The sequence below is a fragment of the Nostoc sp. DedQUE04 genome, assembly GCF_034530995.1.
Taxonomy (GTDB): Bacteria; Cyanobacteriota; Cyanobacteriia; order Cyanobacteriales; family Nostocaceae; genus Nostoc.
In genome coordinates, this window is the sequence record NZ_JAVRCA010000002.1 from 111,742 (window position 1) to 227,084 (window position 115,343).

Below are 115,343 nucleotides of genomic sequence, written 5' to 3' on the forward strand. Positions count from 1 at the left end.
TGCGGCTGCAATAGTTATTTTAGCAATAGCCAGAAAACCTCAATCTTCGTCTCTGCGCCTCTGCGTGAGCTATCCTTCTAATTCACCAACGTCAACTACCATAACTCACAAAAAGCGTGTCAGAATCAACATTAGCCATCAATAAATGTGGGTATATGTTCTGGCAAAACGGACAGCTAATACATAACGGCAAATACAAAATAGAAAAACAGTTGGGTGGTGGCGGTTTTGCAGTTACCTACCAAGCAATGCATACTAAGCTAAACCGTCGAGTCGTCATCAAAACCCCCAACATCAGCATCCAACGAGATCCAGATTATCCCAAATATGTTGAACGCTTCAAAAAAGAAGCACAGATGCTAGCAATGTGTTGTACAGACTCACATCCCCATATTGTGCAAGTATTCGACTTTTTTGTTGAAGAAGATGGTCGCTACTGCTTAGAGATGCAATATATAGCAGGCGAGAGTTTATGGGAATACGTGCAACGCCAAGGGAAATTACCCGAAACTGAAGCTGTAAGATACATCCGCCAAATAGGTTTAGCTTTGGTAGAGGTACATAAAAAAGGAGTCTTTCATCTCGATGTCACTCCCCCCAATATTATGCTCAACTTTAATTCAGAGATTCCTAACTCAGGCAAAGCAGTATTAATTGACTTTGGTATTGCCAGCGATATGTCCCCACCGAGTACATTGTCTAGGTCTTTTGGTAACAGGGTATTTGCGCCCTATGAGTTAACACGCAAAGGGATTCGTAACTCCACAGTTGATATCTACTGCTTGGCTGGATCATTGTACTATGCCATCACTGGACAACGCCCCACCAATTCCTTTGACCGCAAGTATGAGCAAGAGGAATTAGTATCACCAAAGCAACTTGTCCCCAGTCTTAATGATGCTGTAAATGAAGCGATTCTGCAAGGCATGGCATTAGAGGCAAAAGATCGACCTCAGACAATGGAAGAGTGGTTGAATTTTCTCTCCTCCTCGCAAGCTAATCTAACAGAAGTGATATTAGCTTCAGATGTGGGGGTAAATTACCAAAATCTAGAAAATTTACTCAAAGCGGGTCAATGGAAAGCAGCAAACCAAGAAACCACCAGAGTCATGCTGAAAGTAGCCAAAAGAGAACAGCAAGGCTGGCTTAATTATGAATCCATTGAAAATTTTCCCTGCACAGATTTACGCACAATTGACCAATTGTGGGTAAAATACAGCAATGGTCATTTTGGCTTTAGCGTACAAAAACGCATTTGGCTAGAATACGGTGGCAATGTAAATTATCAAACGGAGTGTCTTTTGGGCGATCGCTTAGGCTGGCGCAATAATGAAGGCTGGTTAGAAGAATATGAATACAACTATTCGCTAGACTCTACCCAGGGGCATCTCCCTGTTGTCTTCGATTTCGCCGTTCGATTCTGGATCTCAGAAGGTCAGGGATTGGCACTTCATACTTCTTCTCTACTTCTTCTCTCGCGTCCAGACTTGTAAATTGTAATGTATAAAGGTTTACGAGATTTGTAAAACTTTGTGAACAAGATATATTCCACGAAGCCTTGCGGGTTCTAGCTTTTCGTTACCTGGCACTGTTTAAATAAGCGAGGTACTCAGGCGCACGCTTTGCAAACACAAAAAGCCGCAATCAATATTAGATTAGGATATAAATTCAATACCCAGTTTTTCAACCATGTAAATACAGGGGTAATAATGACTATTAAAGAACAAATTAACCAAGAACTAGAAAAATTACCTGAACCCTTATTGCAGGAAATTTTAGACTTTGTGCAATCTTTGCAAGCCAAACATGAAAAAAATAGTATATCTTCAGATACCCAACCCGATCAAATGCTTATAACAGAGCATACCTTAACAGGTTCTACTGCTGAAGATTTATTAGAATTTATCGGCATTTGGGAAGGTTCAGATATTAAAGAATGCCTGCAACTAGTTCATGACAGTCGCATACCTCTAGAATTGTAATTATGTATCTATTGGATACTAATCACTGTTCCTTTTTGATGGAAGGGATGCCTAGTGTTGTGAATCACTTGCGATCGCTTGGTCAGGTACAATTAGCAACTAGCGACTTTTGCAAGAAGTCTATCCCCTATCCCCTCTATGGGAACCACCAACTTCCTCTATCGCTGTAAAACTGAAATCGTGCAAAGCCAAGAAATTGACCGTGAGATTTTTCACCCACAGGGAATGCAGTAACACCCAATAAGTAAACACCAGAAAAACTGGGATTACTTATAGGGCGGAGGGCGATGGTAATTGTCTGTCCTGGAGTTACAGGTGGATCGAAGATTACAGAAACCGTGCGTGTCTTGCGCTCGTTTATGACTGAAGCTAGTTGCAGTTGCGTTTCTTTACGATCGCGTGTGCCGACAAATGCACGGGTATCATCAAGATTGTAGCGGATGTATTCTGACCCCTCTTTTTGAGCGATCGTTACCTTCTGGAGAGCTTCTCCAGCATTTTCCGGCACATTGATGGTGAAATAGTAAGTTGCGCTCAAAACATTAACATCTTTGTAAGTAGTTGTCGCGTTAACAAGTGTTGGCGGTTGGACAAAATAGACTAGGCCATCTCTAAGCTGCACAGCTTGAGCCACCGGCAGCGTAACTTCTCCAATGCCTATTGCTAACGAGAGTGTTATTCCAAACAAATTTGTAAGGCGCATAATTCAGATATAAAAAAACGCACTTATTCTCATTCTAGTTCCTTGGGAATCAATGACTGAGGAACGATCGAAGCTTGTTTTTCCCCAACAGAAGATTTTGTATACCACCAAGCCCAAGCAATTAAAACGGCTTGCAACGGAAGTCTAACTACGTGTACCCAAGGTGAGTTTGGTATATGTTCAATCTTAATCAGATTAGCCGCCATGTAAATATTCGCTGGGTAAACAGCAATAAAAAGAGCAAGAAGTCCCCAAGCAGCAGCTTGACTTACAGGCGGAACTAATAACCCGATGCCACCCAAAATTTCATAAAAGCCACTGAGATAAACTAATCCTAAAGGGTAAGGTAGTTGTGGCGGCACAATTTTGACATATTCTTGTGGAACAAGAAAGTGTGTTACTCCAACCACAATGATGGATATAGCAAGGATGACACGTAATGTTTCCTTGTGCTTATTCATGGTTTTTGCCTCTTTATATACTTGCCCTATTACTTCAGTTTGACTGATGGATGTTAATCTGCATTGAGTCAATAGGAGTAAAAATCGACAAAATTTTCCCAAGTACTTACCAAAACAATGCTGAGTAAAAAAGCAATAATTGCACTCAGCACGGGCTAAACCTAGCTATCCGCTAACGGAACTCACAACTGGGCTACTCCTGAAAAAAGTGATTGCAACTATAAATAAAACTGATGCACCGGACTGTACTAAAGGATTTATTAACTATGCTACGGCTCGGTTAGTAAAGCAAAACAACATTTTTATCCAAAATTTTCTTAACTACGCTTGCATTTTTTACTACTCTTATATTAGTATAACTACGACAGCACAAAACAATCATATTTGCTGTTCAAAAATACTTTTGCCAAAATAGCCTAAGACAAGCGCTTGCTTGAATATGAGGCAGAAACTAGAATCTGCACTCAGACTTACACGACAGTTAAAACTACTTCTGTAAAACCATACAGAACAGAATTTTCTTGACGGAATTTTTTGTTACATGGTAAAAAGAAGCATTTATTATCTTAGGTTTGTTCGATGTCAAGCCTTGTAATTTGGCAAAGGTATTGTTAATTGTGCGTAATTTTTTCCAAATCAAATTGGATTGCTATAGATTCACTTTGACTAAACAATCAAAACTTTGGAGGAAAACAATGACAGCTACAACAACCACTAATGCTAATAATCTATACAATGTACAAAATCAGTGGGGTGGTGCATCTGCTCCGTGGAATCCTGGTGGAGTATGGGTAATTGGAGCTAGAGCAGATCAGCGCATTGTCGAACTCAAAGTTTCATCAAGTGACAACGGCAAAACACTTAATGGAACTACGACCTATGCTGGTGAAGGCCCCATCGGTTTTAAGGCTACCTTAACTGGAAGCGACAATTACAACGTAGAAAACCAGTGGGGAGGCTCATCTGCTCCGTGGAATCCTGGCGGGACTTGGGTACTTGGCGCTCGCGGAAATCAAAATGTTGTTGCGATCGATATTACATCCAGCGACGGCGGTAAAACCCTGACTGGAACTATCACTTATGCTGGTGAAGGCCCCATCGGTTTTAAGAGTGCTGCTGTTGATGGCCGTGTCTATAATGTGGAAAACCAATGGGGAGGCTCATCTGCTCCGTGGAATCCTGGTGGGACTTGGGTACTTGGCTCTCGATCGAATCAAAATGTTGTTGCGATCGATATTACATCGAACGATGGCGGTAAAACCCTGACTGGAACTATCACATATTCTGGTGAAGGCCCCATCGGCTTTAAAGGTAACATTGTTGGCAGCAACAACTACACAGTAGAAAACCAGTGGGGTGGTAATACAGCACCCTGGAATCCTGGTGGGACTTGGATAATCGGTAGTCGTGTGGGACAGAATGTAGTAGCGCTCAATGTCACATCTAATGATGGTGGGAAGACCCTAACTGGAACCACGACATATTCTGGTGAAGGCCCTATCGGCTTCCGATCGCACCAAATCTAAAAAGGCGATCGCCCTATATAGGTTTTGGTTAAGTAGGTACTGAACCGCACCCCTAACCCCCTGCTCGCTGTTTCGTGGCAGGGGGTTATGATGTAACTATAGGGTAACTCAGCACTCAGCACAGGCTAAACCTTAGCTATCCGCTAACAACACTCCTGAAGCTAAATCTAATTTTTCTCGAACTATTCTCTCATCTCTAAAGCCGACCAACACAGCTGTTCCATCTTTGATGAAAAGTGGACGTTTGAGCAGCATCGCATCGTGAGTGAATGCATCAACCCACTGTTCATCAGCCCAAGTCTTCTTTTCATCTCCTAAAGCGCGGTAGGATTGACCAGAGGTGTTTCGCATGGGAGCAAAACCCAAAGACTTTACCCAGTTTTGAATCATCTCACGAGTCGGCGGAGTATCTTTGGTGTTGATAAATTCATGGTCAATGTTGTTGTGTTGGAGCCACGTCAAAGCTTTTTTGCAAGTGCTGCAATTGGGAATTCCGTAGACTTGAATAGACATAAAATAATTAAGCAACAATCTCCATATATGACATAGTAGGTAGAACTTCTGCCATCAATGCTCTTGTCGTAGAATCTCTATGGCATAAATTTAAGAGTAGCGATCGCTTTTAGCAATCGGTAATTCCAAGTATGGAACTGGTTGATCCATAATTCGAGGGTTCTAAAATACCAAGGAGTAGTTTTACTAACGCTTTATCCATAAAAAATATGAGCGATGCCTTTAACCGACTTGCACCCTTCATCCAAGAATATATTTATCATCACCAGTGGACTGAATTACGACCAGTTCAAATTGCCGCTTGTCAAGTTATATTTGACACTGATGCTCACTTGCTAGTTACTGCTGCAACTGCTGCTGGGAAAACAGAAGCAGCTTTTCTGCCAGTTTTGACTCTATTACATACCAACCCTGTTGCCACAATTGGTGCATTATATATTAGTCCAATCAAAGCTTTAATTAACGATCAATTTGAGCGTCTTAATGACTTACTAAAAGAAGTAGATATTCCAGTTTGGCACTGGCATGGCGATGTTTCCCAAACTAGAAAAAACAAGCTTTTAAAGAATCCTCAAGGTATTCTGCAAATTACTCCAGAATCTCTGGAAAGTTTGCTAATTAATAAAACTAACGACTTACTCCGCTTATTTGGTGATTTAAAATTTATCATCATTGATGAAATTCACGCCTTTATGGGTTCAGAACGCGGTTGTCAAATTATTTGCCAATTACAACGTTTAGCAAACTTGACGCAAAAACAACCGCGTCGTATTGGTTTATCGGCAACTCTTGGGGATTACTCAATAGCAGAAAATTGGCTGCGATCGGGAACAGATAAGCCAGTAATTACACCAAAAATTGATGGTATAAAACGCCAGATAAAACTAGCTGTAGAACATTTTTATATTACTGATGAAGTAGATGAATCAGAGGCGACAGCAGATGAACAATATATTTTCAACCTCAGCAAGTCTCGCAAATGCCTGATATTTGCTAATAATCGCACACGTACGGAATCTGTAATTGCATCTTTGCGACAAATTGCCACAGAACAAGGACTACCAGATATATATCATGTGCATCATGGAAGTATATCTGCTAGCTTACGGCAAGCTGCTGAAAATGCGATGCGTGAACCCAACAATCCAGCCGTTACCGCCGCCACTCTGACTCTAGAATTAGGCATAGATATCGGTCATTTAGAGCGAGTGATTCAGTTAGAATCACCCTTGTCTGTAGCTAGCTTTTTACAACGCTTGGGACGAAGTGGTAGAAGAGGAGAAGCTGCTGATATGCGTTTTGTCTGCGCTGAAGATAAACCATTAGCAGAAGCTTCTCTACCAGAACAAATACCCTGGCAACTTTTGCAATGTATTGCTATTATTCAACTTTATTTAGAGGAACAATGGATTGAACCAATTAGACCAATTAAATATCCTTTGAGTTTGCTTTATCACCAAACCATGAGTATTTTAACAGCAGCAGGGGAAATTTCAGCTAATGCTCTAGCTAAACAAATTTTTAGTCTACCCCCCTTTAATGCTCTTTTAAAAGAAGATTTTCAATTATTACTACGCTATTTAATTGATATTGGTCATATTCAGCAGACTGAACAAGGTAAATTAATCCTGGATTTGGCAGGAGAAAAGGTGGTGAGAAAATTTCAGTTTTATGCTGTCTTTGCTGAACAGCAAGAATATATTGTTAAGCAAGGTACAACAGAAATTGGCAGTATTGTCACACCGCTTCCTGTTGGCAATCAATTTGCTTTAGCTGGCAGAAGTTGGGAAGTCGTAGAAGTTGACTTCAAGAAGAAGGCTATTTTTGTTAAACAAGCTGAGGGTAAATCTAGTATTTATTGGCGTGGTGGTGGTGGGACTATTCATACCAAAGTTTTGCAACGAATGCAGCAAGTATTATTTGAGAATATCCAGTATAGTTACTTACAAAAAAATGCTTGGAAACGGTTATGTCAAGTTCGCCAAATGGCGCAGCAAGTTGGATTAGATAAGCAGAATATTTTGCAATTAGAAAAAGGTAAATGCTGTATTTTTCCTTGGATGGGTACGGTTGCTTATCGCACCTTAGAAAGATTACTCAACTCATCCTGTCGCGAATCGTTGGAAATTACAAGTATTGGCGGAGTAAATCCCTATTATTTGACAATTAAATTAGGCAAGGATAAATTTAAATATCTTTATCGTGAAATTACTTCATTATGTGAACAAAGAATTATTCCAGAAGATTTAGTCAGTAGCTCAGAAGCACCGGAAATTCAAAAATATGATGGTTTTATTCCTCATTCACTTTTACGAAAAGCTTTTGCTACTGATTATTTGGATATGAATGAACTCAAAAAACAAGTGGCATTGTGGGAAGAATAAAAATATAATTCGGAACTCTTTAAAAGTAGCTATTTTTTAATTAACTTTTGGAGCGATCGCAAATCATAAATTTAATATTTTCCAAGTCTTCAAAAGCTGATATCCAGCGATAAATAACACCAATGATGCCACAACAACTAAAAGATTCACTGACGTAAACGCATTACCAGTAAAGATTTCAATTTTGGGATTCTCTGGCTTACCTTTGAATGAGTATTTTTAAATTGGAATTTGAATCCAGAATTCTGTGCCTTTTCCTGGTTCTGATAGACAATTTAAAATTCCACCATGTTTTTCTACTATAATTTGGTAGCTAATTGACAATCCTAGACCTGTTCCCTTACCTACCTGTTTTGTGGTGAAAAATGGATCGAATAACCGCTTTTTAATATCTTCTACCATTCCTAATCCGTTATCAGCAATTCGGATGACAACAAATTTACTCTCTAAAATTTCAGTACGAATTACAATTTGCGGTTTATGATTTGTTTTTATCTTAACCATTGACTCTTCTAAAGCATCGATCGCATTAGTTAAAATATTCATAAACACTTGATTTAACTGGCCAGCATAACAATCAACTAGAGGCAAATTACCATATTCTTTAATTATAGATATATCCAAGCCAATTCCGTTGTTTTTCCAACGGTGATGCAAAATTAATAAAGTATTTTCAATTCCTTCATGAATGTCAACTAATTTTTTATCTGCTTCATCATGGCGAGAAAAATTTCGCAATCCTAAAACAATTTCACGAATACGATTAGTACCCATGTTCATCGATGATAGAAGTTGAGAAAGGTCACTAGTAAGGAATTCCAAATCAATTTTTTTAGCGAAATTTTCAATTTCTACTTCCGGATGGGGATAATGTTGCTGATAAAGGTGCAAAAGAGTTAACATCTCTTGAAAGTATTCATTCGCAAAGGTTAAGTTACCATGAATAAAATTAACTGGATTGTTGATTTCATGAGCAACTCCAGCGACTAATTGCCCTAAACTAGACATTTTTTCATTTTGGATCAGTTGAGATTGAGTTTGTTGCAATTTATGCAAGGTTTCGGTGAGTTTTTCAGCTTGGGTTTGAGCTTCTAAAGTAGCAGTGCGACTTTGGGTATAAAGTTGTGCATGATCGATAGCGATCGCTAGTTGATCGCAAACAGCTTGTAACAGGTTAATTTCACTGTTAGTCCAAATGCGATCGCCACTACAATGACTGCACACAATTGCTCCAATTTCTCCAGAATTACTTTTAACTGGTAGCATTAGTTGAGATGCGATCCCAAACTCAGTTAAAAGTTCTTGTATATCATAATCAAGTTGTGATTTACTATTAATATTTTCGATGCAGATTAGCTCTTGAGAGAGAAGATTTTGAGTTAAAAAATTGCTTTTTTGCAGTGGAATACTGCCTAACATACTTGTTAAGTTAGGGTTTCGTGCTTCATAGGTAATAGTTAGGCTTGCTTGGGATGGGTGCGGTAAATAAGAAAGAAAGTAGCAACGGTCAATTTGTAATAAGCTGCGAATTTCATTCACAGCAGTTTCTAGGATCATATCTAGGTCAAGAGAACTGCGAATTTGACTAGCTAGACGCAGTAACAAAGCTTCCCGACGGCTGAGGAGTTCTTCTCGTGCCCAGATTCGGTCAATAGCCACAGCAATATTATTAGCAATCCAATTTAATAGATTATGAGTTGGTTCGGTAAATAATTGTTTGCTAAATAAAGCCATTATACCGATTATTTGCTGCTCTACTATTAAGGGATAAGCAGAAAATCGAGAAATTGAGAATGTAGATTCTATAAGCTTTTCTGAATGATTAACAGATAATTCTTGATTAAAAATAGCTTGATGGTTTTGAATCATTAAGCCAATAGTATTATTGACTAAAGCGATATGCTCTGGGAAATCTTGAGTATCGCTCAAAGCACTACAAGTAATCTCTGTGCAATGAACGCCAGCTTGCAATTGTAGCTGGTTTGTCTGGCGTTCAAATGTCCAGATACAAACAAAGCCGATATCAAGGTATTGGGAAATAGTATTTGTACAATTTTGCAGAATTTCTGGAAGTGTGCCACTTTGAGATAAAGCTAAACTGACTTCTGCACTCAAAACTGACAAGCGCGATCGCTCCAATAAAGCTAACTCTGAAAGCTTACGCTGTGTAATATCTGTACGAATTGATACATATTGATAGGGCTTTCCATCTTGTCCCAACATTGGGGCGATCAAAGTATCAACCCAATAAAAAGTTCCATCCTTGGCTTTATTTTGAATTTCTCCTTTCCAGATTTTTCCTTGGGCAATAGTTTTCCATAAACTTGCAAAAAATTCTTTTGTGTGATATCCAGAATTGATAATCCGATGATCTTGCCCTAAAAGTTCTTCTGAAGAATATTTAGAAACTTCACAAAATAGGTCATTGACATAGGTTATTTTTCCAGTTATATCAGTAATAGCTACCAGTGAATGAGCATTTAAGGCAAATCTAAAAGCTTCTAATTCTTTGATAGATTTTTGTAGAGCTATCTCATTCTCTTTATTAATAGTTATGTCACGAGCTACTGCATAAATCAATTGTTCTTCACTGAAAGCAGTCGCATTCCATGACAGCCATTTGTAAGAACCATCCTGACAAAGATAGCGGTTTTCAAAGCTGACTGCATCTACAGATTGTGCAATTTTTTCAGCTGCAACAATAGTGGATTCACGGTCTTCAGGATGAACAAATTCGATAAAGGGTTGAGCAACAAGTTCCTGAATTGACCAACCTAGTATTTTTGTCCATACCGGATTTAAATACTTAAAATAACCATCAAAGTTAGCAATACACAATAAGTCTAGAGAAAGTGAGAAAAAGCGGGAGTATTTTTCTTCAAATTGTTTGAACTCATATTTAACTAGTTTCATCAGCTTTTTAGGTATGAATCTTTTTTTTAAAAGGTTAAATAAGTTAATACATTTTTTATTGAAGTTGAATGACCATTTTAATGTAATATATCAACCTAGAGACTTACCTAATGTCAATTCTAAGCAAGACTGTTGAGCTTACCAATAAAAACGTAATTAACTTGATGTAGAGCCAATAAGTATCTAGTAGTTTCTACTGAGTAAACTAGCTAGCTATCGAGTTAATTCTCTACTGAATAAAGTTTTCCCTAAAAAGCTGTAAAGTAAACATTTAGATTTAAAATTTAAAATAAGAAGTGTTACGTAAACTGAATTAATCAGAATTTTTATTTGTAATTGTCCTTAAACTAGCTAAGGCATTAGTACCACAAAGCGTAATTCGTAGTTAAGAATTCAATTACGAATTATGAATTACGTTAAGCGTTAGTGAAAGCGTTGCGGTAGCGAGTATTCGAGCGTCCGCAGGAGCGTCATTACAAATTATTTTTAAGCAATACTCCCGCGCTTTCTGGCTTCTTTGTAGGAAGTTCCCACGTTTTTCAAACCAGCTTTAATCATTTGTTGTTCGAGAAGAGCAAAGAAACGCGCTTTATCGCCACCTTTTACCACTGCTTGATTGTGCGCTTCGGCGATCGCTACAGGGTAGCCATATCCTTTTTGCACTTGTGCTAACATCAGTCCCAGTGCTTGGTCTAACATGGTTGCATTCTCGGCTACCCATACCGGAACTTCGATTCGGGCGATTTCGGTGCCAACGTGGACGTAGCAAAAGTAAATTGTTTGATCGCCATAAAGTTCGAGAATAGGAGAATTGCTGCGCCACAGAGTACTACGTTGTCCTGGTTTGAGTCGAGTTGACCAAACAGAAGTATCTCGCAACTGTTCAAAAATTTTACAAGCTACTTTTTCTAGCTGATTTGGGCAATAAGTTTTACAGTCTGGCACTGGATGGGGACAAGCTAATAACCGTAAAAAGTTCATTGTTTCGATGCTGCGAGAGGCGCTAAGATAGCCCATTAAAGGAATTTGAGCATCACGCATCTGCTGCCAAGCTTCTAGGATGGGGGGTAAAATGCGATCGCGTGCATCCATCGGCAACTGTTCTAAAAACCAGTAAATTAGCGAACCATCTACCATCGCTAGCGCTGGCGTTTCCGTTCGTGCTGCATCACACGCAAGTTCTGCTAACACCGTTGTTTCTGAAGCAGTGCGGCGAAAACTCATCCATTCCTCGGTTCTAATTCCCCATTGCCGAGACATATATAAATCTTCTGGGCGATAAAATACTTCTGGCAAACTATCGAGTAATGGATGGCGATTTTGTCCGTAGTGCAAGACGACTCTGCCAATATTTAGCAGATAACAGTAAGCAATTTCGTGATGGTTGGGGGCAATTTGGGAACCATCGGTAGCGATGACAGTATGAATTTTTGGGGGAACTGGGATATCGATGCAGGTTTCTAGCGCCTCAATTGGGGTAGCATTAGCAAAGAGAATGCGATCGCGCCATTTTTCCTGGCGATCGATTAAATCTTGTTGACACTCGTAGGCATTTTTTAAATGTTGTTGTGCCAGTTCTAAACGCTGACGACTAGCAGCAGCTTCTAAGGTAAGATGCTGACTTAAACCCTGCATTTGTCGCGCCAGTTTTGTTAGGTCAAGCATAAAAGTAAGTGCGAAGTGAGGAGTGAATACTTGTGAGTTATTATTTCACCTAAATTGACAAAATACATATTTGATTTATATAAATACGTCAGAAATTAAATATGCATTATTCAAAATCTTTATAGAGACGTAGCACTGCTACATCTCTTTTTGACTAGATATTTAATATATTAAAGCCAAGCTGAGAAATCTTTGGCAAACTGAGAAAGTGATAACAACTGAATTCGCGGATCGTTTTGAGCAGCTTCTCGTTCTACTTGGGTATTATAGCCCCAGTCTGCAAGAAAAAGTTTCACATCTTCAAGGTCTGCTTGCTGTTGGACTAATTGTAATGTCTTGAGTCTATCTTCTACAAACCAGAGACTAACAGATTTGTCTTCTGATGACTGAATTAATTCTCGCAAAATTTCATATTTGGGACGCTTAACTTCTTTCCCAAAGATTGATTCTGGTGGTAAATTTACTCCTTCTTGTTGTAACAACTGCTGTACAAAACGCCCTTCTTTAGTTGTCACAATGTATAGCTTAACTCCACTGTCGATAGTTAATTTGATTTTTTCTACTACAGCCGGATAAAATCTATGCAGACTCAGCCAACCACTTAAATCCGTGGTAATCCATTCATCTCGTTGGTTATCTAGTTTTACACCAATTTCTCTTGCTTGAAGCTGATCGTTTAACAAAATTTGTGGGGCAATGCTCACCCATTCATGAAGAATCTTTTCGTCAGAAATTCCATCTATCAAGGCTTTAATTAAAATGGGCATTTCCCAACCTGTTTCAATAACAGGTCTTAGTCGATAGAATCTTAAAGCCAAATCATCTGGCGGTGTGTCGTTAGCAGAAGACCAAATTTCACAGTAGGTACGCCATGCTACCTCAAAATATTCAATTAATCCGTCGCAAATCACTCCATCAAAGTCCAGGGCTAAAATTTGGGGACTACTTGTGGTCATTGGTTTGAGAATAAAACTGCTGTTGTCAGCTTACCCGACAAATTTAAATCATGCAGTAATTTTTGTTAGTCTTTTATAATTCATAAATTTGCTGAAAAACTGTGGTGGCATTGTAAAATTTGATTTGTTAATGGTAGGTTAACGAGGATCTACAGCAGGTTTGCGATCGACTAAACGAATTTGATTTTGCTTGACTACTACGGTGATTAGTGGTAGAGAGCGTTTAGCTGGCCCACGAACAACTCGGCCTTGAGAATCGTATTGAGATCCATGACTTGGACAAATAAAGTGATTCTTCTCAAGATCCCACTTGACTGTACATCCTAAATGGATACAGATTGGACTGATAGCGTACTCAGCAATCTGTGGCCAGTTTTGAATGATCAGATAATTTTACCATTAGTAGAATAATCTTCCATAATGATTGGATTTAGCCACAAAGGTCTACTAATATACTACGGTGCGACCGCATTAATATTAATATACATTTGTGTTTACTGTGGGTTGATTTTCATAAAATTAGTTTTTTAAGAGTTGCGCCTAAACTGTAATTTTTAATTATTATTTATTTCTGGAGTAGGAGGTTATTTATAAACCTCAGAGCTAAACTATAACCTCAGATATGCTCCTTAAAAAAAAATTCTTCAAAATATCTTCTCAAACTCTCTCCAGAGAAAGAACTCTTTATGTCTTTAATTTTTTAAGCTGTTGTTAGTCGAGTTCCATTTTTGAATAACTGAAAGCGCCATGAATGATAAAAATCAAGAAAATCAAATTAATCAACCAGTAGGCGAAGATCGGGATTCTCGTGAAAAGCCAGATGTGAACGAAAGAAACTTAACCGCGAATCCAGGAGATAGAATTTCTGATAAGCCTCAATCAGTTGAAGAGAAGGCTAAACAGGCAGCTGTTGATGATGTACCAGATATTACAGGCGACAAAATCACAGTACCAACTTACTTCGTTGTGGATGAACCTGATGGTGAAAAAAAGGCACTCCACCACGTTAAAGATGCTGAAGAAATTTCCGACATGATTCGGGAAGCACGAGTTGACGAAAATGGAAATCGAGTTTGGTGGTAGTTGTCTATTAAATACGCACAGACGCAGAGAAGTTATTAAATACTCTCTGCTTCTTTGTGTCTCGCGCTGACAGCAGATTGAAGATATTTTCCTCTGCATTGGAATACACTCTAAATTAAATCAGAATCTTTAGTTGTATTAGTATTTATTTCGCTCCAAATCTTTGCAACTTCGTTTCCTATTTCTTTTGGTGAAAACTTAGTTCTTTTTGTCTGTAGTTTAAGCCTTTTATATGCTTCATCTAGTGGATAATGCATTATTTCCTTTTTCCATCTGAACCACTGATTCCATTAATATTATCTATAATTGACACTGTTTCTAATTCAGCTTCTAACTGCTCAATCGTTGGCAAATTACCTTGCAAAGCCTCCGGCAAAATATCTTGTAGCTGATACACAGAAACACCAATGGGCTTATGCATATCTCGCAGAGAATATTCGGCAATTACCTTATTTTTACTCTTGCATAGAATCATTCCAATAGTAGGCTGATCATCTGGTTGCCTCAATAAATCATCCACTGCACTAACATAGAAATTCATCTTGCCGGAATGCTCTGGCTTGAACTCTTCAATTTTTAGGTCAATCACTATATAGCAGTGTAAACGTGCGTGGTAAAAGAACAAATCAAGATAAAAGTCTTCACCACCAACTTCAAGATGGTATTGACTACCTAAATAACCAAAACCAACCCCTAACTCTATTAAAAAATCGCGGATGTGGTTGATTAAAGCACGCTCCAAATCACGTTCCAGAAAATCTTCACCTAAATTGAGAAAATCAAAAGTGTAGGGATCTTTCAACAATTGCTGTGCTAATTCTGATTGTGGTTGAGGCAGAGTATGCTTAAAGTTGGTGGTTGCTTTACCCTGACGGTGATACAACTGACTTTCAATTTGGTGAACTAAAATATTCCGACTCCATCCATGCTGAATAGTTTGTTGTACGTACCACAAGCGTTCTGTTTGGTCTTTAACAGTATCCAAAATCCGAACATTATGACCCCAGGGAATAAGTGCAACAAGTTGTTGCACTAATTAGCTCATCTGGATAAGCTTCGGCAAATGCTCGCATATATTTAAGGTTGCGAAGCGAAAAGCCTTTCATCTCTGGAAAAGCTTTCTGTAAGTCAGCCGCCAGACGATTGATAACTTTTGCGCCCCAACCCTGCTGCTGTTGACGATTCAGAATATCTCGCCCAATTTGCCAGTAGAGTAATAGTAATTCTTTATTGACTGCAACTGCGGCTCGTAACTGAGCGCTAGAAATTTGTGTTTTTAGTTCAGTTAAAAAATCTTCATAACCAACGATCGCAGATGCACTCTTTTGTGAAGTTTCGGATTTATCGTCTCTAGGCATAAAAAAGAATTAGTGCTACTTTTATTCTGCCACCATCACACCAAATTCTGGTATCAGATACAGATACAGCAGAATTTAGAAGTAAAACACTCTTTCTGTCTGGGTAATAGACTTAGTTTGTGTACTTCACCAACTTGAAACCTGCTGTATACAAGTATCCAGCATTATGGCAGTATTTTTGCTGTATCGGTTAAACAGGATGTGAGTGGAATTTGCCAGAATTTACGCAAGAGCGATCGCAAGTGTTGGGATAATGAACACAATCCCATGTTTTGAATGAAGATTGCCTTCAGAAGGTATACAAACAATTAGAAGTATTGCCTAATTTGACAAAAAAGCGTAGGCGTAGCCTGTCGTAGACATCGCTCTCATCGCTGAAACTGAATAAATTCCTATCTAACTCGTTAATTGCAAAATAATCATCATTACTATGCGGTTATTGCATTAATACGGATTTACTATAGGTTCATAGATGCGATTCTAAATGAGGGAATAAAGATGGATACCCCTGGTGTTTACCAGGGGCTTTTTATTTGGCAGCTACGCCTTAAACGTCAACACCGGACTCAACCGCGCCACAACGTCTACCATTTCTGCCTCAACTTGCACATCAATCTGACCTGTGAGTACCCCATTTTTTATAGTATTTTTTTGCTATAAATATAGCGGTCGCACCCTTGGAGCTTTTGTAAAAAGCCACGTATTGTTTTTGTTTCGAGCTTAGTTGGGGAATACTAAACTAAGCACTGAATCTATCTATGACCTTTTTACACAAAATTACTAAAAAATTTTCCCGTAATAAATCTCAAAATGTTTCTGGGATAAATCCATCTGTAATCAGCCAACAACCTATAAAGCTGAAGCAACCAGCAAAACCATCAAAACCAAAAACTCTGGCTGAATTAGAACAGGAAATAGCAGCACAAGGGCAGGTTAGCAGTATACCCCATCAAAAAAGACCTAGCAAACCCAACAGAGGTATAGGTACTAAATTGATATGGATAGCAGTACTTATCGGCATTCCCGCAGGTGTGGTTTGGGTGGCGAATCAGCCTTACCCAATAATTCGTCGGAGTGTGGTGCAAAATGCGCCTTTTTTGTTGCTACCCAGTTACATGGGCATGGAACACCACTATCGACAGGCGTTGGCATCACTTGAGCAAGCTGAATACTTGATTAAAAAACCCACTAGTGCAGCAGATTTAGTGTTGGGTGAACAACAACTGCAACAGACAAAAACACATTTGGATAACTTGCCAGTTGGGTTGGTTAACGATTGGCCGGAATACAAATATTGGTGGTACGACTGGCGGTTCAGCGTTTACAGTCTGAATGCAGCGCGTCGTCAAGTAGGACAACTAGAAGCCAAGGTTTTTCAAGAAAAAAACGCTCAAACCTTGCTTACTGATAATAGTCAAGCATTATTGAACGCAAAACAGCAGTATCAAATTGCTACAACAGTAACCGATAAAAAGTCGGCGATCGCAGCTTGGCGTTCAGCACTGGATAAGTTAGAAGAGATTCCCGGACAAACCTTAGCCGGAAGAACTGCTCAAAATCAACTAGATGCCTACAAACGTGATTTTAAAGAAGTTGTGGGATTAGCAGCGGGAAATGAACGCGTCAGTACTTTAATTACCGCAGCACAGCAATTTTCTTGGCAAGCTGCTAAAGCTGGTCAAAATCCACCGCACACAGTCACCGAATGGGAACAAATAGAAAATTTATGGTCAGAAGCGATTAATCGGTTAAAACAGATTTCTTCTGAAGATTTGGTCGGCTATGCCCAAGCACAAAAGTTATTAGCAACTTATGAGACTAACTTGGGTCAAGTCAAAGTAAGACGACAAGCTGAGGCAGATTCTGTACAGGCTTTATTGATGGCACAACGAGAAATAGAAAGCTTAATGGCTTCAATTCCCACTGACCCCAAAAATTGGGATCGCAATCGTATAATTAGTCAGTTACACAGCATTATTAACCAATTAGAAAAGGTAGAAAAAGGTACAACTGTTTATTTAAAAGCTCAAGAGTTATTGCTATCGGCAAATAATAAATTCAAGCAACTCCAGTGAGATTTTTCAACTGTCAACAACTAACTTCATCCTTTCAGCAACAGGACAAGTACAAAGACCATCAAGAACGATTGAGTCAATTCAAAAATTAGAAATTTTATTCATCCGCATTCTTTAACATTCCCGTCAAGAATTCCGACATCTTCCACAGGTATTTATTCGTGTTTAAGTAACTATTAACAACACAGCGTAAATAAAGCACACATTGCAAATCAATGAAACGCTTAGGCTCGATTCATTTTTAATTCCGCCTTGCGGTACTAGCTGCTGATATCACTCACTGATAGCAACGATTTATCAACTAGGGGCATATAAGTGAAGCAACTAGCGATAAAACTAACGAATTTGCTATCATCCATTGCCATATTGCTACTTTTAGCTCATATAAATAAGAAATTTTGGATGACAAGAGTTTGTAGTACGTTGTATTTTTGATGGGCAACGGTTACTCAGTCAAACCAAAGTTGTAAAAAAATTTGAAGTTTAGCGAAAAACTTTTAAAAATCTCTAGACTCTCCAGCCGGCTAGAGAGTCTAGGATAAATTCAAGGCGACTCTCTTTCCAGTTATTTCTGATGTGTGAGGGATACGTCTCCATCATCCAGCTCGATCTGGCTAAGTTGTTCATTTTATCCCGTAAATCTATGACTCTCCAACTCACAGTTCCCAACATGGCTTGTTCTGTTTGTGCAAACACCATCACCAAAGCCCTTCAGGCAGTCGATGCCAATGCTAGCGTTCAGGCCGATCCAACAACCAAGCTTGTCAATGTAGAAACTCAAGCATCAGAAACAGCAATTAAGGAAGCGTTGGCTGCTGCTGGCTATCCAGTTGCTTAATCTTTAAGATCCTCCCACATCAATCACAGGGGTTCATCTAGTTATGGATACTCTCACGCTTAAACTTCGAGGCATGAGTTGCGCCGCTTGCGCCAGCAACATCGAAAAGGCAATTCGCTCTGTTTCTGGGGTAATTGACTGCAATGTTAACTTTGGAGCAGAACAAGCCGCCATCGAGTACGATCGCTCTCTAGCCAATTTAGAGAAAATCCAAAGTGCGATCGCATCTGCGGGATACTCTTCCTACTCACTCCAGGAAGAATTGCTCACTGAAGAAGATGATGCCGAGATTGCGAGTAGGCAAGCATTACAACGCCAACTCTCCCTCAAAGTAGCGGTGGGAGGTGTAATCAGCATTTTCCTATTTTTGGGGTCGTTGCCCATGATGACTGGGCTAAATTTACCCTTGATTCCAAGTTTCTTACAAAATCCTTGGATACAATTACTGCTGACAACACCCGTCGTGTTCTGGTGTGGTGGATCTTTTTACCGCAATGGCTGGAAATCCCTTAAGCGCCATACAGCGACGATGGACACGCTGATTGCTTTGGGCACAAGCGCAGCATATTTATATTCTTTGTTTGTCACTGTTTTCCCGAAATTTTTTATTGCTCAGGGCTTGATACCTCATATTTATTATGAAGTTGCCGCCATTGTCATTACTTTAATTTTGTTGGGGCGGTTGCTGGAAAATCGCGCTAGGGGACAAACTTCTGAAGCCATCCGCAAACTCATCGGATTGCAAGCTAGAGATGCCAGAGTCATTCGTGATGGTAGAGAAATTGATGTTCCCATCGCCGAAGTCAGAATCAACGATGTAATTTTGGTGCGTCCTGGTGAAAAGATTCCTGTAGATGGCGAAGTGATTACAGGCGCTTCGACAGTAGATGAAGCGATGGTGACGGGTGAAAGTTTGCCAGTCAAAAAGCAGCCAGGAGATGAGGTAATTGGGGCAACGATTAACGGTACGGGTGCATTTCAGTTTCGGGTGACACGAGTCGGAAATGATACGTTTTTGGCTCAAATTGTCAAATTAGTGCAACAAGCACAGGGTTCTAAAGCACCAATTCAGCGCTTGGCAGATCGAGTTACAGGATGGTTTGTACCAGCTGTGATTGCCGTTGCGATCGCCACTTTCATCATTTGGTTTAATTTCACGGGCAACCTTACCCTAGCAACAATGACAACGGTGGGTGTACTAATTATCGCCTGTCCTTGTGCTTTGGGTTTAGCTACTCCCACTTCTGTCATGGTGGGGACGGGCAAAGGTGCGGAAAATGGCATTTTGATTAAAGGTGCTGACAGTTTAGAACTAGCACACAAAATTCAAACCATCGTTTTAGATAAAACCGGCACTTTGACTCAGGGTAAACCGACAGTTACAGACTTTGTAACAGTCAACGGCACAGCTAATGGTAATGAAATCAAGCTTTTACAGTTAGCAGCAACGGTAGAACGCAATTCTGAGCATCCTTTAGCTGAAGCGGTTGTGAAATACGCCCAGTCTCAAGAAGTGAGTTTAATAGATGCAAAGAACTTCACAGCTAATGCAGGTAGTGGTGTACAAGCAGTTGTTGCAAATCAGCTTGTGCAAATTGGTACACAACGCTGGTTAACAGAACTTGGAATTAATACCATCACTCTCCAGCAGTATAAAGATACCTGGGAAGCTGCTGGTAAAACAGTTATTTTGATTGCTGTAGATGGCGAACTACAAGGAATAATGGGTATTGCCGATGCCCTAAAACCTTCGTCAGCAACAGTGGTGAAAGCCTTACAGAAGTTAGGTTTAGAAGTAGTAATGCTTACTGGAGATAATCGTAAAACTGCTGAAGCGATCGCAAGACAAGTTGGCATCCAGCGAATCTTTGCCGAAGTGCGTCCAGATCAAAAGGCAGCGATTATTCAATCTTTGCAAGGGGAGATAGAGAAATTTCCCAAATCCAAAATCCAAAATCCAAAATCTAAAATTGTTGCAATGGTAGGTGATGGCATAAATGATGCGCCAGCGCTAGCACAGGCTGATGTGGGAATTGCTATTGGGACGGGAACAGATGTTGCGATCGCAGCTAGCGATATCACTCTAATTTCTGGCGATTTGCTCTTAATTGTCACGGCTATTCAACTTAGTCGCGCCACCATCAACAACATTAGACAAAATCTATTCTTTGCCTTTATTTACAACGTCATTGGTATTCCCATTGCGGCGGGAATTTTGTTTCCCATCTTTGGTTGGTTACTCAATCCAATAATCGCTGGGGCGGCGATGGCTCTTTCTTCGCTTTCTGTTGTTAGCAACGCCCTCAGATTGCGTAACTTTCAACCAAAAACTATCTGATAATTGTAGGGTAATTTAGGAAATGTTCACTCAAAAAACGCTTTGGGGAAGCCTTACAGCTTTAGTGCTGCTCGCAGGAACATCAGGCGTAACATTAGCAGAAATGCCAGCCCATTCACCAGAGCAAAACAGCGAATTTCATAGTATTGAGCAACCTTTGGGCTTGAAAGTTGGTGTTGCGATCGCTGGTTTAGCCTTGATTGGATTAGAGTTGTGGTGGTTTCTTCTTTATAAAAGTCCTGAGTCCTAAATTCTGAGTGAATAATGAAATAATTGCTTGAACTTAAGACTATATCCAAGAGTTCAATTAAATGGTACTCCTACTGAAGGCATTTCTTGCAATAAAGGTAATTTTAGTGCTTGGCAATTTGATTGACTTTTAAATGTGTCATCATCTTTTGTAGAATTATGAAAAAACCTCAATTCTTATGAGTTTGCACTTCCAAGCATTTCACTGTCCTTGCCTTAGTAACTATAAATTTTATACTTCTGGTTGGGATTATCCAGAGCAAATTTGTGGCTACGATCGGCAAGGACATTCATGGCGAGGAGAAGAGCTACTAGCCATGCGCGAACAAGGTCTAATTATCAAAGAGTGTCCTGAGAAAACAGTTGTAGTAGGAGACAAGGTATCGCTGCTTGGATATATTCGAGAATGCTTAGATGGCACATGGCTAGCACATAGTTGTTATTCTTTTGGACACATGGATATGGTAGAAGTAAGCGGCTTTAAGAAAGAATTCTACGCGGTTCGATACTTGCATCAAGTTATGGATGCTGCTTTTCCAGATACGGCGTATGATCCTATACCCGAACTTCCTTGGCAACATAAGAAACTTGTTCAAGAACAACCTGAAAAAGCTATTTTTCTGGAACAATTGAATGCACTTATTGGATATATTCAAGAGTGCTATAAAGGAATTTGGTCTGCATATAGTTGCTATTACCCTAAAAGCATGAATGCTCTAAAACTGACTGGGTTTATTAGTGAATTTTATGCAGTTCGATACCTATATCAGATTGCAGAAGTTGCTTTCCCTGATATTATTCAAGATATTCCTAATCTCCCTTGGGAATAATGTACTACTTCTTTGACTACCAGCGCCATTTATACAATCTTTAAGTGTTTCTTCATTTCTTACTTTTTCTCAGCACTCAGTACTGAGGAGTATTTTGAATGATTGGACAAATTGTATCCTCATGCTGTCCGTCCATATTCTTCCAACCTGAAAGTAATCCCTTAATTTCAGAGCGCAAAGTAAACAGCTGATCGATTTGGCGATCGATCTGCAAGACTTTATCTTCAAGCTTTTCTTTGATTTCACCACAGGGAGTTTGCCCTTGGTCATAAACTTGAAGAATATTTCCAATCTCTTCTAGGCTAAGACCAAGATTTTGTGCCCTTTTAATGAATGCTAGACGAGTTAGCACATCCAATGAAAACTGGCGAAAGCCTCCCTCGGTTCGTCTTAATGAATTGATTAAACCTAAACTCTCGTAATAACGAATTGTTCTGATGGGTATTCCAGTTAAATCTGTTACCTGACCAATTAAAAGCAGTTTTTTATCTTGAGTTAACATGGTAGATTTTCCCAAGGCTTGTAAATATTATTACATATTTTGCTAAACATCAAGTGGTTTGAGAGGTAAGCTAAATATTATCACCAGTATTAGAACTTTTTATCGTAAATTAAAAGGCTTAAGACCCCTACATCTACATGTAGCACCAATTCTAGTCAGGGTTTAAATCCATATCTGAAATGTCTTGAATTTTGAATTTTGAATTTTGAATTGTTAATGGGTAGTTGTTTCTCATGGTACTGAAAGTAACTGTTTTTTTGGAGTTGCCATGTTACTTCTAGATTAACTGCTTCACTTCAAGTGAAACCATAAAAATGAATCTCAACTCGCAGACTTTTAGCTCAATCCGTAAACCTAAAATTTTCAATAATCCAGAGCGTTTTATTGAGGGATGGTATTGGGTAATACCCTCTCAAAATCTGCGGGTGGGTGAAGTAAAACCTGTCACGATTTTGGGTAGAGAATTAGTAATTTACCGTGGTAAAGATAAAATAGTAGTTACCTTAGATGCCTACTGTCCACACATGGGCGCTCACCTTGCTGAAGGCAAAGTTGAGGGTAATGCACTACGTTGTTTTTTCCACCACTGGAAGTTTGATGCTGAAGGAATGTGTACTGATATTCCGTGTTTAGATGTACCACCTTCCCTAAAGTTACAAACTTGGCCCACTGCTGAAAAGTACGGGATGATTTGGGTTTGGACTGGAGAAATACCACAGCAACCTCTACCTTTTGTTCCAGAGTTAGAGCAAAAAGAGTGTGATGTCGCCATCCATTCTCACTTCGTAATGAACTGTCATCCCAATGTGGTGATGATTAATGCGATTGATGCTCAACACCTCAATACAGTTCACCAATTGCCACTAGAAATTATTTTTGAAAGACACGAACTAAACGAGAATGCGATTATCTTCAGTAATACTACACCCATCAAAGACAATTTCTTTTTGATTAAGCTCATCCGTCTTTTCTATAAAAATGTCATAACTTACAGTATTTGCTATTGGTACGGTAGCATTGGCATTGTGACACTTGGCCCTGATTTCTTTCATGTTCATATGATGGTTGCAGTTCGCCTCCACGAAGGCGGAAAAACTGAAGGTCAAGTTCTGTTGATGACTAAAAAACGTAAAGGAGTTTTTGGTTGGTTATGCAATCGAGTTGTGCTATGGCTGACTAAGATTGCAGCTAAGTACTTTCTCATGGGTGACATCAAGATTCTTCAAACAATTCAGTTTGATTTGAAAACTCCCATCAAAGCAGATTACTCAATTATGCAGTTTATTAACCATGTTGAAAAACAGCAATCCCTAATGTGGGGGACTTGGCAAGAAGCGCGATCGCGCGATGTGGAAAGCAAGCCCAAACGTGAGAGATGGGAAGATACAATGAGTAATGACTAACACCATGTTTATTATGACCAAAAGTTCGTCAGACTGCTTGGCCAATTAAATGCACGCATTATAACTATTGTCAACAATCTTTTCAAGAAATGAATCGTTTGTAGAGGCGTATAGATGTACGCCTCGACCAATGTATGTCTAGCAAATGTTTTCCAAAATGATCTAACGATTAATAAAAATTAAAAGTTTAACAAAGTTACTTTTTTACTGGATTACTAGATAAATAAAAAGAAGTGGCATAAGCCACTTCCTAATTCCCAGGTAGAACCTAAGTTATGAGTATAACGACTACAAAAAAATGAAATAGTATAAACAAACACCAATTAACTGAATATCTCTATTTTCCTTGTTTCTAGGTGAGTAAATCCTGATTTTTATGTACTAAATAACTGTATATTTACATAAATCTCATGATTGTAATGCAGACTCAAGTTTATCAAGTTCATCGTTGAGATATGCTAGTTTCGCTTCTTCATCAAGAAGTTGCTGTTCTAAGAGGATGTCTGAAAACTTTTTAGTGTTGTATTTGAGACTTGTAGATCCCCCTAAATCCCCCTTAAAAAGGGGGACTTTGAGATAAATTCCCCCCTTAAAAAGGGGGGCTAGGGGGGATCGGGCGTAATGTTTAATACTTCTCAGACATCCTCTAATTGAAACTTGACTGCCGTAGCAGCCTCAATAGCCAAAGCTTTCTTCATCTGCCTTAACTTCTCGCTGCGGATGTCAAACTCTGCCTGAAGTGCGTCTAGTTTTTGTTGCGATCGCACTGTAAAATGCCATTATTTACACAGATTTAGGATATTGGTTACAAGGTAATTTTTATGAAAACCAATGAGCAACCAGCAAGACCAAGACAATATTAATTTTTTAATTCAACAACTACACACAAGTCAGGAGAACTTAGTTCTCAAACAGGTTGCTGAACGTTTGGGGTTTTTGGGTGCTGGTAATGCAGATGTAATTAATGCGTTAATTGACCTAGTATGTACCACACAAGATGAACCTACGCGCTGGGTAGGAATTCAAAGCTTAGGTAAAATTGGTACTGATAACAATGATGTTATTCAAACACTAATTAAGCAACTCAGTACTGTTCAGCCGCCTACCCGTAGGGTAATAGCACAGAACCTAGCAAAAATTGCTGTTTGTAACGAACAGGCAATTACGACTCTGGCTAACCTAGCACGTAACACCTCTGATGAAGTAACCCGCGAAGCCATTGCTTATACCTTGGGGTACATCGGTAAAGGTAGCCAGGATGCAATTCAAACTTTGATTTATTTAATACACAATAGTTCTTATGATTATGTTCGCCAAACTTCTGCTAAGAGCTTAAAACGCATTGAGGATACTAGTCAAGATACTATCAATGCCATAGTTGAAACTGCGAGGACTGCACAAGAATATCGTACTCTCTATACAGCATTATCAATTTTAGAACAAATTGCAGTAGGAAATACTGATGCAATTAATAAATTAACAGAAATGTTATTATCTGGTAATTATGAGCCTATTAGAAACTATCAAAAACATCATGGTCAGCGATTAATTGCTCAAACTATCGCAAAAATTGATTATAAAACTATAATTAGGTTGGCAGAGAACAACCGTAGCCAAGAGTTGATTTTCATATTAGCGGAGAGTTTAGGTTATGTTAATGTTGGACATTTAGACGCAATTAATGCATTAATTAAACTATTACCTCTGCCTCCGGATGAAATAGCTATATCAACAATTGTTTACAGCTTAGAAAAGATTGCTATTGGTAATCCAGATATAATTACAGTTTTAATTGAAGTACTTCCAAGAACACATACTTTAATACGTTCTGCGGTTATTAGAGGTTTAAGTACGATTGGCGCCAATAACCAGATTGTTCTTCGTACTTTAATTGATTTAGCTTATAATGTTCAGGATTTAGAAGAACGCCGCGCTATAGCTAAAGCCTTCGGGAAAATGACAGTTACTAGTTCAGAGGCTGTTGATGCTTTAATTTATTTAATGCGTATTTGTGATGACCATTATTTTTGGCGCCTTGCAACTGAAACTCTCCAAAAAATAGGTATTGGTAATAAGAATGCTATTGCCACATTAATTGAACTACTACCAACACTTAAAAGTGTTGATTATTGGGATGCCGTTGTTAAGACGTTAGCAGAAATTGGAGTGGGAAATTCGGCTGCAATTGCTGCTCTTACAGAAACCCTTTCTACCTGCCAAGATGAGAATCATCGGCGTTTATTGACTGGTTTATTAGAAAACATGAGAGAAAATCAATCTTAATAACTAATCGTTCCCAGATGTTTTAAATTCTTGAATATCAGATATCTGTAATTTTAATTATTTACCATTTTACGATTATTGAGATACTCAAATTTATTAAATATCCCAATCTATCCAAGAAATTCTGGGTCGTTTAATATTTCCTCCATCATTTCACCAAATGAGCGATAACGCTGTGCGCCAAATGAAGCAGTTGAAAAGCTACAAAACCAAGCTTCCCATTCACCATCTATTGCAACGATCTGAGGATTTAGTAAAAATATCACACCCATATCTTCACTGCTTATTTCCAATGCTGTTTGTAGATACTCTGGTCGGGATATGTCATCATATTGCTCATCGCCATAAACAAAATACTCTTCGTCTGTTAATGGTGATTCAGGCCAAGTTTCGATTAATTCATCTACAAAATCTTGATGGTCAGGAGCATACCATACAATATCTTCAGTTCCACAAAATTCTAGACCATATTCTGATAGAGAACGCAACCCATTTGAAGCTTTCAGAAACTCCCGGTAAGAAGGTGGAAAAGTTACATTTAAACGAGCTTCGGTGGCAACTATTTCCTCCTCAGTTGCACCAGGATAACCTAAGTAGCCAGATTTGCGAACTTCTGGGGATAAATCTTCTTCATAATTATCTTCAAGAAATATTTCTATTCGCTTTTGGCTCCATTCTCTAATACGGTTTTCCCAGTAAGTTTTTTTCATTCTTTGTAATACTTTCAGAAAGCTAAACTGATGTTTAACATACTATTATTCACTTGAATTCAATACAACGATAATTTCTGCAAGCCTAATTCCCAAAGGTTTCCAGTGGGGATTGCTGGAGGAAAAAGTACCATCCCCTAACACTGCTTGGTAGTCATTGAGAAACTTTTCAGAAGCATTGGGAGCAGCGTCTACTCGGAAAATGATTTTGCCTTGATAACGGGATAATTTACTACTATCTAACAAAATCGTGCCGCCGTAATCCCAACCCAATCCATAAAGTTTAAAATTACCTAATTTTTTACGTAACTCGCTCAACGAGGTTCCCACTCCAATACCTTCGCGGGTTTTCCAAGCTGAACCTAGATTACGCACATCTAGAGGTTTGGTACGAGTATTATCACTCCAAACCACTAGCAGCGATCGCCCCTGATTTAGATTTAACTGAGTAGCTGCAAAACTACCTATTCCTTCAGCACCAGAGATAGTTTTATCAACGAGATGGGATGCACCAAACAATCTGACTAAATCCTGCTTGGTGGTTTTGCGTGTTATCGGGCCAACTCTTTCCCCAGGAACAATTAAGGTATCTTGTAAGGGTTGCGATTTAGCAACAGTAATTGGGTGATTGATTTTCTGGGGTAGTGCAAAGGCTGGGTTTGCTGAATAGTTTAGCAGTAAAGCTAAAGTAGCTGTAGCAATGCCTTTGATTGATGAATTCATAGGTTCTATTATTGGGTAGTAGAATATGAGTGAGAAGTTCTCATATTTTAACTACTACAAATTACCAATTAAAGATTCCCGATTTTCTAATAACTTTATTTCATCGCTCTAGTCGCGTTTAAAATTGCCAGCATTGCTACTCCGACATCAGCAAATACAGCTTCCCACATTGTCGCTATCCCGAAAATACCCAATCCAATAAATACACCTTTAATTGCTAACGCAAACCCAATATTTTGCCAAACAATTTGCCTTGTTTTTCTGGCGATTTGGATTGCTTCTGCCACTTTCGATGGTGCATCTGTCACGATTACAATATCGGCAGTTTCTATCGCTGCATCTGAGCCTAATCCACCCATTGCCATACCAACATCTGCTCTAGCAATCACTGGGGCATCATTAATTCCATCCCCAACAAAAGCAACTTTACCATGCTTGGCAGCGGTGCTGAGTAACTTCTCAATTGCATTAACTTTTTCTTCAGGTAATAACTCTGCTTCGTAGGTATCTATGCCAAGCTGTTGAGCAATGCGGGAAGCGATCGCTTGATTATCTCCTGTTAACATTACTGTTCTTTCTACACCCATTCGCTTGAGTGCTTGAATAGCAAGTTTTGCATCTTCTTTGAGTTCATCAGCAATGACAATATAGCCAGCGTAAATATTATCCACTGCTAGGTGAACAACTGTTCCCTCTAACTGGCAATTATCATGAGAAATCTTCTCTCTATGCAATAGCCGATCGCTTCCCGCTATCACTACCCTATTTTCAATTTTGGCTCTAATTCCATAGCCTGCTATCTCTTCATAATCTCCGATCTCAAATTCATCAATTTTTCCACCATAAGCCTTGCAGATAGATTGAGCAATGGGATGATTTGAGTGCGATTCTACTTTGGCAGCTAATAGCAGCAGTTCTTGTTCATTCCAGCCATTTAATGGTACTATTTCTACTACTTTGAATACTCCTTTCGTTAATGTCCCAGTTTTATCAAAAACAACTGTCTTAACTGCATTTAAAGTATCTAAAAAAGTAGAGCCTTTTACCAAAATCCCACGTCTAGCTGCACCTCCCACACCTCCAAAATAACCTAATGGAATACTGATAACGAGTCCACACGGACAGGAGATAACTAGTAAAATTAGGGCCCGATAAACCCATTCGGCAGAAGTTGCACCCGAAATAAATAAAGGAGGCAATATTGCAACTGCTAGCGATGTAAAAACTACTATTGGTGTATAATATTGGGCAAATTTAGTAATAAACTTTTCTGTTGCTGCTTTTTTACTTTTGGCATTTTGCACCAAGTCTAAAATCTTGGCAATGGAAGATTCATCAAATAGTTTTGTGACTCTAATGACGAGCGCACCTGTTTTGTTAATCGTCCCAGCAAAAACTGTTTCTCCAATTCTTACCGTTCGCGGTACAGATTCTCCAGTTAATGCAGATGTATCAACTTGCGAATTACCATCTATAATTTCGCCATCTAAAGGAATCTTTTCTCCCGGCTTTACAACAATAATATCTCCAATGTTTACTGTTTTTGGCGATACTTTCTTCAGTTCTCCATCTATTTGGATATTCGCATAGTCTGGGCGAATTCCCAATAATGATTTGATCGAATTACGAGAGCGGCTGACGGCAATATCTTGGAACAATTCTCCAATTTTGTAAAATAACATTACCCCGACAGCTTCGGGTAATTTATGAATTGCGATCGCTCCTAATGTTGCTACCGTCATTAAAAAGGTTTCATCAAATATTCTACCTCTGACTATATTGCGTCCAGCAGTTTTTAAAACACTCCATCCACTTAATAAATAAGCAGGAATGAAAAGCAGATATTCTCCTATTGAGTAGAATGTATTGTGTAATTGATTTTCAAAAATCACACCAGGCGCATATAAACTTAAAATTGCTACCAAAGGCAATATCTCATTTTTCAGATTGAATTCTCCTCCGTGTTCGTGATTATGGTCATGGTTATGATTCTCATCATGATTGTGCTTATGAACATGGTTATGATTCTCGTGATGGTCATGTTCACAGCTGCAACAATCTGAAGATTCCGAATGTACTTTCTGCTTCATTTTTTCTATGTAGGCTAGTAAATTAATTGAGATATGAGCCTTTTTTTAAATGTAATGAAAAAAAGAAGTTTTTACAAGTTGGTATTTTAAGAACGAGAATCTATCTCAATCCGATTCGGTTAAGATTTTTTGATGAAAATTATAGATAGCTAAAGATGCGATAAATCAGTGTCTCTTGTCTTAACCTATCTTGATGATTAAAATTCAGATTTTTAATCTTGTAAAAATAGCTATGGCGGCTTTCAATTATATAGAATTATCTAAGATATAAATTTTGTTCCTAGCGAACAATTTATTGCTCTGTATAAAAATTTAAAGGGCTAGAGGGGCTAATTACTAGCTCTAATTTGATTAAGCTTTTATACTTACATCAAGCAAATACAGCAGTTTGCAACTAAGTGAGGTACAAAACCAAAGGCTTACAAATTAAATTATTCTTCTCTCTCCTGCCTTCTGCCTTCTGCCTCAAAACCAATAACTTTGTACTTCATGCAAATGAAAACTGCTGTAATAACCGTCTTGGGAATATACAGCGGATTGAAATTTGCTCAATTGCATAAGGTTGCGTCTAAAAGCTAGATATCAAGCTTGTTTGATTGCTGAATTATAATATAGTAAATAATTTCCGAGCGAACTGGTATAGAGATGGAACTTTCTTGGGTAACAAGTGTCTATCTAGCTATTCTCAGGGAAAATTCACTTGAAGTTTGAAAGTTAATCGAATACCCTAATCTAATAGACAATTTTCTCAAGGAAATCTATGAACAAAAAAATTCTTCTGAATTTGCTTTCCAGTTCTTCAATTTTTGTGTCGATGATGTCTACGCTGGTGGCATTTCATCCTGCCCATGCTAGTGGTAGCATTACACAGCGATTACTGCACACACAAGACGGTCGTACCTGTATCACTAACCCACATGGTGGACAAGATTTTGTGTGCATTCGAGATTCAGAGAGAAAACGTCCGTATACCTCTAAAAGTTCCTCAACTATTGTCACATCAGTATCAGATCGGAATGTTGCGATGTTGAACTTTACTGAAGAGGAAAGCGATGCTGCAATTAGAGTATTTGGTTGCGACTGTCCATTATGTATAAATTCTTTGCGTCAGTTGCAGGGTACTGGAAACTTGGTGTACTAAGATTGAATAGCGCTGATTGCGACTATAACTTTTGTTAGATACACGCGATTAATCACGCATAAAAAATATACGAAACCAAAAAAGCATTTTTAACTAAGTACCACTACTATTATTTGATAACATGTAAGTTCATTGCTGGGGCAACTCATGAATTGCCCCAACAGCAACTATTTTTGCATAAGTACTGAGAGAAAAAGACGCACAGAAATTATTAAATACCTGTGTCTGCCAGAGCGTCCTATTTATTCAACCACCTCATTCACAGGGAATCTATCAATCAACTGCATCGCCCGATAGGCATTGCGCAAGAAAGAGTCTTGCAAATGGGGAATGTGGGGTATCTGTGACAATAAATCCAAAGTCCGGCGTAAAATTCTCACTACATCGCCTTCATCCAAGGTAGTGTTCTCGCAGAGTTCTGTCCACTCCATTCCCAGGGCCCATTGTTCGACTATAGCAATCAACTCAAATTCCAACCATATCGGCAGCGCTACGTTATACCGCCGTTGTCGTTGGAACATTTGGTGGCGAATTCCCCGCAATTTTTTCAAGGCTTCTGTCACTTCATTACTTAGATCGAAGTTAACCTTGCTATCTGGACGGGGCGTTTCCATCACCAAAGCTGCTGCTGCTGCTGCTAAATGATGCGGATCTAAATTGTCCAATTCACCACTAGCGAATACTAAACCCAGCCACAATTCATTTTCCCCTCGAATGGCGGCGGCAATTTGCCCTAGTTGTGTGGGGACTAAGTTATCCAAAGCGTCAAAATGTTGCAGAATGGCGATTAAATTGAGAAATTCTTCCCAATGACGTTGTGACTGTTGTTCTACATGCCCTTGCAACTGTTCGAGTTCGGCTTCTAGTTCGACATAACGGGCCCGACGTTTGAAAAGCGTTGCCGCATTGCCTGATTGATGTAGGGGATGAGCTTCTAATTGCTCTTGAACAGCGGTAACTTTACTGAGTTGTTCTGCTACTTCTGGTGCTACATGCAAAGATTCTATCGGATTGGGAATACGCACGGCGATCGCAAAGCTTTCTTCGTTACCACGGCGCGATTGTCCTGGCTTCAAAGGCATCTCTGGTGGTGGTAGTACATCAGGCGGCACTTCAATTCGCGGTAGTTCGGCATACAAATCGACTACATCCCCTGTAGTTGCCACATACCAGCGGTTATCGTGCCCCAAACATACCAAGTAAGGAGCTTGACCAGAACCAGGTGATTTTCCTACTAAAACTGCCGTTACAGGTGAAGACACCATGATATTTTTGCCCTTGAGACTCAACAGAGTTCCTGACACTGCAAAGCCCAACATCATCACCAATTCCTCTTGGCGGTTTTCCTGTGCTTGTTCTTGCAAGGTTTTCAATATCTGGCGTTCCACCTTCAGGCGTTGCCGTAATTTTTCATAAACAGCCAGTTCATTTTCATTAACTGCGGCGATTTGCTCATGAAGTTGAGCTAATTGGGTTTGCAATTCGGCAATCTCATCGTATTCTGGCCGTAAATGCAAGGTCGCCATGTACTGCCCAAAACTGCGCTCTATTAGTTCCCTGGTTTGCTCTAGGGTATGGGTTTGCAGCAAGTTGAGTACCATACCATAACTGGGCGTAAACTGGCTTACTAGTGGGTCTGGCTTGGATGTTCCCAAATACGCGGCTTCTTTGGCTCCTTCAAAGGGAGTTTGGACTGTCACCACATGACCTTGTTTATCCATCCCCCGGCGGCCTGCTCGTCCCGCCATTTGCAAAAATTCGGAAGCGTTCAACAGTCGGTGTCCGGTGTCAGTCCGCTTGGAAAGGGTAGAAATTACCGTTGTCCGGGCGGGCATATTAATTCCTGCTGCTAGCGTCTCGGTGGCGAATACTACTTTAATCAGCCCTTGCTGAAATAGTTCTTCTACCAATGCTTTCCAAGCAGGTAAAATCCCAGCGTGGTGGGCAGCAATTCCCCGATACAGGGGGGCAATTTGTCCAGAACGTCCAGCTTCAGGATTGCGGGCTAAAAAGTCATCAATTTGTTGCCGCAAAATCTGAGACTCTTCATTATTTACCAGCCATAAATCACCCACTTCCGCCACCGCTTTATCACATCCCCTGCGGCTGAAGATAAAGTAAATGGCTGGGAGCATATCCCGTTGTTCTAACTGGCTCAAGGTATAAATTATACCAGGAGCCTCTGGTCTGCCATTTCTGCCCCTATCCCTTTCTCCCCCTTTCCCCTTTTTCTTCTGAAGTCGAGGGTTAATTTTGGTTTTACTATCATTCAGCAGGGGAAATAACCCTTTGGGATTGCAAAAGTGAAATTCTAAGGGAACTGGGCGAAAATCGGAGTAAATCAGGTCTGTTGGGCCGTGAACGCGATTTAGCCAGTCGGTGAGTTGATCGCTATTGGCAACCGTTGCTGAGAGGGCTGCCAGTTGCACTTCACGGGGACAATAGATGATTGATTCTTCCCAAACTGTACCGCGCTGGCGATCGTTCATGTAGTGGCACTCATCAAGTATCACCGCTTCAACGTCTACTAATGAGATGCCAATTTGCCCGATGGGTGTGCCATAGAGCATATTTCGGAAAATTTCTGTGGTCATCACCAAAATCGGTGCATCTCTGTTAATGGAAGCATCTCCAGTTAACAGTCCGACTCGCTCGAACCCGAATTTTTCCCGAAAGTCACGTAATTTTTGATTTGACAGCGCCTTCAGGGGAGTAGTATAAAATACGCGTTTTCCTCGCGCTAGGGCGCGATAAATGGCGTATTCCCCGACTAATGTTTTGCCCGAACCTGTGGGCGCACATACAACTACGGAGCGCCCAGCGTTCAGGGACGCGATCGCTTCTTTTTGAAACTGATCCAGTTCAAAGGGAAATATAAACCCTAAGTCAAGTTCTGGAGACGGTGCAGGATAATTCACTCAATCACATTTGCAACCAGATTGTTTACTATACTAACGAGTCTTTTGTCAACTTCGTTAGTGGTCATTTGTCATTTGTCCTTTGTCCTTTGTCTTTTTTCTAAAACTAATGACCAATGACTAATGACAAATGACTCTTATTTATTTTCCCAGTTCTTGCGATCGCTCTGTGGCAGCTTTGACTGCTTCAATTAAAGCTGAACGAAATCCTGCCTGTTCTAGCTTGGCAATCCCCGCAATGGTTGTACCGCCGGGACTGGTAACACGATCTTTGAGTTCTGCTGGGTGTATTTTGGTTTCCTGCAACAGTTTTGCTGTTCCCAGTACGGTTTGCAAGGCTAGTTGATTGGCAATTGTTCTAGGTAAACCTGCGGCTACTCCGCCATCTGCAAGTGCTTCTACCATGAGCGCTACGTAAGCGGGGCCGCTACCAGATAGCCCTGTAACTGCATCCATCAGCGCTTCTGAAATTTCCACGACTTCACCGACAGCAGCAAAAACTTGCTGTGCTATTTGGTAATGCTTGGCATTAGTATATGCACCTAAACAAATCGCAGTAACTCCTGCTCCCACAGTGGCCGGGGTGTTGGGCATTGCTCTAATCACTGGCAATTGCACAAATGCAGCTTCTAGCTGACTTAAAGGCACACCCGCCAAAATAGAAATGATTAGAGGTGTATGTTCTCTATTAAGAATATCAATATCTGCTAATTCTTGAGCGATCGCGCTAAACACCTGCGGTTTTACTGCCAAAAATAGAACTTCTTTTGCTTCAGTGAAAACCTGGCTATTATCTGTCGTTACAGCAACACCGTATTGCTGCTTTAAAAAATCTAGGCGTGAAGATAGTGGTTCGCTAACTATGACTTCTGATGATTGATAAATTCCACGCGCGATCAGGCGGGATAAGAGCGCTTCTCCCATTACCCCACCACCAATTAGGCCAAATTTTATAGTCATTAGTCATTAGTCATTAGTGAGCCAGCGCGGTCTTGGGGGTTTCCCCCATGAGTGACTGGCGAACCCGTAAGGGTCATTGGTCATTAGTCATTAGTCGTTTGTCATTTGTCACCATGAGCAAAACCCAGGACAAATGACAAAGGACAAAGGACTAAATACTAATTTAACTTTATTGTGCCATCCGGTTAGTTTCGTTGCCCCAGGTTTGATTTGGAGTACCTGTTGTCGGACGAGAGGGACGTACTGGTGGTTGTGGTACTTCATGAAGAACGCCACCTTGGGTGCTAACTTGGACACAACTTGGTGTAAACAAAAAGATGCTCTCACCGATGCGCTCTTGATGTCCATCTAGTGCGTAAGTACCACCTGCAACAAAATCTACTGCTCGTTGAGCTTGATCTGGGTCCATGATTGTCAGATTTAATACCACTGACTTGCGTTCGCGCAACGCTTGAATTGCCTGGGGCATTTCTTCAAAGGTGCGTGGTTCGAGTACTAAAACTTCCGAAATTCCGTTAATTGCTCCTGGCATACCAATCACATTCCCCATTGGCTTTGAACCTGCTGTCATATCATCTCCCATTGTAGGCACTGGTTCCCGCCAGCGTCGATTTTGAGCGGCTGGACTCTCTTGTGGTGCTGGTTGGGGATTTTCTTGCTGATACAGATTTTGGTAATTATTATTATCTGTTTCTGGTTCTTCTTCGTAATACTCGTATTCTACTTGCTCATTTAGACCCACAAAGTCTCTGAGTTTGGAAAATATGTTGTTCATGGTGCGTGTACTCTCCTGATGCGAATTGCCTGCATTGACTTGGCTGAGGATTGATTGAGTTAAGAGCGATGCCTACGGCGGTATACGCTACATCAATGGATACTTCAGCAACTTTATTGCTAGTTGTAGCCTATATTACGAGTTTTGGCGATGAACTGACACTTATTGGAAAGGTCTGTGCATCGCCCAAACACAATAATGAGTCAAGATTATATCCTAAGGTTTATCCGAAGGAAACTTCTTTATACCCCATTTTCTCTTGGCTATTGCTCTTGTCAATACTATATCCTTTGTTTCCGATTGCACCAGTCTGTTACAAAATTCTTGTCATCAAATCCTTAGCTTCTATTAATACCCAAGAGTAAGGCTGATGATTAATCGGCTAAGAACGATCGCCAAACAATATGGTTCCTAATCGTACCATCGTTGCGCCTGCTTGCACTGCTAGTTCGTAGTCGCCTGACATACCCATAGATAGGTGCTGCATTTTAATATGCGACCAGTTTTGCTCCTGGATTTCTTTGGCTAGCTGACGATTGCGATTAAACACACTGAGAATTTCAGAATCATTTAATCCTGAAGGCGGAATTGTCATCAAACCTTGAATTTGTAAATTTTTGTATTGATTGAGTGTGGGTAAATCAGCCAAAAGTTCTGGCACACTCCAACCAGACTTGTTGGGATCGGGGAGAATTTTCACTTGTAAGCAAACCTGGGGACTCACTCCTAGCTGTTGCGCCAATTGGTCTAAGCGCTGTGCCAGCTTCAAATTATCCACGGAGTGAATCCAAGGGAAATGCTCAATGGCTTTTTTGGCTTTATTGCTTTGCAAATGTCCAATAAAGTGCCAGGTAATATCCGGTAAGTCTTGCAACTCGGCTTGTTTGCTGGCAGCTTCTTGGATACGACTTTCCCCGAAATCACGAATTCCGGCGTTGTATGCAGAGCGAATGGCCTGGACAGAAACTTGCTTGCTAACAGCAATCAATTTGACTGAAGTTGGCAGTGAGGAGCGAATAGTAACAATACGTTCGGAAATCGAACTGTTCATTGGAAGGTGCGCTGGAAAACACTCTGAAGCTGATCGTACTCCTGAGAATGCCCACTGCGCCGCAGGGTACGTAAGCGATTTTCCAACATCATTCTTGCCTCAGTACGTCCTAGAGACTGGAATTTAACACCTTTAACGTCATTTGCCACCAAAAAAAATAAGCGCTGGGCATAAAGTGTGGTGAACAAATCCTGGTTCTCATCAACCATACAGATTTTGTAGAGTAAACCCCAAGTTGGATGGTTTATGTAAGTTTCTGCGTTTTCTGGATTCATTTAAGAGTCAAGGTGTAGTCAAGGTGGAAGTATATATATCTTTTCGCAGTGAATTCCAAACATTCAGACGATAATACCAACATTCGTCAGAATATTTGGTTAAAATGCGAAGCTGCGGTTACGAAGACCTCGATCTAGTTCCTAATGGGCAGATGAAGCTAGTGGTAGTGAAGCGCAATGGTACAACAGAAGCCGCGAAGCGTAGATTCAAAAAGTAGAGGCTGTTTGACAAATATCACCATCTGCTTTGGTGACTTCAATTTAGCAATCTGTGGGGACAAGGCACAAAACATTGCCGCTCCTCTGGTTGAAAGTTCGACGTGAGAAGGAAAAACACCCTTTGAAGTTCCCAACGGCAACGGCGAATTTTTCAACTTCTTTCCATACTGCCACAACTGTTGCCCAATGGCACAAAATTGGGGAAGGTGGGGTTCCCTCTGGGGATAAGGGGTAATGGGGATTGGGTACTGGGTACTGGAAGAAAACTATCATTTATGCAAAAGGTCTATTGATTATCCAGTATTTTCAGTGGTGCAATTTGTGCCTGAGCATTGTGCAGAGATTTATAAGGGTACTCGATCGAAAATCTTAAGATTAGTTTGTAGTGTTCGCGTAAGGCTGGTTAATAGCTAAAATCTACAGGAAATGGTAGGGGATCAATTTTATGGCTGGGTAGCTATTTAAATTACCCTACCATATTGTTACTTATAGCTCAATACTGTTCGGTTAAGGCAAGAGACGCGATGAATCGCAGTCTCTACAATAATTAGTCTTTGGTAGAGACGGCAATTTAATGTTTTACTTCTGACTCCTGAATTCTGAATTCTGCTGTATTACCTCTTACCATTTTTTCGGTGCAAAATTACGCCTGAGTTCCGATAGCTAGCCGTATTCCCCAGAATAAGATTAAAGTTGCGATCGCCAGCCAGTCACGCCCTTTTAATCGTAAATCGTGCCACTGGACTCGATGCTCATTGGGACTGGTAAAACCCCGCACCATCATGGCATTTGCCATTTGGTCGGCTCGTAAGAGCAGATTTTCTAAAAGTCTCTCTGCAACTGTCATCCAAACCTTGAATGCTCCTTTCAATCCCAGCTTTTTCCAATTAATTGCCCTTGTCATTACGGAGCGAAATAAGTTTTGCACTTCTTCTAAAACCAAGGGAATGAAGCGCAAGGACAAGGTTAAAGTTAAAGCAATTTCTGTGACAGGCAACTTGAAGCGTCGCAAGGGTTGCATTAGGCTTTCTATGCCAGATGTGATTTCTTCTGGTGCGGTTGTCAGCAGATAGAGGTTAGTGCTGTAAATAACGGTAAATATAAGTGTACTCAGGCGTACCGCCAAACTCAGTGAGTAGCGAGTAACTTTAACCGGGCCTTTATGAAATAGCACGTAGCTGTATGCTTTTTTCTCGGCTGGTGGCTCTTGAATATTATTAGAGAATGCTTGCTGGGTTAATATTTGTTCGTTAGCTGGCAGGCGTGACTGATAATCTACACCCAATCCATCAGGACTGATGGCTGCGATCGCTAGCACAAAAAACGATAGCATTAATAGCCAACCCATTTGCTGCTGCCATACGCGTCGAGGAATTCTGGCAATCAAGGTGGCAATAATCAAAATTACCACCAGCAGCACCCGCCAATTGTTATTGGCTAAAACATAGCTTGTTAAAAAGCTCATCAACCAAGCGAACTTGACTCGCGGATCGATTTTATGCAGCCAAGTTTGGGGTTGTTCTAAATAAAGTCCAAGTGGCAGCGATCGCAATAAATCCATTTTAGAATTAGGAATTAGGAGTTAGGAGTTAGGAGTGAGGAGTTTTGACTTTAACTCATAGCTTTCACTTTGTGCCGCTATCAAACTCAAGTCGATAGGGTTCTATAGTTAGCAATTTTGACTTTAACTCATAACTCCTAACTCTTAACTCCTAACTCTTAACTCCTAACTTATTTTGACGCGAGTTGCTCTATTAACATTACCACTTTCGGCATCACGGACTTTCTTGCTCCGCCACAGTAAAATAATTGGCGTGCCTTTAAATCCTAGCTGTTGACGAAATTGCCGTTCAATGTAGCGGCGGTAGTTGTCGTTGAAGCGTTTCGAGTCGTTGACAAATAGTGCGATCGTTGGTGGTTGGCTACTTACTTGTGTACCATAATAAATCTTCCCTTGACGCCCACCACGGGATGCCGGCGGTGAATGCCAGCTAACGGCATCTGTTAAGACTTCATTAATTACTGATGTGCTGACACGGCGTTTGTGTGATTCAGCCGCAGTTTTCACCAATTCTAAAATCTTTTCTACCCGTTGTCCTGACAAGGCACTCACAAAAATCGTTTCTGCCCATTCGGTAAAATGTAACCGTGATTGCAGAGTTTTTTCGTAATCGTAGATTGTGTAAGAGTCTTTTTCGACTGCATCCCACTTATTAACGACGATGATGCAAGCTCGACCATCTTCGATAATCCGCCCAGCTAATTTTTGGTCTTGCTCGGTGACTCCATCTAAAGCATCTATTACTAATAAAACCACGTCAGCGCGGCGAATCGCTTTGAAAGCACGGTTAATGCTAAAAAATTCTGTGCCGTATTCGATGTGTTTCTTTTTACGAATGCCGGCGGTGTCAATCAAGCGGTAGGTTTGTCCGGCTCGTTCAATGACAGTATCAATAGCATCGCGGGTTGTGCCGGAAATGGGGCTGACAATTGCCCTTTCTTCCCCGACAAAAGAGTTGAGTAAGCTCGATTTGCCCACATTCGGGCGTCCCACAATTGCTACTTTGATTTCATTCGTTTCTGGAATGTCTTCAATAGCAGGGATGTGATTAACTAACTCGTCGAGTAATTCTCCTGTACCACTGCCATGAATCGCGGAGATGGGATAAGGTTCGCCCAATCCCAATTCCCAAAACTCGGCAGCTTGCATTAAGCCTTGTTCTGGGGATTCACATTTATTTACAGCTAGTAGTACAGGTACGGGTTGTTGGCGCATCCATTCGGCGATTTCTAAATCTGCTGATGTGGGGCCTGTTTGACCATCGACGACAAAAATAGCGCCACATGCTTCTGCAAGGGCTGTCATTGCCTGTTGGCGAATCAGTGGTAAAAATTCGGTATCATCATTAAAAACTAAACCACCAGTGTCTACCACTAAAAATTCGCGACCATTCCAGAAAGCTGGTAGATAAGTGCGATCGCGTGTCACTCCCGGTTCATCATGGACAATCGCCGTTTGTTCCCCGGCGAGTCGATTAACCAGGGTGGATTTGCCCACATTTGGGCGTCCGATAATTGCAACAATTGGCAGTGCCATAAAACCAGGGTAAGTGAGAGACGTAGTATATCACGTACTTACATTTTACTCGCTTTAAACTTGAAGTTTTAATAATTTCCCATCATCTGAGGCGATGTCTACGACGGTCACTGAGCCTGTCCTGAGCGTAGCCGAAGGGCGCAGCCGAAGTGTGGGCTGTTTGGTAATACCATACTTTGAAAAATAAAAAAGGTAGGAAATTTTCCTACCTTTTACCCAAAAAAAGCATTTTGTAACCAAATACCAAATTAAATATCACACACGCTTTTGACGTATCTATTGCAAACCTATGACGAGGGTATGACGTTTAATTTGTAGTTGATTTCGCGATTACTCCCAGTTGCAACCCTGGTGGATAGCTACCTTCTTCCTTGATGCGCTTAATTTCAGCATCGGTTATCTGCAAATTTAACTTTTCTACCAGCGATCGCACAATATCTCCCCGATCGATTACACCAGCTACAGCACCCGCCGGAGAAAGGACGGTAATTCTCGGTAACTGCTCATTTTCTAGCTTGTTAATTACCTCAGCGATCGCTGTTGATTCTGTGACGGTAGGTATTTCTGTCAGCGGACGCACTATGCTGTGTAAGGTTTCGGTTTCCCATTCACTCCTTTGGGTTAAACGGAAATCGTCAATGGAAACTAGACCCCGATAACGTCCATCAGAAGCGGCAAAATAAACCTGTGAGGGAGTGGTTTCTAAGAGGTATAAATCGGCAAAGGAACGCAATGTCTGGTCAGCATCAATTACGCGAAAGTCACGAGTCATCGCATCGGCCGCTACCACTTTGAGTAAGCTTTCTTGCAATGTAGTCATGTTGTCATAGGTGTTAGCATTGCGGACAGCAAACCAACCTAACAGCGCAATCCACAAACCAACTACTAACTCTCTGGTGACGAAATCTACAACAAATCCGAAAGCGATCGCAGCATAACCCAATATTTGCCCAGATTTTGCAGCCAAGTGTACGGCTTGAAAACGATTACCTGTGATTTGCCATAGTGCTGCTTTTAATACTTGTCCTCCATCTAGAGGTAAGCCGGGAATCAAGTTAAATAGAGCCACCACTAAGTTAATTCTTGCCAAATCTCCAACCATGACACTGAGGGGATTAGTATCAGGAATCAGAAAAGCTGCCAGACGGAGTAGGACAAATAGGATGATACTCACCAAAGGGCCAGCGATCGCTACTTGAAAGGCTTTAAAAGGAGTTTTAGATTCTTCTTCAATGGCAGCAATCCCGCCAAACATAAATAGGGTAATTGAATTAACTCTAATACCTTGCGATCGGGCTACCAAGCTATGACCCAACTCATGCAATAGCACCGAACCAAATAGCAGCAGTGCCATAACTATTCCAGCACTCCAAGCTATAACAGGCCCCCATTCCTGGTAAGCTACCCCAAAATTCAGGGTTGCCAACCCTAAAATCACAAACCATAACGGGTCTAAAAACAGGGGAATTCCAAATAATGACCCAATTCTCCAATTTGTTTGCATTACATTGCCCTAAAACTAGATATCGCCAGTACTTTTTATACCGAAATACTTCCTTTGTTCCTATACACATCTATATTGAGTATCGATTCGGTAGTAACAAGTGACGAAATGCTCTTATTTCTAGAATAGACAATTAATGCCTGTGAGCAAAACTCTGGAATTGGGAATTGGGCATGAGGTTAAGGTAAAGGTGAGAGGTAACAGGTGACAGGGAATAATCTATACTCTTTACCCTGTAACCTATTCCCTTCTTCACCCCCTACTCCCCCTGCCCAAAATCATTTTTAGGAGTTTTGCATCGATAGCGGGGTTACAAGTAACACCTCTGTCATCACAAAACTATAGACGACCGATGTTAGTCAATCCTAAAACAATGCCAACGCCGATAATATGACCAAAAGCCATCGCTGCAACGAATGTTGGAATACTAATCGGCAGGATAGGGAACTTGGGTCCAACTAAGGGTTTTTCAATCCTAGTACTTAGTAAAACTATTACTAAGCTACTGATGCTGATGATGATTCCTACTGTGGGATTCCACGCGGGTGTTGCGGGAACAGTTTCAGCTGCTGCTAGTAAAATAGATGAAATCAAGCTTTTGTCTCCTAAAATATAGACCTACAAGATTATAAAATTACCAAGGCACAAAAGTTTTTCGGATAGTTTAGACTTTCTTGATATTATTTTAAATTTGTTGTTAAATTTTTTATGCGCGTTAAGATTTGCGGCATCACTCAACCACAGCAGTCTATAGCGATCGCCTCTCTAGGCGCAACGGCATTAGGATTTATTTGTGTGCCAAACTCACCTCGTTACGTGACTAAATCCCAAATTCGGGCAGCAGTGGCAGAACTCCCAGCAAATATTGACACAATTGGGGTTTTTGCCAACGCTAGTATCCCTGAAATCAGTCAGATAGTTGCTGATTCTGGATTGACTGGTGTGCAGTTGCACGGAGATGAATCAACAAATTTTTGCTACCAATTACGTCAAGCTTTACCCAATGTCGAAATTATTAAAGCACTGAGAATTCGTAGTCTTGAGCATCTTGACACAACGGCTGATTACACCAAATTTGTAGATACTTTGCTACTTGACGCCTACCATCCGCAACAACTAGGTGGTACAGGCAAAACTTTAGATTGGACGATGCTAGAGCAATTTAGCCCTAGTTGTCCTTGGCTTTTAGCAGGAGGATTAACAGCCGATAATATTGTGCAAGCCCTAAATCAGGTTAATCCTAGCGGCGTTGATTTATCTAGTGGTGTGGAACGGACACCAGGAGATAAGGATTTAGATAAAGTAGCCAAGTTGTTTGAGAAGTTGGGGAGGAGGTAGTGAAGAAGGCAATAGGGTACAGGTAACAGGGTACAGATTATTCCCTGTCACCTGTTACCTGTCACCTCTCCCCTAACCCCACTCCCCATTTATTAAAAGAATGCTGGTTGGTGGCGAATCAAGTTGAAAAATTCTTCGCGGGTTTTGTTGTCTTCTTGAAATACACCAAGCATTGCGCTCGTGACAGTCCAAGAACCTGGTTTCTGGACGCCACGCATCACCATACACATGTGGCTAGCTTCCATCACTACAGCAACGCCTTGAGGTTCAAGAATCGTCTGGATTGCTTCGGCAATTTGGCGGGTTAGTCTCTCTTGTACTTGTAAGCGACGGGAATACATCTCAACAATCCGGGCCAGCTTACTCAGTCCAACAACTTTTTGGTTAGGAATATAAGCAACGTGCGCTCTACCCATAAATGGCAGCATGTGGTGTTCGCACAGACTAAAGAAGTTAATATCTCTAACAAGTACCATCTCGCTATGCCCTTCATCAAAGATGGCATCGTTAACAAGTTCTTCAAGAGATTGGTTGTAGCCACTGGTCAGAAACCGCATTGCTTCGGCTACTCGTTTGGGTGTTTTTAGGAGTCCTTCGCGTTCGGGGTCTTCGCCAACTCCCAGTATTAGTGTCCGCACGGCGTCTTTCATTTCCTCCATCTGTTCCTCTGTTGGCGGGAACACATCCGGTTGTCGCCCGTTGTGGGTGTTGCGATCGGGTCTAGGAGTTATGGCTTCTGCCAAATCGGGAATCAGAGGCGATTGAGAGCAATTGGAACCGTTGGAACTAGCAATAGTCATGATTCAGTCTTGGTTATGGTTTAGTCATCAGTCATTGGTCATTGGTCATTGGTCATTGGTCATTTGCAAAAGACAAAAGACAAAGGACGAAGGACTAATTTAGAGTGCGCCAGCGCTGGGCATCAGAGTCAATTCATCAATCACTGCCTGTTGTGGTAACAGAACTGTGTAGAGAATTGATTGAGCCACAATTTCCGGGGTTAACATTTTGGAACGGTCTAAGTTGACATGGACTGTTTCTGTATCCCAAAGTTCGGTATTGACTGCGCCGGGACAAATAGCTGTGACACGAATACCGTGAATGCGTTCTTCTTGTGCCAGGGTTTGAGAGAGGGCTATCAAACCAGCTTTGCTGACGCTGTATGCTCCCCAACCGGGAAAGGGTTGCTTGGCGGCAATTGAGGCGACGTTGATAATTGTGCCTGTGCCTCGATCGCGCATTGAAGGTAAAATCCCCACAATGCACTGAAACACACTGGTGAGATTCAAGTCAATTACCTGCTGCCAGTCTTCTAGGGGAATTTCGCTCAAAGCGCCTGTATAAGCGATGCCAGCATTGTTTACCAGAATGTTTATATCACCAAAGTCAAGGGCGATCGCTTGGATCTTGTCTTTGACTTCCAAAATCCGCGCTAAATCTACAGCGTAAGCTTTCGCTTCCACCCCAGTATGCTCTACGGCTTCTCTTACTGCCTCCAACTTATCCAAAGAACGGCTGACTAAGGCAACATCTATTCCCGCTTTTGCAAAGGCTAAAGCTGTTGCTTTCCCAATTCCACTACTGGCCCCAGTAATCAGGGCGCGTCGTTTTTGCTCAACACTCATAGTGTCTCCCAATGTTTTGGCAGTTCCCAAAGCCTATTACCACCCCATTATTCACACTTCTCGGTTTGGATAGATTAAAGGAATCTAAAAATCTGATGATTTTCATTAAGCAGATGTTATGATGCAGCACAATAGTAACCATATTGTGGTTTTTAACAGTAAAGACAACAAATTGTTGCCTGGAAAACCACGCGGTACATCGTACATTCAAATTAGATTATTTACATAATACAAAATCCACTCAATCAAATTGAGTAGACTTGCAAAAAATGCAAATGCCTATGGCTAGATTGTTAAAAATCTTTAAGCACATAGGCAATTATAGCATTCCTGTTTTGCTAATCTATCATTATAGAGTTGCTTTAGTGGGCAACTTCTGTAAAGACACCAATTTTGCGGAATTTTTCATAGCGCAGTTGGCGGCGTTCTGGAGCGGTTAAACGATTGAGTTCGTCTAAGTTTTCCATCAACACTTGCTTAAGAGTAGTAGCGGCTTTTAAGGGGTCGGAATGAGCGCCACCAGTGGGTTCAGGCAGTATTTGGTCGATAATTCCCAACTTTTTCAGGTCATGGGAAATAATTTTTAGCGCCACAGCGGCTTGGGGAGCCTTACCAGCATCTTTCCACAAAATTGCAGCGCAGGCTTCGGGAGTGGCGACGGTATAAACGGAGTGTTCAAACATGAGTAAGCGATCGCCTACACCAATACCAAGTGCGCCGCCGGAACCACCTTCACCGATAACTGTGCAGATAATTGGCACATCCAAACAGAACATTTCTCGTAAGTTGTAAGCGATCGCTTCTCCTTGACCTTGGTGTTCTGCTTCTACCCCAGACCAAGCTCCTGGTGTGTCGATAAAAGTTAGTATCGGCATACTAAACTTGTTGGCGTGTTCCATCAACCGCATGGCTTTGCGATAGCCGCCAGGGTAAGGCATTCCAAAGTTACGGGCAATATTGTCTTTAGTATCGCGGCCTTTTTGATGACCCAACATCACCACAGGTTGTCCACTCAGACGACCAACACCACCAACTAAAGCCGGATCGTCACCACCACAGCGATCGCCATGCAATTCCATCCATTCATCACTAATTGCCTGAATGTAATCGAGAGTACTGGGGCGACGCGGATGACGAGCGACTTGTAATCGCTGGGACGGGGATAGACTAGTGAAAATTTCCTCACGTAGTTGCATGGCGCGTGCTTCTAGTTGACGAATTTGACCAGAAACATCTACGCCATTTTCTTCTGCAAGTTGCCGAATTTGATCGATTCGGGTTGCGAGTTCTGCTAGGGGCTTTTCAAAATCTAACAGTAGCGGTTTACGCTCGGTAGTTGCCATCGTAGGGTTTATAAGTACGAGTTATAAGTTATCTATCCTTTGTTTTTTGTCTTTTGTCCTTTGTCCTTTGTCCTTTGTCCTTTGCAAATAACAAATGACCAATGACCAATGACCAATGACCAATGACTAATGACCAATGACTAATGACCAATGACTAATAACCAATGACCAATGACCAATGACTAAACCAACAGCGGTCTAAATCCATGTTTCACTGATACCTTACCAATCTGCTCCATTTTGTCTACGGTAATCTGATTCCGTCCCCAGGAAAAGTTCGTGTATAACTTCTCAAATTCCAGCAGCATTGATTCGGCAAAACAAGCAAATAACTGGCGGGCTGGCACGTCCATATTGACGATTTTCATTATTTTCCAGTCAATATCCAGGGAATGCTCTACAATCCCACCATTTAACACATATACACCAGGATGCTGAACTTTTGTTGCTAAGTTTTTCGGATAGCCACCATCAATCAATAAACAGGGTTGTTTCAAAGTGGCCGGGTCGATTTCCACGCCTCTAGGCATACTCGCAACCCAAACTACAATGTCAGCTTCAGGTAATGCTTCTGTCAAACCCATGATTTTTCCTCGCCCCAGTTCGCCTTGCAGTTCTTTGAGGCGTTCTTGGTCGCGGGCGATCAACAGAAGTTCTTTGACATCTGTTTTCGCATCTAGCCAGCGGGTAACTGCACTACCAATATCTCCAGTTGCGCCACATATAGCAACAGTCGCTTTTGACAGATCGATTCCCAATTGTTTTGAGGCTTCTTCCACCTGCTTACAAATAATGTATGCAGTATGTGTGTTTCCTGTAGTAAAACGTTCAAACTCTAGTTTAATGTTGCGGACTTGGCTAAACTGGTCTAACTTAAAGTTTTCAAAAATAATTGAGGAAAATCCGCCTAAAGCTGTAATGTTAATGCCATGCTTTTGTGCATGGGCCATCGCGTTGAGGATTTTGCGTGTTGCAGCTTTGATGCGCCTACTAGCAAGCATCTCTGGCAAAAAGCAAGATTCTACATACCGTCCTTCAATTTGTTGCCCAGTTATACTGGTGACAATAATGCTATCGACAATTTGCGGTGGGGCGCTGCACCAAAAGTCTAGCCCTTGATCGGCATATTCTGGGTATCCCAATTCTTGAGCTACCGATTGAGCGTGTTCTAAACTAGTCAAATGTCCAATTAGACCAAACATGTAGTGATTATTAGGCTTATGCTGTCTTGAGGGCGTGGAATTTAGTAGAGTTAGGAGTTAGGAGTTAGGAGTACGATTCATAATTTCTCACTAATCATTCCTCACTCCTAACTCTTTTAAGCGGCTATGAGTCCGTAGGCTGACAAGCGCATGATGTCGCGAGTCGTGAAGCCTATGTTACTTAATGCTTCACCGTATTGAATCATAAAGTCTTCTACTAAAGCATCTTTTTCCATTGCCATTGTGTGGGCATCACCCTCTACTTGGTTGAGCATTTTCCAGACGATGGGTAGGTTATGGCGATTTGCAAGTTCAAGTTCAGCTTTGGATTCTGTGAAGTGTTCTTTCAACCAAACTTCTCCAAAGTTGAGGTGGCTATACTCATCTTTTACTACTCCTTCCGTGATTTTGCGGGCAAAAGCATCGGCAACGGGGATGTAAATGTTATATGCTGCGATCGCAAAACATTCGATAATCAAAGACTGAATCAACAGACAAGTAACGACCTTCCCGGACGCTGCTGCTGTTTGGAAATTTTGGTGTAGTCCAGAGAAAAATTCTTTGGCAAATTGCAAATCTGGGGTAACTTCCAAATTCCGCCCACAAGCTTCAAATCCTTTCTTGTGTCGGCTTTCCATCTTGGAGAGGCGAATCAATTCATCATGAGATTCTGGCAGCAGTTGGGCTAATGTGATGTAATTTTCATGGGCTTCTTGTTCCCCTTCAATCACGATCGCATTAATCCGGCTATAAGCATCTTTGTATGTTTCGCTCTTGAAATCTAATTCTTTAAATTGGTCTGCAAGCTGCTGCATAGTTATCTTTACTCCTGTAAACCTGAGTTATTTGACACCAAGTATTGATTTTCCCTATGAACTAAGAGTAACAATTACTGTGGTTTAATTTAACTTAACAAGTAGACTATGTTTATAGATTAATTGTTGCTGGGGGCAATGTTCTAGTACTAGCGAAATAAATGCTTTGCAGTTTAAGTTTATGTTCAAATCAAACCCGAATCTGAAATCTAGCGATTTTTTGAGCCTAGTAATCTTACTGCTAGGGGCATTTATCGTTTTACTACCATTGTTTGTGGTCTTTCTCACCTCCTTTGCACCGACATCCGCCAGCCCAGAAAATTTGTTCAAAAATAACTGGTCTTTAGCAAATTACCGCGTTGCGTGGCAACAAGGAAAATTTTTGCTGGCGTTTGCTAATTCTACCTTGGTAGCGATCGCTGTGACGGCGTTTCAGATTGTCACTTCTGCTTTAGCTGGTTACGCCCTAGCACGGTTGAAGTTTCGGGGACGCCAAGCACTGTTATTAGTCGTTTTAGCAACTTTAGTGATTCCCTTTCAGTTATTGGTGATTCCCATCTTTTTGGTGTTGAAGTGGGGACACCTGATAAATACATACTGGGCGCTGATTTTACCCACTGCGGTTAGCGGATATGGGATTTTCTTATTACGTCAGTATTTCCAGACAATTCCTGTAGAGTTAGAGGAAGCCGCAGCGATAGATGGGGCGAACCGACTGCAAATTTTGTGGCGGGTGATGTTACCTTTAGCCCGTCCGGCCTTGCTAACGCTGTTTTTGTTCACCTTCATCGGTGAGTGGAATGATTTATTTAAGCCTCTAGTATTTACGACAAGACCAGAATTAAGCACAGTGCAACTAGCATTGGCTGAGTTTCAGGAGCAATTTACGAATAATTGGCCCTTGATGATGGCAGCAGTAACAATAGCCACAATTCCAGTGATGGTATTATTTCTCATCGGTCAGCGTCAATTTCTTCAGGGTATTGCGGCGACAGGGATTAAGAATTAGTGGGGAAGGCGGTAAGTGGAAGCCCGATTTTAGTTACTAGAGATGCCCACTCGACAAGAAATAATTTGAATTGGTATTAGTTAAAAATAGCTGCAAAGAAAATCCCGCAGGAAAATTATGAACTTTTATGACACTGAGCGTAATCATTGCTAACTAAACTGAAGCAATAATTATACACCTCCCGTCAGGAACGAAAACACTCATGAGTTCTCAACAAGTCATAGATCCTCAAATATTACAGCAGTTACAAGAAGAAATTCAGCAGAAAATGAATGAAAGCCTAGAAAACGCTGACTTACATTCAGTGCTTGAAAAGTACGGCTTATTAGAATATAGAGTCTTGAGAATTCATTGGCAGTGTAATCTCGATCCCAATCAACTCCAATCTGATGATGCACTTGATGAACAGCAACCCAATACATTATTGGCAGAAACTTCAAGACCTTCAATACCAGAAATTGTGTTAGTCAAAAAAGCATTGTGTATCCCTTGTCCATCAACTGGTAGCCCTTTAGGCTGTAACTGCTAAATAATTTTATCTTCGGACTGCAAAGAGTTTATTCTAGTGAATGTAAAAATACTAAACTTTGCTTTTATGTAGTAGCTAGGCTACAAAGATAACATCAGCGTACTAACATCACTACTTAGCAAAAAGCAGTATTTTAATAAACTCTGATGTTTTGAGCGCCAGTTTTTCATGTCTCAAAATCGAAGCAGTTGCCACTGGAAGTTAGGAATAGTGAGTACTTTAGTAATTGCTAGAGTGCTCACTTTTGCTGAGAGTTTTGCTCTAGCTCAAATTCAAAAAGATGCCACACTTGGATCTGAAAGTTCAATCATTACACCAAAGCTAATCGATGGTCAGCCTATAGACCAGATCGATGGTGGAGCAGTTCGTGGTACAAACTTGCTCCACAGCTTTGAAAAATTTTCTATCTCTGCGGGAAGGACAGCCCATTTTAACAATGCAATCAATATTCAGAACATCATCAGTCGGGTGACAGGCAATTCTGTTTCTAATATAGATGGCATTCTCAAAGCTAACGGCACAGCCAACGTATTTCTGATTAATCCTAACGGCATCGTTTTTGGGCCTAATGCTTCTTTAAATATTGGCGGTTCATTTGTGGCTAGTACGGCGAGTAGTTTGAACTTTGCTGATGGTACAAACTTTAGTGCTACATCACCTCAAACTGCACCTCTACTCACAGAAAGTGTTCCTATAGGTTTACAATTCGGAACAAATCCTCGACCTATCCGCAATCAATCCCAAGCAAGTCCCAATAATGCAATTAATACCTTCGGACAAGGTGTTGGTCTACAGGTGCAGCAAGGCAAAACCCTAGCACTTATAGGCGGCGATCTAACGCTAGAGGGCGGGAATTTAACGGCAAGTGGGGGAAGAATTGAGTTAGGAAGCGTTGCTGGCAATAGTTTGGTCAGTCTTAATTCAACGAATCAAAGTTGGGCGCTAGGATATGAAGGTGTTCAAAATTTTCAGAACATCGAACTCACCCAGCAAAGTGAGATTCCATCTACTGTAGATACCAGTGGCAAAGGTGGCGGTAATATCCACTTGCAAGGACAACGAGTACTGGTAACTGACGGTTCACAAATTTTGGCTTTTACCCTGGGAGCGCAACCAGGAGGAAATTTAACAGTGAACGCTTCCGAGTCTGTAGAACTTGGACTAAATACGTTCTTGTCTACTGGAACTTTCGACACTGGAAACTCTGGGAATATAAATATTACTACCAGAAAGTTGATTGCCAAAGATGGAGCGCAAGTCTTAATGTTCAATGTTGGTTCGGGATTGGCCGGACAATTGACCATCAACGCCTCAGATTCCGTAGAACTAATTGCAGGTATCCCCATTTCTCCTTTGCCAGATGGTAGTGATTTAATATCCAGTGGATTATTTAGTGCAACTTATGGCGCTCAAAATGCTGGCAGCATAATAGTTAATACTGGAAAGTTACGTATCGAGGGAGGGGCAGCAATATCAACAAGTTCTGAGGGTGTACTTGGGCGTTTTTCTAACCAATTTATACCAGCTACCGGAAATGGAGGAGATTTGACAGTGAACGCCTCCCAGTCCGTAGAATTAATCGGAACCTCAGCAAATGGTTCTAGGCTCAGTAGCTTGTTTGCTGGCACTCAAGGGCCTGGAAATGGCGGCAACTTGACCTTAACTACAGGGCAATTGGTTATCAAAGATGGGGCGGCAATAACTGTGAGCAGTGAAGCTCGAAACAATGTTAACTATCAAGGGGGTGTATCCAATTTCGGTCTAGCAGGCGAACTCAATATAAGCGCTCGTTCCATCCTGCTGGATAAAGGAAAACTCACATCTAATAGTGAGTCAGGTAAGGGCGGTGATATTGGGGTACAGGTGCGGGACTTGTTACTGATGCGTCGCAACAGTCAAATCTCTACTAATGCCGGAGGTGATAAAACTGGCGGTAATATCACCATCAATTCACTTAATGGCTTTCTCGTCGCGACTCCCTTCGGAAATAGCGATATTACTGCCAACGCCAACTTTGGTTCTGGTGGTAAAATTGCGATCGCTGCTAAGAATATCTTTGGGTTTGTGTCACGCACCCGTGCAGAGGTGGAGAGGCTCGATCCAAAAGATATAAATCCGAATAATATACCAACAAGTGATATCACTGCATTTTCTCAGCAAAACCCTTCATTAAGTGGCACTGTACAAATCAACTCACCGGATGCTGACCCCAGTAAAGGATTAGTGGAACTACCTGTAAATCTGGTTGATGCTTCGCAGCAAATTGCTGCTGGTTGTAGTTCTGGTGGAAAAATAGGAAGAAGTTCATTTTTTACTACTGGGCGTGGAGGAATACAAGCCGATCCCACAGAGCCATTGATAGCTGATGATGCAGTGTTGGCAGATTGGATTGCGCTCCCTCCAGAGAGTCAGAATCGGGCTGGCGGTATTGAGAAAAGAGCCGTTGTTCAGGCGCAGGGAAACACAGAAGAAAAATCACAGAAGGTTAATTCTGTCAATGAGCCTACTCAAATTGTAGAAGCCCAAGGGTGGATTCTAGATGCCAATGGGAATGTGGTTCTGGTTGCTCAAGTACCCACTGCATCGCCTCATAACTCTTCGCTCGTCGCTACATCTTGCGGTGCTAATTAAAAATTGAGATTCTCAAACTTTTGTTGGTGCGTCGGCGTAGCCCATCGTAGACATCGCTGATTTGCAATGAACTTTATATGAGCGATTGAGCGATCGCCTCTTGTACTAAACTAAGCTGTCGGCGCGTTGACATAGCCCACCGTACCTCGACTTTTAAGTAAGCTATACGTAGCATCTTGTAGAGAAGGTATCGCTTTTGGCATCATAACATCCACATAAAAAATAACAGAATTTGATTCCCTGGTGGGATGGAAAGCGAGGAATTTAAAAGATTGTAATGAAATATATATTCCGCGTTCAGGCAGAACATTCTCGTGTGCCAAATCTTTATTAATTATGTATAAAAGTTAAACTCTATAAACTCTGACAAAAATAAAAAACTGATTACCGATTTCGATGTACATTCCTTAAAACGGCTAAAGCTTCCCTGCTATACGGCAACTATTATTTATTTAGAAAGGTGCAAGATAAAATATGACAAATATTTGGGGCTTGGTTAAAGGCGGAATTGCAATTGGTGGTACAATAATTCTATCTGGAAACTCTGCTATTGCCAAAGTTAACCTGGATGCTACTCTACCTAATAATTTTGGCATTACAGCACAGGAAAAAACCAAAATTATTCAAGGTGGTAACTGCAAAAACACCGCAGATATTCAGAACATTATTAACAAAGTAACAGATAAAAAGTATAGTCTATTAAGAAATAGAATCATAAAAATTGACTTTCAGCACAGTATCAAACCAACTCAAATTCCATCTATTGACCCATCTAAAATTCCAGATATAAATACTGATGAAAAAAAGCAAGTTACTGATTATTTACCACTAATAATCCCAGTTAAACCTATCCAGCTATCGGGTTGCACTTGTTGGTCAAATGATGTACATGACTTTGTTAACTGTCCGTGCCCTAAATAATTTGGGAGCATCCCACTTTCGTTCACACAAGTGATCGCACCTTCTACTAAACTTAGGTGTAGTGCGATCACTTCTTTGCAATTACCTTCTACCTTTATATAAGCGATCGCCCCTTCTACTCAAATCAGGTGCGATCGCTTTCTTCGCAGTGACCTTCATACAAGCGATCGCACTTCTATTAAACTCATCTGTGGTGCGTTGGTGTAACCCTTCGTAGACATCGCTCCTTTGCAATGACCTTCATACAAGCGATCGCTTTTTTTACTCAAATAGGTGTGAGTGCGATCGCTGATTGGCTATGGACTTTATGCAAGCGATCGCCTTAATAAAGCCTGTAGGCTTATCCAAACCACAAGCAGAGTGTGAGACTTGAGGAGATATGAATTACTCAATTCTCTTGAGCGGTCAACGGTCAGTAGCCAGATTTATGAATGCTTTAAGCAAATCCGGCAGAAATATATGAAGTTTTGTAACACCATGCGTAATTATAACTAGTCAAGCTGAATTCATAATTATCGGAGTTCACAAGAGCTTTAGAAATTTAATGCTTTGATTTACTCTAGACTCCGTATTCTTGATTCGTTAGTTGCCAAACTGTACTAATCAAACTCGCGTTAATTTAGTACATCACAAGATAAGTTTACACATTTACCAGTCTGCAAGGAAAGCAAAATTTATGGAATCTAAAACATTACAGTCAATAGTCATAGATGATCACACATTACAGCAGTTAAAAGACGAACTTAAGCAGGAAATGTGTGAGATAGTTAATAACGCTAACTTTAGCCAAATCCTATCAAAGTATGGGATCTTAAGACAAGAAGTGCTTCAATTTGAGTACAGAATCGACCTAAATAAACTCCAATCAAGCGATCCTGAAGAAGACAACGAAGGTCGAAATTCTTCACTAGCAACTTTAGATATGAATATCTCGATGCAAGATTGTCCCAACTGCACTTGTACTTGCTGGGCAAGTAATCTTAAAAAATGGATTCCCTGCCCATGCAATTAAGCTTGAACAATATAAATTATGAGAAATAACGTAACGCCAATTACCTGTTTTCATATAGTCTATTGTAGTCATTATGCTGCCAAAAACTATTGCAGTGGAGATGAAAGTGCTGATTTCCACGCTGACTTGCTAAATTGCTAGAAAATATCATCATCCTATTTAGTAATTGGCAGTATTTCACTACTAAATTATTTTTTTTGGGGCAAATTCTGTAATGTATAAAAGCCGAGGTAGTCGTTACTGGAAGTTCGGGGTAGTTAGTGCTTTAGAAATTGCTGCAATACTCGCCTTCTCAGGGAGTTATGTTTTGTCCGAGATTATAAAGGATGACACTCTAGGATCTGAAAGTTCAGTTGTTACACCCCAGCTAATCAATGGCCGCCCTACTGACCAGATCAATGGCGGGGTAATTCGCGGTACGAACCTGTTTCACAGCTTTGAGCAGTTTTCTGTGCCAACTGGCAGCACAGCCCACTTTAACAATCCGCTAAATATTCAAAATATTATAAGTCGGGTGACAGGCAAGTCTATTTCTAATATTGATGGCATTCTTAAAGCTAATGGCACAGCCAACCTGTTTTTGATTAATCCCAATGGGATTATTTTTGGTCCCAATGCGTCTCTAGACATTAGCGGTTCATTTGTTGCAAGTACGGCGAGTAGTCTAAACTTTGTCAATGGTACTAAATTTAGTGCCACAAATCCTCAAACCACGTCCCTACTGACAGTAACTGTTCCAGTTGGCTTACAATTTGGAGCTATACCAGGAACCATCCGTAATCAATCCCAAGCAAATAATCCAGATAGAACAACTAATACCTTCGGGCAACCCGTTGGTCTACAGGTAAAACCAGACAAAACTTTGGCACTTGTAGGTGGTGATATAAGCCTAGAGGGCGGAAATTTAACAGCAGAATCGGGACGAATTGAGCTAGGAAGTGTTGCTGGTAATAGTCTGGTCAGCTTGAACCCAACGAACCAAGGTTGGGTCTTGGGGTATGAAGATGCTCAGAACTTACAGGAAATTCAGTTAATCCAGCGAACTATTGATGGTAAAGAAATTCCATCTCAAGTAGATGCCGGAAACCAAGATAGCAACGGTGGTAATATCCAGGTACAAGGCAATACCGTGAAATTAATTGGTAACGATGTGTACTTAACAACTCAGACAATAGGTGCTGGAGATAGCGGTAAATTAATTATTAACACTAATAAATTAAGTGTTCAAGATGGTGCTCAAGTATTAACTTCTACGGTAGACAAGGGTAATGGAGGAGATTTGATTGTGAACGCCTCTGAATCCGTGGAGCTTATTGGTAGCAGCATTACCTTGCCAAATACTATTACTGGATTTATTAGTGCAAGCGCTGGTGAAGGAAAAGCGGGTGACATTACGATCAACACTAAAAGGTTTAGTATTCAAGGAGGAGCAAGGGTAACGGCGGAGTCTAGTTCAATAGTAAGGGCAGACTCTAGCGGAATAGTAAAAGGTTCACAGGTGATACCACCTGAAGGAAAAGGAGGGAATATAACTGTAAACGCCTTGGAGTCGCTAGAGATAACTGGAACCTCGACAACAGGTTTTCCCAGTCTCTTGAGTGCTTCGACTCTAAATTACGGAAATGCGGGGACAATCAATATCACCACAGGACAATTGATTGTCCGAGATAAAGGTGAAATAAACGTGAACGTTAAAGTTGCAGATAATGCAATTTACTTAGGAGATACAAGTAACCCAGGTACACCAGGCGCACTAAACGTAACTGCTAGCTCCATACTTCTAGACAACCAAGGAAAGTTCACATCAAGTAGTCTGTCAGGACGGGGCGGTAACATTACGCTACAGGTGCGAGACTTATTACTGATGCGTCGCAACAGCCAAATATCTACTAATGCTGGGGGTGATAAAACTGGTGGTAATATCACCATAAAAGCACCTAATGGCTTCCTCGTCGCTGCTCGCTTTGGAAATAGCGATATCACCGCCAATGCCAACTTTGGCTCTGGTGGTAAAATCGAAATCACCTCTAAGAGCATCTTTGGGTTTGTGCCACGTACCCGTGCAGACGTAGAAAGGCTTGATCCGAAGGATATCGACCCAAATAATCTGCAAACGAATGACATCACGGCATTTTCTCAGCAAAACCCTTCATTAAATGGCACTGTACAAATTAACTCACCAGATGCTGACCCCAGTAAAGGATTAGTAGAATTGCCCGTAAATCTGGTTGATGCTTCGCGGCAAATTGTTGCTAGTTGTAGTTCTGGTGGAAAAATAGCAAGAAATTCATTTATTACCACTGGACGTGGAGGAGTAGTAGCCGATCCCACGGAGCCATTGATAGCTGATGATGCTGTACTAGCAGATTGGATTGCCCTTCCTCCAGAGAGTCAGAATCGTGCTGGCGGTATTCAGAAAAGAGCTGTTGTTCAGGCGCAGAGAAACACAGAAAAAAAATTACAGAAAGTTAATTCTGTCAATGAACCTACTCAAATTGTAGAAGCCCAAGGCTGGATTATAGATGCCAATGGGAACGTAGTTCTGGTTGCTCAAGTACCCACTGAATCTCCCCATAACTCCTCGCTCACCGCTACATCTTGCGCTGCTCATTAAAATTTGAGATATGGCGATATTTCGTAACTTTGTAGTCATCCGCGATGCCTACCTCCTAATTCGTCTCCTGAATTTGCAGACGTACAGTGTGTTCAGTCGCACCACTAAGTTGTAATTCCATGATTTCACCACCCAGAGGTTCCAAGCAAGTGAGGAGCGATCGCAAGTTGGGTGTACTTGCACCAGTATCTACATATAATCGATCTGCTAAATTACCGATTCGTTTCCAAGTCATGTACAATTTAGCGATCGTTTGTTCAATTTGCGATGCTTGATTTACCAAATCAGCAGCAATGCTCAAACAGCCGACTCTTTGGGCTTCTTCTAAGGCTGTTTCAATATCAACATTTTCCTGCGTTAACGCCTGAACTTGAGCCGCACCTTTGAGATATTTCGCCAAGTTACGCGCTTCGCTAGTTACCTGTTTCAGGGTATCCACATCAGGATTAGCAGCTATTTCCTTCTGGATAAACTTTTGATGCGATTCTGGCAGTTTTTCCATTTCCTTTACCAGAGGGGCAATGTAGCGCGGGGGAAGGGTGTTATCTGCTGCTTTTTCTTTAACTGCTTCGGGTAATAAATCTGAGGACATGGCTGTCCATTCATCATTGAGTTGACGCACTTCCCGCCTAGTGATGCGATCGCCTTTTTGGGCAGCTTCACTCACCATCTGTTGCACTTCTGGGACTGCTTTGGAGGTTTCGACAAATGCCCGTTTACTGAAGTTATTCACAGATCCGGGGTCAAGTTTACCGTCTTCAATCAGAGTATCGGCACTATTCGCCAGTTGAATCCAAGAGTATGCTTGACTTTTACTGATTTCTCGCTCTTTTAGCCATCGGAGAAAGCCAGTACCGCGGCCGTCACCACCCACTTTTTCTCTGTCGCGAATCGCCCGTAAAATTCGCCCCCGCCAGATTTCAGTTTGCAAATCAAAGCGATCGCATACCTGCCAAGCTACTTCTAGCTGCTGTTGAAAATCTGACTCTAGAATCTGTTCATCTTCTGGATCGGGCAGTTCAAAGCTGATATCGGCTGGCTGTTGTAAAGCAGCAGCAAGGTCGTTGATGGAGTCGGTATCTTGCACGATTGATGACTAACTAGTGGATGCGATCGGCTTATTATGCCACAATCTGTGGACTCTCACTTAAGGGGGAGTACGGTATTTTGAGTTACAACAAAGATAGTAGGAAGGGGTAAGGGACTTCCAAATAAAAAAATATCCCATCGCTTTTAGGGCAGGGGGCAGGGAGCAGGGGGAGAGAAAGTCGTTTTGATGGGCGTGAAATTGGATAATTTATTTCTTGGAAGTCCCTAAACCACTTTTGTAAAGTCTTTAATTAATCAGAGAGAATAAAAATAAAACGATGAACCAGGTAGACTACCTCCGCATTAGCTTAATCGATCGCTGCAATTTTCGTTGTCAGTACTGTATGCCAGAGGGAGTAGAACTGGATTATATTCTCAAGCAACAGTTATTGACTGATGAAGAACTACTCACCTTAATTCAAGAGGTATTTATTCCAGTAGGCTTTACCCGATTTCGTTTGACTGGGGGAGAACCCTTGTTGCGTCCGCGTGTGGTGGATTTGGTAAGGGCGATCGCAACTTTACCCCAAACTCAAGATATCTCAATGACGACCAACGGTTTTTTGCTGGCTCCGATGGCACAAAACCTTTATAATGCTGGTCTGCGACGAATTAATATTAGTCTTGACTCTCTCGATCCCGATATTTTTGACCAAATTATCGGTAATCAGGGGCGTTCTCGTTGGCAACAAGTTTGGCAGGGGATTCAAGCTGCCCATCAAGTCGGATTCGACCCCCTGAAGCTGAATGTGGTGGTGATTCCTGGGGTTAATGACCACGAAGTTCTCGATTTAGCTGCCCTGACAATCGATAAACAGTGGCACGTTCGATTTATTGAATTTATGCCCATTGGTAATGTGCATTTATTTGGCGATCGCGGTTGGGTATCTTCAGCCGATTTACGAGAACGTATTCGCGATCGCTGGGGCTTGACAGAAGCTCAAGTTCGTGGTGCTGGCCCTGCTGATGTCTTTCAAATTCCCAATGCGAAGGGGACACTAGGATTTATTAGTCAGATGTCTGAATGTTTTTGCGATCGTTGTAATCGGATGCGCCTAAGTGCCGATGGCTGGCTGCGCCCCTGTTTATTAAATGAAACTGGTCAAATAGATTTAAAAACTGCCCTGCGTTCTGGTGTCAGCACCGCTCAATTACAAGAGCAGGTGAGACATTTACTCGGAATCAAACCAGAAATTAACTTTAAAGGGCGCGATTCTGGCATTTCAGGTGCATATACCCGCACCATGTCGCAAATTGGCGGATGAAAGAAGTTAGGAGTTAAAAGTGAGGAGTTAGGAGTTAGAAGTTAAAAGTTTTGAATAAATAAGTTTCTTCAACTCATAACTCATAACTCATAACTCATAACTTATAACTCATAACTCATAATTCATAACCATGTCGCAAATTGGCGGATGAAAAAAGTTAGGAGTTAAAAGTGAGGAGTTAGGAATTATCGTCTTGCAACTCCTAACTCATAACTCCTAACTCCCAACTGTTTAAGCTTGTCGTGAGTAGTATTCCACCACAAGTAGTTCATTAACTTGTAGTGCCACCCATTCGCGCTCAATAACGCTGTTGACTTTACCAACCAACTTATTTTTGTCAAATTCCAAATGGCTGGGAAGGTTAGCCAAACCGGGATATTGCAAGTTCGCTTCCACCAACTTCCGGGATTGTGCCCGATCTCTGACTGCAATTGTTTCCCCAGGACGGCATTGGTAGCTGGCAATATTCACCACACGACCGTTAACAGTTACGTGACCGTGATTTACCAGTTGACGAGCTGCTGGGATAGTCGGGGCTATACCCAAGCGGAAAACGGTATTATCCAAGCGCATTTCCAGCAATTGCAGCAGCACTTGTCCGGTAGAACCAGTAACACGTCTGGCTTTCCGCACATAGCGGAGCAATTGCTTTTCAGTCAAACCGTAGTTGAAGCGGAGCTTTTGCTTTTCCTCTAGACGGATAGCATACTCAGAGCGCTTCTTGCGATTCTGGCCATGCTGCCCAGGTGGGTAAGCGCGTCTGGCACTTTTACGAGTTAATCCTGGTAAGTCGCCCAAGCGGCGGACAATTCTGAGGCGGGGCCCTCTATATCGGGACATGAGTTTCCTTAATCTAATCCTGTTTAAACTTTACCGAAACATTCAATTTTGACATTCCCCTAATTTTTAATCAGGGGATTCTTGGTTTTTTGAAGCTGCTTACCGAGGTAAGACGTATCTCACCAAGGTAGACGCATCGATTTTTGCGCCAGTTGCTTTTAATCGGTAAACCCGACAAACTAGCCTCCAAGCCTGAATTCCGACCTGTCACGCCGTACTCCTGCCAATAAGTTTTTTGTGTTTATTTAGTTTCGTAGGCTACTCAATCATCAGATTGGTTTACGCAGTATTCTTACTCTGAAATACTTTTTACGTTGCCTACTTATCTTTCAAACAGCTATATTAACACAATTTCCGACATAATTAATTATGTCTATACTTGAAGCTAACGCGCCTACATATTGCACAAACTCCGTGTAGACCGTCATTAGTCATTAGTCATTAGTGTTTACTAAGGACAATTGACTTAGGACAACTTCTCCTGAAGGAGATGCTGCGCGAACACCAGTTGATGTGCTTTTCTTTTTGCGTAACAGCTTACTACCTCTGAAATTCTTAGATTACAGAGGATTTTTAAGATATTTGAGTTAGCATAACTTTGGGTGTTTGGAGAATGGCAATGTCAATGAGCAAAAAAGTGGTTAGCAGAGTTAAGAACAAACAAGGCAGTTCCACCTCCAGGATTTTAACATTACCAGTTTTGGCTATAGCTGGATGTTTAACAATCTTGCCTAATGTGGCTGTCGCTGCCTCCTACAGGAATGATTATAGTGTCTGTGCGGGTCGCCTCCTGAGTGTGGGTGTAAGGGCAGAAGCGGCATCAGAAGGTTGTGCAGCAGCATTGCGTCCAAGAGATTTGGCTGCTTGCGTGGTGAAAATTGATAAGGAAACCCAAATTGCTGCAACAGATGCGCTTTATTCTTGTGGAAAGGCCCGGCGTCCTGAAGAGTTAGCAACCTGTGTAGTTGGGGTCAGCTTAAGTACTAAAGAAGAAGCTAATCCAACAGTTTTAGATTATTGTGGACGCAGTTTGTTACCCGTGCGCTTTGGCCAGTGTGTGGTTGGCTTGCGTAGCCAAATCGACTTTCCCGCTACTCAAGCGCTAGATACTTGCATCAGTGCTGATGATAGTGTTATCGGTGCTTCATCTTCGTCTACACCGCCAACAATAATTCCTGCGGGTTCAAGTCCAAGTTTAGAAACTACCCCATTTCCAACTCAACCGGTTGTTCCAACGCAACCGATTGTTCCAACTCAACCAGTTATTCCAACTCAACCAGTTATTCCAACCCAACCGGGCACTAATTAGATTACAGTGCTTTGTGTAATTGATATACAGGTTGAATTTAGAGTGGCTATTTGCCACCCTGATTCAGGGACTACCAAAAAATAAATTATCCGATTTTAATTTGTAGGTTGGGTTGAGCAACAGCGAAACCCAACCTTATATATTTACAATGCTTCAACCTGACTGGATAATTTAACGTGAGTTCGATGAACCTCTCCCGGACAATCTCCCTCTCGCACGGGGAAAGGGAGGAGCAACGAGAAATTAGGGTTTTGGCTCTTCTCTGGGTGTCCAAGAGGGGTTGGGGGAGAGGTCAAAAAAGGGCTTGTCGAACTCACCTTAATTTACCTTTGCTGACTGTATAGCTTTGGTTAGGCAATGACAGTAATATTTACATTAGTTACTATATTTCTTACTTTGGTCTTTATATGATCATCAAAAGGTTGCAGAAGTTTCTCTACCTTGCCCAAAAAAGCTGTCCTTTTGCCCTTCTCAATGATGTCAACATCTGGTATTATCTAGACTACAAAGATATCATGCGAACTTTTAGGCGGATTGTACGCTAATGCAACTTTCGTCAAACGTTCTATTAGCTAGGACAAACTTCCGTAGCACTTCTGCCACTTGTGGGCATACGATACCTAGCACTGTTCCCAAAGTGTCCGCTGACCAGGTAAGCATTTCATTGAAATAAATGAAAAACATTATAATTCTCCTCTCCAACGCAAAGAGGAGTTGGAGAGAGGTTAGTTGAACTCACGTCAGTTTTTCAGCTTTGGGAATTTAGGATTTTGCACAATTTGTACACTTAGTTGTACTAGTCTTCTCTTTCACCAAAAGCTGTCTGTAAAACCACTGCAATACCACCGTCTTGATGATATTTGTCTGCCCAGGCACGGATAACTTCATCCAATTCTTCCATAGCCTGATCCATTTTTTCTGGGAGGATGTCAAGTTCTTCCAGCAAGCGCATGGCATTTCGTCGCCGTTCTGCCCAATTTTTCATCATGCGGAAATACCGAGCAGTATCTTCCACGGTGATGTGTGTACGTTCTTCATCGTCTGTTGGGGTATAAGAAAGACGGGTAAGCGCGTAGAAGGGCATTCCCCAAGGAGAATCAATCCGTGTTACCGTTCCTGAGTAAAGCAGACGGCGCTTAATATGTTCGCCCAAAGCTTCACTCAAAGGCATTTGGTGTTCTGGTGGCAAGTCTTCTTGCGATCGCTTGTGTAAAAACTCGATCAAATCCAGAAATTCAAAGGAGCTAACTAACTGAGCATCAGGTAAATTACTGGGCAGTTTCTGCTCAATTTGTCTTTTTTCTTCACTTGTCAGATTAGTACCAGGAACACGCGATCGCCCCGGTTGCCAAGGATATTTTTCTAGCCAGACATAAGGCAATTGAATTAAATAGCGAGGTTCTTGAGAACCCAGCATTTTTAACAGTTTGCCTTCTGTTAGTGCCTGCCTGACTTCTTCTACAATAATTTTTACTCGTTTTGGCTCCAAGTGATGCAAATGCCCTGTCATGCGCAGGTTTTGTCCCTGCTCTAGATAGGTCATGTAAATTGCACACTTTGCTGCTGTTGCGGCTGCGTCTAAAAATGCCCCATGCCTGTGCCCACTCGTCCGCATGGCACTAAAAGCCAGATAAAGCATGATCTGATCCATCGCACTGGGGTCAAGACGTTTGATCAGATCTATGTCGTTACTCATATTACAGACAATTGAATAGCACGTTTACAAAATTTTTAATCGAGAGAGAATTAGGTAGTATACACCTGGCTGAAGGCTGTCTTTACTTCAAACTATATTAGTATGCGATAACGATGATATCGGTGGTAGCGCAAACTACCGTTTTCGCATATTTCCTGCTAAAAAAGCAGAGTTAGTAGTTGTGACTATAACTGTCTGGAGCATCTAACCGGAAAATTAGAGACACCATCAAATCTAGCTTAACAGTGCTTTATGTCCCAACACTCAACTATGCTGCAATTAATCTCCAAAGCCTTTCAGTTTTCTGGTTTTTTTCATCTTTCAAGAGCAACAACGTCAAGCTGCATACACCGAATGATGGCGCTATGCTGACTCAGAATAAAAACTAGTTTACGCAGTTAATCTGGGATATCTGTTACTAGAAAAAGATGCTTTTTTGCAACTTTGGCGAGTTATTTGTAGTACACAATTGACTAGAAATAATTGGGAATTGTCTCAAAACAAATCGTTTACCAGGTGTAGCCAAATTTAGAGGTTGAGCTATACAGCCCGTTGTAAACTATCATTCCGTTCACAACCTCCAGTGATGTCTCGGCAGTATCAGCCGTTGGCTTGAGGGAAAATAATAGACATCAAGTAGAGCAAATAATTCCAATTTCAAAATACCTGTTGTTTTTCAAATATTGTTCCTCATCATATCACTATTTTTTGGTTTTGAAATAAAATTATGCATTTTAAAGTTTATAAATGATGACTATTTAAATATTTTATATTCTGCTTAAATCAAGGTTTGATGATATTTTATATCTAGCCTAAATCCCAGTTTTATTTATTATTTTCTATATGATGATTGGACACAAAAAACCGCGATTATTCCCAATTAAATCGCGTATCTATAAGGCTTTGCTGCTCGTGCTAATAACCGAAAAATTAGTTAATAGCCATACATATAATAAAACATCTTGGGTTCTATCCGATGATTGTTTAAAAAGTTTTTTGCCATAAATTTATATTTCTTTCATGAAAGAATTTTAAATTTTCATGATTTAACTAATTTATTGGCTACTTTTAAGTATGTTTTACCTCGCTATTTTATATATTTCAGAGGCTTAAATTACGTAGATAGTTGGTTGCGAGAAAAGAGTGATAATCCGTAGTAAGGTACGATAAAAGCTTCTTTTTCTGGGTGTTTTGGCGATACCTACGGTGGGCTACGCCTACGCAGATTAAGTTGACTTGTATAAAACAACAGAAATCAAGATACCATCTTACGAAACAAAATTAGTAAGTGGGTGTGAATAATTAAAGATTTGTAGTGACTTAGTGCAGTCTGGGAAGTTTCCTCATTAAGGACAAATAAAATGGAACAACAAGGACTTTAGCTCTCACTACAAGGCAATTTCAAGTAATTTACATTGCTTAACATAAGTGAGTCTATTCTTGCCCACTTACTTTGCCTCCCATACTGAAAAAACAGGTAGGCCGACCGCCTAATATTAACTAAGTAGGTTTGGCTTGAAAAAACGGGGTACTCTAAGCATTTCTGCGACTTCTCCATCTCTTAGTTCCAAAATATGCTGCAATAGTCTTAACTCCTTGCGAATCTTCTCTCTGAGCAAGTACTTGTGCCCAATTGCTGGAGTCAGTACTACTCATATTGCTTACATATACGTGTTTTCCCTACCTGTATCAGGCTAAATTCCTAAAAATATATTACAAGTCGATTTATTCTGAATACTGCTTGCCGATCTATTAAGTGTTATCTGCACCTATACAGCATTCTGAAATTATTCGTAAAAATTTAAATCCCCGACTTATTTGAGAAGTCGGGGATCTTGTTTGTCACATTAGCGTCAGGATTGATGCTGAGAGTGATGGGGAGTAAAGTAGCTCCTATCACTCTTAAGCTGATTGAACTCGCCATTTAATTCGTGGGACTAGAGGGTTTAACCTGATTTCGCATTGTTTCAAAGCTGAAAGCAGCCGCGCCAAAGGTTACAAATAACACTCCCAGAATTTGCACAATATCCAAATTTTCTTGAATGATTAACCCAGCGAAAATCACGGTTAAAACTGGGATGCTACCACCAATGAGCGCCGATCGCGAGGCACCTAGTTTACTAATACCAACATTATTGAGTAAATAACCTGCAAGGGTCAGCACGCCTAAAATAAACGCGCTTAAAACCAATTCCAACATTTTCGAGGGGTCAACTACTACCAAATTCCAACTGCTTGGCAAAGGTAGCATCAAACAGATAAAGCTCAACAACAACATGGTAGTGAAGTTGATTAAAGTAAAAGTCACCGGATGGAGTTTGCTAGCACAGACTCGCGTCAGAATTATGTAGGCAGCAAAAGCCACACCCGAAAGAATGGCAGTGCTGCTTCCGATTGAAGTATTACCGATACCGATGCTGGGAGAACCTCCTAAAACCAACAATTCACCGCAGCAAATTGCGGCGATCGCGGCGATGCGGAATAGAGTGGGGCGATCGCGAAACAGAAACCACGAGAATAGACCGCTAACCATTGGATAGATAAAGAACAGTGCGATCGCCATTCCAGTTGTGATTTGAGCGATCGCAATATAGATTAATACCTGAGATAAAAACAAAAAGCAGCCACTCACAATTGACAACACCAAAATCTGCTTGGTAGCGGCATTGGCAGGTGTGGAATTTCCTCGGACTGAAGTAGACAAGTTTTCCAAGTCTTGCCACAGTCTTGGATGCAATATCGGAGACAAAAGTACCATTAGTGGTACGACTACCATAAACCGTAGCGTCAAAATTAACAGAGTATTGCCCAAAGTCGGCGGTAGCAATTGCTCTACCTCTAATACTCCAAAAATCTGGGAACCTTCGTGGAAAATCACCTTGATGGCTACGTTGTAAAGCGACGATACCACTGCCGATAAGACGATCAAAAACAAACCGATTTTGAGTGTCGATGAGCTAGAAGAATTAGGCGATCGCGATTGTGGGGGTTTTGCTTCTACCCGCGGTTCTGGCGCAGTGGTCGATGAGGATTCAGCTGTGCTTTGCGATACGTTTTTACGGCGGACAGAAAGTGGTTCAGTAGGAATCTTCAGAGAAGGTCGGATTATTCTTGGCTGTAGCACAGATGCGATCGAAGGCTCTGATTTAGTTTCGTTTTCCGGCGATTCCTGATTAAGGACAGAAATTGGCTCGGTGGCATTATCCTTTGGTGGCGGAACTACAGCCGCAGTAGATTCTGATGGCGTTTCTCTTACCGACAAATCCTGGCTTGGATTCGCGACGTTTTCTTTAATAATCGGCGGCTCTAATGTTGTTTCTTTTGGCGACAAATCCTTGCTGGGAGAAGAAATTGGATTCGCGACGTTTTCTTTAACAATTGGTGGCTCTGATGTTATTTCCCTTACCGATACATCCTTGCTGGGAGAAGAAATTGGATTTGTGGTGTTTTCTCTAACAGTCGGCGGTTTTAATGTTGTTTCTCTTGGTGAAAATTGATTGGAAATCGGTGAAATTGGCTCAAGGGAATTTCTTACTACTTGCTCAAACTCTGGTAAGGATGTTTCAACAGAACTGTTTTTTTGTGGCTCTGTAAACTGCAAAACAGTAGGTATACCTGCTGTTGCTGATTTACGTAAAGTTTCTTCTATAGTTTTTTCTAGTTCTCCATGCAGGCGGTTAACAAACTCCGCCAAAATCGTTTCCCCTTGCTGCTGCTGGCTATACATCCGTGACAACTGTTGGGAAAGATTACTTTGATAGTTCTTCAGCTCCTGTTGTAAGGAATTAAAGGTAACAGTAACGGTGTCATCGAGACTGTCAAACATATGTTCGACTTTTTCATTGATTTCACCGACTACATTGCTGCTCACTTCAGCAGACTTGAGCGCGGCTTGTTCGTAAGATTTGCCCTCTATGCTTTGATTAGCTAAAGTTGCCAGAGAGGATTGCAGTTGTGAAGATATATGCTTTGCCAGAACTTCTGCCAGTTGCCGAATTAACGCTTGCTGCTCGGTGATTTGGCGCACTTGTTGTAAATGCTCTTTTTCCTCTACCAAGCTTTGAATCTCATCAGATAACCGATTTTTTTCTGACTGAAGCCGCTTTACGTCTTCCTGCAAGCCTCTGAGGACATTCTGCTGAAGATTTTCTAAGTCTTCAACTACAGCCCAAAGAGCATTTTCTGCTGCTCTAGATAGCTCCCCTCTGACTCTTGGGTTTTCTGGTTGCTTCTCGAATCGCCCCATTAGCTTCTAACCTCTAACACTTTGACGATAAAGCTGCTTCCCGTACACTTTATTGGCGGTCATCCTAATTTCCTGTATTTTGTCAGATAAATTAAAAATTTTAACAGCACTTCCGCATTTCAACGTAATTCTGTCATACTGAACACAAGTTAGCAAAGCATCCTAAGTATGCAATACAGCTTACTACACCGTGTTCTCTTCAACATTGATAAGTATTTAACCATTAGATTTGGAATTTTGATGAGGTAGCACCCGTCTTCTCCCAAGGGGAGACGCTAAGAGCGATGGCGATTCCCATAGTTAGCGACGCTAGAGAGTCTAGGGGATTGCCCAACCCGAAAGGATTTTCGATCGATCGCCACGCCTGGAAGTCGCTTAAATAAAGACTTTTTTATTTTTGGTCAGTTTAATTTTCATAAATTATTTGCCAATGAAATTTTACTTTTAAAGAAATCTCACTCCAAATAAATATTTATTGTTTTGCTGCCAATAATAATTGTCAAAGATTCACAGATGCGTGTGCGTAGGCAACTCGTCGCTAGATATCCCCACCAAATTGTCTGACTTGCGAAACTAACTGTAAATTTGTGTGGAATGTAACTGGTGTGACAGTTTATATCTCTAAATGGGGATTAAAGTATCCTTCTGTGGAAATTCTAAGTTACGTTATCCCCTGCACAACATTCTAATGAATGAGCAGCAATTCTGCAAAAGCACACTTTTTTTGGCGTTGTTGCAGTCTGGGTTTTTCTTTGAGTAAATTCCAGTAAAGGAAAAGTTTGGAAAATATTAATAATTCTTAGAAGAATAAAATCTGGGCAATGCTGAAAATGGCAGCGCTAAGGGCAGCACTCACGGGGATTGTAATTAGCCATGCGGCAGCAATACCTTTTAATGTTTGAAACTTAATCGACTTGAGATTTTGCACTAGTCCAATACCAACGACACCGCCGACGAGAGCGTGGGAAGTGGAGACTGGTAAACCTAGTCGGGAGGCGATGAGGATGGTGGTAGCAGTTGCCAGCTCGGCACAAAATCCACTACTGGGTTGCAAGGCAATGATGTTTTCGCCAATGGTAGCAATGACTTTTTTTCCCCAGACAGCTAAACCACCAACAATACCAGCACCACCAAGGATTAAAATCCAAAGGGGGATAGTTATACCATCAGTAGGTACGCTACCAGTGCGATTGATGTAAACGATCGCAGCTAAAGGAGCGATCGCATTTCCCACATCATTAGAACCGTGAGCAAAGGCTACAAAGCAAGCACTTAGTAGTTGAAATCGACCGAATAATCTTTCTACGGGATTGGGCATGGGGCATGGGGCATTGGGCATGGGGGATTGGGTAGACTCTTGTGTTTGCGCTGTTGTTCGTTTGTCTCCCAATTGTCGCCAACTAATGATTGTGAGTCCAACTGCTGCGATTGCTCCCGTTAAAAGCGGGATGTCATGAGAAGGGATCGTAAAACCAGTTTGCTCAATTACAAAATTGGTTAGCGGTTCTGTGAGCGATGGTAAGACAATTACACCGAAGACACTTAGCAGCAGAGTACTCAACCAGGGAATCCATTCTTGTAACTGGACTACTTGATTGGGTCGATCTAAAATCCAGTGCTTGATTTGACTGTAAAATAAAGCGGCGATCGCACCACTAATTAACGGCGTTAAAATCCAGCCAATGGTAATTAAGCCAATTGATGACCAATCAATTGCATTTACTCCCAAAGCTACCCAACTAAATCCAGCGATCGCACCAACAACCGCATGAGAAGACGATACAGGTAAACCGCGTGATGTGGCAATTTGCAACCACACACCACACGATATTAATACCGTTACCATCCCAGTTACGAATATTTGGGGTGTAGCTGCGAATAAGACAGGATTGGCAATTTTTGTTGCGAGAGTTTCCGTTACCTCATGTCCAAACAACACAGCACCCGTAAACTCTAATACTCCAGCAATAATTAGTGCTTGTTTGAGGGTGACAGCTTTGGAACCTACAGAGGTTCCCATCGCGTTAGCGACATCGTTTGCTCCGAGATTCCAGGCGACATAGAAAGCTAGTAGAGCGACGAAAAGTAGGGTAATAAGCATTTTGTTAGGGACAAGAGGAAAGTGAGAGAGATAAGGATGAAACTTGAGCTTTTAAGGGTGAACTTTGAACCTTTGAGCCTCATCGTTGAACCTTTTAGCTCCATCGTCGAACCTTTGAGCTTCATCGTCGAGCCTTTGAGCCTCATCGTTGAACCTTTTAGCTTCATCGTCGAACCTTTGAGCTTCGTCGTTGAACCTTTTAGCTTCATCGTCGAACCTTTGAGCTTCATCGTCGAACCTTTTAGCTTCATCGTTGAACCTTTTAGCTCCATCGTCGAACCTTTGAGCTTCATCGTCGAACCTTTTAGCTTCGTAGCTGAATCTCAGACAGAACTTTAAACTTCTAGTTTTAACACTCTCCTATCTCCCTAATCTTCCTTTTACGGATAAATTAAGATTTTATAAGTATCCGGTGTGGGTGCGATCGCAACTTCCACGGCTGCTGATAAATCTTTTAATGGATAGCGATCACTAATCAATGCTTTTACATCAATTCGTTGATTAAACACAATATCGGCTGATAAATTCTGAAGCCGGTAAGATGAACTGTAACTGCCGATCAAGTCAATTTCCCGACGGTAGAGGATATTTGGATTAATCGGAATTTCCACTTCATCAGGAAATTCGGCGAAAAACAAGATTTTACCGCCTTTGCGAGTACTATCAAGTGCTTGAAAGAAAGCTTTTTCACTCGGAACCGCCAGCAGTGTAACATCAACGCCTAGTCCACCAGTTAAGGCAGAGATTTTGGCGGGTAAATCGGGATCGCGAGCATCAAAAGCCGCTTCTGCACCGACACTCAAGGCTTTTTCAATTCTAGAGGGTAGTAAATCAGTAGCGATCGCTTTTGCTCCGAAATACTTCACCAACATGATAAACATTAACCCAATTGGCCCAGCACCAGTAACTAATACAGTTTGTCCCGGAGCAATTTGAGCTTTTCTCACTGCCTTCAAACAGCAGTTAGTTGGTTCTACAAAACTCGCTTCTTCAAAACTGATGTTATCCGGGATGGGAATCAACCCACCATTTTCCACAATATGTCTAGGAACCTTGACATAATCGGCAAAACCACCACCACTGGCATTAAAGCCTGCGGTAGTGGAAATGTTTTTGTAAACATCGCACATCGAGAAATTATCATTTAGGCAGTAGGCGCAACGCATACAAGGGATGTGGTGCATCACTGCTACCCGTTGTCCAACTTGCCAACCTTTGACATTATTGCCTATTGCTGCGATCGTGCCGGCGGTTTCATGTCCAAAAATGCGCGGCGGTTCATAAAGTGGATAACGAATTTTTTTAATATCTGACTGACACAATCCCACAACCCGCACCTGTACCAGCACTTCATCTGGTTCCACAGTTGGAACTGGGATATCTTCGTAAGACAGTTGATTAACGCCTCTAAATACCTGTGCTTTCACGTTGGTTTTTCCCCGCTCAACCATACTAGATGTAGCATTAGTGGTCAACGTTAAGCTATTTATTATCGGTTAACTTTACTTTGTTGTAACCCCAGTCACTTCGCTTGCTTCCCCATTCGCAGAACGTCCCGTAGAGAGAGGGTACGCTCCAAATTCAAAATTCAATTCTTAGTCTTATGCTTAGATGCAAGTACCTGAACCGATTTCCCATCTTGAAGAGCATCCGTAGGATTAGTAATTAACCTAACATTAGGGCTTAAACCAGAAACAACTTCAACTTCAGTACCATAATCTCTTCCAAGCTCTACTTTCTGGTACTTAACTTTCTTTTCCTTCGTCACAGTGGCTACTTGTATACCATCTGCATTAATCACTAAGGTATTAGCTGGTACTAATAAAGGTGGATTGGCACGTTCAGTCTTAAAAGTGACTTCAGCATACATCCCAGGACGCAAAAGATTCTCTGAATTCTGTACTTCAATTTCAGTTAAAAGGGTATTAGAAGTAGCATCCAAGACATCAGCAGTCCGAATAACTTTACCAGAAAAAGATTTTTTCGGTAGCTCACGAACACGAACAAGCGCAGTTTGTCCAGGGTGAATTGATTGCACAAAAGCCTGGGGAACATTAATTCGGATACGTAAATTCTTTGTCTGAGCAATCTTAAATAACCAGGAATTTCCACTATTATTATTGCTACCCGCAGAAATTAAAGCTCCTGAATCAATGTTGCGAGCAGTAATTACACCCGCAAAAGGGGCAACAATTTGTTTGAATGTTTGTAAAGCAGTTATCCGTTGTAAATCTGATTTACTAACACTCCTACTTGCGATAAACGCATTAATGTTAGCCTTTTGGGAATTAATAGCTGCAAGAGCAGTATTTACACTTTCTTGGTCTGAATTAACGCGAGCAATTAAAGTATCTACATTAGCTCGACTTGCATTAAAAGCAGTTTGACGTTCATCGGCAGCTTGTGTAGTCACGGCTCCTTGCTTTTGAAGTAATTGCCAACGTTGCCAAGTTTGACGTGCTAGTTCTAGGTTAGTACGTGCTTCGGCTAATTCCGCCTGTCTAGCCTTTAAGTTAGCTTTTGTTTGAGAAAGATTACTTTGCTTTTGTGCTAAATCTGCCTGAACTTGAGCGAGATTAGCCTCAGACTTCGCCAATTCTGCACGAGCTTGCTGTACATCTTGGTCAGTTTCCGGGGCATCAATTATAGCTAGTAGCTGCCCCTTATTTACACGTTCGCCAATATCCACTAATTTTTTTTGTAAATACCCACTGGTACGGGCATAAATCGTGGTTTCTTGGCTTGCTTGAATGCTGCTAGGTAGAACTAATTCGGTGAAATTAGCAGCAACTTTTGGTTTAACTACATTAACCGAAGAGATTTTTTTTGTTGTAGATTTAGCGAAAGCATTTAATTCTGATTGCTGTTGTAACCGAGGTATAATACCAAGTGCTAAAAGTCCAGTAACAACAAAAGTAGTCGTAGCAATAATGGTGATAAAAGTGAAGCGACTTTTTTTAGTCATTGCTGCTATATCAGAATTATCAACTTGGGTATTTTCTTGAGTATTCATATTAGATAATTTCTATTTAATTTGTTGGTTTATCGAAATTCTTTAAGATCCCCAACTTCTTAGAGAAGTCGGGGATCTGATTATTCACGAATAATTTACCGATTGGCTACAGTTAATTTGATAGTAGAAGATAGTTCTTCCTCCAACTCTAAATTTTGGGGTTGTTTTCTGCGTAAAATACTGTAAATTACAGGTACAAAAATTAAAGTTGCCACTGTTGCTGCTAATAATCCACCAATTACAGCACGTCCTAAAGGAGCATTTTGTTCACCACCTTCTCCTAAACCAAGAGACATTGGTAACATCCCCATAATCATGGCTCCAGCAGTCATTAATACTGGACGCAAACGGGTATAACCAGCAGCTAAAGCCGCAGAAACAGCTTTTTCTCCTATTAGACGTTGCTCATTAGCAAAGGTGACGAGCAAAATACTATTGGCAGTAGCAACCCCAATACTCATAATTGCACCCATCAAAGAAGGTACGCTAAAAGTCGTATTCGTTATAAATAGTATCCAGACAATTCCTGCTAAAGCATTTGGCAGTGCCATCATAATAATGAATGGATCGATCCAAGATTGAAAATTGACTACTATTAAGCAATAAACTAATCCAATGGCAAATATCAATCCTACTTCTAATCCTAGAAAAGATGAATTCATAGTTTCTACTTGACCTTTCACCATAATTGAAGTTCCCCGTGGTAACTTCTGCTGAAATTGCCTAACTATTTTATAAATATCGCTGGCTACACCACCTAAATCACGACCTTGAACATTGGCGTAAATATTAAATACAGGCTGTACGTTGTAATGATTAACAACAGCAGGAGCTTTCCCACGTTTAACAACAGCAAGATTGCTTAAAAGTTGTGACGAGTTAGAACCGTTCGCTACAGGAGTATTTTGAATTTTTTCTAGGGAGTTAAGTTTGTACTGAGGAACTTGTACTGCTATTAAATAACTGACTCCTTTGATAGGATCGAGCCAAAAATTGGGTGATGTTTGACCACTAGAACTTAATGATGTGAGTAGGTTATTGGCAACATCTCGTTGAGTTAAACCGCTACGTTGTGCTTGAGAACGATCTACATTAATACGTAGGTCTGGAGCATCAACGACTTGATGTAAATGAACATCAACTGCTCCCGGAATTTGAGCTATTTGGGTTTTGATTTGTTTGGCAATTTTGTAGTTATCCCGACGATTTTTAGCTGGGCCTATGATCTGAATATCAATAGGGGCTGGTAAACCAAAATTGAGAATTTGAGTTACTATATCCGCAGGTTGGAAAAAGAAGGTTAATTCAGGAAATTGGGCAGTTAATTTTTGGCGTAGTTGTCTAACATATTGCCAAGTTGAATAATGTTTACCTTCTTTAAGACCGACAAGAATTTCTCCATCACCAGGCCCTATAGTTGCTGTGTCGCTAAAAGCAAGGTTTACTCCACCTACAGGTAGACCAATATTGTCAAGAATAATTTCTAATTCTTCTTCAGGAATAACTTGGCGAATCTCATTTTCAACTTGAGTAAAAATCTGTTCTGTCTTTTCAAGTCGTGTTCCCGCAGGAGCGCGGACGTGCAACCGAAACTGACCTGCATCTACTTGCGGGAAAAAATCTTGACCGACAAAAGGTAGTAAAACTAAAGCGCTTACCCAAAACGCACCAAACATTGCAAAAACTACACCGCGATGATTTAGAGCTTTGGCTAAAGTATTTCGATAGTTTTGGCGAAATTTCTCAAATTGGCGGTTGAACTGCTCATGAATCCGCCAGAAAATATCTTTTTTAGGAATTACATGACCATTATCGTTATTCCCTAAATTTTCATGTTCAGTATAAAGATGTAGTTCTTTGCCAAGCAAAAACTTTGCCAACATTGGTACTACTGTACGCGAGAGTAGATAGGAGGCAAGCATGGCAAAAACAACCGCCATTCCTAAAGGCATAAATAGCGATTGTGCTACTCCTGTTAAAAAGATAATTGGGATAAAAACAATACAGATTGCCAAGGTAGAAACGAAAGCCGGAACAGCTATTTGTTGTGCGCCATCTAAAATAGCTTGTTGTAGAGGTTTTCCTTGTGCCAAATTGCGGTGGATATTTTCAATTTCTACTGTGGCATCATCAACTAAAATCCCAACTGCTAGAGATAGACCTCCCAAAGTCATAATATTCAAAGTCTGTCCTATCAATCGCAGAGCAATGATAGAACAAAGAATTGATAAAGGAATGGAAATTGCCACAATTAAAGTGCTGCGCCAACTGCCTAAGAATAATAAAATCATGGCGGCAGTTAACCAAGCAGCAATCAATCCTTCGGTTAATACTCCGTGGATGGAAGCTTTAACAAATATCGATTGATCGAATAAGATTTCTAAATCTAATTCTTTAGGTAATGTAGCTTGAATTTTTGGTAGTCTTTCTTTGACTCTAGCTACAACATCTAAAGTTGAAGCACTACCATTTTTGAGAATAGTTAATAAGCTAGAGCGTCGCCCATCTCGACGAACAATATTGTTCTGCACAGCAAAGCCATCATGAACTTGGGCAACATCACGTATATAAATTATAGTGCCGTTAATTTGTTTAATGGGTAAATTGTTCAATGCGTCTAAGACTTGGGGACTGCTATTGAGTCGAACACTGTACTCGCGATCGCCTAATTTGGCATTTCCTCCAGGTAAGATAAGATTTTGGGCGCTGATTGCGGTTGTGACATCTGTAGCTGAAAGACCTTTGGCAAATAGCGCCTGCGGGTCAATGTCTACCATAATCTGCCGAGGTTTACCTCCATAAGGTAAGGGTACAGACGCACCTTGAACAGTCGCTAGCTGAGTCCGCAGAAAATTATTTCCGTTATCGTAAAGTTCTTGCTCTGATAGTGATGTGCTGCTAACACTTAGCTGAAGAATGGGCACATTAGAGGCATTGTAGCGGATAATTAAAGGCGGTGTAATTCCTGGAGGTAAACCTCGGAGAATTGTTTGAGTATTAGAGGTAAGTTGAGCTACTGCTGCTTCAATTTTTGCTCCTGGCTGGAAGAAAACTTTAATGACGCTAACACCATTAAGTGATTGTGATTCGATGTGTTCAATATCATTAACAGTGGTTGTAAAAGAGCGTTCACTAGCTGTAACGATACGCTGTTCCATTTCTTCTGGTGAGACACCACCATAAGACCAAATTACACTCACAACGGGAATATTAATTTCTGGAAAAATATCCGTTGCCATGCGTGTAATAGTAACTACTCCTAAGACAAAAATAAGTATGGAAGTAATTACAAAGGTGTAGGGACGACGAAGAGCAAGTTTAACAATCCACATTATTTTTTAGTTTAAAGTCTTCTTTTTTCTTTAGTCTGTCAGTGCGATTTACACTAAAGTAAATTATTATTTAAATTTTAGTTATTCATTGCTAATTACCAAATGAATATTCACTGAACGCTTTCATTCGCAATCAGCTAGATTTAAAATATTCAGCTAATCCGGTAAATTGATAGATTTACAGTATTTTATGTGAAATTATCTTTGCATACAGATGTGTAAAATGCAAGACCCTATACTTTATCAAAATGATAATGTAGTATTTTATACGGGCTTTTGTAAATACCTTGTCAAGCTAGTTTTGATAGTTTGTAGTAAGCACTTAAATGCTCACCACGAAGTTGCTTACCCATCAATTTAAACTTGCTTGACAAAAGCTGATTTCTAGAGGTGAATTATAAACTCAGCTGATAAAAGTAGAGCCAAGGATCAACCGAAATCAGCTAGATAGCTAACCCTGGTGGAGGATTTGGTCATGGTTCATCAGACATACATAGCTGATGTCTTGGTTGTTGGTGGAGGAACCGGAGGAACTGCGGCTGCTATTCAAGCGGCACGACGGGGAGCCAAGACCATTTTGGTAAGTGAATTTCCTTGGTTGGGAGGAATGCTAACTTCGGCTGGAGTGTCTGTACCCGATGGCAATGAATTAGAAGCCTTTCAAACAGGGTTATGGGGTGCGTTTTTGCAGGAATTACGACAACGACAGCCTGGAGGATTAGATAACAGTTGGGTAAGCTTTTTTAGTTACGATCCCCAGATTGGGGCAGAGATTTTTGCAGATTGGGTGCAGGAATTACCCAATCTGCACTGGATTTCTGGACAAGTGCCAATAGATGTCTTCCGCCAAGGTGATTCGATTACTGGTGTCCGCTTTGCTGATTTTGCTGTCACAGCCAAGATTATTCTCGATGGCACAGAGTTAGGAGATTTATTAGCTTTAGCTGACATACCTTACCGTTGGGGTTGGGAATTGCAATCTGAGTGGGGAGAACCCAGCGCCCCAGTGACTTTTAACTCTTTAACTCAGAAATATCCTGTGCAAGCGCCCACTTATGTAGTGATTATGCAGGACTTTGGTGAAGCGGTTGCACCAGAGATTCCAGCTGCGCCTAACTATAATCCATCACAGTTTACAGGTGCTTGGGATGGCTATGGAGCCGAGACATTTTTAAATTATGGACGTTTGCCCGGTGGCTTGTTTATGATGAATTGGCCAATCTGTGGCAATGACTACGGCGAAGGGGTAGGGCGATTGATAGAGTCAGATGTATCCAGAGGTGAATTCATCCAAGAATCTCGCTGGCACAGCCAACATTTTGCTCATTTTATCCAAAAACAGCTTGGTCGTCGCTATGGTTTAGCAGAAAAAGTATTTCCTCACACCTCTACAGCTTTTGCACTGCATCCTTATTACCGGGAAAGCCGCCGCTTAGTGGGGCTAACTACTGTTCGAGAACAGGATATTTTGTCGATCGCAAAAGGTAGAGTTGCATCTATATTTAATGATGCGTTCGCCCTTGGCGTTTGCGAAGCAATCGCAGTTGGTAACTATGCCAACGATCATCATTATCCTGGTGTTCAATTCCCACTGCAACCTAAATCGATACGCTGGGGAGGGCGTTGGACTGGAACTCCTTTTACAATTCCTTACAGTTGTCTAATTCCAGCCACAACAGATGGTTTCTTGGTGTGTGAAAAGAATATTTCTGTATCCCACATTGCCAATGGCGCTACCAGATTACAACCTGTGGTTATGGGCATTGGTCAAGCAGCAGGGATGGCGGCGGCGATATGTGTTGAATTAAACTGCCAGCCGAGGGATTTACCTATTAGAAAGCTGCAAACGGCTTTATTAGAAGATAATCGCTCAAAAGCGCTAATTATTCCTTTGTTTAATCTTCCCCCCAATCGTTCGGATTGGCGGCACTGGCAACTGTATTACTTAGATAACCCACAAGCCTATCCAGTTAGTGGCGATTGCCCTGACTCTGCTTTTGGCAAGCCATTAATTCAGGAAAGTAACTGTTTCAAAGGGATTTTTTACCGCTTGGAACAGCAGGAATATAGATTCACTGTCACAGCACCAGCCACATATCAAGGGCAAAATTGGCAGCTTGTGACTTTGCGATCGCATATTGACGAGCAATTACGCGCTTATCCCCACGAACAATTAGTTACATTGTGGGGTCGTTACAATCGCTCTGGTAATTGGTTATTAGTCGAACATTTAAACGGAGGATAAGAAGAGTTTATTTTCAGTAAAACAGAATACTTTTTGATGAATTGTCCGGATATTAATCAAAAAGCTAAGTATCAGTGAAGTGGAGAGTTCCAAAATAGACATTTGCTATGCGTGCTGCCATTTCACTTTTAGTCTCGAGTCTGGTGTTCGGCCCCTTAGCTTTTAACTGCCAAGCAATGGTCAATCACTTATCAACAGGGCTGCCTTCCACGCCTACTTCGGAACAGTGGCTCTCGGCGGCATCTGAACAAGCTTCAGATGATGCGCCACGTCATCGCGGTAGTGGGCGCAGAGAAGTGACACAAAAAGTCCGAACTATCTATGCTGTGGTTTAACTACTGTAAGGTAATGCCTCTTTTCTCAAAGGAACAGAATTACCAGAAAACAGGATGTTGGGCTAACGTCTTTTACACAGCTTTTCTGGCAAAGATATATACAGTTGACACACGAAAGTCTTCAGCGATCGCTTAGTATTTCAACTGCAAACTTTGTATATATAGTTGGTCTCAATCCTGCCGATCGAAAAGCAAATCAAATTAAGTGCTTGGATCGATAGCATTACCAATTCCTCAAAAGCTCTACAACTGTTGCTCATATTCGATGGAAAGCTTTGCATCTCAATCCTCAACGGCTCTAGAAATAGATGTTACTTAGGCTATGAGTTAATCTAAAGCACATCTAATTCAAACATTTTGCTTGTTGAACAAACAGCCTTAGGGCAACTTCACTTTATTCCCCAATAAATTTTCTTCTCATACATCCAGTAGCCGATTATCTACATAAGCAAGTAACCGATCTTTGCTCTGACATCTGTTTAGCGTCTTTTCCCGAAGCATAAAATCCCTTTCGTTTCATCTCTTGCTTATCTAGGTAGGCATTCACACAAGTAGTATAGGTTTATTACGCTTGCTAACAAATTTACTAATGTAAATCTACTTTTGTTCCTTAGTTTGTTCTCTTCGTAGATGGCTCCCGACGAAATAGTAAGTGTTAAGAAGGATCTGCCAGATCATCTTAGTCTTTTTAATTATTTTACACCCAAGGCCAGATGCAAAGTTTTGCATCTGGTCTTTTTATATGAATTTTCCTTAAAGAAAAGGGAGTGGAGAGTGGGGAGCAGGGGAAAAGTTGCAGTAAGTTTTTCCCCTGTGCCCCTCTGCCCAATGCCTTTTTACACCGTTGTGTTCTTGCGGCTACTTTCTCTTCCCTGGATGCCGTTGAGGAACATTGGCACAAACTTCTCGATGAATGTCTGTGGATCTCGCTGCCAAGCCTTTTGTGCAGCCTGAATCCTAGTAAATTGCAACTCCGGCGCTAGCAAAGTCTGGGGTAAACGTTCCATCAAGTATTGGGGACGTTGCCAAAGCGGCATAGTATTTGCGACTTCCACCAGGTTGGCAACTCCCCGTAGTTCTGCACCCAAGGTGATATCCATTCCTGATTCAAAGGCCGCTTGTTCAATTGCAGTATATTTTCGCTTGGCTTGCTCTACCTTTTGCTGATGTTCTGGACTCTTACGCGCAAGTTCTCCTAGCCAACGATTACCCCAACGGACATGTCCTGCTTCCTCTGGGAGAATTTTTTCAAGAGTTTCCCGAATTTTGATGTTTTCTTCTGTCTGCGGTGCTTGTTTAAGCGCGTGAATGTGAGCAGAGAAATACTCACAACCCCGCTTTTCGGTAATGTTAATTGCGGCCAAGGCAGCAATCATGCCGTCCTCTAGGTTGTGTTTTGGATCGTAGGTGTCTTTGTCGAGCAGCCGATCGAATTCATCAATATAGGAAGTTCCGGGGGGAGTTCCTACATCGCTTCCCAAATCAATCAACAAGTCAGTTAGCCACATGGCATGACGAGCTTCATCTGAGACGTGATGAGACAAATCCCGGATCAGTTCCCGTGGCTGTCCATTCAGTTGTTCAATTACCTCAGTTAGGTCTTTGCAACTGCGTTGTTCGCTGTAACGGTAGCGATTGAGAGTAATTAGATGGATTTCGCGATCGCATACGACCCGTTTTAATATATCTCTGGCACTCAAAACATTCTGAAATTTACGCGGATAGGTAACTGCCATAGTTTATGTAAATTTTTGTAAATCTTTATTCGATCGTAACTTAATTTTTTGCAACTGCTGTATTCGTGTCGCTTCACCGAAAAAAAAATCAAAGTTACAAAAATTAATCACTTGAGTTGACCTTAAGTGTAGAAAAAAGTAACGAATAAATGTTCAGCCTTGGGTAAGGTGTGTTTTTTTAGGTTAGACCAATCTGAAGCTAGATGATTTTAGTTATCAAAAGTAGATTGGGAAGATTTTTCCGGCTTTTGGAAACAAATACTTGATATTGTCAGCAAAGGCAAATATAAACTTTTGCAAAAAGTAGCTTATGTTACAGAATTTTTGCTATATTAGTCTTGTAAGTAAAAAACCAAAAATTATATATTCACAAAATAGAGAGGACTATGGTTATGTCTATCGCAGATAAATCCCGTGCGTTAATGGTGCGCGAACATCAGCAAGTCAAGAATCGCCAACAATCTATGCTGATGCGGGCTGCACAAGAACTTGGTCTTCCTGAAGAAGCATCCCACTACTGGAACCCGATTCAAGGGAAGGTTGATGCTAACACTCGGATGATTTATGGGCCGAGTCATGCTTCCATGAGCTAAGTTTTAAGGTTGATTTTTTGAGTGAATATCTCAACCGACAACTCTAAAAAAAGCCACCCTTTACTCTAGGGTGGCAAAACTTACTTATTACTTTTTAGTTAGATACGACTCTTAATTAAGCATCGTAATAGAGGTAAAACTCGTAAGGATGAGGACGCAGCTGCAACTGTTTGACTTCGTTACCTAGTTTGTAGTCAATCCAATTTTCGATAAAGTCTTCCGTGAAGACGCCTGATTCGGTCAAAAAGGCGTGATCTTTTTCTAGTGCTTGCAGAGCCAACTCTAAAGAACCTGGAGTTGAAGGAACCTTTGCCAGTTCTTCTGGAGAGAGTTCATAGATATTCTTATCTAAGGGTTCACCAGGATGGATTTTGTTCTTGATGCCATCGAGACCAGCACAAAGCATTGCAGCAAATGCCAAATAGGGGTTAGAAGTAGCATCTGGACAACGGAATTCCAAACGTTTGGCTTTGGGGTTAGTACCAGATAAAGGAATACGGATAGAAGCAGAACGGTTCCCTTGGGAGTAAGCCAAGTTAACAGGAGCTTCATAACCAGGTACTAGGCGCTTATATGAGTTGGTGCTAGGGTTGGTGATTGCCAACAGCGCTGGGGCATGTTTGAGAAGACCACCAATGTAGTACAACCCCATATCGCTCAAACCAGCATACTTATCACCTGCAAACAGAGGTTGACCGTCTTTCCAAATGGACTGGTGACAGTGCATTCCCGAACCGTTATCGCCAAAAATTGGTTTTGGCATAAAGGTAACGGTTTTGCCGTATTTCTTGGCAACGTTCTTGATGACATATTTGTAAATCATCAACCAGTCAGCCGCTTCGATCAACTTACCAAAACGGAAACCTAGTTCGCACTGACCACCAGTAGCAACTTCGTGGTGATGCTTTTCAATGGGTACACCTAATTGTGCCATCGTCAACAGCATCTCTGTACGGATATCTTGGAAAGAATCCGTCGGTGAAACTGGGAAGTAACCTTCTTTGAAGCGTGGTTTGTAACCCAAGTTGGGTTTGTTATCTGTACCAGCTTTACCGGAATTCCAAGCACCTTCTTCGGACTCTAAGAAGTAGTAGCCTTCGTTGGCGGTTTGGGCAAATCTAGCACTGTCAAAGATGAAAAACTCAGCTTCAGGGCCAAAGAAGGCTGTGTCGCCAAGACCAGTGGAAACCAGGTAATCTATTGCTTTTTGGGCAATAACGCGTGGGCAACGATTGTACCATTCACCCGTGCGGGGTTCTTTAATACTACAAATTATACTTAGCGTTGGGACTTCCATGAATGGGTCTATCCAAGCAGTGTTGGGGTCGAGTACCATCGTCATGTCCGATTCGTTGATCGCTTTCCAACCCCGGATGCTGGAACCGTCAAACGGTACGCCATCAGTGAATGCAGTCTCATCGATTTGGTTTTGGTACAGTGTGAGGTGCTGCCAAGTCCCTACTGTATCGATGAATTTGAGATCGATCAGCTGAATTTTTTGGTCTTGGATCAATTTCAAGACTTCTTGTGGTGTTGTCATTGTTACTCCTTCTCTACCAATTTCCTAAAGTAAACCAAAATCTTACATTGCATCCTAACCCTACCGATCTCAATCAGGCCGTGACACACCAGAAATATCTTAAATACTAGACATTAGCTGATTTTGTAGCTTGTGCTACAGATATCTGGATTATCAGGTTATATTAACCTTTCGGCGATCATCTGTACAAAACTGGAAAGTTCATCATATAGGGGTCAACTTTGACATAAAATCCTTATGTAGTGGATAGATTGTTTTTGTGCCGAATCTATTTTTAATAGCACAAAAATTTACTGGTGCATAAGTGCAGCCAAATAAATATCAAACCATAAATAGCAATGATTGGGAGAAGAAGGAATGCGCGATGCGGTAACAAGTTTAATTAAGAATTATGACTTAGCTGGTCGTTATTTTGACCGGAATGCGATCGATAGCCTAAAGTCTTACTTTGATAGTGGTACAGCAAGAGTACAAGCGGCGGCGGCAATCAATTCTAATGCGGCTGCACTTGTCAAGCAAGCTGGTTTACAGTTATTTGAAGAACTGCCAGAATTGATTCGCCCTGGTGGAAATGCTTATACAACTCGTCGTTATGCAGCTTGTCTGCGCGATATGGACTACTATCTGCGCTACGCCACTTATGCGCTGGTTGCTGGGAACACCAATGTGTTGGATGAACGAGTGCTGCAAGGGCTGCGGGAAACTTACAATTCTTTAGGAGTACCTATTGGGCCTACAGTTCGCGGTATCCAGATTCTCAAGGAGCTAATTAAGGAGCAAGTAGCAGCAGCAGGTGTGGTTAATAGTGCTTTTGTAGATGAACCATTCGATCACATTACACGTGAGTTGAGCGAGATAGATATTTAGATTTTAGGTGGGCAAGGTGTCTGCCCCGACATAAACTTAAATAGCGATCGCACTTTGGTTTAATGGAGCGATCGCTTTTTTGTGAACTCTAGACGTTGAGAAGGGCTTTATTCAAGATTTTGCCTGCAAAGGGCAAAATCATAACCAGCAATTCCCAAGCGGGTTTACGAAGGTATATTTTCCGAACGCTTTAGTCAGCTAATTCTTAATAGTATAGGAATAAACCTAATTGTCTTTGACGAGCAACTAGAAAGGATTATCAGATGGATAAGCTAGCTCGGTATCGTGAAATTATTCGTCAGTTGATATTTGACTATGCTAGTCACAAGCCTGCTAACGGTCAAATAGACACAGAAGCAGTGATTGACTCGGAGCGAAACCACTACGAAGTGTTACACATTGGCTGGGATGGAGTGCGCCGCGTACATGGTTCGGTGGTACATATAGATATTATTAATGATAAAGTGTGGATTCAATATGATGGTACTTCTGAGCCAGTTGCAGAGGCATTATTAGAAGCGGGTATTTTGCGCGAAGATATTGTCTTGGGTTTCCATCCTGCTGAACTACGGCAATACACCGATTTTGCTGTATCTTAATTATCTGAATATTGTGTATTTGCAAAGAATAATACATTTAAGTAGCGATCGCTCCTAGATGAAACGCATTAGCCTATCCTATCTGTACTAGAACCGCTATAAGCCACAATAGAAGTTGCCCATGTTTGAGGCGCTGATTATGGAAGAATTATTAACTCTGAAAGACTTGCTTGTTAAGGGCGATGTTCAAGGAGCATTGATTATAGTTGAAGAATTAACAGAAATGAGCCGAAATGACATCATCAAGACGATTCGTAGCTATGCAGTGATTTTGCTGTTGTATTTAATTAAACAACAAGCTGAAAATCGCACGGCTCGCTCTTGGGAAGTCTCAATTCGGAATTCGGTTCTGGAAATTCAGCGGGAAAATAAGCGGCGTAAAGCTGGAGGCTATTATCTTGCGCCAGAGGAATTGTTAGAAATCTTAGCAGAAGCCTATTTAAATGCCATTGATGAGGCTTCCTTAGAAGTAGAAGAAGGTCGTTATGAAGCCCAAGAATTAGAAAAGCTGGTTAACCAAGAAGAAATTATCAATCGTGCTTTGGCTTTAATCTTACCAGGAGAGTCTAATTAATTGGCTAAACAGCGACTCGACACACTATTAGTAGAGCTAAATTTATGTTCTTCTCGCGCCTTAGCACAACGACTAATTCAGGCGGGGGAAGTTACTGTTAATCAGCAGTTAGTTGATAAACCTGGTACAGAAGTTGATATTGCTGCTCAAATAAATATTAAAAAGCGATCGCCTTTTGTTTCTAGAGGCGGTGAAAAACTCTCCAAAGCTTTATCAGTATTTGCCATTCCCGTAGTAGAGCGCATTTGTTTAGATGGTGGGATTTCTACTGGTGGTTTTACTGATTGTCTCTTGCAAGCGGGAGCAAAACAAGTTTACGGTATTGATGTTGGTTACGGACAAGTTGACTGGCGGTTGCGAAATGATTCGCGGGTGATTTTACGGGAACGCACCAATTTACGGCAACTACGACTAGATGAGTTATATGGTGAAAATGACCCGATTCCTGATTTGGCGGTGGTTGATGTATCGTTTATTTCTTTAACTAAGATTCTGCCTGCTTTGTGGCAACTAACTCAAGCTAACCGAGAAGCTGTATTGTTAGTCAAGCCACAGTTTGAAGTCGGCAGATCCCGTGTGGGTAAAAAAGGTGTTGTACGCGATCCAAACGACCAAGCTGATGCCATTTTCCAGGTTTTGCAAGCTGCCCACGAATTAGGATGGAAATACAAAGGCTTAACTTGGTCGCCGATCGTTGGCCCTGCTGGGAATATCGAATATCTTTTGTGGTTGGCAATGGAAAGTGAAACACCACCACTTGATTTAGAAGCAATTAAGCGAATAACGCAATCAGCAACAACTGATTTACGCAAGAGTTAAATAAGAATGCAGAATTCAGAATCAATTAGTCGGGGACTTAAACCCACATGTTCCGCGTTCGACTGAGCGCTCACGCCGAAGTCTGCACTCGAACTCCAATTCATACTGAATTCTGATTCCTGACTCCTGAATTCTTTCTTATTAAAGGTCGTAGATTAGACATTCTACGGAATCTGGATGGCGATCGCAGTAATTTTCCAAAGAGGTTTTTTTGGATTTTGCTTGATGTTGGTGAGATTTTTCAGCCTGCAATTCTTCTACAATGTCCCACGCTACAGCACAACCAGCAGAATTGCTGCCATCTAGATCGCAAGTTGTCCGAGCTTCAGTAATGGCATTAGTAATGGCTTCTTCAAGAGTTGCTGCCCCAGCAATTTCAATTTTTAGGGTAGTTGTCATGATACTTTCACCTTTAATTTACAGACAGAGTTATTAACTGCGAGCTTTTAATGACCTTAGTCAGGTCACATTTCTAGTTTAGATAGGCTTCCCACAATAAGTAGTGGTAAACACCGCCATCTTTTTCGCAAAATTGAGTGGGATTACCCTCTTGTCATCTTTAGATTCAAAAAGGTATGGGAATTCTACTAGTTGCGATCGCAAGCAGAGGTGGTCATGTTCTCAATCTTGCATCCCAAATTGAGAATGTCGGTTAATTGTCAGAAGACTTTGATAGAAGTTGATAAACGCTTATAAACGGTAACAAAAAGATAGCAGTTTTTAATTATTCTCAATACTTTATGTTTAATTCTTGTCGCAAACGATACAGAATTGTATTTTGGTCAACTTGAGAGAGAATTTCTTGAATGACGCTGCTAGCGCCTAATTGTCCCCAAGTGCAGCCTTTTTCGAGATAGACTTGGGCAGCTTTGCCAACGGAATATGCGCCATAACCTGCGATACCAGCTTGAGCGATCGCACTGCCAGCAAAAGCAGTAATATTGCTGGGATTGTCACCACTAGTGATTGCTGCCGTACTTTTATTTAAACCCAAAAGAAAACTACTACCTAGTTCTCCAAGTAGCAAGCCGCCAGAACTAAATAAAATCGTTTTTAAAATTTTCCCGGCTTCATAGCTAGTCATCGGCAAACCATACAATCTAGCGAGAGCGCGAATTAAAGCTAAATCAGCAACAGTTCCACCAAGGATATCTAGGAAGGCGATGGGATTGAGCATTACTGCCAAAGCTTTGTATTTGGTAAATTGCCAAATAATTTCTTCAGCTTCTTTTTCGCGTAAATCGATGGTTTTTTGAGCGATGGCGGCTTCTGCATCCCGTGCTTGGATCAGTGCATTTAAAGCCAGAAGCGATCGCCCTTCCCGATTCAGAATATTCAGAATTATCTCTTTGAGTTCGTCTACTTGCGGTGGTGGTGTTTCCCATTCATAAGTGACACGCCCATCAGGCCATTCTACCCGCACTTCTATTGGCGCTGGTTCTGCCGCCACCATGACAATTTCATCAGGTAGTAGAGGTTTTGCTTGAGGATGTCCAGCACCCAGTTGTTGCAAATTTTGGTAAATTGCTCCTTTGTCTGTATCTGGGTAAAGGTCTATTTTGTTAAACACTAAAATCAGGGGTTTTTGCGATCGCCTTAATTGCAGCAGCGCTTGATATTCAGTGCGTGTGATATCACCAGACACGACAAACAAAATCAAATCCGCTTGATGTACTACTTCTCGTGCCATATCCGCCCGTGACTCCCCCTCAATTTCATCTAATCCAGGGGTATCAATTAACTCTACTAGTACCTTATCGCTGGGCTGCCACCGCACGGAACGGGGCCATTGGGTGACACCATTCAGAGGCCCAGTTTGCAAAATCTTGTCTCCCAACAAGGCATTTAAAACTGCTGACTTTCCCCGACTCACTAAACCAAAGACAGCAATTCTAATGACGTTTGAATCTAGCTTGTTGAGTGTGGCTCTCAAAGCTTCTAATTCTGGTTTCATCAAACCTGCTAATTCTGGGTTAGATGATAACTGTCCTGACTTGCGAAGATATCCATACCAAGAAAGCCCTTGTCTGAGACTGGCGCGGGCACGATTTAAGTGAGTTTCTTGCAGATTACGATAAACCGACATAATATCAACGCTTCAGCCTTCACTCTCTCTAAAATGCTCATCCAATGCTCAAAACACTTACTTTCAGCATTCGATTGTGAATAATAGGTATGAATTCGTACTCATTAACCATACTCAATCAATGCTCACTTTTTCAACCCCATTATCAGGGAAAGGAAAAGTTAAACATACTTCTCTATCTTATATCCCTAAGCTCTTGTACTAATAATCTATATATGGGACATAAAAAGTCTCTAAGTTTATGAGGTCGGAGATTAGGTATTTTATAAAGTCTTAAAAAACATGTGACTAATAGATAGCTGTAAAGAGAGACTAACGCCAAAATCTACACTGAATCGAAGGTGCATTGGCTCCGACTTTATTCAGTTTTAGTCAGCTTTGAAATTTTCTTATGTAACTCTCTTCTCTACAAGAGGCTGCCGCAACATCACGTTACGCCTAGCTTGCTTCCCTGTAAGGGTGCAATTTTCAAATTTTAATTTTGAATTGTTAATCTGGGTATCCTAAGAAAGACAAGGTTAAATGATATAGATGAAGGAACAAAATTTATAACTTATCTATGAGTAGAGAAAAAACTATAATTTCTACTACAAAAACTGATTGAATAATTAGCCAACTCATTCTATAAAAAGAAGAGTACTGAGTGCGGTCAATCATGAAGGTAAAAGCTCGTTTACACCCTTATACCAATTTTGCGATGCTTGCGGTAAATGCTCGCCTACGCAGATGGTGAGAACTTTGATTGAGCAAGTTTTCCCATAAGTGCAGCCTGAAATTCTGGACTTATAGGAGCAGTCTTTTTCAGACTAAGACATAAATATTAATTATATGAGAAATTTGAGGAACAGCCATGCAAGGAAATGAGCGGGAAAAAATACGCCATCTGTTGGTCATCCAAGACCTAGAAGGGCGGCGAACTGTCCCTTTACGAGAGACTACTTATTCTCTGGGGCGGCATCCTGCAAACACTATTGTCTTGGCTTCCCGCTCGGTATCAATGCAACATGCAATTTTATTGCGAGTCACTGTTCCAGAAACTGACCAATACGGCTTTCAGATTATTGATGGTAACTATAAGGGGAAAGGAAGCACTAATGGGTTATTTGTAAATGGCACTAAATGCTTTTCTCATAATCTTAGGCATGGAGATATCATCGCTTTTGGCAGTAATAAAGCTCAGGCTAAATATTATGCTATTTCCAACATTTCCGAACAAGCATTTTCTGAATCTTTTGATGTTGAAGACTTATCTGGTTTTTTATCAGAGCAAGCCAGTCCTGCCAATCCTTTTCAAACCTTAGCCATCGATCCCAGCTTTGAAGCAGCTAGTGAGTCTGCTCTAGCTCGCCTAGCATCCTTCCCTGAACTCATCCCCAATTCAATTATTGAAATGGATTTCGAGGGAAGAATTACGTATCTCAATCCAGCCGCAGCGATCAAGTTTCCCAATCTTAGGGAAGTTGGGACAGAACACCCAATTTTAACGGGACTGTTGATTGGAGCTAAAAATCTAGAAAACAATTCTTTTGTGCGGGAGGTGGAAGTAGGTACAGAAGTTTTTGAACAATCCGTTCTCTATCTTCCCGAAAGTGATTTAATTAGAACTTTTATTATTAGAGATATTACAGAGCAAAAGCAAGCTACAGCCGAACTGCGGCAGCGCGATCGCTTGCTACAAGCAGTTGCAGAAGCTGCCAATTATTTGCTAGGAGAAATGAATTACGAAACTGGTATCGATCTAGCTCTAGCTGTAGTGGGTGAAGCTGCCAAGGCAGATCGTGCCTATCTCTTTCAGAACCATCTCCATCCTATTACAGAGGAAATGGCAGTCAGCCTACGCTTTGAATGGACACAATCTGGGATTGAATCTACCCTCCACGATTGGCAGAATCAGCTTTATCAAGCTCCTGAATTAGCCCGTTGGTACACAGTTCTCTCTAGCGGCCAGTCAATTAGCGGCATCACTCAAAAATTTCCTGTCGCCGAACAAGAATTTCTGATTCGAGATGGCATTAAATCCCTTCTCTTGGTACCTCTTCGCTTGGATAATCATTTCTGGGGGTATCTTGGCTTGGCAGACTGCACCTTTGAACGTCATTGGTCAAAGCATGAAGAATCTACTCTTTTGACCATGGCCGCCAGTATCATTGGGGCGCGGCAGCGTCAGCAAGTAGAAGAAAAGATTCGCCATCAAGCCCTCCATGACTTGCTGACAGGGTTGCCAAATCGTCTACTATTTAACGAATTGCTCAGTAAAACTCTGCCCAACGCCACTCGAAATGGCGAAAGTTTAGCTGTGATTTTCCTCGATTTGGATCGCTTCAAGGTGATTAATGATACTCTGGGTCACACTCTGGGAGACCAATTGTTACAAAGCGTCTCTCAAAGATTAAAAAACTCACTCAGAGATGGAGACACTGTAGCCCGTTGGGGAGGCGATGAATTTACTATTTTACTTCCACGAATCAATGATATTGAAGAGGTAACTTTGGTGGCGCAGAGAATCTTACAAGCCTTAGAGGATGCTTTTCATCTCCAAGAGCATGAACTTTATGTAACTGCTAGCCTCGGTATTGCCTTACTCGATCGCAACAGCCCTGACACCGAAACACTAATCCAGCACGCAGATGCTGCTCTGTACTACGCCAAAGACAAAGGGCGGAATAACTATCAATTTTACAGTGTTTCCCTGAGTGCTAAAAATCCTGAACTCCTGACTTTAGAAAAGAGCTTGCGCTATGCCCTAGAACGCAATGAATTTAAGCTTTACTATCAGCCTCGTGTGAACATTGCCACAGGAGAAATTACTAGTATGGAGGCTCTGTTGCGTTGGCAGCACCCAGAGATGGGATTAGTTGCCCCCAGTGTATTCATTCCCTTGGTTGAAGAAAGTGGATTAATTGTCCCCATCGGCGAATGGACTCTACAGACGGCCTGTAGCCAAAATAAAGCATGGCAAGATGCTGGATTGCCACCGATTAAGATCGCTGTCAATCTTTCTCTGAAGCAGTTCCGTCAACCCAAATTGGTAGAGACTATAGCTAAGGTTTTAGAACAAACCGGTCTGGAGCCGCGCTTTTTAGAATTAGAAATTATGGAAACCACAGCGATTGAGGACTTGGGTTTTACCAGAAGGGTGTTAGAGGAGCTACAGCAGATGGGTGTTTATATCTCCATCGATGACTTTGGTACAGGTCATTCTTCGCTCTCGCGCCTACAGCTTTTGCCACTCCACAATCTGAAAATAGATAAATCTTTTATTCAATATTTGACGCAGGATGCCAAAGTAGCTCATATTATCCAGGCCATAGTTACCTTGGGACACAGTTTGGGATTAAAGTTAACAGCCGAAGGGGTAGAAAAGGAAGAGGAATTGGAGTTTTTGAAATCTATCAACTGCGAGGAGGTACAGGGCTTTTTATTCTACCGCCCACTTTCTGAACAGAAAGCAACAGAAGTCCTTGAAAGTAAACGACCAACGATCTAATACAAGGGAAACTCTTTGTACCAGTGAGGATACAATAAAATTCATTGTCTTGCTGCCGACCTTTTTCGTCCTATGCTACCAGTCATTTATTCCGACGAATTTTTAGATCACAAGACTGGAAAATACCATCCCGAAAAACCAGAACGTTTAAGTGCGATCGCAAATGCCCTAAAAGCAGCTACATTCGCAGATCAAATCACCTGGCACTTGCCTACACCAGCATCAGAACAACCATCACTGATGTCTTCGTTGGTTAAAGCACATAGCCCAGCCTACATCAAAAAACTGTGGCAAATCGCTTCTAGTGGCGGGGGCCCTTTGGATGGAGATACGCCAGTTTCCCCACGCAGTTATGATGTGGCATTGTTAGCAGTCAGTGGATGGTTGGATGGAGTTGAGGTTGTGTTAAAGTCGGCTAATCCTGCTTTTGTATTAGCGCGTCCCCCAGGACACCATGCTGAAAGTGATGCAGGGATGGGCTTTTGTCTATTTTCTAATGCCGCGATCGCCGCTTTATTTGCTCTAGAACAACCTGGAATTAACCGCGTCGCCATCCTTGATTGGGATGTACATCATGGTAATGGTACTCAGGCGATCGTTGAAACTGAAGCACGCATCGCCTATTGTTCTCTACATCAGTACCCATGTTATCCCGGTACGGGAAGATCGACGGAACGCGGCTTTCACAATAACGTATTAAATTTACCAGTACGCCCTGGTAGTGATATTGCTGTATATCAGCCACTATTTGAAAACCAGGTAGTACCGTTTTTAGCCAACTTCCAGCCAGATTTACTAATTGTCAGTGCTGGTTACGATGCCAATGCAGAAGATCCTTTGGCAAGTATTAATTTACAGCCAGAAAACTACGCTTTATTTACTGATTATTGTTTGGGGCTAACTCGTAAAATTCTGTTTGGCTTAGAAGGTGGTTACGACTTCGATACTCTTTCTCAATCAGTTGTAGCGACGATTGAACGCTGTTTACTTTAAGCTTGTCTTGTTTATCCCATTTCACGAAATACCTGATATATACACCGACGATCGTAATTACCAAGGTAATAGCCTAAATTTTCTGCAAAGATTTGGGAACACTGAATACTGACACGGTTATAGCTGACATACAGTTATGAAAATTTCTCACAAACTGGTTGCAAGCTTTGTTGGTGTTTCCTTATTAAGGATTGTAGTTGGTGCGGTTGCGATCTCGCCAAGGATGGTTGTGCGATACCTGAAACAGTGCGATCGCGCATTTTTAATCCTTTTTTCACCACGACACCTATCGGCAAAGGTACTGGTATGGGCCCCATGCCCCATTCCCTTTTTTATAAACTTCATAGAATCTTCAGAAAGAAAAATTTTCAGCGGGGTTCTGAAAGAGCTAAAGTTTTGTTAAGATGCAATTACTAGCAGTTTCTCAGCGAAATTCACCTATCGGGGTGTGGAGAAATAAAAAGCACAAGCAGCACAAATTCCCAAAGGTGAAGCAATGACCACCTATATTTTTTTCGACGAAGCTCTACAAATGCTGACCAACGCCTATTTGATCTCAGTAGTACTGTTAATGGCAGCTTCTGGTATAGGTCTGGCGGTAATTGAGACAATAGAAAAGACAGGAGAACGCTAAGTTTACGGATGGCAATGTAGTTCCTACCAAAAACCTTTGGATACGAGTGTTCGCCGTGAATAAATCCTGGGAACACTAAAGGATGAAAGTCTCAAGCGTCACAGTCTTACCTGTAAATCTACCAAACATACAGGTAACAGTAACGCTATTGGGACTCTAACCAAGGAGCTACTACAATGGGTCTATTCGATGCTGTGTTGGGTACAGATAGCCAAATCCAAGCAGCACTCAATCCACCGGAAGCTTTTGCTGTCATTATATTGACGGCAACTGCTTCAGACGGTTATCTTTCTGTTGAGCAAGCAAATTCTATCATTTCTGTGCTGTCTCGGATGAAACTTTTTAAAAGTTATTCTAATGAAATGATGAACAGGCTGTTTGAAAAAATTTTGGGCATTCTCCAAGGCGATGACTTTAATGCTTTGTTTAATGCAGCCAAAGATTCTCTATCTCAAGAGTTGCGGGAAGCAGCCTTTGCAGTAGCTACCGATTTAGTCCTAGCTGAAGGTATTATACCTGAAGAAGAAAAAAACTTCTTAATTGATTTATATCAAGCTTTAGGGGTTTCGAGTGAGATAGCAATACAAATTGTGCAAGTAATCTTGATTAAAAATCGTGCATAGGGCGATCGAACATAACTTGTTATGCCCATTGTCCTTACTTGATTAAACTGTATAAGTAGCTTATAAATAAAGCGTGGCACGGAAGTTAAGCTTCTTTGCCACTATTTTTTGCTTTTATGATTTTGAACTTTAAATTATCAATTGCTTATGCGTTGTTCTGCCACCCTAACCCAACTGGTTGAAGTTATTTTTGCTCATTCTGTAAACTTATCTGAAGCTGCTTTAACACAAGTCACTAGCGGTATCCAAACAGATAGCCGTACCTTGAAGCCGGGTGAAGTATTTGTCGCTTTGAGAGGTGATAAGTTTGATGGACATGAATTTGTGCCAACTGCGATCGCAAAGGGGGCAATAGCTGCAATCGTAGATTTTGAATACGAAAATCCTGGTTTTCCTGTACTACAAGTAAAAGATACTCTCAAGGCATATCAAACAATTGCTCGATGGTGGCGCGATCTCTTTAATATTCCTGTGATTGGTGTAACAGGTTCGGTGGGTAAAACTACAACCAAAGAATTGCTCGCCGCAGTTTTAGGAACAAAGGGACGAGTTCACAAAACTTATGGAAATTACAACAACGAAATCGGTGTCCCGAAAACTCTCCTAGAACTTGGCGCAGAACACGATTACGCCGTGATTGAAATGGCGATGCGCGGTAGAGGACAAATTGCCGAACTGACGCAAATAGCGCGGCCAACAATTGGAGTGATTACCAATGTAGGCACAGCACATATTGAGTTACTAGGTTCCGAAGAAGCGATCGCTGAGGCAAAATGTGAGTTGTTAGTCGAAATGCCTGCTGATAGTGTGGCAATTCTCAACCACGACAATCCTTTATTAATGGCCACGGCGGCGAAATTTTGGCACGGAGAAGTTTTGACTTACGGCTTTTCTGGTGGAGATATTCAAGGGCAGTTAATTGATAACGACCAGGTGGAAGTCGCAGGAATCCAACTACCTCTACCTTTGCCTGGTCGTCATAATGCCACTAATTTCTTGGCAGCTTTAGCAGTGGCAAAGGTTTTAGGGATCGATTGGGCAACCCTCAAATCAGGTGTAATGGTGGATATGCCCACAGGGCGATCGCAGCGATTTACCTTACCCAACGATGTGGTAATCTTAGATGAAACTTATAATGCTGCACCAGAAGCTATGATTGCAGCATTGCAATTATTGGCAGATACACCCGGAAAACGGAAGATAGCCGTATTGGGTGCAATGAAAGAATTGGGAGAGCGATCGCAGCAGTTGCACCAGCGAGTGGGAGAAACAGTACGTAAGTTGAATTTAGACGGCTTGTTGGTTTTGGTAGATGGACAAGATGCCGAAGCGATCGCTCTTAGTGCTGAGGGTATTGCATCGGAGTGTTTTGCAACTCATGCCGAGTTGGTGGCTAGGTTGAAGACATTTGTGCAAGCAGGCGATCGTTTATTGTTCAAAGCCGCCCATTCCGTGGGACTAGATCGGGTAGTCAGTCAGTTACGTGCAGAATTTCCCAAATGATACCACTAGAAACCAAACGTCTTATACTGCGAGACTTTGTAGAATCAGATTGGCAAGAGGTTCATCAATATGCTGCTGATGCTGAAGTTGTGCGTTACTTGACTTTTGGCCCGAATACTGAAGAAGATACCAAAAACTTTTTGCAAAAAGAGATTTCATTACAAGGCGAAAAACCCCGTCAGCATTTTGCCTTGGCAGTGACTTTAAAACCCCAAAAGCAATTAATTGGTATCTGTCGTATATCCGTTCGGGATACTGACAATCAAATAGGCTCTATTGGATACTCTTTTACTAAGGAATTTTGGGGACAAGGATATGCAACTGAAGCTGTAAAAGCAGTTGTATCATTTGGTTTTCATGAGTTAGGCTTACATCGCATCTTTGCCACTTGTCACCCAGAAAACATTGCCTCAGCAAGAGTTATGCAAAAAATCGGAATGCAGCAGGAAGGGTATTTGCGAGAACACCATTGGATTAAGGGAGAATGGCGAGACTCTTGGCTATATGCCATTTTTGAGCATGAATGGAGAAGCGTCAACATAATTCGTAATTGATAATGACGCTCGCAGACTCGCTACCGCTACGCTAACGTAATTCGTAATTTAACTTCATAATTACGAATTACGAATTAGTAATTATTCGATCGAATGATGATTGATTTGCTGAAAATATCATCCATAGATGTCTGATAGACTTCAGTTGGAAAGACTAGGGCTGTTGCTGTAGCGTCTTTGAAAAAGAATTGCTGCAAAATTAGTCACTAAGCAGGTGATTGCTAGCCACATCAAGATATAAGTAGGAGCCATCACCACACCAATCATGAACCAAGTATATACGTGCAGTATCATTACAGAAGCGAAAAAGCTAGCGATTCCAGCAGATTGCCACACTTGAGGCGATGGACGACGTAAGGCAACTAGGCTCATCGTTAAAATTGTGACAAGTAAGTTCGCTGGTACGAGAAATGTACAAATGCTTACGCAGTTGCCACGAGAGAACTCAGCTAAGGTGGTAAAATCGAGCATTAATTTCCTGGGATAGATGTTGGCTTTTTAAGAATTTAATTTATTTTAAAACAACGAAATTTACATTAACATAACAGTGAGTACTCACATTGCAAACATAACACAAACTAAACTTTTGAGTTGCGTTTTGATAGTACCAATAGTTAGTTAATTATAAAGATTTTGGATCGGTAGGGTGGAAAATACCCACCCTAGCCAGAATTAACCTGGTAAAATCACCGTATCGATAACGTGTACCACACCATTATCAGCTTCGATATCTGCTGCTAAAACTGTGGCATTTTTAACTTCAAAACCATCAGAAGAATGAATTTTAATGGGTGAACCTTCCACAGAATTAACCGTACCGAGTTGTGCCAAATCAGCCTCTAGCAGCTTTCCGGGAACGACATGATACTTTAAAATCCGTGTTAGCTGGGGAATATTCTGTAACAAAGTTTGGATAGTTCCCGGTGGTAACTTGGCAAAAGCATCGTCATTTGGTGCAAAAACAGTGAACGGGCCAGGACTTTTTAATGTTTCTACTAAACCAGCAGCTTGTACAGCCGCTACCAGTGTTTTAAACGACTCAGACGTAACTGCAATATCAACAATATCAGCCATATATCTTACCTAAATCTCTGCAAAAGATTTTAAAGGATAATAAACCTATTTTAAGTTTTATTAAACAAAATAAATTTAAAATCAGGTGTTGAATAAACTACACCTAGACGCGTACCCTCGCCAGACATCACCTTATGATGTTTCTAGGAAAATTCCGTTATCTAAAGAAATGTCCGATCGCACGTATGCCATTCTGGGAACTGGAGCATTAGGTGGGTTCTATGGTGCCAGACTGCAAAAAGCTGGGTTAGATGTCCACTTTTTGCTCAAGAGTGATTACGAACAGGTAAAGAAATATGGTTTAGTGGTAGAGTCCAAAGACGGTGACTTTACCCTTCCTGAAGTCCACGCCTACAACGACGTAGAAAAGATGCCACAATGCGACGTGGTGGTGGTGGCACTGAAGACGACGCAAAACCATTTACTACCAAAGATGTTGCCACCTGTAGTTAAAGATAATGGTGTGGTGTTGGTATTGCAAAATGGACTTGGTGTAGAAGAGGAAGTCGCTGAAATTGTTGGTAATGTAACTGTTATCGGTGGATTGTGCTTTTTGTGTTCTAACAAACTGGGGCCAGGGCATATACACCACCTAGACTATGGGCAAATTACCTTCAGTGAATATACCCTTAATTATCAGCCTAGTGGGATAACTCAGAGGATGCAGCAAATTGCTGATGACTTTGAAAGCGCTGGTATCCCAATTGAATTAGCCGAAGATTTACTCCTAGCACGTTGGAAAAAGCTGGTGTGGAATATCCCCTACAATGGGCTTTCTGTGATTCTCAACGCTAGAACTGATGAATTAATGGCGTATGAGTACACCCGCGAGTTAGTTGAACAGTTGATGTATGAAGTAGCGGCGGGGGCAAAAAGTTATGGGCGGACGATTGGCGATCGCTTCATTCAAACAATGCTCGATTATACTGTCAAAATGACACCTTACCGCCCCAGCATGAAAATTGACTACGACGAACATCGTCCTTTGGAGATAGAAGCAATTTTCGGCAACCCATTACGGAAAGCCCAAGTAAAGGGTGTGAATTTAATGCAGATTAGCTGTTTATACCACCAGTTGAAGTTTTTAGATGCCAGGGGAAAGTGAGGGAGATTAGGGAGATAGGGGAGCAGGGGAAGCAGGGGAAGCAGGGGCAGAAAATAACTTTTAACTCCTAACTCCTAACTCCTAACTCCCCCAATTTTTAACGCAGGGATTCAAAAATGACTGCTATTGTCATTAAACACAACAGGATAATTCCCAATGGAAGCAAAAACTGTTGTAAAAGGTATAGCAGTATGGGTATGATTTGTAAGATACCCAAACCACTTGATAAAACGTAAGCGATCGCAATGCCAAATAGCACCAACAAAAAATATTTTAATGCTGTCTAGCTTTGATAAAATCACGCTATGGTAGCAGAAAAGATGCATTTTATCTTGCTGAAGATGCCTTTTATGCTATGTCATTGTCAAGTAGAGTGACTTTATGGGGAATCGGGCATAGTTTAGTAACTCTCTGCTTAACTTATAAAAATTTAGGTAATCTTAAAAAATCCTTTAAGTTCTGCCAACAAGCTATATTTCATGCCGAAGAAAACAACTTTACTCAGATTAAAGCTAAAGCTATAAGTTGTCTTGCGGAAATTTTTCGAGAGCAGAGAGAATTTACTATAGCAATTTTTCATCATTCAGAAGCAATAGAAATTCTTGAGAAAATCGGCGCTAAATCAGACTTAGCCGAGGCTTATTATCAGTTGGCATTAACTTATAAAAAAATGGGTGAAATTGAGCATAGTCAGGAAAATTTTGTGCAAGCGATGTCTGCGACGGGCTACGCCTACGCACTCTTTAACGAAATGCAAGCACCCAGACAAGTTGAAAAATTACAAACAGCAATGAAGTATTTTGAAAAATAGTAATAGTATTTGATTTTAACTGACGATTTTCCGGCTAATAGCCTCTCCAATCTCCATCAGTATCTCTTCCTCTTCGGCAGTAAATTCGTAGGGAACTGGCTTTGCAATGCCCAAACTACCATGCAATTGACCATTCAGCATCAGTGGCACTGTCATAGAACCTTCTACCTTCGTTTCTTTTGCTGAGGGTCTAACCACTCCTGATTCGTCGGTTTGCAGGTTGCAAATCTGTACGGGTCGCTTGCGTTGGGCGGCGACACCAGCCATCCCTTTGCCAATGGGAATTATCGTCATTTTAGGCAAGAGTAATTCTGGAATGCCTTGGTAAGCCTTTACGTGCAATAACTGGCTGTCTTTATCTAGGGTATGGATGCTACCTGTAGAGCAGTCAAAAGCTGCCAGGATTTCGGTAAGCAGTTGGTTCCAGTCGATGGTAGACCCTTTATCAGTCAAGATAGCAAAAATGGTTTTGGTATCTGAAGTCATAGTCGCAAGAAAAAAATTTGATTGTAAACGCGGAAAATAATTAGGAAATTCATTTAGTAAAATCAATGTACCCTTTCTACATTCCGTAAAAAGTCAAGGTAATTCATGAAGCGATCGCATCTGGAAAGGTCTGTTGTCTCCATAATATAAATACAAGGCGTGCGATCATTAGAGGTTTTATGTCCCTAACGCTTGAAGACTTGGAACAAATGCAGCAACAGCATCCCGACTTCCGCATGGAACTAGTCAAGGGTAATATTATTGTTATGAGTCCATCAGGATACGAATCAGATGAAGTCGCAGCTGAAATGGTAGCCCAGCTACGTAACTGGGTTAGACCGCGCAAACTGGGGCGAACAGCAGCTTCTAGCGCCGGTTTCAGGTTGCCTAATTCCGATTTGCGCGCACCGGACGCTTCATTTGTTTTAGCCGAACGCTTACGTCGTAGTCCCAAGTCTTTTGCTCAATTGGCTCCCGATTTGACTGTAGAGGTGAAGTCCCCTAGCGATAATTTAGAGGATCTGAGAGCCAAAATTCAAGAATTTCTGAGTTTGGGAACTAAGGTAGGAATTTTGCTCAATCCAGATGAGCGGATTGTTGAAGTTTACAACTTTGGACAAGAGCCAATAATACTTCATGATGGCGATATTTTAACAGTTCCCGAACTGCTCCCAGGATGGGAAGTACCAATTGCAGATTTGTGGCCTCCAGAGTTTGACTAGGATAGTGGTAAAAACCCTACAGACTTAAATCGCTTTCAGTACAGATGGCAAAATTTTGATTAATGGCAATAAGGATAAAATTATCAATATTTGGCAACTACCATACTGATTTAGTCTCTCATCAACATGAGGGACGGTAGAATATACCTAATTTTCGTAGCTTCAAAAGCCAAACTATGACGATGCATTCCACACTCCAACGTGCATTTACTAACCGCCGCGTTCTCAAAGTGATTAGCGGCTTGAATAACTTCGACGCCACTAGCGTCGCTGCTACAGTCAAAGCTGCTGAATTAGGCGGTGCTACTTTTGTCGATATTGCCGCCGATGTAGCCTTAGTCCAACTAGCTAAAAATTTGACAATTTTACCGATTTGTGTATCAGCAGTAGAGCCAGATAAATTTGTACAAGCAGTGGCAGCTGGTGCTGATTTAATTGAAATCGGGAATTTCGATTCCTTTTATGCTCAAGGACGCCGTTTTGAAGCTCCAGAAGTGCTAGCACTGACTAAGCAAACTCGCGCTCTTCTCCCGGAAATCACCCTATCTGTCACCGTTCCCCACATCCTGGAACTAGATCGACAAGTACAGCTGGCAGAAGAATTGGTGAAAGCTGGAGCAGACATTATCCAAACCGAAGGCGGTACTAGCAGTAACCCAGTTCACCCCGGAACTCTAGGATTAATTGAAAAAGCTGCTCCCACCTTGGCAGCAGCTTTTGAGATTTCCCGTGTAGTGTCAGTGCCCGTATTGTGTGCTTCCGGCATTTCTAACGTTACCGCACCATTAGCGATCGCGGCTGGTGCTGCTGGTGTTGGTGTTGGTTCCGCCATCAACCAACTCAATAGCGAAGTCGCCATGATTGCCGCTGTGCGTGGACTAGTAGAAGCCTTAGCAACTGCAAATGCAGTAATTAAGTGAGTTAAGAGTTAGGAGTTAAGAGTTAAGAGTTATGAGTTATGAGTTGAAGGAACTTATTCATTCCTAACTTCTAATTTCAAACTCCTAACTTCTAACTCCTAACTCCTAACTTCTAACTCATAACTTCTTTCAACGCATAAATCACCTGGTCTTGCTGCTGTTGTGTCAGTTCTGGGAACATAGGCAAGGATATAACCTCATGGCAAGCTTGCTCTGCTATTGGTAAGTCCCCAATTTCATAGCCCAGACTTTGATAAACTGGCTGCAAATGTAAAGGGTGGGGGTAGTAAATCATTGAACTCACGCCCTGTTCTTGCAATTGACTACGCACCCAATCTCGATATTTAGCGCTAGAACCATTGCGCCCTTCGCCGGATATACGAATAGTGTATTGATTCCATACCCCAATACCCCCAGGTAATTCTTGGGGCGGGACAATCCCCGGAAGTTGACTGAGGAACTGATAGTAATAGTTGGCGATATCTCGGCGGCGATCGTTCCAAATATCCAAATAACGTAGCTTAATCTGCAAAATGGCTGCTTGGAGAGCATCTAATCGGCTATTTACACCGATTTCTTCGTGTAAATATCGAATTTTACTACCATGATCTCGTAGTATTCGCAGTTTAGTGGCGATCGCTGGATCGTTAGTCGTTATTGCTCCACCATCGCCGCAACCACCAAGATTTTTGGTAGGATAGAAACTAAAGCAACCAATATGTCCAATACTTCCGACTTTTTCACCGGCCCAAATCGCGCCTGTAGACTGAGCGCAATCTTCAATTATGGACAAATTGTGAGACTGAGCGATCGCCATTAATGATGTCATATCCACAGGTTGTCCAAAGAGGTGAACTGGGATAATCGCTTTGGTTTGGGGTGTAATCGCTGCTGCAACTTGCTCTACATCTAAATTAAACGTAGTCGCGTCAATATCAACGAAAACAGGCTTTGCACCGACGGCGCTAATCACTTCAGATGTTGCAATAAAGGTAAAAGGCGTTGTAATCACTTCATCGCCTGCACCAATGTCCAAAACTCGTAACGCTAAGTAGAGCGCATCAGTACCAGAATTACAAGCCACACATTCAGTAACAGTATTATAAGCGGCAAACTGTTGTTCAAAGCCTTCGACTAAGGGGCCGCCGATATAGCGGCCGGAAGCCAAAACCTCTAAAACAGCCGCACTTACTTCTGCTTCAATGGTGGTGTATTGCTGCTTGATATCAAAGGCAGGGATGGGATTTACACTTTGGATCATGAGTTCTCATTTTATCGGGAGATACAAAGGATGCACTTCGACAGTCAATTTTTGCTGATTGAATTGTTAATCAAAAAGGAGCTACTAAAAGACTATCGCCCAAGATACGCATCTATTAGGGTTTTTACTTAAATTGTGGTGCAAGAAACCACCGCACATTTAATTTACAGATAGTAGGCATACTAGGTGTTTGCCTTGTTAAGGTCGTACCATTTTGAATTGATGAAAGTGATATATATCAACCAAGATCCAACACATCAGGTCAAAGTTCCTCTTGTGTGGGTTGCTTTGAGCAGAAAATACCAGGAGATAGAGAACCCATGCAGGATCTGATCGAGCTGGATTTCGGGGATTTAGCTATTGGTGTGGGATTGATGGCGATCGCCATTGGTTTATCTGCCTGGGAAAAATTAGGATTAGAGTTGAACTTAGCCCTTGCTACTGGGAGAACCATCTTACAACTTCTTGTATTGGGATACATTTTAGATTTCATCTTGGCTTTAGACAATGCTTGGGCAGTTTTGGCGCTATTAGCAATAATGCTGACAATTACGGCGATTGTCGCACGAAATCGCATTACTCCAAAAATTCCTCATGTGTTGCCTTTGGTGTGGGGTGCAATTTTAATTAGTACCGCCGTGACAGTGTTTTACATCAACTTCTTAATCGTTCAACCAGAGAGATGGTACGAACCACAGTATATAATTCCCCTAGCAGGGATAGTCTTAGGTAATGCTACCAATGCAGCTGCGATCGCAGGCGATCGCCTTGTCAGCACCATTAATTCCAGCCATCTCGAAATAGAAACCCATTTAAGCTTAGGTGCAACTCCACAGCAAGCAGTTAGTCAATATCGCAAAGATGCCATCAAAGCCGGATTGATTCCTACTCTCAATCAAATGATACTCATAGGTATGGTCGCAATACCAGGAATTACCACCGGACAGTTATTAGCTGGTGTCAAACCTCTAGATGCTGTCTCCTACGAAATTTTGATTATGTTTATGGTTGCTTTTGCTAATTTGTTGACAACAGTTTTAGTCACGAAGGGGTTGTGTCGTCAATTTTTTAATTCTGCCGCGCAGTTGGTGAGATGAAGAGTACTGAGTAGGGTGAAGGGCAATACTTTTCGGTTAAGGGGGAAAGGTGAAAGGGAAAGGGTTTGATATTTACCTTTACCCCTTGGCCTTTAACCTTTTCCCAGCCCAAAAGAGAGATTGTTGGATTTATCCGAAAAGTATTGCGGTGAAGGGATTAATCTATTCCAAAATAAGTATTTCATTTCCTTGTAGGGGCGCATAGCTAGGTGCGCGCCCCTACGAAGTCTCTACAGAATTAAAATATAAAGATATTTTGCAAACGCATCTATCCTATGAAGTATTTTATGCAAAGCATAAATAAATATTTATATGGTTATTTAAAAATCATGTAATTTCAGTATTCAAACCTGACGCTGTAAAGCTGAGAACTCAACCTATTGCCGTCTATCGGAGGTAACAGAACCAAAAGAGGAATGTCATCATTAGGAGATGTCCCTTTAGGTAGGGATGTCAAGTAGGTGAAATATTTATTAATATTGTTAATAGATAGTAAATGTAAATTCAGCGTCAGGAATCCGAAAAAATTCCTAATGGCAGGTATTTAGCATCAATCACCAGATTGTTCACCAACGGAACAGAAGATTATGAAAGATCAAAAACGATCGGACTCTAAAGAATTCGTCGGAAATCTCAAGAATGGGATTTGGCTATTTGGCCTGTCATCTTGGGTATTTGGCATTACCGATCGCAGCATTGCTTCATTTGCAGATGGCTATCTATCTGCTTTGGATTTGACACAACTATTTACGGCAGCTACATTCTTTGTGGCATGGCTATTTTTGAAACCGACATCTAGAGTTTAAGTTAACCAACTGATTAGTATCCAGTCACTTTTGATGCTAGTCCGATCGAGATTTAGAAAGTTATCTATTTGATGCCATAAGGGGTGTGCGACAGAATGCATAAATTATTTTGCAGCGATCGCAATCAAGGTAATTCGTAAAATCTCCGAGTTACCCTGATTTCGAGTGATTACGGGAGAGAATCAGGATCGATACCAAGTTCGCGTAACCTCTGTGCCAACATTTGGGCACGTTCTTCTGGCGTTAGTAAACGTCGTTCTTGCTCGTTATACCAGTACAGCCACTCTCGCGTGATACCGTGATATACTCCTCGTTCTATGCCAATTCCCAAACCTACCTCTGGTAGCCAAACAGGATTTCCTGACAGCAATTGATACTCGTTATTGACTAATTTATAGACCTCTAAGTGTTGCTTGCGGCGGCGAGTAGGATTATAAACAACATAGTACAAGACTTTGAGCTTTGCATACTCGTTTTTTTTGGTAGTGTATTCCCCGCGATAAGTCTGAGATACTACTTCCAGTGCCAATATAGGAACTTTTTCTTCTTCCCAAATTGCATAACTTAGACGCAGGTTTTCATCAAAAAATCGCTCGACTCCCAGGCTTAAAAATCCATCTGGCACTATCGGTGGTAGATTGGGGTCATAATAAACAGCCATATCAGCCCCGAAAAACCAGTCCATTCGATCTGCCCATGCCATCGCCAGTACGGCTTTAAGTAAACTAGGAATTAAGTCTTGTAGTTCATTATCCACAGGGGTATCGTCAGAGTCGGGCAGTTCCTCAGAGGAGGGCAAGCAAGCTAATGGATTGTACTCTAACATAATGGGTTCGGGGATTTTTTCACAATCCAGACTTCTTAAATTGTAGCTAGATTGTATCTTTTACCTTGTGAAGTCAAAGTTATAGCTCTTTTGATTTTGGTGTATCTAAAAAAATTTTTCTAATTTTCCGGAACTGATTATAGTCACGTGGTAGTCTTTATCATCAGATTAGCGTTAGCGATTTATACTGAAACTTTATAACGAACCTCCGGGGAATATAACCCCATTACGGTAAAAGCCCGATCGTGAAGACCGGGCTTTTGCCATTAACTCCTAACTCTTGTAAAGACGCGATTCATCGCGTCTCTACTCCTAACTATTCATTAAATTAGGCAAACGCAGCAGTTGTCACATCGTTGTTCGACAGAATTTCTTGCAACTCTTCAGCATCTACTGTTTCTTTATCAACCAGCATTTGCGCTAGCTGATCTAGAATGTGGCGATTGCCCACTAACACTTCTTTAGCGCGTGTATAGGCTACATCTACAAGTTTGCGAACTTCTTCATCAATAGCAGCAGCGGTTTCTTCAGAAAAATCACGCTCTGACATGATATCGCGTCCGAGGAACATGTTACCTTGTTGACGACCAAGAGCAACAGGGCCTAAGCGATCGCTCATCCCAAATCGAGTAATCATCTGACGCGCAACCCGTGCTACTTGTTGCAAGTCATTAGAAGCACCAGTGGTAACTTCTTCTTCACCAAAGATTAATTCTTCAGCAAGCCGACCACCCAAAGCCACAGCCATCTGATTTTCCAGATAAGCGCGGCTGTACAAACCTGTGTCCATCCGGTCTTCACTAGGAGTAAACCAAGTTAAACCACCTGCACGACCGCGAGGGATGATGCTAATTTTTTGTACTGGGTCATAATCTGGCATCAAAGCACCAACTAAAGCGTGACCGGCTTCGTGATAAGCAACCAAGGTTTTGCGCTTTTCGCTCATTACCCGGTCTTTCTTCTCTGGCCCAGCTAATACGCGATCGATCGCGTCGTTGATTTCATCCATTGAAATCTCAGTCAAATTCCGGCGTGCTGCCAGAATTGCGGCTTCATTCAACAGGTTGGATAAATCTGCGCCAGTAAATCCAGGGGTACGACGGGCGATTTTATCCAAGTCCACATCTTTCGCCAAGGTCTTACCACGGGCGTGTACCTTGAGGATTTCGCTGCGTCCGGCGTAGTCGGGACGGTCTACTACAACTTGACGGTCAAAGCGACCAGGACGCAACAGCGCTGCATCTAGGACATCAGGACGGTTGGTAGCGGCAATAATGATGATGCCAGTGTTACCTTCAAAGCCATCCATTTCGGTGAGCAACTGGTTGAGGGTTTGTTCCCGCTCATCGTTACCACCACCTAAACCTGCACCCCGTTGACGACCTACGGCGTCAATTTCATCGATGAAGACGATACAAGGAGCATTGGTCTTAGCTTGTTCAAACAAATCGCGGACGCGGGATGCACCCACACCGACGAACATTTCCACAAATTCGGAACCGGAGATTGAGAAGAAGGGTACACCTGCTTCACCAGCTACTGCACGAGCTAGGAGGGTTTTACCTGTACCAGGAGGCCCAACTAACAACACACCTTTAGGAATTTTTGCACCAACGGCGGTAAAGCGATCGGCGTTTTTCAAAAAGTCTACGACTTCGTTTAATTCCAACTTGGCTTGGTCAATACCAGCGACATCGCCAAATGTCACCTGAGTTTGTGGTTCCATTTGCACTCTGGCTTTGGATTTGCCAAAGTTCATCGCTTGGCTGCCTGGGCCACTTTGAGCGCGACGTAGTAAGAAGAATAAGCCAACCAAAAGCAATACAGGGAAAAATAAGCTGCTCAGTGCCTTAAACCAAAATCCTTCGTCGGTTTGGGGCAAAACAGAAATATCAACGCCTTTAGAAGTCAGAGTATTAATCAAGTCTGGATCGTTGACTAAGGTCACAATCCGTTTATTTCCGTCATATTTGGCTGTAACCAATGCTGTAGAGCGGTCTGCACTCAAACTGACTTTTTCTACTCTGCCTTGCTGAACTTCTTGAATAAAGCGACTGTATCGCCATGTCTCTCTGCTTTGGGGTTGTTTGTCAAAAAATGCTGTTCCCAGCGCAATTACGACAATAAACAGCAGCGCGTACAGCCCTGCATTTCTCCATCTTTTATTCACTAAGGTCTATCCTCCGGTATTTTTCGCGCAATCGCCTAGCTTCTCTGCTCAAAAAGGTGATTATTAAGAATTATGTTAACTTATCTTAAGATATAACAAATTTGGCGTGGCTGTCATACTAAAAAAAGCTCCCTTATTAGCTGAAAACTATCATGGTAGGGATTACATTGTAGCGACCCTGAAGGCAGATGAACTGTATGAATGGGAATAACTTCTACCACACTATTAGTGTAGGCGATCGCTTCAAATCTCTGGACTAACTCGACGCTCCAAGTTTCTTCTCGTGCTGGCTGCTGGTGGTTTTGCAACCAGTTTACAAGTTGCGATCGCCCAATTCCCGGCAAAATTCCGGCTGTCAACGGTGGCGTATACCAACAGCGATCGCACCATCCCCAAAGGTTGCCTGTACTGGTTTCTAGCCAATTTCCTTGAGCATCGACTAATATTGCTTCTTGAGCATCTGAGCTAGTTTTTGCCAACCAAGCACTCAAATAATTTCCAGTTTTATGAGAGGGGAGAGAGCGAGAAAATTCAGGACTCGCAACAGCGCATAAAATACCATTTTTTTGTTTTTCTATCAAATTTTGTGGTAAGAATCTCCCAGTTATCCATTCCCGTCCATCAGGAAAGAGGGTAATTCTGAGAACGGGGAAGTGTGGGAGAAGAATTTGAGCGCCTTGACGTAGACGGTTCCAATCGGGTTGCTGCCAGCCAAAAGTTTGTAGTGAGAAGAGTAAGCGATCGCAATGTGCTTGCCAATTAGTTAAATTACTATCTAGGGAGTTCTCATAAACCCGCAGTGTTGTAAAAACAGTTGCCCCATAAAGTAAACCCGGATCGTTAATGTTTAATTCTAGGGTTTGAGAGTGAATTAATTTGCCGTCATACCAAAAAATATTTGTCACAACCAAAGTGCTTGTTGCTACAACTCCATTGAAAAGTGATGACTTGTAATATTCATACGCTGCATGAGATAAAACCTGTGGGCTGCAAATCGCTGAACACCAGAATCCAGACTCAGGTGTTTACACTCATGATTTCTGGCATATTCAATTAGCCACTGAAATAATTGTTGACCATAGCTATGCGAGCGTTTCAACTCATCAACAACTAAATCATCAATGTATAAAAATTTTCCCAATGCTAAACAATTAGAAATACGAAATCCAGCGATCGCTACAGATTGCTTTTCTACTTCCAAGAATGCAAGTTGATATCCTTCTTTCATTTGATATCGAACTTGTTCTACAAAATTTTCCTGCTCAAGGTGCGGGCGCAACTGAGAAATAACAGGAAAACACCCTAATATTTGAAAGTCAGATTCTGCCAATTTTATTGACATCAGTATTACCCTTCTTAATCATGTATGATAAACTTGAAACTAATTGAGTGAATATAATCCTAGATTACACTTACAATAATTTAATCTTTAGGTGGAAATATAATTTTATTCGTGCCTTCAGGAGTTGTAACTATTTTTCCTCCCAAAGCTTCGATTTCTCTAATTGCGCGCTTCTGAGTTCTTTCATCAGCATGATTATTTAAAACCATTGACCATGTAGAAATTTGAGCATATTTACTATTAGGATTTCGACTCAGAAATTCCGCAGTTCTTTGGGAAGTATTAGCGATAAGCTGACTCTCTGAATCGGAAAATTTACTTGCCCAGTTTGCCGCCGTTGCAAAAGACTGTCGCGCAGCTTTAGCGTTGCCTAAAAATAATAACTCATCAACTCCTTTATAACGCCATATATAATAAGACTTTTTGGGAACTGAGGGAGATATTGATTTTAAGCCTTTCTCTGATATTGCGATCGCCCGTTCTGGCATACCAGCATATAATGAAGTACTGATCGAAAGACTGTGATAGGCTGCTAAAAATCGCGGGTCACGTTCTAGAATAACTTCAAAATATTCTGGACTTAAACTGTAACCTGTTTTATCCCGAATTTCATCATCTCCAAAATATTGGAGGAAATTGAGATATACCAAATCTGCAACAAAGTTATCATAACCAAAACTAGGTGTTTTTTTGAGAAAATTTAGACGGATATTTTCAGCTTTTATTTCTTTTTTTAAACTTTCTAAAGAGGCAGATTGTTTTCTATTTATTAGTTTTTGCAATTGGGGGAATTGAATCAAGCCAACTCCTAAAATACACATAGAAATTACACAAGGTGTAGCAAAAGCTTGACGAGATAACAACATATTTTCCTTGGCTTTGCGATCGCAGTCATATCATTGTATACACAGTGGTATAGCAAAAGTCAGGACTACTTGTGTGTCTAAGCTTTGCTAGGTAAGATAAAAAAGTTGACTTAAATAAACTAATTTTATTATTTAGTGCCTGTTAATACTTCAATTTTATCTTTGGTCTGATATATACTTAATTCATTTTTGTATAAAAATGATATCTAATTTATACTGATTTGAAGGAAACGTCCAAAAGCTAATTAAATAATTATTTCAGAATCACGCTACATAGGACAATGGGGAAACCCTACGATAGTGCTGGATTCACTGCAACGCAGTTATTCCAAAATCTAAAATGGTATTATTCTTTTTTTAAGATAAATTTTGCTCTAGGAAATCATAATTTTTTTTAGTAAAAATTTCTAAAATATTAAGTTGTTTTGACTTTAATTACTTTTTTGTAGTAAAAGCCTGAAAACTTTTGACATCACCTATAGTTGTATCTTGTTTATATTTAAATCTGTCTGTAACCTCTAAAACATCATGGTGAATAATACTCTTAATGAAAACACAGAAACTAATGGTCAAGCCAGAGAAAATTCGGAAAACAATAGTCAATATAGCAAACCAAGTAGTGAATTTAAAATCAAAGTTAAGAAGCTGAATAGTAATAAAGAAGGATTCAATATTGATGAGATTATTGATGCTATTCAAACAGCAATAGTTGAAGTTATCGAGTTAGAAATTACCACTTGGGTTCCAGAATCATCTACTCAGTTAGAACAACTAAAAGAGCAGCAAATTGCTCAACCAGGTAATCGAATGCGCACTATAATCAATCTAATTGATGGTGATATAACTAATGAAGTTGGTAGTCAATTTGTTGGGAGCGGGCCATATACAGAACTTCGCGAATTTCATCTAACTCAAATCAAAGAAAGTCGGGAAATTATGCAAAAAAATATAGAAAGTTTGCATAAGCTATATGGATTTTTTATAGAAATTATGAAATCTCGTAAAACTTCACAACAATCGCTATCTCGTCCACAGTAATTATTAATATTAATTAATAGTTAGTAAACTTAAAATACCTACAGAATAGGAATTTATCCAAACCTGTAGGTTAATTTGCTTTAAATAAATCAAGAAAATTATGACTATGCCTAACAAAATTCAAGAACAAGCCAAAGATTTGCTAGAGAAAGTAGTCTCATCTGTACATGAATTAGTTGATGATATTACAGCTTTAGAAATAAATACAATGGTTGTAGATCAAATTACTGGTGCAAAGTTTAATGCTTGGCAAGCGTATGAAGAGATTTATTCAATAAATGACAAAGACTACTTTGATGTCAAAGGAATTCCAAATCCAGACGATTTACCAGAACCACAAAAAACTCAAGCTCAAGAATTACGCAAGCGTTATACAAGTCTATTTTCGCAACTTGAAAGAGAATATTTTTACATTCTCCTAGAAAAAAGTAATGAGAGTAGTGAGCCAGATTCCAGAATAATCCAATATCAAGAGCGTCTTAAATATCAGGTGGAACATAAAGCGAATATTCTTCCAACTGACGAGGTATACATAAAGCTAGCTCGACCAATATTGCCTGCTCCCACTCCTGTTGCAGATCGAGAAGAAAATAATCTAAAAAGTTTGCAGCAAAGATGGAAAGAGATTGAAGAACTTTTAAATAATGATAAATTTATTCGTACTTTGCGGAAAATGTCTGAACTAAAAGCGGCACTTAATAGTGGCAATATTACCACCGTAGATATTGATGTTATTTATGCTCAAACTGTTATGCAATTAGATGGAGATATTATTAGTCGTTATCATAAAAAGCTATTTCAATTACCTGAAGGAGATAGAGATTTAATTCTAAAAATACATAATGAAGGGGTAGTTGCTGGAGAGAAACAGTGGCGTGGAACACTAGATTTTCTGATTGGTATTGTACAAAATATCGCAAAATTATCCCGACAATGAACGCCGAACAAACACACACAGATAACGAAGTTGATGTTCAACTCTCTTTCTTTGTACAAATACCTCAAGGCACTCCTATTGAACTTAAAATTAAGGTTGAACCAGGACAGTATACTTTTTATCTAAATAAAACCGTTTTAAAACAAATTGAAGAAGCACGAGAAATAGGCTGCTCTTTATACATTCCACCAAAATTACTAGCTTATCTTTGGTACTACAATTGTTTTAGCGATAAGATTTGCTTTAGTACTAACACTACGTTATACGCTCAATTAGTAGTTAATAAAAAAAACTTTAAAATATTTGACAATACTTTTATCGTAAATTTTATCAAATTATTCTGGAGTAAAGCATTAAAAAATAAATCGAAATTACAGTATGGACTTACTTTTAATTCTTATTATAGAGAAGATACATCAGCTTTATATTTTTGGAAAGAACAAGATATTATTTTACAAAGCAATATCTTATTTTATGGCGACATAATTCACAAAATTAGGAGTGATGTTATCCAAAATCCTCAGTGTTTAAATATTGTTTCTGTTCATTATTGGCTTATTGAACAAATACTAAGCTGTCTTCGGAGTAAATTAAATCTGCTAGTTTGGGAGATAGCTTCTCTCTTTCCTGCTGGTTTTCTAGTTTACAATCTTCATCCAGCAAATTGGATGCTAGTAATATTTGCTTGGTTAGGGTTAACTATATTATTTGCTACTACTCGCTATATAGTTGTTAATCAACTTCAAAGTCGTACTTCCATAAACTCTAAATTTATAAATAGGTTGATATGGACGCTGATTTGTTTCATTCCTAGTGTTGTTGCTACTACTAGCTTTAGTAACATTACTGGCTTATTATTACCGCTTTTTTCACTTATCACTCCAAAACTTGTAGAGTATATTTTAAGTTTTACATGGGGGCGAGTTGTTAAATTGATTATGCGTCCCTTATTAAGAAATTTCAATTAAATAAAATCCTTTTAACTCTCTTTTTTTCACCATCGCTAGAGTAAAATCCAAAATTCTTACTCAGAATTGAGCTTTGAATATTCTCTCCCGAAAGTGATTAATCAGAATTCAGAATTCTGAATTCTGAATCGGCTACGCCCCGGTGCGCTAAAAGAATTAGAATAATCTCTCTGTCTAGCTTTAAGACCTAAATACTGTACAACACTTTCCTTGAAATCTGCTGCAATTTAGCTAACTTATAAAAGGGGTTGGCTTTTTGATGATTTTTACTTTGTCAATATTTGCCAACAATGTCCGGCGATCGCCCAATCTTCTTGAGTATGTATAACTAATACTCTCACTGTTGAGTCAGGTGTGGCAATATCTTTATCGACTGGCTGCTGTTGATTTTTCTCAAGGTCTATTTTCAGTCCGATAAATCCAAAGGCTTCACAGGCGGCTTGGCGAATTTCCGCAGAGTGTTCACCTACACCTGCTGTGAATACTAAAGCATCTAATCCCCCCAAACTAGCAAGCATTGCGCCGATACCAGAACGCAAGCGATGCACGTAGATATCCCACGCCAGTTGAGCGCGGGAATTACCTTGAGCGATCGCTTCTCTGACTTCACGCATATCGCTAGATACACCCGAAATTCCTTTTAACCCAGAAGCTTTATTTAGTAACTCATCCAACTTTTCGATAGAGTAATTGCAGTGTCGCAACAGATAAATCAAAATCCCCGGATCGACTGAACCAGAACGGCTACCCATCATTAATCCTTCTACGGGTGTGAATCCCATAGTGGTATCAATACTGCGACCGTTTTTAATCGCTGCTAAAGAGCATCCATTCCCCAGATGGCAAATAATTAACCGCTCAGATGCAACATCTCGACCGAGAATTTGGACAGCACGTTGAGAACAGTATTGGTGACTAATACCATGAAACCCATAGCGACGGATACCTTGCTCTACCCACTGATATGGGCCGGGATAGATTGCTGCTGCATCGGGTAAAGTGGCGTGAAATCCGGTATCAAACACTGCTACTTGAGTGACATCTTTTAGGATGTGTTCAATTGCTTCTATGCCTTCCAAAGCAACTGGATTATGTTCGGGAGCAAGATTAGACAGATCGGCGATCGCTTTTTTGACATCCTCCGTAATTATCACACTATCTCGATAATCTTCTCCACCGTGTACGATCCGATGCCCTACCACATCGATTTCTGACAAGCGATCGATTACCTTGGTGGCATCACGATCGAGTGTATTGAGCATATAGGTGAGGTGCGCCTGTGGGGAATCACCAGAGATTGATTTTTGTAGCGTTCCATCCGTAGCAGTTTTCACCTCAATTTCTGCCACACTCCGATCTTGAGTCCAGTTGATTTTGCCTTCCCAAAGGGGTTGGGGTGCTTGAGTGGGCAGAGTTTCACCTGCAATTTCGTACAAACAACTCTTTTGGCTGCTCGATCCGGCATTTAGCACCAATATTTTCATAGTGACAACACAAAAAGACGATCTCTTTTGATCGTGTCACTAATTCTAGCTTCATGCTTAGTACAGTCTTGCGTAAAAGCGTAGCCTTAACAATATGTGAGTTCGACAGACCTCTCCCAGACAGCCTCCCTCTCCTAAAAGGCGAACGCGTTGCGTCTCCTGGTAGGAGAGGGAGGAGTAATGAGTAAGGAGGGTTTTTACTCCCCTCTCCTACCAGGAGAGGGGCTGGGGGAGAGGTCAAAATAGCACTCGTCGAACTCATGTTAACAATACAAGCCGATGCATTAACAAGGCGGCCGTTGCATTAACAATACAAGCTGACGTATTAACAAGGCCGCGGCCGCATTCACAATACAAGCCGATGTATTAACAAGGCCGCGGCCGCATTCACAATACAAGCCAACGCATTGGCATTGCACAGTATTGCCTTTCATGAATTCACTATAAATTAATGAAATTCTGTACTTAGTTTTCTCACGGTACAACAAGACTTTGAAGCTTCTAAATTTCAGAGACTTGGAACTAGGAAGCGAAAAGAAGTGGCTTGGTCAATTATCATTTCGTAGTTTGATTGGGCGGATGTCGCGGATCTTGAGGGTTCTTTTGCCTGCGTTATCGTCGTCATCAATTGTTACCAGAGATTTCACGACCGTATGGTTTGCATTTCCACCAGTCACGGTGACAACAAATGCTGAGTAACTGTTAGTGTTTGTGCCACAACCACTCCGGTCATGGAAGGTTTGATTCCATTCACCAATACGGACACCCTCGCCTCGTGGCTCATCACCACTTTGTTTAATTTCATTGAGAAGAGCTACTTTCAGTTGAGATAGCTTTGATTTTTTATCGGCAAGCATAAGTTTAAGAAACTTCTCGCGATTTACATTGTCAAGATTGCCGCCGTTGCTGCATTTATCTTCGTAGTTGGCAAAAGCTGAATTTGGGCTAGTCATCACCAGTGCTGGGATGTTGGCAGACTGAGCGGCGTGCCCACTTGTTGTCGCTAGTGCGAGAACACATAAAGTTAAAGTAAAAAAACCAAAGCGCATTCAATTCTCCGAGCATGAATTAGTGTGTCCAATCAAGATTAACTGCAACGGACACTAAAGGAGAGGGTTTGCTTGGTAGGCGTATGCAGCAAAGGGGTGACATGAGCAGTGATACCAAAGGTTACGAATATGCAAGAAACAAAACCCCTAACTGAAATCGTTATACTAACTGTGGGAGGCTGTTTATCTATCCAGCCAGATTCCATAGTTGTGTTTTTTATAGCTTGTTGCACTATGTCTTTCTTCAAAACCCCGCTGATTGGTTTAAAAGCTGACTCATTTCGTCATCCATTAGACCTGGAAGCTACCAGAGCGCTCAAGCAGATACCAGGCATAGATATGTTGGTGCGAAATTGGCTCGGGCCAATGGCAGAGCAGGTTTTTTATGTGGAAAATATTGCCTCTAGCATTTTGGTGGGTGAAAAGCAACTACCCGATTTATACAAGCTATTGTTAGATGCCTGTAAAATCCTGGATATCGATCCTCCCCAGTTGTACGTTCGGCAACATCCGGCTCCTAACGCCTATACTTTTGCTGTGCGCGGTAAGCAGCCTTTTGTGGTGGTACACACTTCCCTGATTGATATCCTGACACCAGAGGAAATACAAGCAGTAATCGCCCACGAGTTAGGGCATCTCAAGTGTGACCATAGCGTTTACTTGACACCTGTAAATTTATTAATATTAGCTGCGGCGATTGTGCCCAATGTCGGAACCTTCGTGGCTCAAGCTATACAGGCGCAACTTTTGGAATGGGTACGTTGTGCTGAGTTTACCTGCGATCGCGCCGCATTACTAGCAACTCAAGACCCAAAAGTGGTCATGTCCGTGTTGATGAAGTTGGCTGGTGGTTCTCCCACCTTAGCGCCACAACTGAATCTCGATGCCTTTGTTGCCCAAGCCCGCGCTTACGATGATATTAGCAAGACAGAACTGGGTGAAATGGTCAAAGCTGCTCGCACAGCCCAATTAACCCATCCAGTGCCAGTACTGCGGGCGCGAGAAATTGACCGTTGGGCAAGCAGCACCGAATATCAAACTCTGTTGCACAGTCACGGACTAAAGTCTACTAATAATGAAGTTGCACCCAAAGGTGGATGGCGCAATTGGTAGAGCTACTTTTCACAACGGCTTTTTCGCTATATAAGCAGAAAAATTTTTAATAGATCGTGAGAAGCGATCGCACTTTGGCGATCGCTTCTCCTTTTGATCAAAAAACGCAAACTCTAATTACACTACATATCCCTTTTGTCAACTAGAAGCTTTTAAAGCTGCTTCTGCTTGGGAATGTAACAACAAACCGTATTCTAAGCCCTCCACCACTGCTTGATAGGAAGCCGCCAAAATATTGGTAGAAACCCCTACCGTTGTCCAGCGTTGACGACCATTGCCTGATTCTACCAACACACGAGTTTTTGCCGCAGTGCCCGTATGTCCGTTGAGAATCCGCACTTTGTAATCTGTCAAATCAAAGGTTGCAATCTGAGGATAAAAGTTCACCAAAGCCTTGCGTAAAGCTGCATCCAAAGCTGCAACAGGCCCGTTACCTTCCGCCGCCTCCAAAATATTTTTGCCGTCAACAGCGACTTTGACTGTAGCTAGGGCATTGCTAGTTTCTTTCCCCTCAATCAAGTCACAGTGGACTTGAAAACCTTTGACTTCAAAAAACTTTTGGCGGCCTCCCAAAGCTTCGTGCATCAGCAACACAAAACTGGCCTCTGCTGCTTCAAATTGAAAT

The 115,343-nt window shown here is 41.2% G+C and carries 104 protein-coding genes (1 of these 104 running past the window's edge); 48 read left to right on the forward strand and 56 right to left on the reverse strand.

Going from position 1 to position 115,343, the window contains the following annotated elements; translation table 11 throughout:
- Window positions 1-155: 155 nt before the first annotated feature.
- Window positions 156-1,493, forward strand: coding sequence for a serine/threonine-protein kinase (locus tag RM049_RS01895; protein ID WP_322702963.1), 1,338 nt, complete (start codon window positions 156-158; stop codon window positions 1,491-1,493).
- A 216-nt stretch (window positions 1,494-1,709) separates the two neighbouring features.
- Window positions 1,710-1,982: a DUF2281 domain-containing protein gene (locus RM049_RS01900; protein ID WP_322702964.1), complete on the forward strand. Its 273-nt coding sequence runs from the start codon at window positions 1,710-1,712 to the stop codon at window positions 1,980-1,982.
- Window positions 1,983-2,118: 136 nt separating this feature from the next.
- On the opposite strand, the gene RM049_RS01905 is transcribed toward RM049_RS01900, so the two are convergent.
- Together RM049_RS01905 and RM049_RS01910 are read right to left on the reverse strand one after the other, a co-directional pair.
- Window positions 2,119-2,685: a DUF2808 domain-containing protein gene (locus RM049_RS01905; RefSeq protein ID WP_322702965.1), complete on the reverse strand. Its 567-nt coding sequence runs from the start codon at window positions 2,683-2,685 to the stop codon at window positions 2,119-2,121.
- Between the two features lie 29 nt (window positions 2,686-2,714).
- Window positions 2,715-3,146: a DoxX family protein gene (locus tag RM049_RS01910; protein ID WP_322702966.1), complete on the reverse strand. Its 432-nt coding sequence runs from the start codon at window positions 3,144-3,146 to the stop codon at window positions 2,715-2,717.
- A gap of 695 nt (window positions 3,147-3,841) precedes the next feature.
- On the opposite strand from RM049_RS01910, the gene RM049_RS01915 reads away from it, so the two are divergent.
- A complete protein-coding gene (locus RM049_RS01915; protein ID WP_322702967.1) occupies window positions 3,842-4,672 on the forward strand; it encodes a lectin ESA-2 in 831 nt (276 codons plus the stop codon).
- A gap of 132 nt (window positions 4,673-4,804) precedes the next feature.
- Here the strand turns inward: RM049_RS01915 and RM049_RS01920 are convergent, their stop codons facing one another.
- The gene (locus tag RM049_RS01920) at window positions 4,805-5,185 is read right to left on the reverse strand and encodes a Spx/MgsR family RNA polymerase-binding regulatory protein (RefSeq protein WP_322672140.1); all 381 of its coding nucleotides are present in this window, start codon (window positions 5,183-5,185) and stop codon (window positions 4,805-4,807) included.
- Window positions 5,186-5,394: 209 nt separating this feature from the next.
- Here RM049_RS01920 and RM049_RS01925 point away from each other — a divergent pair, with 209 nt between their 5' ends.
- A complete protein-coding gene (locus RM049_RS01925; RefSeq protein WP_322702968.1) occupies window positions 5,395-7,569 on the forward strand; it encodes a DEAD/DEAH box helicase in 2,175 nt (724 codons plus the stop codon).
- A 219-nt stretch (window positions 7,570-7,788) separates the two neighbouring features.
- Here the strand turns inward: RM049_RS01925 and RM049_RS01930 are convergent, their stop codons facing one another.
- From RM049_RS01930 to RM049_RS01945, 4 genes are all read right to left on the reverse strand, one after another.
- Window positions 7,789-10,482, reverse strand: coding sequence for a PAS domain S-box protein (locus tag RM049_RS01930; protein ID WP_322702969.1), 2,694 nt, complete (start codon window positions 10,480-10,482; stop codon window positions 7,789-7,791).
- 486 nt (window positions 10,483-10,968) lie between these two features.
- Window positions 10,969-12,147 (reverse strand): DNA double-strand break repair nuclease NurA, encoded by a 1,179-nt coding sequence (locus tag RM049_RS01935; protein WP_322702970.1) that lies wholly within the window; start codon window positions 12,145-12,147, stop codon window positions 10,969-10,971.
- Between the two features lie 170 nt (window positions 12,148-12,317).
- The gene (locus RM049_RS01940) at window positions 12,318-13,103 is read right to left on the reverse strand and encodes an HAD family hydrolase (RefSeq protein WP_322702971.1); all 786 of its coding nucleotides are present in this window, start codon (window positions 13,101-13,103) and stop codon (window positions 12,318-12,320) included.
- 138 nt (window positions 13,104-13,241) lie between these two features.
- Window positions 13,242-13,490, reverse strand: a complete 249-nt coding sequence (locus RM049_RS01945) for a Rieske 2Fe-2S domain-containing protein (protein WP_322703051.1) — start codon at window positions 13,488-13,490, stop codon at window positions 13,242-13,244.
- A 360-nt stretch (window positions 13,491-13,850) separates the two neighbouring features.
- Here RM049_RS01945 and RM049_RS01950 point away from each other — a divergent pair, with 360 nt between their 5' ends.
- On the forward strand, window positions 13,851-14,186 hold the full coding sequence (locus RM049_RS01950) for a hypothetical protein (protein WP_322702972.1): 336 nt from the start codon (window positions 13,851-13,853) through the stop codon (window positions 14,184-14,186).
- Between the two features lie 256 nt (window positions 14,187-14,442).
- Here RM049_RS01950 and RM049_RS01955 read toward each other — a convergent pair whose 3' ends face one another.
- Window positions 14,443-15,219 carry a PDDEXK nuclease domain-containing protein gene (locus tag RM049_RS01955; protein ID WP_322702973.1) on the reverse strand — a complete coding sequence of 259 codons (777 nt, stop codon included), beginning with the start codon at window positions 15,217-15,219 and terminating at the stop codon, window positions 14,443-14,445.
- Window positions 15,182-15,544: a DUF1016 N-terminal domain-containing protein gene (locus tag RM049_RS01960; protein WP_322702974.1), complete on the reverse strand. Its 363-nt coding sequence runs from the start codon at window positions 15,542-15,544 to the stop codon at window positions 15,182-15,184. Before RM049_RS01960 ends, RM049_RS01955 begins: the two co-directional genes overlap by 38 nt.
- Window positions 15,545-16,302: 758 nt before the next feature.
- On the opposite strand from RM049_RS01960, the gene RM049_RS01965 reads away from it, so the two are divergent.
- The 5 genes from RM049_RS01965 to RM049_RS01985 all read left to right on the forward strand — a co-directional run bounded on the left by RM049_RS01965 (window position 16,303) and on the right by RM049_RS01985 (window position 21,874).
- Window positions 16,303-17,619: a hypothetical protein gene (locus RM049_RS01965; RefSeq protein ID WP_322702975.1), complete on the forward strand. Its 1,317-nt coding sequence runs from the start codon at window positions 16,303-16,305 to the stop codon at window positions 17,617-17,619.
- 643 nt (window positions 17,620-18,262) lie between these two features.
- Window positions 18,263-18,457, forward strand: a complete 195-nt coding sequence (locus RM049_RS01970; protein ID WP_322702976.1) for a heavy-metal-associated domain-containing protein — start codon at window positions 18,263-18,265, stop codon at window positions 18,455-18,457.
- Window positions 18,458-18,500: 43 nt separating this feature from the next.
- On the forward strand, window positions 18,501-20,795 hold the full coding sequence (locus tag RM049_RS01975) for a heavy metal translocating P-type ATPase (RefSeq protein ID WP_322702977.1): 2,295 nt from the start codon (window positions 18,501-18,503) through the stop codon (window positions 20,793-20,795).
- Window positions 20,796-20,817: 22 nt separating this feature from the next.
- Window positions 20,818-21,045: a hypothetical protein gene (locus RM049_RS01980; RefSeq protein WP_322702978.1), complete on the forward strand. Its 228-nt coding sequence runs from the start codon at window positions 20,818-20,820 to the stop codon at window positions 21,043-21,045.
- Window positions 21,046-21,223: 178 nt separating this feature from the next.
- A complete protein-coding gene (locus tag RM049_RS01985) occupies window positions 21,224-21,874 on the forward strand; it encodes a hypothetical protein (RefSeq protein WP_322702979.1) in 651 nt (216 codons plus the stop codon).
- A gap of 76 nt (window positions 21,875-21,950) precedes the next feature.
- Here RM049_RS01985 and RM049_RS01990 read toward each other — a convergent pair whose 3' ends face one another.
- Window positions 21,951-22,376, reverse strand: coding sequence for a heavy metal-responsive transcriptional regulator (locus RM049_RS01990; RefSeq protein WP_322702980.1), 426 nt, complete (start codon window positions 22,374-22,376; stop codon window positions 21,951-21,953).
- Between the two features lie 314 nt (window positions 22,377-22,690).
- On the opposite strand from RM049_RS01990, the gene RM049_RS01995 reads away from it, so the two are divergent.
- Window positions 22,691-23,779 (forward strand): aromatic ring-hydroxylating dioxygenase subunit alpha, encoded by a 1,089-nt coding sequence (locus tag RM049_RS01995; RefSeq protein WP_322684511.1) that lies wholly within the window; start codon window positions 22,691-22,693, stop codon window positions 23,777-23,779.
- Window positions 23,780-24,414: 635 nt separating this feature from the next.
- Here RM049_RS01995 and RM049_RS02000 read toward each other — a convergent pair.
- Window positions 24,415-24,546, reverse strand: coding sequence for a hypothetical protein (locus RM049_RS02000; protein WP_322672156.1), 132 nt, complete (start codon window positions 24,544-24,546; stop codon window positions 24,415-24,417).
- 64 nt (window positions 24,547-24,610) lie between these two features.
- Between RM049_RS02000 and RM049_RS02005 the strand changes: the two genes are divergently transcribed.
- Complete coding sequence (locus RM049_RS02005; protein WP_322702981.1) at window positions 24,611-26,062, forward strand: HEAT repeat domain-containing protein; 1,452 nt, start codon at window positions 24,611-24,613, stop codon at window positions 26,060-26,062.
- Window positions 26,063-26,172: 110 nt separating this feature from the next.
- Here RM049_RS02005 and RM049_RS02010 read toward each other — a convergent pair whose 3' ends face one another.
- The 3 genes from RM049_RS02010 to RM049_RS02020 all read right to left on the reverse strand — a co-directional run bounded on the left by RM049_RS02010 (window position 26,173) and on the right by RM049_RS02020 (window position 29,585).
- A complete protein-coding gene (locus RM049_RS02010) occupies window positions 26,173-26,772 on the reverse strand; it encodes an SMI1/KNR4 family protein (protein WP_322702982.1) in 600 nt (199 codons plus the stop codon).
- A gap of 45 nt (window positions 26,773-26,817) precedes the next feature.
- Entirely contained in the window at window positions 26,818-27,495 is a 678-nt protein-coding gene (locus tag RM049_RS02015) for a hypothetical protein (RefSeq protein ID WP_322702983.1), read from the reverse strand.
- A 95-nt stretch (window positions 27,496-27,590) separates the two neighbouring features.
- Complete coding sequence (locus RM049_RS02020; protein WP_322702984.1) at window positions 27,591-29,585, reverse strand: heavy metal translocating P-type ATPase; 1,995 nt, start codon at window positions 29,583-29,585, stop codon at window positions 27,591-27,593.
- Window positions 29,586-30,345: 760 nt separating this feature from the next.
- On the opposite strand from RM049_RS02020, the gene RM049_RS02025 reads away from it, so the two are divergent.
- Window positions 30,346-30,726 carry a hypothetical protein gene (locus RM049_RS02025; protein ID WP_322684508.1) on the forward strand — a complete coding sequence of 127 codons (381 nt, stop codon included), beginning with the start codon at window positions 30,346-30,348 and terminating at the stop codon, window positions 30,724-30,726.
- A gap of 242 nt (window positions 30,727-30,968) precedes the next feature.
- Here RM049_RS02025 and RM049_RS02030 read toward each other — a convergent pair whose 3' ends face one another.
- From RM049_RS02030 to RM049_RS02040, 3 genes are all read right to left on the reverse strand, one after another.
- Window positions 30,969-33,644: an RNA helicase gene (locus RM049_RS02030; RefSeq protein ID WP_322702985.1), complete on the reverse strand. Its 2,676-nt coding sequence runs from the start codon at window positions 33,642-33,644 to the stop codon at window positions 30,969-30,971.
- A gap of 141 nt (window positions 33,645-33,785) precedes the next feature.
- Window positions 33,786-34,604: a pyrroline-5-carboxylate reductase gene (gene proC, locus RM049_RS02035; RefSeq protein ID WP_322702986.1), complete on the reverse strand. Its 819-nt coding sequence runs from the start codon at window positions 34,602-34,604 to the stop codon at window positions 33,786-33,788.
- Between the two features lie 169 nt (window positions 34,605-34,773).
- Entirely contained in the window at window positions 34,774-35,379 is a 606-nt protein-coding gene (locus RM049_RS02040) for a cell division protein SepF (protein ID WP_322659462.1), read from the reverse strand.
- 68 nt (window positions 35,380-35,447) lie between these two features.
- Here RM049_RS02040 and RM049_RS02045 point away from each other — a divergent pair, with 68 nt between their 5' ends.
- Window positions 35,448-35,744, forward strand: coding sequence for a hypothetical protein (locus RM049_RS02045; protein WP_322702987.1), 297 nt, complete (start codon window positions 35,448-35,450; stop codon window positions 35,742-35,744).
- A gap of 17 nt (window positions 35,745-35,761) precedes the next feature.
- Here the strand turns inward: RM049_RS02045 and RM049_RS02050 are convergent, their stop codons facing one another.
- From RM049_RS02050 to psaK, 6 genes are all read right to left on the reverse strand, one after another.
- Complete coding sequence (locus RM049_RS02050) at window positions 35,762-36,430, reverse strand: YggS family pyridoxal phosphate-dependent enzyme (protein ID WP_322684506.1); 669 nt, start codon at window positions 36,428-36,430, stop codon at window positions 35,762-35,764.
- Window positions 36,427-36,705 carry a transcriptional coactivator PipX gene (pipX, locus tag RM049_RS02055; protein ID WP_069068710.1) on the reverse strand — a complete coding sequence of 93 codons (279 nt, stop codon included), beginning with the start codon at window positions 36,703-36,705 and terminating at the stop codon, window positions 36,427-36,429. Before pipX ends, RM049_RS02050 begins: the two co-directional genes overlap by 4 nt.
- Before the next feature lie 862 nt (window positions 36,706-37,567).
- A complete protein-coding gene (locus tag RM049_RS02060) occupies window positions 37,568-38,485 on the reverse strand; it encodes an energy-coupling factor transporter transmembrane protein EcfT (protein WP_322702988.1) in 918 nt (305 codons plus the stop codon).
- A gap of 165 nt (window positions 38,486-38,650) precedes the next feature.
- Window positions 38,651-40,021: a ribosome biogenesis GTPase Der gene (der, locus tag RM049_RS02065; protein WP_322672167.1), complete on the reverse strand. Its 1,371-nt coding sequence runs from the start codon at window positions 40,019-40,021 to the stop codon at window positions 38,651-38,653.
- Window positions 40,022-40,328: 307 nt separating this feature from the next.
- Window positions 40,329-41,525, reverse strand: coding sequence for a site-2 protease family protein (locus RM049_RS02070; protein ID WP_322702989.1), 1,197 nt, complete (start codon window positions 41,523-41,525; stop codon window positions 40,329-40,331).
- A 339-nt stretch (window positions 41,526-41,864) separates the two neighbouring features.
- On the reverse strand, window positions 41,865-42,119 hold the full coding sequence (psaK, locus tag RM049_RS02075; RefSeq protein ID WP_322672169.1) for a photosystem I reaction center subunit PsaK: 255 nt from the start codon (window positions 42,117-42,119) through the stop codon (window positions 41,865-41,867).
- Between the two features lie 114 nt (window positions 42,120-42,233).
- Between psaK and RM049_RS02080 the strand changes: the two genes are divergently transcribed.
- Window positions 42,234-42,863 (forward strand): phosphoribosylanthranilate isomerase, encoded by a 630-nt coding sequence (locus tag RM049_RS02080; protein ID WP_322672170.1) that lies wholly within the window; start codon window positions 42,234-42,236, stop codon window positions 42,861-42,863.
- 92 nt (window positions 42,864-42,955) lie between these two features.
- On the opposite strand, the gene folE is transcribed toward RM049_RS02080, so the two are convergent.
- From folE to RM049_RS02105, 5 genes are all read right to left on the reverse strand, one after another.
- Window positions 42,956-43,663 (reverse strand): GTP cyclohydrolase I FolE, encoded by a 708-nt coding sequence (gene folE, locus RM049_RS02085; protein WP_322672171.1) that lies wholly within the window; start codon window positions 43,661-43,663, stop codon window positions 42,956-42,958.
- 99 nt (window positions 43,664-43,762) lie between these two features.
- Entirely contained in the window at window positions 43,763-44,488 is a 726-nt protein-coding gene (locus RM049_RS02090; protein ID WP_322672172.1) for an SDR family oxidoreductase, read from the reverse strand.
- 362 nt (window positions 44,489-44,850) lie between these two features.
- The gene (locus tag RM049_RS02095) at window positions 44,851-45,831 is read right to left on the reverse strand and encodes an acetyl-CoA carboxylase carboxyltransferase subunit alpha (RefSeq protein ID WP_094349744.1); all 981 of its coding nucleotides are present in this window, start codon (window positions 45,829-45,831) and stop codon (window positions 44,851-44,853) included.
- A 182-nt stretch (window positions 45,832-46,013) separates the two neighbouring features.
- On the reverse strand, window positions 46,014-47,033 hold the full coding sequence (locus tag RM049_RS02100) for a long-chain acyl-[acyl-carrier-protein] reductase (protein WP_322672173.1): 1,020 nt from the start codon (window positions 47,031-47,033) through the stop codon (window positions 46,014-46,016).
- Between the two features lie 116 nt (window positions 47,034-47,149).
- Window positions 47,150-47,848 (reverse strand): aldehyde oxygenase (deformylating), encoded by a 699-nt coding sequence (locus RM049_RS02105; protein WP_322689575.1) that lies wholly within the window; start codon window positions 47,846-47,848, stop codon window positions 47,150-47,152.
- A 181-nt stretch (window positions 47,849-48,029) separates the two neighbouring features.
- On the opposite strand from RM049_RS02105, the gene RM049_RS02110 reads away from it, so the two are divergent.
- The 4 genes from RM049_RS02110 (at window position 48,030) to RM049_RS02125 (ending at window position 52,938) form a co-directional block, all read left to right on the forward strand.
- Window positions 48,030-48,857, forward strand: coding sequence for a carbohydrate ABC transporter permease (locus tag RM049_RS02110; RefSeq protein ID WP_322684503.1), 828 nt, complete (start codon window positions 48,030-48,032; stop codon window positions 48,855-48,857).
- Window positions 48,858-49,059: 202 nt separating this feature from the next.
- Complete coding sequence (locus RM049_RS02115; RefSeq protein WP_322702990.1) at window positions 49,060-49,386, forward strand: hypothetical protein; 327 nt, start codon at window positions 49,060-49,062, stop codon at window positions 49,384-49,386.
- 168 nt (window positions 49,387-49,554) lie between these two features.
- Window positions 49,555-52,017: a filamentous hemagglutinin N-terminal domain-containing protein gene (locus tag RM049_RS02120; protein WP_322702991.1), complete on the forward strand. Its 2,463-nt coding sequence runs from the start codon at window positions 49,555-49,557 to the stop codon at window positions 52,015-52,017.
- 474 nt (window positions 52,018-52,491) lie between these two features.
- Window positions 52,492-52,938, forward strand: a complete 447-nt coding sequence (locus RM049_RS02125) for a hypothetical protein (protein ID WP_322702992.1) — start codon at window positions 52,492-52,494, stop codon at window positions 52,936-52,938.
- A gap of 81 nt (window positions 52,939-53,019) precedes the next feature.
- On the opposite strand, the gene RM049_RS02130 is transcribed toward RM049_RS02125, so the two are convergent.
- Entirely contained in the window at window positions 53,020-53,172 is a 153-nt protein-coding gene (locus RM049_RS02130) for a hypothetical protein (protein WP_322702993.1), read from the reverse strand.
- Window positions 53,173-53,614: 442 nt separating this feature from the next.
- Here RM049_RS02130 and RM049_RS02135 point away from each other — a divergent pair, with 442 nt between their 5' ends.
- Entirely contained in the window at window positions 53,615-53,950 is a 336-nt protein-coding gene (locus RM049_RS02135; protein ID WP_322702994.1) for a hypothetical protein, read from the forward strand.
- Window positions 53,951-54,164: 214 nt separating this feature from the next.
- Window positions 54,165-56,564, forward strand: a complete 2,400-nt coding sequence (locus tag RM049_RS02140) for a filamentous hemagglutinin N-terminal domain-containing protein (RefSeq protein WP_322702995.1) — start codon at window positions 54,165-54,167, stop codon at window positions 56,562-56,564.
- Window positions 56,565-56,619: 55 nt separating this feature from the next.
- Here RM049_RS02140 and RM049_RS02145 read toward each other — a convergent pair whose 3' ends face one another.
- Window positions 56,620-57,651 (reverse strand): hypothetical protein, encoded by a 1,032-nt coding sequence (locus RM049_RS02145; protein ID WP_322674727.1) that lies wholly within the window; start codon window positions 57,649-57,651, stop codon window positions 56,620-56,622.
- A gap of 280 nt (window positions 57,652-57,931) precedes the next feature.
- Between RM049_RS02145 and moaA the strand changes: the two genes are divergently transcribed.
- Window positions 57,932-58,918: a GTP 3',8-cyclase MoaA gene (gene moaA, locus RM049_RS02150; protein WP_322702996.1), complete on the forward strand. Its 987-nt coding sequence runs from the start codon at window positions 57,932-57,934 to the stop codon at window positions 58,916-58,918.
- Window positions 58,919-59,149: 231 nt separating this feature from the next.
- Here moaA and rpsD read toward each other — a convergent pair whose 3' ends face one another.
- Window positions 59,150-59,758 (reverse strand): 30S ribosomal protein S4, encoded by a 609-nt coding sequence (rpsD, locus tag RM049_RS02155; protein ID WP_069071263.1) that lies wholly within the window; start codon window positions 59,756-59,758, stop codon window positions 59,150-59,152.
- A 619-nt stretch (window positions 59,759-60,377) separates the two neighbouring features.
- On the opposite strand from rpsD, the gene RM049_RS02160 reads away from it, so the two are divergent.
- Entirely contained in the window at window positions 60,378-61,067 is a 690-nt protein-coding gene (locus tag RM049_RS02160) for a hypothetical protein (RefSeq protein WP_416212606.1), read from the forward strand.
- A 525-nt stretch (window positions 61,068-61,592) separates the two neighbouring features.
- Here RM049_RS02160 and RM049_RS02165 read toward each other — a convergent pair.
- From RM049_RS02165 to RM049_RS02180, 4 genes are all read right to left on the reverse strand, one after another.
- Window positions 61,593-61,751: a hypothetical protein gene (locus RM049_RS02165; protein ID WP_322702997.1), complete on the reverse strand. Its 159-nt coding sequence runs from the start codon at window positions 61,749-61,751 to the stop codon at window positions 61,593-61,595.
- A gap of 112 nt (window positions 61,752-61,863) precedes the next feature.
- A complete protein-coding gene (gene hetR, locus RM049_RS02170; protein WP_094349731.1) occupies window positions 61,864-62,763 on the reverse strand; it encodes a heterocyst differentiation master regulator HetR in 900 nt (299 codons plus the stop codon).
- A gap of 1,924 nt (window positions 62,764-64,687) precedes the next feature.
- Entirely contained in the window at window positions 64,688-67,009 is a 2,322-nt protein-coding gene (locus RM049_RS02175; protein ID WP_322702998.1) for an EamA family transporter, read from the reverse strand.
- 799 nt (window positions 67,010-67,808) lie between these two features.
- Window positions 67,809-69,110, reverse strand: coding sequence for an inorganic phosphate transporter (locus RM049_RS02180; RefSeq protein WP_322702999.1), 1,302 nt, complete (start codon window positions 69,108-69,110; stop codon window positions 67,809-67,811).
- 36 nt (window positions 69,111-69,146) lie between these two features.
- On the opposite strand from RM049_RS02180, the gene RM049_RS02185 reads away from it, so the two are divergent.
- Window positions 69,147-69,449 carry a hypothetical protein gene (locus RM049_RS02185; protein ID WP_322703000.1) on the forward strand — a complete coding sequence of 101 codons (303 nt, stop codon included), beginning with the start codon at window positions 69,147-69,149 and terminating at the stop codon, window positions 69,447-69,449.
- Between the two features lie 41 nt (window positions 69,450-69,490).
- Here RM049_RS02185 and RM049_RS02190 read toward each other — a convergent pair whose 3' ends face one another.
- The 3 genes from RM049_RS02190 to RM049_RS02200 form a co-directional block, all read right to left on the reverse strand.
- On the reverse strand, window positions 69,491-70,537 hold the full coding sequence (locus RM049_RS02190; protein ID WP_322703053.1) for a zinc-dependent dehydrogenase: 1,047 nt from the start codon (window positions 70,535-70,537) through the stop codon (window positions 69,491-69,493).
- A gap of 161 nt (window positions 70,538-70,698) precedes the next feature.
- Window positions 70,699-72,123 (reverse strand): efflux RND transporter periplasmic adaptor subunit, encoded by a 1,425-nt coding sequence (locus RM049_RS02195; protein ID WP_322703001.1) that lies wholly within the window; start codon window positions 72,121-72,123, stop codon window positions 70,699-70,701.
- Between the two features lie 95 nt (window positions 72,124-72,218).
- Window positions 72,219-75,455, reverse strand: a complete 3,237-nt coding sequence (locus tag RM049_RS02200; protein WP_322703002.1) for an efflux RND transporter permease subunit — start codon at window positions 75,453-75,455, stop codon at window positions 72,219-72,221.
- Window positions 75,456-75,930: 475 nt separating this feature from the next.
- Here RM049_RS02200 and RM049_RS02205 point away from each other — a divergent pair, with 475 nt between their 5' ends.
- Window positions 75,931-77,700 carry an FAD-dependent oxidoreductase gene (locus RM049_RS02205; protein ID WP_322703003.1) on the forward strand — a complete coding sequence of 590 codons (1,770 nt, stop codon included), beginning with the start codon at window positions 75,931-75,933 and terminating at the stop codon, window positions 77,698-77,700.
- Between the two features lie 107 nt (window positions 77,701-77,807).
- Complete coding sequence (patX, locus tag RM049_RS02210; protein WP_322674719.1) at window positions 77,808-78,035, forward strand: heterocyst-inhibiting protein PatX; 228 nt, start codon at window positions 77,808-77,810, stop codon at window positions 78,033-78,035.
- Window positions 78,036-78,871: 836 nt separating this feature from the next.
- Here patX and RM049_RS02215 read toward each other — a convergent pair.
- Window positions 78,872-79,771, reverse strand: a complete 900-nt coding sequence (locus RM049_RS02215; protein WP_322674718.1) for a ferritin-like domain-containing protein — start codon at window positions 79,769-79,771, stop codon at window positions 78,872-78,874.
- 392 nt (window positions 79,772-80,163) lie between these two features.
- Here RM049_RS02215 and RM049_RS02220 point away from each other — a divergent pair, with 392 nt between their 5' ends.
- A complete protein-coding gene (locus RM049_RS02220) occupies window positions 80,164-80,364 on the forward strand; it encodes a hypothetical protein (protein WP_100899525.1) in 201 nt (66 codons plus the stop codon).
- A 115-nt stretch (window positions 80,365-80,479) separates the two neighbouring features.
- Here RM049_RS02220 and glnA read toward each other — a convergent pair whose 3' ends face one another.
- A complete protein-coding gene (gene glnA / locus RM049_RS02225; protein WP_322684314.1) occupies window positions 80,480-81,904 on the reverse strand; it encodes a type I glutamate--ammonia ligase in 1,425 nt (474 codons plus the stop codon).
- 357 nt (window positions 81,905-82,261) lie between these two features.
- Between glnA and apcB the strand changes: the two genes are divergently transcribed.
- The 5 genes from apcB to RM049_RS02245 all read left to right on the forward strand — a co-directional run bounded on the left by apcB (window position 82,262) and on the right by RM049_RS02245 (window position 84,763).
- Complete coding sequence (gene apcB, locus RM049_RS02230) at window positions 82,262-82,771, forward strand: allophycocyanin subunit beta (protein ID WP_322703004.1); 510 nt, start codon at window positions 82,262-82,264, stop codon at window positions 82,769-82,771.
- A 150-nt stretch (window positions 82,772-82,921) separates the two neighbouring features.
- Window positions 82,922-83,047 (forward strand): hypothetical protein, encoded by a 126-nt coding sequence (locus tag RM049_RS39195; RefSeq protein ID WP_416212607.1) that lies wholly within the window; start codon window positions 82,922-82,924, stop codon window positions 83,045-83,047.
- On the forward strand, window positions 83,035-83,370 hold the full coding sequence (locus RM049_RS02235; protein WP_322703005.1) for a XisI protein: 336 nt from the start codon (window positions 83,035-83,037) through the stop codon (window positions 83,368-83,370). Before RM049_RS39195 ends, RM049_RS02235 begins: the two co-directional genes overlap by 13 nt.
- Window positions 83,371-83,509: 139 nt before the next feature.
- Window positions 83,510-83,944 carry a DUF29 family protein gene (locus RM049_RS02240; RefSeq protein WP_322674731.1) on the forward strand — a complete coding sequence of 145 codons (435 nt, stop codon included), beginning with the start codon at window positions 83,510-83,512 and terminating at the stop codon, window positions 83,942-83,944.
- Window positions 83,945-84,763, forward strand: coding sequence for a TlyA family RNA methyltransferase (locus tag RM049_RS02245; RefSeq protein WP_322703006.1), 819 nt, complete (start codon window positions 83,945-83,947; stop codon window positions 84,761-84,763). It begins immediately after the preceding gene.
- Window positions 84,764-84,904: 141 nt separating this feature from the next.
- Here the strand turns inward: RM049_RS02245 and RM049_RS02250 are convergent, their stop codons facing one another.
- Together RM049_RS02250 and RM049_RS02255 are read right to left on the reverse strand one after the other, a co-directional pair.
- Window positions 84,905-85,162: a Calvin cycle protein CP12 gene (locus RM049_RS02250; protein ID WP_322674713.1), complete on the reverse strand. Its 258-nt coding sequence runs from the start codon at window positions 85,160-85,162 to the stop codon at window positions 84,905-84,907.
- A gap of 331 nt (window positions 85,163-85,493) precedes the next feature.
- Window positions 85,494-86,849 carry a GTP-binding protein gene (locus RM049_RS02255; RefSeq protein WP_322703007.1) on the reverse strand — a complete coding sequence of 452 codons (1,356 nt, stop codon included), beginning with the start codon at window positions 86,847-86,849 and terminating at the stop codon, window positions 85,494-85,496.
- An 850-nt stretch (window positions 86,850-87,699) separates the two neighbouring features.
- Here RM049_RS02255 and RM049_RS02260 point away from each other — a divergent pair.
- Together RM049_RS02260 and RM049_RS02265 are read left to right on the forward strand one after the other, a co-directional pair.
- On the forward strand, window positions 87,700-90,336 hold the full coding sequence (locus tag RM049_RS02260; RefSeq protein WP_322703008.1) for an EAL domain-containing protein: 2,637 nt from the start codon (window positions 87,700-87,702) through the stop codon (window positions 90,334-90,336).
- Window positions 90,337-90,408: 72 nt separating this feature from the next.
- Window positions 90,409-91,329 (forward strand): histone deacetylase, encoded by a 921-nt coding sequence (locus RM049_RS02265; RefSeq protein WP_322703009.1) that lies wholly within the window; start codon window positions 90,409-90,411, stop codon window positions 91,327-91,329.
- Window positions 91,330-91,463: 134 nt separating this feature from the next.
- On the opposite strand, the gene RM049_RS02270 is transcribed toward RM049_RS02265, so the two are convergent.
- Window positions 91,464-91,646 carry a hypothetical protein gene (locus RM049_RS02270; protein WP_322703010.1) on the reverse strand — a complete coding sequence of 61 codons (183 nt, stop codon included), beginning with the start codon at window positions 91,644-91,646 and terminating at the stop codon, window positions 91,464-91,466.
- A 179-nt stretch (window positions 91,647-91,825) separates the two neighbouring features.
- Between RM049_RS02270 and RM049_RS02275 the strand changes: the two genes are divergently transcribed.
- From RM049_RS02275 to RM049_RS02290, 4 genes are all read left to right on the forward strand, one after another.
- Entirely contained in the window at window positions 91,826-91,963 is a 138-nt protein-coding gene (locus RM049_RS02275; RefSeq protein ID WP_180277588.1) for a hypothetical protein, read from the forward strand.
- Window positions 91,964-92,139: 176 nt separating this feature from the next.
- The gene (locus RM049_RS02280; RefSeq protein ID WP_322703011.1) at window positions 92,140-92,586 is read left to right on the forward strand and encodes a tellurite resistance TerB family protein; all 447 of its coding nucleotides are present in this window, start codon (window positions 92,140-92,142) and stop codon (window positions 92,584-92,586) included.
- A 147-nt stretch (window positions 92,587-92,733) separates the two neighbouring features.
- Window positions 92,734-94,089 (forward strand): UDP-N-acetylmuramoyl-tripeptide--D-alanyl-D-alanine ligase, encoded by a 1,356-nt coding sequence (locus tag RM049_RS02285; RefSeq protein WP_322703012.1) that lies wholly within the window; start codon window positions 92,734-92,736, stop codon window positions 94,087-94,089.
- Window positions 94,086-94,643, forward strand: a complete 558-nt coding sequence (locus RM049_RS02290; protein ID WP_322703013.1) for a GNAT family N-acetyltransferase — start codon at window positions 94,086-94,088, stop codon at window positions 94,641-94,643. The genes RM049_RS02285 and RM049_RS02290 overlap by 4 nt, the downstream gene beginning before the upstream one ends.
- A 141-nt stretch (window positions 94,644-94,784) precedes the next feature.
- Here RM049_RS02290 and RM049_RS02295 read toward each other — a convergent pair whose 3' ends face one another.
- Complete coding sequence (locus RM049_RS02295; RefSeq protein ID WP_322674705.1) at window positions 94,785-95,114, reverse strand: hypothetical protein; 330 nt, start codon at window positions 95,112-95,114, stop codon at window positions 94,785-94,787.
- Window positions 95,115-95,315: 201 nt separating this feature from the next.
- Window positions 95,316-95,717, reverse strand: coding sequence for a fasciclin domain-containing protein (locus RM049_RS02300; RefSeq protein ID WP_322674704.1), 402 nt, complete (start codon window positions 95,715-95,717; stop codon window positions 95,316-95,318).
- Window positions 95,718-95,886: 169 nt separating this feature from the next.
- Between RM049_RS02300 and RM049_RS02305 the strand changes: the two genes are divergently transcribed.
- On the forward strand, window positions 95,887-96,822 hold the full coding sequence (locus tag RM049_RS02305; RefSeq protein WP_322703054.1) for a putative 2-dehydropantoate 2-reductase: 936 nt from the start codon (window positions 95,887-95,889) through the stop codon (window positions 96,820-96,822).
- Window positions 96,823-96,919: 97 nt separating this feature from the next.
- Here the strand turns inward: RM049_RS02305 and RM049_RS02310 are convergent, their stop codons facing one another.
- The gene (locus RM049_RS02310; RefSeq protein ID WP_322703014.1) at window positions 96,920-97,087 is read right to left on the reverse strand and encodes a hypothetical protein; all 168 of its coding nucleotides are present in this window, start codon (window positions 97,085-97,087) and stop codon (window positions 96,920-96,922) included.
- A 24-nt stretch (window positions 97,088-97,111) separates the two neighbouring features.
- Here RM049_RS02310 and RM049_RS02315 point away from each other — a divergent pair, with 24 nt between their 5' ends.
- Window positions 97,112-97,633, forward strand: a complete 522-nt coding sequence (locus RM049_RS02315; protein ID WP_322703015.1) for a tetratricopeptide repeat protein — start codon at window positions 97,112-97,114, stop codon at window positions 97,631-97,633.
- Window positions 97,634-97,648: 15 nt separating this feature from the next.
- On the opposite strand, the gene RM049_RS02320 is transcribed toward RM049_RS02315, so the two are convergent.
- Entirely contained in the window at window positions 97,649-98,119 is a 471-nt protein-coding gene (locus RM049_RS02320; protein WP_322703016.1) for a GAF domain-containing protein, read from the reverse strand.
- 179 nt (window positions 98,120-98,298) lie between these two features.
- Between RM049_RS02320 and RM049_RS02325 the strand changes: the two genes are divergently transcribed.
- The gene (locus RM049_RS02325) at window positions 98,299-98,841 is read left to right on the forward strand and encodes a Uma2 family endonuclease (protein ID WP_322688753.1); all 543 of its coding nucleotides are present in this window, start codon (window positions 98,299-98,301) and stop codon (window positions 98,839-98,841) included.
- Between the two features lie 176 nt (window positions 98,842-99,017).
- Window positions 99,018-99,761, forward strand: a complete 744-nt coding sequence (locus RM049_RS02330) for a DUF561 domain-containing protein (RefSeq protein WP_322703017.1) — start codon at window positions 99,018-99,020, stop codon at window positions 99,759-99,761.
- Between the two features lie 112 nt (window positions 99,762-99,873).
- Here the strand turns inward: RM049_RS02330 and RM049_RS02335 are convergent, their stop codons facing one another.
- Window positions 99,874-101,022, reverse strand: a complete 1,149-nt coding sequence (locus RM049_RS02335) for a DegT/DnrJ/EryC1/StrS family aminotransferase (RefSeq protein WP_322674699.1) — start codon at window positions 101,020-101,022, stop codon at window positions 99,874-99,876.
- A gap of 320 nt (window positions 101,023-101,342) precedes the next feature.
- Between RM049_RS02335 and RM049_RS02340 the strand changes: the two genes are divergently transcribed.
- Both RM049_RS02340 and RM049_RS02345 read left to right on the forward strand, forming a co-directional pair.
- Window positions 101,343-102,119 (forward strand): ABC transporter permease, encoded by a 777-nt coding sequence (locus RM049_RS02340; protein WP_322688756.1) that lies wholly within the window; start codon window positions 101,343-101,345, stop codon window positions 102,117-102,119.
- Window positions 102,120-102,706: 587 nt separating this feature from the next.
- Window positions 102,707-102,925 carry a hypothetical protein gene (locus tag RM049_RS02345; protein WP_094350008.1) on the forward strand — a complete coding sequence of 73 codons (219 nt, stop codon included), beginning with the start codon at window positions 102,707-102,709 and terminating at the stop codon, window positions 102,923-102,925.
- A gap of 169 nt (window positions 102,926-103,094) precedes the next feature.
- Here the strand turns inward: RM049_RS02345 and RM049_RS02350 are convergent, their stop codons facing one another.
- The 5 genes from RM049_RS02350 to RM049_RS02370 form a co-directional block, all read right to left on the reverse strand.
- A complete protein-coding gene (locus tag RM049_RS02350; RefSeq protein ID WP_322703018.1) occupies window positions 103,095-103,751 on the reverse strand; it encodes a Uma2 family endonuclease in 657 nt (218 codons plus the stop codon).
- 328 nt (window positions 103,752-104,079) lie between these two features.
- Window positions 104,080-105,921, reverse strand: a complete 1,842-nt coding sequence (gene ftsH3 / locus RM049_RS02355) for an ATP-dependent zinc metalloprotease FtsH3 (RefSeq protein WP_322674696.1) — start codon at window positions 105,919-105,921, stop codon at window positions 104,080-104,082.
- Window positions 105,922-106,034: 113 nt separating this feature from the next.
- Complete coding sequence (locus tag RM049_RS02360) at window positions 106,035-106,817, reverse strand: aminotransferase class IV (RefSeq protein WP_322703055.1); 783 nt, start codon at window positions 106,815-106,817, stop codon at window positions 106,035-106,037.
- A 26-nt stretch (window positions 106,818-106,843) separates the two neighbouring features.
- Complete coding sequence (locus RM049_RS02365; RefSeq protein ID WP_322703019.1) at window positions 106,844-107,263, reverse strand: GNAT family N-acetyltransferase; 420 nt, start codon at window positions 107,261-107,263, stop codon at window positions 106,844-106,846.
- Between the two features lie 80 nt (window positions 107,264-107,343).
- Entirely contained in the window at window positions 107,344-108,129 is a 786-nt protein-coding gene (locus RM049_RS02370; protein ID WP_322703020.1) for a hypothetical protein, read from the reverse strand.
- 528 nt (window positions 108,130-108,657) lie between these two features.
- Here RM049_RS02370 and RM049_RS02375 point away from each other — a divergent pair.
- From RM049_RS02375 to RM049_RS02385, 3 genes are all read left to right on the forward strand, one after another.
- Window positions 108,658-109,167: a hypothetical protein gene (locus tag RM049_RS02375; RefSeq protein WP_322703021.1), complete on the forward strand. Its 510-nt coding sequence runs from the start codon at window positions 108,658-108,660 to the stop codon at window positions 109,165-109,167.
- Between the two features lie 106 nt (window positions 109,168-109,273).
- The gene (locus RM049_RS02380; RefSeq protein WP_322703022.1) at window positions 109,274-110,104 is read left to right on the forward strand and encodes a hypothetical protein; all 831 of its coding nucleotides are present in this window, start codon (window positions 109,274-109,276) and stop codon (window positions 110,102-110,104) included.
- Complete coding sequence (locus RM049_RS02385; RefSeq protein ID WP_322703023.1) at window positions 110,101-111,072, forward strand: hypothetical protein; 972 nt, start codon at window positions 110,101-110,103, stop codon at window positions 111,070-111,072. The genes RM049_RS02380 and RM049_RS02385 overlap by 4 nt, the downstream gene beginning before the upstream one ends.
- A 266-nt stretch (window positions 111,073-111,338) precedes the next feature.
- Here RM049_RS02385 and RM049_RS02390 read toward each other — a convergent pair whose 3' ends face one another.
- Complete coding sequence (locus RM049_RS02390) at window positions 111,339-112,556, reverse strand: acetate kinase (RefSeq protein WP_322703024.1); 1,218 nt, start codon at window positions 112,554-112,556, stop codon at window positions 111,339-111,341.
- Between the two features lie 548 nt (window positions 112,557-113,104).
- Complete coding sequence (locus RM049_RS02395; RefSeq protein ID WP_322703025.1) at window positions 113,105-113,605, reverse strand: hypothetical protein; 501 nt, start codon at window positions 113,603-113,605, stop codon at window positions 113,105-113,107.
- Window positions 113,606-113,839: 234 nt separating this feature from the next.
- On the opposite strand from RM049_RS02395, the gene RM049_RS02400 reads away from it, so the two are divergent.
- Window positions 113,840-114,718: a M48 family metallopeptidase gene (locus tag RM049_RS02400; RefSeq protein WP_322684322.1), complete on the forward strand. Its 879-nt coding sequence runs from the start codon at window positions 113,840-113,842 to the stop codon at window positions 114,716-114,718.
- Between the two features lie 138 nt (window positions 114,719-114,856).
- Here RM049_RS02400 and cimA read toward each other — a convergent pair whose 3' ends face one another.
- A protein-coding gene (cimA, locus tag RM049_RS02405) for a citramalate synthase (protein ID WP_322673555.1) crosses the window boundary here: on the reverse strand, window positions 114,857-115,343 show its 3' portion. It continues 1,175 nt past the right edge of the window; 487 of the gene's 1,662 nt are visible here — the last part of the coding sequence; the start codon falls outside the window, past its right edge; its stop codon occupies window positions 114,857-114,859.

Bases quoted from the DNA above. Each gene is read 5' to 3' on its own strand.
- RM049_RS01920 (WP_322672140.1), bottom strand. From the start codon at position 5,185: ATGTCTATTCAAGTCTACGGAATTCCCAATTGCAGCACTTGCAAAAAA.
- RM049_RS01980 (WP_322702978.1), top strand. From the start codon at position 20,818: ATGTTCACTCAAAAAACGCTTTGGGGAAGCCTTACAGCTTTAGTGCTG.
- RM049_RS02395 (WP_322703025.1), bottom strand. From the start codon at position 113,605: ATGCGCTTTGGTTTTTTTACTTTAACTTTATGTGTTCTCGCACTAGCG.
- RM049_RS01895 (WP_322702963.1), top strand. From the start codon at position 156: ATGTTCTGGCAAAACGGACAGCTAATACATAACGGCAAATACAAAATA.
- moaA (WP_322702996.1), top strand. From the start codon at position 57,932: ATGAACCAGGTAGACTACCTCCGCATTAGCTTAATCGATCGCTGCAAT.
- patX (WP_322674719.1), top strand. From the start codon at position 77,808: ATGCGTGCTGCCATTTCACTTTTAGTCTCGAGTCTGGTGTTCGGCCCC.
- RM049_RS01995 (WP_322684511.1), top strand. From the start codon at position 22,691: ATGAATCTCAACTCGCAGACTTTTAGCTCAATCCGTAAACCTAAAATT.
- RM049_RS01905 (WP_322702965.1), bottom strand. From the start codon at position 2,685: ATGCGCCTTACAAATTTGTTTGGAATAACACTCTCGTTAGCAATAGGC.
- RM049_RS02325 (WP_322688753.1), top strand. From the start codon at position 98,299: ATGTCCCTAACGCTTGAAGACTTGGAACAAATGCAGCAACAGCATCCC.
- RM049_RS02090 (WP_322672172.1), bottom strand. From the start codon at position 44,488: ATGAGTGTTGAGCAAAAACGACGCGCCCTGATTACTGGGGCCAGTAGT.
- proC (WP_322702986.1), bottom strand. From the start codon at position 34,604: ATGACTATAAAATTTGGCCTAATTGGTGGTGGGGTAATGGGAGAAGCG.
- RM049_RS02165 (WP_322702997.1), bottom strand. From the start codon at position 61,751: ATGTTTTTCATTTATTTCAATGAAATGCTTACCTGGTCAGCGGACACT.
- RM049_RS02175 (WP_322702998.1), bottom strand. From the start codon at position 67,009: ATGGGGCGATTCGAGAAGCAACCAGAAAACCCAAGAGTCAGAGGGGAG.
- RM049_RS01925 (WP_322702968.1), top strand. From the start codon at position 5,395: ATGAGCGATGCCTTTAACCGACTTGCACCCTTCATCCAAGAATATATT.
- RM049_RS02295 (WP_322674705.1), bottom strand. From the start codon at position 95,114: ATGCTCGATTTTACCACCTTAGCTGAGTTCTCTCGTGGCAACTGCGTA.
- pipX (WP_069068710.1), bottom strand. From the start codon at position 36,705: ATGAATCCAGAAAACGCAGAAACTTACATAAACCATCCAACTTGGGGT.
- RM049_RS02390 (WP_322703024.1), bottom strand. From the start codon at position 112,556: ATGAAAATATTGGTGCTAAATGCCGGATCGAGCAGCCAAAAGAGTTGT.
- RM049_RS02105 (WP_322689575.1), bottom strand. From the start codon at position 47,848: ATGCAGCAGCTTGCAGACCAATTTAAAGAATTAGATTTCAAGAGCGAA.
- RM049_RS02235 (WP_322703005.1), top strand. From the start codon at position 83,035: ATGGATAAGCTAGCTCGGTATCGTGAAATTATTCGTCAGTTGATATTT.
- RM049_RS02110 (WP_322684503.1), top strand. From the start codon at position 48,030: ATGTTCAAATCAAACCCGAATCTGAAATCTAGCGATTTTTTGAGCCTA.
- RM049_RS02025 (WP_322684508.1), top strand. From the start codon at position 30,346: ATGAACAAAAAAATTCTTCTGAATTTGCTTTCCAGTTCTTCAATTTTT.
- RM049_RS02180 (WP_322702999.1), bottom strand. From the start codon at position 69,110: ATGCTTATTACCCTACTTTTCGTCGCTCTACTAGCTTTCTATGTCGCC.
- RM049_RS02040 (WP_322659462.1), bottom strand. From the start codon at position 35,379: ATGAACAACATATTTTCCAAACTCAGAGACTTTGTGGGTCTAAATGAG.
- RM049_RS02240 (WP_322674731.1), top strand. From the start codon at position 83,510: ATGGAAGAATTATTAACTCTGAAAGACTTGCTTGTTAAGGGCGATGTT.
- RM049_RS01900 (WP_322702964.1), top strand. From the start codon at position 1,710: ATGACTATTAAAGAACAAATTAACCAAGAACTAGAAAAATTACCTGAA.
- RM049_RS01975 (WP_322702977.1), top strand. From the start codon at position 18,501: ATGGATACTCTCACGCTTAAACTTCGAGGCATGAGTTGCGCCGCTTGC.
- RM049_RS02280 (WP_322703011.1), top strand. From the start codon at position 92,140: ATGGGTCTATTCGATGCTGTGTTGGGTACAGATAGCCAAATCCAAGCA.
- RM049_RS02020 (WP_322702984.1), bottom strand. From the start codon at position 29,585: ATGAAGCAGAAAGTACATTCGGAATCTTCAGATTGTTGCAGCTGTGAA.
- folE (WP_322672171.1), bottom strand. From the start codon at position 43,663: ATGACTATTGCTAGTTCCAACGGTTCCAATTGCTCTCAATCGCCTCTG.
- RM049_RS02285 (WP_322703012.1), top strand. From the start codon at position 92,734: ATGCGTTGTTCTGCCACCCTAACCCAACTGGTTGAAGTTATTTTTGCT.
- RM049_RS02115 (WP_322702990.1), top strand. From the start codon at position 49,060: ATGAGTTCTCAACAAGTCATAGATCCTCAAATATTACAGCAGTTACAA.
- RM049_RS02140 (WP_322702995.1), top strand. From the start codon at position 54,165: ATGTATAAAAGCCGAGGTAGTCGTTACTGGAAGTTCGGGGTAGTTAGT.
- RM049_RS02375 (WP_322703021.1), top strand. From the start codon at position 108,658: ATGGTGAATAATACTCTTAATGAAAACACAGAAACTAATGGTCAAGCC.
- RM049_RS02005 (WP_322702981.1), top strand. From the start codon at position 24,611: ATGAGCAACCAGCAAGACCAAGACAATATTAATTTTTTAATTCAACAA.
- RM049_RS01950 (WP_322702972.1), top strand. From the start codon at position 13,851: ATGAATGATAAAAATCAAGAAAATCAAATTAATCAACCAGTAGGCGAA.
- RM049_RS02345 (WP_094350008.1), top strand. From the start codon at position 102,707: ATGAAAGATCAAAAACGATCGGACTCTAAAGAATTCGTCGGAAATCTC.
- RM049_RS02370 (WP_322703020.1), bottom strand. From the start codon at position 108,129: ATGTTGTTATCTCGTCAAGCTTTTGCTACACCTTGTGTAATTTCTATG.
- apcB (WP_322703004.1), top strand. From the start codon at position 82,262: ATGCGCGATGCGGTAACAAGTTTAATTAAGAATTATGACTTAGCTGGT.
- RM049_RS02385 (WP_322703023.1), top strand. From the start codon at position 110,101: ATGAACGCCGAACAAACACACACAGATAACGAAGTTGATGTTCAACTC.
- RM049_RS02305 (WP_322703054.1), top strand. From the start codon at position 95,887: ATGTCCGATCGCACGTATGCCATTCTGGGAACTGGAGCATTAGGTGGG.
- RM049_RS02050 (WP_322684506.1), bottom strand. From the start codon at position 36,430: ATGAACAGTTCGATTTCCGAACGTATTGTTACTATTCGCTCCTCACTG.
- RM049_RS02135 (WP_322702994.1), top strand. From the start codon at position 53,615: ATGGAATCTAAAACATTACAGTCAATAGTCATAGATGATCACACATTA.
- RM049_RS02045 (WP_322702987.1), top strand. From the start codon at position 35,448: ATGCCTACGGCGGTATACGCTACATCAATGGATACTTCAGCAACTTTA.
- rpsD (WP_069071263.1), bottom strand. From the start codon at position 59,758: ATGTCCCGATATAGAGGGCCCCGCCTCAGAATTGTCCGCCGCTTGGGC.
- RM049_RS02015 (WP_322702983.1), bottom strand. From the start codon at position 27,495: ATGAATTCATCAATCAAAGGCATTGCTACAGCTACTTTAGCTTTACTG.
- RM049_RS02320 (WP_322703016.1), bottom strand. From the start codon at position 98,119: ATGACTTCAGATACCAAAACCATTTTTGCTATCTTGACTGATAAAGGG.
- RM049_RS02380 (WP_322703022.1), top strand. From the start codon at position 109,274: ATGCCTAACAAAATTCAAGAACAAGCCAAAGATTTGCTAGAGAAAGTA.
- RM049_RS01935 (WP_322702970.1), bottom strand. From the start codon at position 12,147: ATGCTTGACCTAACAAAACTGGCGCGACAAATGCAGGGTTTAAGTCAG.
- RM049_RS02330 (WP_322703017.1), top strand. From the start codon at position 99,018: ATGACGATGCATTCCACACTCCAACGTGCATTTACTAACCGCCGCGTT.
- RM049_RS02400 (WP_322684322.1), top strand. From the start codon at position 113,840: ATGTCTTTCTTCAAAACCCCGCTGATTGGTTTAAAAGCTGACTCATTT.
- RM049_RS02200 (WP_322703002.1), bottom strand. From the start codon at position 75,455: ATGTGGATTGTTAAACTTGCTCTTCGTCGTCCCTACACCTTTGTAATT.
- RM049_RS02100 (WP_322672173.1), bottom strand. From the start codon at position 47,033: ATGTTTGGTCTAATTGGACATTTGACTAGTTTAGAACACGCTCAATCG.
- RM049_RS02160 (WP_416212606.1), top strand. From the start codon at position 60,378: ATGTCAATGAGCAAAAAAGTGGTTAGCAGAGTTAAGAACAAACAAGGC.
- RM049_RS01970 (WP_322702976.1), top strand. From the start codon at position 18,263: ATGACTCTCCAACTCACAGTTCCCAACATGGCTTGTTCTGTTTGTGCA.
- RM049_RS01985 (WP_322702979.1), top strand. From the start codon at position 21,224: ATGAGTTTGCACTTCCAAGCATTTCACTGTCCTTGCCTTAGTAACTAT.
- RM049_RS02260 (WP_322703008.1), top strand. From the start codon at position 87,700: ATGCAAGGAAATGAGCGGGAAAAAATACGCCATCTGTTGGTCATCCAA.
- RM049_RS02335 (WP_322674699.1), bottom strand. From the start codon at position 101,022: ATGATCCAAAGTGTAAATCCCATCCCTGCCTTTGATATCAAGCAGCAA.
- RM049_RS02250 (WP_322674713.1), bottom strand. From the start codon at position 85,162: ATGACAACTACCCTAAAAATTGAAATTGCTGGGGCAGCAACTCTTGAA.
- RM049_RS02060 (WP_322702988.1), bottom strand. From the start codon at position 38,485: ATGGATTTATTGCGATCGCTGCCACTTGGACTTTATTTAGAACAACCC.
- RM049_RS02290 (WP_322703013.1), top strand. From the start codon at position 94,086: ATGATACCACTAGAAACCAAACGTCTTATACTGCGAGACTTTGTAGAA.
- RM049_RS01930 (WP_322702969.1), bottom strand. From the start codon at position 10,482: ATGAAACTAGTTAAATATGAGTTCAAACAATTTGAAGAAAAATACTCC.
- RM049_RS02270 (WP_322703010.1), bottom strand. From the start codon at position 91,646: ATGGGGCCCATACCAGTACCTTTGCCGATAGGTGTCGTGGTGAAAAAA.
- RM049_RS02080 (WP_322672170.1), top strand. From the start codon at position 42,234: ATGCGCGTTAAGATTTGCGGCATCACTCAACCACAGCAGTCTATAGCG.
- RM049_RS02275 (WP_180277588.1), top strand. From the start codon at position 91,826: ATGACCACCTATATTTTTTTCGACGAAGCTCTACAAATGCTGACCAAC.
- RM049_RS01965 (WP_322702975.1), top strand. From the start codon at position 16,303: ATGACCTTTTTACACAAAATTACTAAAAAATTTTCCCGTAATAAATCT.
- RM049_RS02340 (WP_322688756.1), top strand. From the start codon at position 101,343: ATGCAGGATCTGATCGAGCTGGATTTCGGGGATTTAGCTATTGGTGTG.
- RM049_RS01910 (WP_322702966.1), bottom strand. From the start codon at position 3,146: ATGAATAAGCACAAGGAAACATTACGTGTCATCCTTGCTATATCCATC.
- RM049_RS02125 (WP_322702992.1), top strand. From the start codon at position 52,492: ATGACAAATATTTGGGGCTTGGTTAAAGGCGGAATTGCAATTGGTGGT.
- glnA (WP_322684314.1), bottom strand. From the start codon at position 81,904: ATGACAACACCACAAGAAGTCTTGAAATTGATCCAAGACCAAAAAATT.
- RM049_RS02010 (WP_322702982.1), bottom strand. From the start codon at position 26,772: ATGAAAAAAACTTACTGGGAAAACCGTATTAGAGAATGGAGCCAAAAG.
- RM049_RS02120 (WP_322702991.1), top strand. From the start codon at position 49,555: ATGTCTCAAAATCGAAGCAGTTGCCACTGGAAGTTAGGAATAGTGAGT.
- RM049_RS02070 (WP_322702989.1), bottom strand. From the start codon at position 41,525: ATGCAAACAAATTGGAGAATTGGGTCATTATTTGGAATTCCCCTGTTT.
- RM049_RS01960 (WP_322702974.1), bottom strand. From the start codon at position 15,544: ATGCCTAGAGACGATAAATCCGAAACTTCACAAAAGAGTGCATCTGCG.
- RM049_RS02095 (WP_094349744.1), bottom strand. From the start codon at position 45,831: ATGGCAACTACCGAGCGTAAACCGCTACTGTTAGATTTTGAAAAGCCC.
- RM049_RS02185 (WP_322703000.1), top strand. From the start codon at position 69,147: ATGAAACTTGAGCTTTTAAGGGTGAACTTTGAACCTTTGAGCCTCATC.
- RM049_RS02215 (WP_322674718.1), bottom strand. From the start codon at position 79,771: ATGGCAGTTACCTATCCGCGTAAATTTCAGAATGTTTTGAGTGCCAGA.
- RM049_RS02195 (WP_322703001.1), bottom strand. From the start codon at position 72,123: ATGAATACTCAAGAAAATACCCAAGTTGATAATTCTGATATAGCAGCA.
- RM049_RS02365 (WP_322703019.1), bottom strand. From the start codon at position 107,263: ATGTCAATAAAATTGGCAGAATCTGACTTTCAAATATTAGGGTGTTTT.
- RM049_RS02300 (WP_322674704.1), bottom strand. From the start codon at position 95,717: ATGGCTGATATTGTTGATATTGCAGTTACGTCTGAGTCGTTTAAAACA.
- RM049_RS02350 (WP_322703018.1), bottom strand. From the start codon at position 103,751: ATGTTAGAGTACAATCCATTAGCTTGCTTGCCCTCCTCTGAGGAACTG.
- RM049_RS02265 (WP_322703009.1), top strand. From the start codon at position 90,409: ATGCTACCAGTCATTTATTCCGACGAATTTTTAGATCACAAGACTGGA.
- der (WP_322672167.1), bottom strand. From the start codon at position 40,021: ATGGCACTGCCAATTGTTGCAATTATCGGACGCCCAAATGTGGGCAAA.
- RM049_RS01915 (WP_322702967.1), top strand. From the start codon at position 3,842: ATGACAGCTACAACAACCACTAATGCTAATAATCTATACAATGTACAA.
- RM049_RS02255 (WP_322703007.1), bottom strand. From the start codon at position 86,849: ATGTCGGTTTATCGTAATCTGCAAGAAACTCACTTAAATCGTGCCCGC.
- RM049_RS02205 (WP_322703003.1), top strand. From the start codon at position 75,931: ATGGTTCATCAGACATACATAGCTGATGTCTTGGTTGTTGGTGGAGGA.
- hetR (WP_094349731.1), bottom strand. From the start codon at position 62,763: ATGAGTAACGACATAGATCTGATCAAACGTCTTGACCCCAGTGCGATG.
- RM049_RS01940 (WP_322702971.1), bottom strand. From the start codon at position 13,103: ATGACCACAAGTAGTCCCCAAATTTTAGCCCTGGACTTTGATGGAGTG.
- RM049_RS02220 (WP_100899525.1), top strand. From the start codon at position 80,164: ATGTCTATCGCAGATAAATCCCGTGCGTTAATGGTGCGCGAACATCAG.
- RM049_RS01990 (WP_322702980.1), bottom strand. From the start codon at position 22,376: ATGTTAACTCAAGATAAAAAACTGCTTTTAATTGGTCAGGTAACAGAT.